Annotated in this window: 92 protein-coding genes and 1 pseudogene (2 of these 93 only partly in view); 53 read left to right on the top strand and 40 right to left on the bottom strand. The window is 46.2% G+C overall.

All coding sequences use genetic code 11. From position 1 onward, the window contains the following. On the top strand, positions 1–255 hold the end of the coding sequence (nadE, locus tag ACMX2I_RS20270) for an ammonia-dependent NAD(+) synthetase (protein ID WP_414958163.1). 564 nt of this gene lie to the left of the window's left edge; the window shows 255 of its 819 coding nt (coding positions 565–819); the start codon falls outside the window, past its left edge; the stop codon is at positions 253–255. A gap of 253 nt (positions 256–508) precedes the next feature. Here nadE and tmrB read toward each other — a convergent pair whose 3' ends face one another. Beyond that, positions 509–1,102 carry a tunicamycin resistance ATP-binding TmrB gene (tmrB, locus tag ACMX2I_RS20265; protein WP_414958162.1) on the bottom strand — a complete coding sequence of 198 codons (594 nt, stop codon included), beginning with the start codon at positions 1,100–1,102 and terminating at the stop codon, positions 509–511. Positions 1,103–1,365: 263 nt separating this feature from the next. Between tmrB and ACMX2I_RS20260 the strand changes: the two genes are divergently transcribed. Next, positions 1,366–1,926, top strand: coding sequence for a shikimate kinase (locus ACMX2I_RS20260; RefSeq protein ID WP_087993140.1), 561 nt, complete (start codon positions 1,366–1,368; stop codon positions 1,924–1,926). Between the two features lie 27 nt (positions 1,927–1,953). Here ACMX2I_RS20260 and ACMX2I_RS20255 read toward each other — a convergent pair whose 3' ends face one another. After that, positions 1,954–2,712, bottom strand: coding sequence for a class I SAM-dependent methyltransferase (locus ACMX2I_RS20255; protein ID WP_414958161.1), 759 nt, complete (start codon positions 2,710–2,712; stop codon positions 1,954–1,956). Positions 2,713–2,827: 115 nt separating this feature from the next. Here ACMX2I_RS20255 and ACMX2I_RS20250 point away from each other — a divergent pair, with 115 nt between their 5' ends. The 10 genes from ACMX2I_RS20250 to ACMX2I_RS20205 all read left to right on the top strand — a co-directional run bounded on the left by ACMX2I_RS20250 (position 2,828) and on the right by ACMX2I_RS20205 (position 14,764). After that, entirely contained in the window at positions 2,828–3,802 is a 975-nt protein-coding gene (locus tag ACMX2I_RS20250; protein WP_414958160.1) for a LysR family transcriptional regulator, read from the top strand. A 59-nt stretch (positions 3,803–3,861) separates the two neighbouring features. Continuing rightward, positions 3,862–4,818 (top strand): cephalosporin C deacetylase, encoded by a 957-nt coding sequence (gene cah, locus ACMX2I_RS20245; protein ID WP_414958159.1) that lies wholly within the window; start codon positions 3,862–3,864, stop codon positions 4,816–4,818. Positions 4,819–4,901: 83 nt separating this feature from the next. Further along, complete coding sequence (locus ACMX2I_RS20240) at positions 4,902–5,684, top strand: nucleotidyltransferase domain-containing protein (protein WP_414958368.1); 783 nt, start codon at positions 4,902–4,904, stop codon at positions 5,682–5,684. Between the two features lie 187 nt (positions 5,685–5,871). Then, positions 5,872–6,783, top strand: a complete 912-nt coding sequence (gene putB, locus ACMX2I_RS20235) for a proline dehydrogenase PutB (RefSeq protein WP_087993185.1) — start codon at positions 5,872–5,874, stop codon at positions 6,781–6,783. A gap of 16 nt (positions 6,784–6,799) precedes the next feature. Continuing rightward, positions 6,800–8,347 carry an L-glutamate gamma-semialdehyde dehydrogenase gene (gene pruA / locus ACMX2I_RS20230; protein ID WP_394716458.1) on the top strand — a complete coding sequence of 516 codons (1,548 nt, stop codon included), beginning with the start codon at positions 6,800–6,802 and terminating at the stop codon, positions 8,345–8,347. A 91-nt stretch (positions 8,348–8,438) separates the two neighbouring features. Then, a complete protein-coding gene (putP, locus tag ACMX2I_RS20225; protein ID WP_414958367.1) occupies positions 8,439–9,893 on the top strand; it encodes a sodium/proline symporter PutP in 1,455 nt (484 codons plus the stop codon). A 155-nt stretch (positions 9,894–10,048) separates the two neighbouring features. Beyond that, a complete protein-coding gene (gene putR / locus ACMX2I_RS20220; RefSeq protein WP_414958158.1) occupies positions 10,049–11,278 on the top strand; it encodes a proline utilization transcriptional regulator PutR in 1,230 nt (409 codons plus the stop codon). A 163-nt stretch (positions 11,279–11,441) separates the two neighbouring features. Next, positions 11,442–11,828, top strand: a complete 387-nt coding sequence (locus ACMX2I_RS20215) for a lactococcin 972 family bacteriocin (protein WP_414958157.1) — start codon at positions 11,442–11,444, stop codon at positions 11,826–11,828. A gap of 79 nt (positions 11,829–11,907) precedes the next feature. Beyond that, positions 11,908–14,115 carry a bacteriocin-associated integral membrane family protein gene (locus tag ACMX2I_RS20210; RefSeq protein WP_414958156.1) on the top strand — a complete coding sequence of 736 codons (2,208 nt, stop codon included), beginning with the start codon at positions 11,908–11,910 and terminating at the stop codon, positions 14,113–14,115. A gap of 4 nt (positions 14,116–14,119) precedes the next feature. Next, positions 14,120–14,764 carry an ABC transporter ATP-binding protein gene (locus ACMX2I_RS20205; RefSeq protein WP_414958155.1) on the top strand — a complete coding sequence of 215 codons (645 nt, stop codon included), beginning with the start codon at positions 14,120–14,122 and terminating at the stop codon, positions 14,762–14,764. Positions 14,765–14,843: 79 nt separating this feature from the next. On the opposite strand, the gene ACMX2I_RS20200 is transcribed toward ACMX2I_RS20205, so the two are convergent. The 3 genes from ACMX2I_RS20200 to ACMX2I_RS20190 all read right to left on the bottom strand — a co-directional run bounded on the left by ACMX2I_RS20200 (position 14,844) and on the right by ACMX2I_RS20190 (position 17,535). Continuing rightward, positions 14,844–15,695, bottom strand: coding sequence for a TIGR03943 family putative permease subunit (locus ACMX2I_RS20200; RefSeq protein WP_414958154.1), 852 nt, complete (start codon positions 15,693–15,695; stop codon positions 14,844–14,846). Between the two features lie 4 nt (positions 15,696–15,699). Next, positions 15,700–16,584: a permease gene (locus tag ACMX2I_RS20195; protein WP_414958153.1), complete on the bottom strand. Its 885-nt coding sequence runs from the start codon at positions 16,582–16,584 to the stop codon at positions 15,700–15,702. Positions 16,585–16,680: 96 nt separating this feature from the next. Then, entirely contained in the window at positions 16,681–17,535 is an 855-nt protein-coding gene (locus ACMX2I_RS20190) for an alpha/beta fold hydrolase (RefSeq protein WP_394716454.1), read from the bottom strand. Positions 17,536–17,699: 164 nt separating this feature from the next. Between ACMX2I_RS20190 and ffoR the strand changes: the two genes are divergently transcribed. After that, positions 17,700–18,710, top strand: a complete 1,011-nt coding sequence (ffoR, locus tag ACMX2I_RS20185) for a ferredoxin--NADP(+) reductase (RefSeq protein ID WP_414958152.1) — start codon at positions 17,700–17,702, stop codon at positions 18,708–18,710. 30 nt (positions 18,711–18,740) lie between these two features. Here the strand turns inward: ffoR and cobA are convergent, their stop codons facing one another. The 5 genes from cobA to nirB all read right to left on the bottom strand — a co-directional run bounded on the left by cobA (position 18,741) and on the right by nirB (position 27,596). Continuing rightward, positions 18,741–20,186, bottom strand: coding sequence for a uroporphyrinogen-III C-methyltransferase (gene cobA, locus ACMX2I_RS20180; RefSeq protein WP_414958151.1), 1,446 nt, complete (start codon positions 20,184–20,186; stop codon positions 18,741–18,743). Between the two features lie 64 nt (positions 20,187–20,250). After that, a complete protein-coding gene (gene nirD, locus ACMX2I_RS20175; protein ID WP_414958150.1) occupies positions 20,251–20,571 on the bottom strand; it encodes a nitrite reductase small subunit NirD in 321 nt (106 codons plus the stop codon). A gap of 32 nt (positions 20,572–20,603) precedes the next feature. Continuing rightward, complete coding sequence (gene nasD / locus ACMX2I_RS20170) at positions 20,604–23,021, bottom strand: NADPH-nitrite reductase (protein ID WP_414958149.1); 2,418 nt, start codon at positions 23,019–23,021, stop codon at positions 20,604–20,606. Between the two features lie 120 nt (positions 23,022–23,141). Beyond that, positions 23,142–25,274, bottom strand: a complete 2,133-nt coding sequence (gene nasC / locus ACMX2I_RS20165; protein ID WP_414958148.1) for an assimilatory nitrate reductase catalytic subunit NasC — start codon at positions 25,272–25,274, stop codon at positions 23,142–23,144. A 6-nt stretch (positions 25,275–25,280) separates the two neighbouring features. Then, positions 25,281–27,596, bottom strand: coding sequence for a nitrite reductase large subunit NirB (nirB, locus tag ACMX2I_RS20160; RefSeq protein WP_414958147.1), 2,316 nt, complete (start codon positions 27,594–27,596; stop codon positions 25,281–25,283). A 180-nt stretch (positions 27,597–27,776) separates the two neighbouring features. Between nirB and ACMX2I_RS20155 the strand changes: the two genes are divergently transcribed. From ACMX2I_RS20155 to zinU, 5 genes are all read left to right on the top strand, one after another. Beyond that, positions 27,777–28,982: an MFS transporter gene (locus ACMX2I_RS20155; RefSeq protein WP_394716445.1), complete on the top strand. Its 1,206-nt coding sequence runs from the start codon at positions 27,777–27,779 to the stop codon at positions 28,980–28,982. Between the two features lie 112 nt (positions 28,983–29,094). Then, complete coding sequence (folE2, locus tag ACMX2I_RS20150) at positions 29,095–30,009, top strand: GTP cyclohydrolase FolE2 (RefSeq protein ID WP_414958146.1); 915 nt, start codon at positions 29,095–29,097, stop codon at positions 30,007–30,009. After that, positions 30,006–30,623 carry a L,D-transpeptidase gene (locus tag ACMX2I_RS20145; protein ID WP_414958145.1) on the top strand — a complete coding sequence of 206 codons (618 nt, stop codon included), beginning with the start codon at positions 30,006–30,008 and terminating at the stop codon, positions 30,621–30,623. The genes folE2 and ACMX2I_RS20145 overlap by 4 nt, the downstream gene beginning before the upstream one ends. Positions 30,624–30,706: 83 nt before the next feature. Next, a complete protein-coding gene (locus ACMX2I_RS20140) occupies positions 30,707–31,879 on the top strand; it encodes an NAD(P)-binding domain-containing protein (RefSeq protein WP_414958144.1) in 1,173 nt (390 codons plus the stop codon). A gap of 36 nt (positions 31,880–31,915) precedes the next feature. After that, positions 31,916–33,109 (top strand): zinc metallochaperone ZinU, encoded by a 1,194-nt coding sequence (gene zinU / locus ACMX2I_RS20135; protein ID WP_414958143.1) that lies wholly within the window; start codon positions 31,916–31,918, stop codon positions 33,107–33,109. Positions 33,110–33,335: 226 nt separating this feature from the next. On the opposite strand, the gene ACMX2I_RS20130 is transcribed toward zinU, so the two are convergent. Beyond that, on the bottom strand, positions 33,336–34,016 hold the full coding sequence (locus ACMX2I_RS20130) for an amino acid ABC transporter permease (protein ID WP_148962949.1): 681 nt from the start codon (positions 34,014–34,016) through the stop codon (positions 33,336–33,338). A 9-nt stretch (positions 34,017–34,025) separates the two neighbouring features. Continuing rightward, a complete protein-coding gene (locus tag ACMX2I_RS20125; protein ID WP_414958142.1) occupies positions 34,026–34,889 on the bottom strand; it encodes a transporter substrate-binding domain-containing protein in 864 nt (287 codons plus the stop codon). A gap of 358 nt (positions 34,890–35,247) precedes the next feature. Here ACMX2I_RS20125 and ACMX2I_RS20120 point away from each other — a divergent pair, with 358 nt between their 5' ends. From ACMX2I_RS20120 to bglC, 6 genes are all read left to right on the top strand, one after another. After that, a complete protein-coding gene (locus tag ACMX2I_RS20120; protein ID WP_148962951.1) occupies positions 35,248–35,703 on the top strand; it encodes an RDD family protein in 456 nt (151 codons plus the stop codon). 82 nt (positions 35,704–35,785) lie between these two features. Beyond that, positions 35,786–36,118 carry a YckD family protein gene (locus tag ACMX2I_RS20115; protein ID WP_414958141.1) on the top strand — a complete coding sequence of 111 codons (333 nt, stop codon included), beginning with the start codon at positions 35,786–35,788 and terminating at the stop codon, positions 36,116–36,118. Positions 36,119–36,253: 135 nt separating this feature from the next. Further along, positions 36,254–36,676 (top strand): MarR family winged helix-turn-helix transcriptional regulator, encoded by a 423-nt coding sequence (locus ACMX2I_RS20110; RefSeq protein WP_414958140.1) that lies wholly within the window; start codon positions 36,254–36,256, stop codon positions 36,674–36,676. Next, the gene (locus ACMX2I_RS20105; RefSeq protein WP_414958139.1) at positions 36,664–37,002 is read left to right on the top strand and encodes a DUF3147 family protein; all 339 of its coding nucleotides are present in this window, start codon (positions 36,664–36,666) and stop codon (positions 37,000–37,002) included. Before ACMX2I_RS20110 ends, ACMX2I_RS20105 begins: the two co-directional genes overlap by 13 nt. 23 nt (positions 37,003–37,025) lie before the next feature. Continuing rightward, positions 37,026–37,754 carry an AAA family ATPase gene (locus tag ACMX2I_RS20100; protein WP_414958138.1) on the top strand — a complete coding sequence of 243 codons (729 nt, stop codon included), beginning with the start codon at positions 37,026–37,028 and terminating at the stop codon, positions 37,752–37,754. Between the two features lie 72 nt (positions 37,755–37,826). Continuing rightward, positions 37,827–39,260: a 6-phospho-beta-glucosidase gene (gene bglC, locus ACMX2I_RS20095; RefSeq protein WP_394716432.1), complete on the top strand. Its 1,434-nt coding sequence runs from the start codon at positions 37,827–37,829 to the stop codon at positions 39,258–39,260. Between the two features lie 36 nt (positions 39,261–39,296). Here bglC and ACMX2I_RS20090 read toward each other — a convergent pair whose 3' ends face one another. The 5 genes from ACMX2I_RS20090 to hxlA form a co-directional block, all read right to left on the bottom strand. Further along, the gene (locus tag ACMX2I_RS20090) at positions 39,297–39,695 is read right to left on the bottom strand and encodes a competence protein ComJ (RefSeq protein ID WP_414958137.1); all 399 of its coding nucleotides are present in this window, start codon (positions 39,693–39,695) and stop codon (positions 39,297–39,299) included. Between the two features lie 27 nt (positions 39,696–39,722). Next, on the bottom strand, positions 39,723–40,172 hold the full coding sequence (gene nucA / locus ACMX2I_RS20085) for a DNA-entry nuclease (RefSeq protein ID WP_148962957.1): 450 nt from the start codon (positions 40,170–40,172) through the stop codon (positions 39,723–39,725). A 173-nt stretch (positions 40,173–40,345) separates the two neighbouring features. Further along, on the bottom strand, positions 40,346–42,070 hold the full coding sequence (tlpC, locus tag ACMX2I_RS20080) for a methyl-accepting chemotaxis protein TlpC (protein WP_414958136.1): 1,725 nt from the start codon (positions 42,068–42,070) through the stop codon (positions 40,346–40,348). A 112-nt stretch (positions 42,071–42,182) separates the two neighbouring features. Further along, positions 42,183–42,740 carry a 6-phospho-3-hexuloisomerase gene (gene hxlB, locus ACMX2I_RS20075; RefSeq protein WP_087993170.1) on the bottom strand — a complete coding sequence of 186 codons (558 nt, stop codon included), beginning with the start codon at positions 42,738–42,740 and terminating at the stop codon, positions 42,183–42,185. Between the two features lie 4 nt (positions 42,741–42,744). After that, the gene (hxlA, locus tag ACMX2I_RS20070; RefSeq protein ID WP_414958135.1) at positions 42,745–43,377 is read right to left on the bottom strand and encodes a 3-hexulose-6-phosphate synthase; all 633 of its coding nucleotides are present in this window, start codon (positions 43,375–43,377) and stop codon (positions 42,745–42,747) included. Positions 43,378–43,607: 230 nt separating this feature from the next. Between hxlA and hxlR the strand changes: the two genes are divergently transcribed. The 6 genes from hxlR (at position 43,608) to ACMX2I_RS20040 (ending at position 72,018) form a co-directional block, all read left to right on the top strand. After that, complete coding sequence (gene hxlR / locus ACMX2I_RS20065) at positions 43,608–43,970, top strand: transcriptional activator HxlR (RefSeq protein ID WP_087993172.1); 363 nt, start codon at positions 43,608–43,610, stop codon at positions 43,968–43,970. Between the two features lie 573 nt (positions 43,971–44,543). Further along, positions 44,544–55,307, top strand: a complete 10,764-nt coding sequence (srfAA, locus tag ACMX2I_RS20060) for a surfactin non-ribosomal peptide synthetase SrfAA (protein ID WP_414958134.1) — start codon at positions 44,544–44,546, stop codon at positions 55,305–55,307. 12 nt (positions 55,308–55,319) lie between these two features. After that, positions 55,320–66,071: a surfactin non-ribosomal peptide synthetase SrfAB gene (srfAB, locus tag ACMX2I_RS20055; RefSeq protein WP_414958133.1), complete on the top strand. Its 10,752-nt coding sequence runs from the start codon at positions 55,320–55,322 to the stop codon at positions 66,069–66,071. Between the two features lie 36 nt (positions 66,072–66,107). Beyond that, positions 66,108–69,935: a surfactin non-ribosomal peptide synthetase SrfAC gene (gene srfAC / locus ACMX2I_RS20050; RefSeq protein WP_414958132.1), complete on the top strand. Its 3,828-nt coding sequence runs from the start codon at positions 66,108–66,110 to the stop codon at positions 69,933–69,935. A gap of 27 nt (positions 69,936–69,962) precedes the next feature. Then, complete coding sequence (gene srfAD / locus ACMX2I_RS20045) at positions 69,963–70,691, top strand: surfactin biosynthesis thioesterase SrfAD (RefSeq protein ID WP_414958131.1); 729 nt, start codon at positions 69,963–69,965, stop codon at positions 70,689–70,691. Positions 70,692–70,791: 100 nt separating this feature from the next. Further along, on the top strand, positions 70,792–72,018 hold the full coding sequence (locus ACMX2I_RS20040) for an MFS transporter (protein ID WP_414958130.1): 1,227 nt from the start codon (positions 70,792–70,794) through the stop codon (positions 72,016–72,018). 14 nt (positions 72,019–72,032) lie between these two features. On the opposite strand, the gene ACMX2I_RS20035 is transcribed toward ACMX2I_RS20040, so the two are convergent. Continuing rightward, complete coding sequence (locus tag ACMX2I_RS20035) at positions 72,033–72,590, bottom strand: YcxB family protein (RefSeq protein ID WP_414958129.1); 558 nt, start codon at positions 72,588–72,590, stop codon at positions 72,033–72,035. A gap of 53 nt (positions 72,591–72,643) precedes the next feature. Further along, positions 72,644–73,582: a DMT family transporter gene (locus ACMX2I_RS20030; RefSeq protein ID WP_414958128.1), complete on the bottom strand. Its 939-nt coding sequence runs from the start codon at positions 73,580–73,582 to the stop codon at positions 72,644–72,646. A gap of 124 nt (positions 73,583–73,706) precedes the next feature. On the opposite strand from ACMX2I_RS20030, the gene ACMX2I_RS20025 reads away from it, so the two are divergent. Beyond that, positions 73,707–75,041 (top strand): PLP-dependent aminotransferase family protein, encoded by a 1,335-nt coding sequence (locus tag ACMX2I_RS20025; protein WP_414958127.1) that lies wholly within the window; start codon positions 73,707–73,709, stop codon positions 75,039–75,041. On the opposite strand, the gene ACMX2I_RS20020 is transcribed toward ACMX2I_RS20025, so the two are convergent. From ACMX2I_RS20020 to bsdA, 8 genes are all read right to left on the bottom strand, one after another. After that, positions 75,036–75,710, bottom strand: coding sequence for a 4'-phosphopantetheinyl transferase (locus ACMX2I_RS20020; protein WP_414958126.1), 675 nt, complete (start codon positions 75,708–75,710; stop codon positions 75,036–75,038). The genes ACMX2I_RS20025 and ACMX2I_RS20020 overlap by 6 nt on opposite strands. Positions 75,711–75,763: 53 nt before the next feature. Beyond that, complete coding sequence (locus ACMX2I_RS20015; RefSeq protein WP_414958125.1) at positions 75,764–76,621, bottom strand: TIGR03943 family putative permease subunit; 858 nt, start codon at positions 76,619–76,621, stop codon at positions 75,764–75,766. 12 nt (positions 76,622–76,633) lie between these two features. Continuing rightward, entirely contained in the window at positions 76,634–77,626 is a 993-nt protein-coding gene (locus ACMX2I_RS20010) for a permease (RefSeq protein WP_414958124.1), read from the bottom strand. Positions 77,627–77,746: 120 nt separating this feature from the next. Next, positions 77,747–78,394: a YczE/YyaS/YitT family protein gene (locus ACMX2I_RS20005; RefSeq protein WP_202328858.1), complete on the bottom strand. Its 648-nt coding sequence runs from the start codon at positions 78,392–78,394 to the stop codon at positions 77,747–77,749. A 320-nt stretch (positions 78,395–78,714) separates the two neighbouring features. Next, the gene (gene tcyC / locus ACMX2I_RS20000; protein ID WP_148962971.1) at positions 78,715–79,458 is read right to left on the bottom strand and encodes a cystine ABC transporter ATP-binding protein TcyC; all 744 of its coding nucleotides are present in this window, start codon (positions 79,456–79,458) and stop codon (positions 78,715–78,717) included. Between the two features lie 13 nt (positions 79,459–79,471). Further along, positions 79,472–80,176: a cystine ABC transporter permease TcyB gene (gene tcyB, locus ACMX2I_RS19995; protein WP_087993056.1), complete on the bottom strand. Its 705-nt coding sequence runs from the start codon at positions 80,174–80,176 to the stop codon at positions 79,472–79,474. Continuing rightward, positions 80,163–80,969, bottom strand: coding sequence for a cystine ABC transporter substrate-binding lipoprotein TcyA (gene tcyA, locus ACMX2I_RS19990; protein WP_087993055.1), 807 nt, complete (start codon positions 80,967–80,969; stop codon positions 80,163–80,165). Before tcyA ends, tcyB begins: the two co-directional genes overlap by 14 nt. Before the next feature lie 115 nt (positions 80,970–81,084). Further along, positions 81,085–81,957, bottom strand: a complete 873-nt coding sequence (bsdA, locus tag ACMX2I_RS19985; RefSeq protein WP_414958123.1) for a transcriptional regulator BsdA — start codon at positions 81,955–81,957, stop codon at positions 81,085–81,087. 91 nt (positions 81,958–82,048) lie between these two features. Between bsdA and ACMX2I_RS19980 the strand changes: the two genes are divergently transcribed. From ACMX2I_RS19980 to ACMX2I_RS19960, 5 genes and pseudogenes are all read left to right on the top strand, one after another. Then, positions 82,049–82,663, top strand: coding sequence for a non-oxidative hydroxyarylic acid decarboxylases subunit B (locus ACMX2I_RS19980; protein WP_414958122.1), 615 nt, complete (start codon positions 82,049–82,051; stop codon positions 82,661–82,663). Positions 82,664–82,665: 2 nt separating this feature from the next. Next, positions 82,666–84,087: a phenolic acid decarboxylase BsdC gene (bsdC, locus tag ACMX2I_RS19975; RefSeq protein ID WP_414958121.1), complete on the top strand. Its 1,422-nt coding sequence runs from the start codon at positions 82,666–82,668 to the stop codon at positions 84,085–84,087. A 17-nt stretch (positions 84,088–84,104) separates the two neighbouring features. Continuing rightward, complete coding sequence (gene bsdD, locus ACMX2I_RS19970; RefSeq protein ID WP_414958120.1) at positions 84,105–84,332, top strand: phenolic acid decarboxylase subunit BsdD; 228 nt, start codon at positions 84,105–84,107, stop codon at positions 84,330–84,332. Further along, the gene (locus ACMX2I_RS19965; RefSeq protein WP_414958366.1) at positions 84,329–84,793 is read left to right on the top strand and encodes a pyridoxamine 5'-phosphate oxidase family protein; all 465 of its coding nucleotides are present in this window, start codon (positions 84,329–84,331) and stop codon (positions 84,791–84,793) included. Before bsdD ends, ACMX2I_RS19965 begins: the two co-directional genes overlap by 4 nt. Positions 84,794–84,804: 11 nt before the next feature. Continuing rightward, positions 84,805–85,259 (top strand): annotated as a pseudogene (locus ACMX2I_RS19960) (alpha/beta fold hydrolase); the annotation flags it as partial. A gap of 40 nt (positions 85,260–85,299) precedes the next feature. Here ACMX2I_RS19960 and ACMX2I_RS19955 read toward each other — a convergent pair. Next, positions 85,300–86,778 carry a peptide MFS transporter gene (locus tag ACMX2I_RS19955; RefSeq protein WP_414958119.1) on the bottom strand — a complete coding sequence of 493 codons (1,479 nt, stop codon included), beginning with the start codon at positions 86,776–86,778 and terminating at the stop codon, positions 85,300–85,302. A 279-nt stretch (positions 86,779–87,057) separates the two neighbouring features. On the opposite strand from ACMX2I_RS19955, the gene ACMX2I_RS19950 reads away from it, so the two are divergent. Then, positions 87,058–88,812: a right-handed parallel beta-helix repeat-containing protein gene (locus ACMX2I_RS19950; RefSeq protein ID WP_414958118.1), complete on the top strand. Its 1,755-nt coding sequence runs from the start codon at positions 87,058–87,060 to the stop codon at positions 88,810–88,812. Positions 88,813–88,824: 12 nt separating this feature from the next. Here the strand turns inward: ACMX2I_RS19950 and ACMX2I_RS19945 are convergent, their stop codons facing one another. After that, positions 88,825–89,046: a hypothetical protein gene (locus tag ACMX2I_RS19945; protein WP_414958117.1), complete on the bottom strand. Its 222-nt coding sequence runs from the start codon at positions 89,044–89,046 to the stop codon at positions 88,825–88,827. Positions 89,047–89,171: 125 nt separating this feature from the next. On the opposite strand from ACMX2I_RS19945, the gene gerKA reads away from it, so the two are divergent. Genes gerKA through ACMX2I_RS19930 form a run of 3 tightly spaced genes read left to right on the top strand, consistent with a single transcriptional unit; the run spans position 89,172 to position 93,172 of the window. After that, positions 89,172–90,806, top strand: coding sequence for a spore germination protein GerKA (gerKA, locus tag ACMX2I_RS19940; protein WP_414958116.1), 1,635 nt, complete (start codon positions 89,172–89,174; stop codon positions 90,804–90,806). Continuing rightward, the gene (locus ACMX2I_RS19935) at positions 90,796–92,022 is read left to right on the top strand and encodes a Ger(x)C family spore germination protein (RefSeq protein ID WP_414958115.1); all 1,227 of its coding nucleotides are present in this window, start codon (positions 90,796–90,798) and stop codon (positions 92,020–92,022) included. The genes gerKA and ACMX2I_RS19935 overlap by 11 nt, the downstream gene beginning before the upstream one ends. A 25-nt stretch (positions 92,023–92,047) precedes the next feature. Continuing rightward, the gene (locus ACMX2I_RS19930; protein ID WP_414958114.1) at positions 92,048–93,172 is read left to right on the top strand and encodes a spore germination protein; all 1,125 of its coding nucleotides are present in this window, start codon (positions 92,048–92,050) and stop codon (positions 93,170–93,172) included. 101 nt (positions 93,173–93,273) lie between these two features. On the opposite strand, the gene ACMX2I_RS19925 is transcribed toward ACMX2I_RS19930, so the two are convergent. Both ACMX2I_RS19925 and ACMX2I_RS19920 read right to left on the bottom strand, forming a co-directional pair. Then, a complete protein-coding gene (locus ACMX2I_RS19925) occupies positions 93,274–93,954 on the bottom strand; it encodes an ABC transporter ATP-binding protein (protein ID WP_414958113.1) in 681 nt (226 codons plus the stop codon). A gap of 15 nt (positions 93,955–93,969) precedes the next feature. Beyond that, on the bottom strand, positions 93,970–95,433 hold the full coding sequence (locus ACMX2I_RS19920) for an ABC transporter permease (RefSeq protein WP_414958112.1): 1,464 nt from the start codon (positions 95,431–95,433) through the stop codon (positions 93,970–93,972). A gap of 207 nt (positions 95,434–95,640) precedes the next feature. Here ACMX2I_RS19920 and yclJ point away from each other — a divergent pair, with 207 nt between their 5' ends. From yclJ to phrC, 4 genes are all read left to right on the top strand, one after another. Further along, positions 95,641–96,324, top strand: a complete 684-nt coding sequence (gene yclJ, locus ACMX2I_RS19915; RefSeq protein ID WP_003240180.1) for a two-component system response regulator YclJ — start codon at positions 95,641–95,643, stop codon at positions 96,322–96,324. Continuing rightward, positions 96,311–97,726: an ATP-binding protein gene (locus ACMX2I_RS19910; RefSeq protein WP_414958111.1), complete on the top strand. Its 1,416-nt coding sequence runs from the start codon at positions 96,311–96,313 to the stop codon at positions 97,724–97,726. The genes yclJ and ACMX2I_RS19910 overlap by 14 nt, the downstream gene beginning before the upstream one ends. A gap of 159 nt (positions 97,727–97,885) precedes the next feature. Beyond that, a complete protein-coding gene (gene rapC / locus ACMX2I_RS19905) occupies positions 97,886–99,034 on the top strand; it encodes a response regulator aspartate phosphatase RapC (RefSeq protein WP_414958110.1) in 1,149 nt (382 codons plus the stop codon). Beyond that, positions 99,018–99,140 carry a phosphatase RapC inhibitor PhrC gene (phrC, locus tag ACMX2I_RS19900; RefSeq protein ID WP_087993038.1) on the top strand — a complete coding sequence of 41 codons (123 nt, stop codon included), beginning with the start codon at positions 99,018–99,020 and terminating at the stop codon, positions 99,138–99,140. The genes rapC and phrC overlap by 17 nt, the downstream gene beginning before the upstream one ends. 101 nt (positions 99,141–99,241) lie before the next feature. On the opposite strand, the gene ACMX2I_RS19895 is transcribed toward phrC, so the two are convergent. From ACMX2I_RS19895 to ACMX2I_RS19885, 3 genes are all read right to left on the bottom strand, one after another. After that, positions 99,242–99,337 carry a YjcZ family sporulation protein gene (locus ACMX2I_RS19895; protein WP_148962990.1) on the bottom strand — a complete coding sequence of 32 codons (96 nt, stop codon included), beginning with the start codon at positions 99,335–99,337 and terminating at the stop codon, positions 99,242–99,244. Positions 99,338–99,472: 135 nt separating this feature from the next. Beyond that, positions 99,473–99,586 (bottom strand): YjcZ family sporulation protein, encoded by a 114-nt coding sequence (locus ACMX2I_RS19890; RefSeq protein WP_039075856.1) that lies wholly within the window; start codon positions 99,584–99,586, stop codon positions 99,473–99,475. A gap of 150 nt (positions 99,587–99,736) precedes the next feature. Then, positions 99,737–101,101, bottom strand: coding sequence for an aspartate kinase (locus ACMX2I_RS19885; protein WP_414958109.1), 1,365 nt, complete (start codon positions 101,099–101,101; stop codon positions 99,737–99,739). Positions 101,102–101,487: 386 nt separating this feature from the next. Between ACMX2I_RS19885 and yclN the strand changes: the two genes are divergently transcribed. The 4 genes from yclN to ACMX2I_RS19865 are packed head-to-tail and all read left to right on the top strand — an operon-like array spanning position 101,488 to position 105,108. Next, entirely contained in the window at positions 101,488–102,438 is a 951-nt protein-coding gene (yclN, locus tag ACMX2I_RS19880) for a petrobactin ABC transporter permease YclN (RefSeq protein ID WP_414958108.1), read from the top strand. Next, complete coding sequence (yclO, locus tag ACMX2I_RS19875; RefSeq protein ID WP_414958107.1) at positions 102,431–103,378, top strand: petrobactin ABC transporter permease YclO; 948 nt, start codon at positions 102,431–102,433, stop codon at positions 103,376–103,378. Before yclN ends, yclO begins: the two co-directional genes overlap by 8 nt. Beyond that, complete coding sequence (gene yclP / locus ACMX2I_RS19870; RefSeq protein WP_414958106.1) at positions 103,372–104,130, top strand: petrobactin ABC transporter ATP-binding protein YclP; 759 nt, start codon at positions 103,372–103,374, stop codon at positions 104,128–104,130. Before yclO ends, yclP begins: the two co-directional genes overlap by 7 nt. Positions 104,131–104,151: 21 nt before the next feature. After that, positions 104,152–105,108, top strand: a complete 957-nt coding sequence (locus tag ACMX2I_RS19865; RefSeq protein WP_087993032.1) for a siderophore ABC transporter substrate-binding protein — start codon at positions 104,152–104,154, stop codon at positions 105,106–105,108. 35 nt (positions 105,109–105,143) lie between these two features. Here the strand turns inward: ACMX2I_RS19865 and ACMX2I_RS19860 are convergent, their stop codons facing one another. The 4 genes from ACMX2I_RS19860 to ACMX2I_RS19845 all read right to left on the bottom strand — a co-directional run bounded on the left by ACMX2I_RS19860 (position 105,144) and on the right by ACMX2I_RS19845 (position 108,676). Then, a complete protein-coding gene (locus tag ACMX2I_RS19860; protein ID WP_087993031.1) occupies positions 105,144–106,562 on the bottom strand; it encodes an MDR family MFS transporter in 1,419 nt (472 codons plus the stop codon). A gap of 19 nt (positions 106,563–106,581) precedes the next feature. After that, positions 106,582–107,460, bottom strand: a complete 879-nt coding sequence (locus ACMX2I_RS19855) for a TetR/AcrR family transcriptional regulator (protein WP_414958105.1) — start codon at positions 107,458–107,460, stop codon at positions 106,582–106,584. Between the two features lie 162 nt (positions 107,461–107,622). Continuing rightward, entirely contained in the window at positions 107,623–108,372 is a 750-nt protein-coding gene (locus ACMX2I_RS19850) for an NADPH-dependent oxidoreductase (RefSeq protein ID WP_414958104.1), read from the bottom strand. A gap of 16 nt (positions 108,373–108,388) precedes the next feature. Continuing rightward, positions 108,389–108,676, bottom strand: coding sequence for a putative quinol monooxygenase (locus ACMX2I_RS19845; protein WP_003225015.1), 288 nt, complete (start codon positions 108,674–108,676; stop codon positions 108,389–108,391). Between the two features lie 140 nt (positions 108,677–108,816). On the opposite strand from ACMX2I_RS19845, the gene ACMX2I_RS19840 reads away from it, so the two are divergent. Continuing rightward, positions 108,817–109,131 (top strand): ArsR/SmtB family transcription factor, encoded by a 315-nt coding sequence (locus tag ACMX2I_RS19840; protein ID WP_087993028.1) that lies wholly within the window; start codon positions 108,817–108,819, stop codon positions 109,129–109,131. Position 109,132: 1 nt separating this feature from the next. Here the strand turns inward: ACMX2I_RS19840 and ACMX2I_RS19835 are convergent, their stop codons facing one another. Further along, a complete protein-coding gene (locus ACMX2I_RS19835; RefSeq protein WP_414958103.1) occupies positions 109,133–110,575 on the bottom strand; it encodes a PLP-dependent aminotransferase family protein in 1,443 nt (480 codons plus the stop codon). 105 nt (positions 110,576–110,680) lie between these two features. Here ACMX2I_RS19835 and gabT point away from each other — a divergent pair, with 105 nt between their 5' ends. From gabT to gdh, 4 genes are all read left to right on the top strand, one after another. Continuing rightward, positions 110,681–111,991, top strand: coding sequence for a 4-aminobutyrate--2-oxoglutarate transaminase (gene gabT, locus ACMX2I_RS19830; RefSeq protein ID WP_414958102.1), 1,311 nt, complete (start codon positions 110,681–110,683; stop codon positions 111,989–111,991). Positions 111,992–112,060: 69 nt separating this feature from the next. After that, positions 112,061–113,449, top strand: coding sequence for a succinate-semialdehyde dehydrogenase (gabD, locus tag ACMX2I_RS19825; RefSeq protein ID WP_414958101.1), 1,389 nt, complete (start codon positions 112,061–112,063; stop codon positions 113,447–113,449). A gap of 124 nt (positions 113,450–113,573) precedes the next feature. After that, the gene (gene glcU / locus ACMX2I_RS19820; protein WP_087993078.1) at positions 113,574–114,437 is read left to right on the top strand and encodes a glucose uptake protein GlcU; all 864 of its coding nucleotides are present in this window, start codon (positions 113,574–113,576) and stop codon (positions 114,435–114,437) included. Positions 114,438–114,456: 19 nt separating this feature from the next. Continuing rightward, positions 114,457–115,242 (top strand): glucose 1-dehydrogenase, encoded by a 786-nt coding sequence (gene gdh, locus ACMX2I_RS19815; RefSeq protein WP_414958100.1) that lies wholly within the window; start codon positions 114,457–114,459, stop codon positions 115,240–115,242. A gap of 45 nt (positions 115,243–115,287) precedes the next feature. Here the strand turns inward: gdh and ACMX2I_RS19810 are convergent, their stop codons facing one another. Beyond that, positions 115,288–115,343, bottom strand: the end of a protein-coding gene (locus ACMX2I_RS19810; RefSeq protein WP_087993023.1) for a YcnI family protein. The gene runs 559 nt beyond the window's last position; the window shows 56 of its 615 coding nt (coding positions 560–615); its start codon lies off the right edge, out of view — the gene reads right to left on this strand; its stop codon occupies positions 115,288–115,290.

Raw genomic sequence — 115,343 nt, 5'->3', positions numbered from 1 at the left:
CAGGGAAGAAGCCTGTTAAAAGAGCTGGGTGCACCGGAACGCCTATACTTAAAAGAACCAACTGCCGATCTGCTCGACGAAAAACCGCAGCAGACGGATGAAACAGAGCTTGGCATTTCTTATGAGGAGATTGACGATTATCTCGAAGGAAAAGAAGTATCAGCGAAAGTGTCAGAAGCGCTGGAAAAACGCTACAGCATGACTGAGCATAAACGCCAGGTTCCGGCGTCTATGTTTGATGACTGGTGGAAATAAGACCAAAGAAAGCCCGCTCTCGGAGCGGGCTTTTCAGATTGTTGACAAAGACCTAAAACGGTTTTCGTTTTAGGTCTTTGTCATCTTTTCAGCGTGATTGAAAACCCTTGAAGTCTAGGAATGACGAGCATCGGAGCACAGCGAATGTTAAAATTCGTGAGCACCGACGCGCAGGCCTGACAACGAATGCGAGGGTTTGTCGACACGCTGGAAAGCCCGCTCTCGGAGCGGGCTTTTGTCATGTGCAGGATCTTTATTTGATGCGGATATGATTCAGCTTTACCATCAATCTGTCGGTGAACCTTCGGAGGCTGCCTCTCGTATCAGGGTCTAATGTAAGCTTGGCTTTCGCGGCAATGGTTTCTGCCGCATCCTGAATCGACATGTTGTCTGTTTGGAGGTGATCCGCAAAGACTGGTGATGACAATCCTTCAATGCAGCGGTCGATTTGTTTGGCGGCCCAGGAGTTTTGTCCTTCTGCTCTTGTGCGCAGCCGTTTTAACAAGGTTTCCTTTGAAGCCATTAGTGTAAAGTGGTGAACCGTCTGGCCGTCATGTCTGAGCCTGCCGATGATCTCATTAAAGTATTCAGGGTGTACAATCGTCATAGGCACAATGATGATGCCGCGGTATGTATCGTTCAGGGAGGCAAGCAAGCTATAATTAAATGCCCGCCATAAGGGATAGCTTTGAAAATCGTCCTCCGCGATCTCCGGCGGTATCATAGAGCGCATAGCAAATCCCATTTTCTCAGGATCATACACGTAAGACGGTTTCAGCCTTCTGTGCAGTTCGAAGGCTGTTTGTGTTTTTCCGGAACCGAAAGCCCCGTTTATCCAAATGATCATCTCCATTTCTCCCTTCTCACTTATGATACAAAAAAAGACCCTTCGATCGAAGAGTCAGCAGAACAATAAAAGCAGTGAGCTTAAGAGGTTTTAATGCTTTTTTGCGTCGAAGTATTAAAATATCTGTGGAAATGTTGTACAATGAATGTCATTCAGGCAAAAGCGCCGCCAAAAGGACGGGCAAGCCGGTATCTATATAAATATTCGCAAAATAAGCATATAATGAATATAAAATTTCATTCCTTAGGAGGATTTCGCCGAAGATGAACGCTAAACGAGCCATCCCAGTAAGAGAAAGAAATATCGTCCTGATCGGATTCATGGGTGTAGGAAAAACGACAATCGGCCAATTGGTCGCTAAAAAATTATATAGAGATTTTATCGATATAGACCAAGAGATTGAAAAAGATTTCAATATGTCGATCCCTGAGATGTTTGAGAAAAAGGGTGAAGATTTTTTTCGGAAAACGGAGAAGGAATATATTTTAGACATTTGCCATCATAAACGATTCAAAATCGTATCTCTGGGGGGCGGGTCTTTTAAACAAGAGGAAATCAGAACGTGCTGTCTGGAAAACTGTCTCGTGCTTCATCTAGACCTGTCATGGGAGAACTGGAAGCAGCGCGCGGACTTATTGATCGAGAACCGCCCTGTGCTGCACAACCGTTCAATGGATGACATGGAACAGCTGTTTAACGAAAGAAAAGCCATTTACGACAAACACAATTCAAAAGTCGCAACAGACAACCTTTCTCCTGAAGAGGTCGCCGATTATATTGCGGAGACATTGAAAATCGGCTGGGACCTTTATCAGCCAATGTAAAAGCCGTGCGGAGCGCACGGCTTTTTATCATTTTATACCTTGAATCAAAATCGCTTTTAAGCAAAAGGAGTCGGGCTGTCCGTTTTGATTCAATTTGATACAGAACGTGTCACGTGCTTCGTCTGATGCTTGATGTAAATGGCTGATAATCTGTTTTTCTCGGTCGGCAGGGGTTCCGCCCCGTTTGATCCAGCTTTCGTATTGAATCGGCAAATTCCACTTTTGGACTTCTTGATAGCCCAGCTGATTAGCGGCGAACATCGACTGCCATTCTGATAATGAGCTTTCCCGCACGTGGGAAGGGTCTCGGAGCCGGTTCAAATGATTGACAAACTCATCAAGAATGGGATCTTCAGGCGCGTAATGATCGACCAAGAGAAAACGTCCGTCCTTTTTCAGCACACGTGCAACTTCGCTGACAGCTTTGCGGAGATCTGAAAAATGATGGGCCGCGTACCGGCAGGTAATGAGATCAAATGAATCGTCGGCGAAGGGAAGCGACTCCGCCTTTCCTTGCCGGAAACGTACGTTTTTCGTTCCTTTTTCTTGCGCAAAGGAGGATGCAACTTCTACCATTTCTATCGTCGCATCAACACCGTTGCACTCCTGTACATATGGAGAAAATGCCAGTGCTGTATGGCCGGCACCCGCTCCGATATCCAGCACCCGATGCTCAGCCCGGCATTGCGCCGTTTTGATCATAATACCCAAATCTTCCCCCTCGGCAAATACCTTCTCATCCCGATACATCTCGGCGTTTTTCGAAAACGGCGTTTCATTTGTCATGTCAACCAGCTCCTTTTTTCTGTTTGATGATATGGATTATGTTAGCAATTTCTGTTATGATTCGTCCAAGATATAAAAATGATAAAAACGATAGGTTTAACCTATGGAGGCTGAAATGGATATTAAAGTGATGGAATACGCAGCGGAAATCGCCCGGCGCCAAAGCTTTACAAAGGCGGCGGAGCATCTTCATATCGCTCAGCCATCTCTCAGCCAGCAAATCAAAAAGCTTGAGGCTGAGCTTGGGCTTACCCTTTTCCACAGATCCCACGGCTCTGTTACCCTGACACCCCACGGCCGGCGTTTCATTGAAAAAGCCGAGGACATCATTCGTTCCAGAGATGATTTGCTCCGGGAGATGCAGGAGCGGTCGCAGGGGCTTGGGCATAAGCTTTCCATCGGGATTCCCGCTGTCACGGGGAGATATCTCTTTCCGCCTCTGCTGAAGCAGTTTTTGGCGCGCTATCCTCATGTAGAGGTTCAGCTTGTTGAAAAAGACCCTGCTTCATTAGAGGAAATGACGGCAAAGGGAGAGGTCGACCTTTCTGTTTTGTCCTTGCCGATCGAGGATGAACGGCTTGCCATTACACCCTTGCTCACGGAACCGATTGTTCTCGCGGTGCCTAAGGAAAAACAAAGGTGGATGCCTCCGGAAATGACCGCGCTGATTGAGAAAGCGCTGGAAGGAGAGGAGGGCCGCCAGCCGTCCGTGCCCCTTGAAATGGCGAGGCACGTGCCTTTTATTCTGTTAAAAGAAGGCTTCGGTTTTCGAAGGACAGTTCTCGATCTCTGTGCGGAAAGCGGCTTTAAGCCGAATGCTGCCTTTAAGACGAGCCATATCGAAACCGCGCAATCTCTTGTGGCAAACGGCTTAGGTGTGACAATGGCGCCGAATATGGTCAGAAGGGATAAGGACCCGGGTGTAATCTATTTATCTATTCAATCAGCGCCATCCCGAACCCTTGTCTTTGTATTTTTAAAGAACCGATATGTCAGTCTGACAGCTCAGGCTTTTATGGAAATGAGCCGGGAAAATCTTAAACAAACGTTTGATGAAGGCTGTTTGGAAAACAAAAGTGAAAATATTTAGAAAACGTGGTAGTATAGAATACAAACTAAAACTTATAAAACAAAGGGGAATAATCGGAAATGCAACTATTCGATATGCCGCTCGACCAATTGCAAACGTATAAGCCTGAAAAAACAGCACCGAAAGATTTTTCTGAGTTTTGGAAATCGTCTTTGAATGAACTTGCAAAAGTCCAAGCGGCACCTGATTTACAGCCAGTTGATTATCCTGCTGATGGAGTCAAGGTGTACCGCCTTACGTATAAAAGCTTTGGAAACGCCCGCATTGCCGGATGGTACGCGGTGCCTGACAAGGAAGGCCCGCATCCGGCGATCGTCAAATATCATGGCTACAACGCAAGCTATGACGGTGAGATTCATGAAATGGTGAATTGGGCGCTTCACGGATACGCGGCATTCGGCATGCTTGTCCGCGGGCAGCAGAGCAGCGAGGATACGAGTATTTCTCCGCATGGTCACGCTTTAGGCTGGATGACGAAAGGCATTCTTGATAAAGATACATACTATTACCGCGGCGTTTATTTGGACGCCGTCCGCGCGCTTGAAGTCATCAGCAGTTTTGACGAAGTCGACGAAACAAGAATAGGTGTGACAGGCGGAAGCCAAGGCGGCGGCGTAACAATTGCCGCAGCAGCTCTGTCACACATTCCGAAAGCCGCGGCTGCCGATTATCCTTATTTAAGCAACTTTGAACGGGCCATTGATGTGGCGCTTGAACAGCCGTACCTTGAAATCAATTCCTTCTTCAGAAGAAATGGCAGCCCGGAAACAGAAGAGCAGGCGATGAAGACACTTTCATATTTCGATATTATGAATCTTGCTGACCGAGTAAAGGTGTCTGTCCTGATGTCGATCGGCCTGATTGACAAGGTCACCCCGCCGTCCACCGTGTTTGCCGCCTACAATCACTTGGAGACAGAGAAAGAGCTGAAGGTGTACCGCTACTTCGGGCATGAATATATCCCTGCCTTTCAAACGGAAAAACTTGCTTTCTTTAAGCAGCATCTGAAAGGCTGATAAGCATGAAAAGCCGCCGCACATCATCAGGCGGTTTTTTTCTGCAAACTGCCGGAATGAAACCAGACTGGAGACGAATAGATATGAAACAACGGATCATTGATGAATTAAAACGAATCGAGCAGTCATACGGAGTCAAAATCGTATATGCCGTTGAATCAGGAAGCCGCGCCTTTGGATTCCCGTCCCAGGACAGTGATTACGATGTCCGCTTTATTTATGTGCCGAAAAAGGAATGGTATTTTTCAATTGAGCAGGAGCGTGATGTCATTGAGGAACCGATTCGCGATTTGCTGGATATCAGCGGCTGGGAGCTGAGAAAGACGCTGCGCCTCTTCAAAAAATCAAACCCGCCGCTCCTTGAATGGCTGTCCTCAGACATTGTGTATTACGAAGCATTTACAACCGCAGAGCAGCTAAGAAAGCTGCGGACGGAGGCGTTTAAGCCCGAAGCAAGCGTGTATCACTATATCAATATGGCGAGAAGGAACGTCAAGGATTACCTTCAAGGGCAAGAGGTCAAAATCAAAAAGTATTTCTACGTGCTTCGGCCTATCTTGGCTTGCAAATGGATTGAAAAGCACGGAACCATTCCGCCAATGGATTTTACTGTTTTGATGAATGAACTTGTTACTGATTCTGAGCTGAAGGCAGAAATGGAAACCTTGCTTGAACGGAAAAGAAGAGGCGAAGAGCTTGATCTTGAAGCGCGAATTCATGTTATTCACCAATTTATTGAAACGGAAATCGAAAGAATCATGGAAGCAGCAAAAACGCTGAAAGCAGAACAAAAGGATATGACACCTGAACTGAATCGTTTGCTTTTGAATACGGTTGAAGAAGTGTGGAAGGATGGAGGAAGCTGATGTTTTTTGTCGCTTCCTTTTCCCCTTTATTCGACACGATTCCCCGACTTTCTAACTATCTGATTGTGGTAAATCCACAAAAATAATCAGAATCTTTGTATTTTGAGAATATTGTGAACGTGGGTTTTGTCCATTTACAATTAACTCATACAAATACTTCTTAGATTGCGGGGTGTTGAGGTTGGAAGTGATCACAAGAGATTTTTTCTTATTTTTATCCAAAAGCGGCTTTCTCAATAAAATGGCAAAGAACTGGGGAAGCCGGGTAGCAGCGGGTAAAATTATCGGAGGGAATGATTTTAACAGTTCAATCCCGACGATTCGACAGCTTAACAGCCAAGGCTTGTCAGTTACTGTCGATCATTTAGGAGAGTTTGTAGACAGCGCAGAGGTCGCGCGGGAGCGTACGGAAGAGTGCATTCAAACCATTGCGACGATTGCGGATCAGCAGCTGAACTCACAAGTTTCTTTAAAAATGACGTCTTTAGGTCTCGATATAGATATGGATCTGGTGTATGAAAATATGACGAAAATCCTTCAGACGGCCGAGAAGCATAAAATCATGGTCACCATCGACATGGAAGATGAAGTCAGATGCCAGAAAACACTTGATGTTTTCAAGGATTTCAGAAGGAAATACGAGTATGTGAGCACAGTGCTGCAAGCCTATCTGTACCGGACGGAAAGTGATATTGACGATTTGGATTCTTTAAACCCGTTCCTTCGCCTTGTAAAAGGAGCTTATAAAGAATCACAAAAAGTAGCTTTCCCGGAGAAAAGCGATGTCGATGAAAATTATAAAAAAATCATACGAAAGCAGCTCTTAAACGGTCACTATACAGCGATTGCCACACATGACGACAAAATGATCGACTATACAAAGCAGCTTGCTAAAGAAAATGGCATCGCCAATGACAAGTTTGAATTTCAGATGCTGTACGGCATGCGGTCGCAAACCCAGCTCAGCCTCGTAAAAGAAGGTTATAACATGAGAGTCTACCTGCCATACGGCGAAGATTGGTACGGCTACTTTATGAGACGCCTTGCAGAACGTCCGTCAAACATTGCATTTGCTCTCAAAGGAATGACAAAGAAGTAAAAAAGGAGAGATTATCATGACAACACCTTACAAACACGAGCCATTTACAAATTTCCAGGATCAAAACAATGTAGAAGAGTTTAAAAAAGCGCTTGCGACGGTAAGCGAATATTTAGGAAAAGACTATCCGCTTGTCATTAACGGCGAGAGAGTGGAAACAGAAGCGAAAATCGTTTCGATCAACCCGGCTGATAAAGAAGAAGTCGTCGGCAGAGTGTCAAAAGCTTCTCAAGAGCACGCTGAGCAAGCAATTGAAGCGGCTGCGAAAGCATTCGAGGATTGGAGATACACGTCTCCGGAAGAAAGAGCGGCTGTCCTTTTCCGCGCTGCTGCCAAAGTCCGCAGAAGAAAACATGAATTCTCCGCTTTGCTTGTAAAAGAGGCAGGGAAGCCATGGAACGAGGCAGATGCTGATACAGCTGAAGCGATCGACTTTATGGAATATTATGCACGCCAAATGATCGAACTGGCAAAAGGCAAACCTGTCAACAGCCGTGAAGGCGAGAAAAACCAATATGTATACACGCCGACTGGTGTAACAGTTGTTATTCCGCCTTGGAACTTCTTGTTTGCGATCATGGCTGGCACGACAGTGGCGCCGATCGTTACTGGAAATACAGTTGTTCTTAAACCTGCTAGCGCGACACCTGTCATTGCTGCGAAATTCGTTGAAGTGCTTGAAGAGTCTGGATTGCCGAAAGGTGTAGTCAACTTCGTTCCTGGCAGCGGGGCGGAAGTCGGTGACTACCTTGTTGACCATCCGAAAACTAGCCTTATCACATTTACGGGATCAAGAGAAGTTGGTACGAGAATTTTCGAACGCGCGTCGAAAGTCCAGCCGGGCCAGCAGCACTTAAAACGTGTGATTGCTGAAATGGGCGGAAAAGATACAGTTGTCGTTTGTGAAGATGCAGATGTTGAACTTGCTGCACAATCGATCTTCCAGTCAGCGTTCGGCTTTGCGGGACAAAAATGTTCTGCAGGTTCACGTGCAGTTGTCCATGAAAAAGTGTATGATCAAGTATTGAAGCGTGTCATTGAAATTACGGAATCTAAAGTGACAGCAAAACCTGACAGTGCGGATGTTTATATGGGACCTGTCATTGACCAAGGTTCTTATGATAAAATTATGAGCTATATTGAGATCGGAAAACAGGAAGGGCGTTTAGTAAGCGGCGGCACTGGTGACGATTCAAAAGGATACTTCATCAAACCGACGATCTTCGCTGACCTTGATCCGCAAGCAAGACTCATGCAGGAAGAAATTTTTGGGCCTGTCGTTGCATTTTCTAAAGTGTCAAACTTTGATGAAGCTTTAGAAGTGGCAAACAATACTGAGTACGGTTTGACAGGCGCTGTTATTACAAACGACCGCAAAAACATCGAGCGTGCGAAACAGGAATTCCATGTCGGAAACCTGTACTTCAACCGCAACTGTACAGGCGCTATCGTCGGCTACCATCCGTTCGGCGGCTTCAAAATGTCCGGAACGGATTCAAAAGCAGGCGGGCCGGATTACTTGGCACTGCACATGCAGGCTAAAACGATCAGTGAAATGTTCTAAAGCGGGACTAAATGGGCATCCTCCCTGCGGGGATGTCCATTTCATCCATATACCATAAAAAAGAGGAGGAAGTGCCATAGAAAACACACAGCTGATTATTTCGATTTGTATTTATATGGTGGGGATGCTGCTGATCGGCTACTTTGCTTACAAGCGTACGTCGAATCTGACGGATTACATGCTGGGAGGACGCTCTTTGGGTCCGGCAGTAACCGCTCTCAGTGCCGGCGCTGCCGATATGAGCGGCTGGCTGCTGATGGGGCTGCCGGGCGCTATGTTTTCAACGGGTCTGAGCGGTGTGTGGATTGCGTTCGGACTTTGTCTTGGAGCATGGGCGAACTGGCTCTACGTCGCGCCGCGGCTGAGAACCTATACGGAACAAGCGGGGAATTCCATCACAATTCCCGGATTCCTAGAAAACCGCTTCGGAGATCAAACAAAGCTTCTTAGATTGTTTTCAGGGATTGTGATTTTAGTCTTCTTCACATTTTATGTTTCGTCTGGAATGGTATCCGGCGGTGTTTTATTCAACAGTATTTTGGGGATGGAATATCATACAGGCTTGTGGGTTGTGACTGGTGTTGTTGTGGCATATACTTTGTTTGGCGGCTTTTTGGCAGTCAGCTGGACAGATTTTGTTCAGGGGATCATTATGTTTGCCGCACTCATTCTTGTTCCGATCGTTACGTTTTTCCACACGGGAGGAGCAAGTGAAGCAGTTACTGAAATCCGGTCTGTTGATCCAGATATGTTTAATATTTTCAAAGGAACAAGCGTCCTTGGCATTATTTCTTTGTTTGCATGGGGTTTGGGATACTTTGGACAGCCGCATATCATTGTGCGTTTTATGGCAATAACGTCTGTCAAAGAGATCAAAAAAGCGCGCAGAATCGGAATGGGCTGGATGATGTTGTCGGCAGTCGGCGCTGTGCTGACCGGTTTGGGCGGAATCGCTTATTACCATCAGAATGGCATGACACTGAAGGACCCAGAGACGATCTTTATTCAATTAGGGAATATTTTGTTCCATCCGATTATCACAGGTTTTCTTATATCAGCTATTTTGGCCGCGATTATGAGTACAATTTCTTCCCAGCTGCTTGTGACATCAAGCTCTTTGGTAGAAGATTTGTATAAGTCGATGTTCAGGCGCTCAGCCTCTGATAAAGAGCTGGTGTTTTTGGGCCGTTTGGCTGTGCTTGTGATTTCTGTCATCGCGTTATTCCTAGCTTGGGAGAAAAATAATACGATCCTTGGATTGGTTAGCTACGCGTGGGCTGGCTTCGGCGCATCATTCGGGCCGGTTGTACTGCTCAGTCTGTTTTGGAAACGAATGACTAAATGGGGGGCACTCGCCGGCATGATTGTGGGAGCAGCAACTGTAATCATTTGGGCGAATGCCGGTCTTTCGGATTTTCTGTATGAAATCATACCTGGTTTTGCTGCGAGCCTATTATCTGTCTTTATCGTCAGTATATTGACGCAGGCTCCGTCACAAGCTGTCGCAGACCAGTTTAAAGACTACCAAGATACAATGTCACAATAAAGATCGAAAGGAGGAGGAAGGGGCTGTCCCTTTTTCCTCTTTTCTCCTTTTAAACGGGCCGTTTTTTTCTTTTGGAAACAAACGTATTTTTTTTCTATACAAATAGACCCCGTATGGATATGATTAAAGTAAAAAAAAGTATAGGAGAAAAAGGTATGGAAGAGCTTTTAGAGAGAGTTTTTTCATTTTCAGATGTTGATAAGCTGATTGACTTCATCAGTTATGAACTGCAAAAACCAGTCATACTGGAAAGCGCAGATTTCTTTTTGTTAGCCTATAATTCTTACTATATTAACCATTTTGATTCTGCCAACCAGCAGACTATTTTTTCAAAAAAATGCCCGGTTCAGATTTTTGAGAGATTTCTGAAGGATGGAGTCATTGAAAAACTGAAAACAGAACCTGAGCCTTTTCGCGTCAATAAAATTGAAAGCATTGGGTTAAACCAGAGAGTGGTCGTGAGTGCGAAACACAAAGGGGATGTCATGGGCTACATCTGGGTTCAGGAGCTGGACCAAAATCTGACGGAAGAAGAACTCGACTTTTTGTATGAGACCTCTTTCCATGTCGGGAAAATCATTTATAAAACGAACAAGCTGAAACAGGAAAAGGAAGAAAAAGCAGAAGATCTTGTCAAACGGGCGATCTATCAGCAATTTACCTCTGAGAAGGAACTCAAACGGGAAGCCGAAAGGATTAACACCGTGCTGCCTTCCATGTTTTCAGTTGTCATCCTGCACGCCGCGAATGGGGATGGGGAAGCGGTTGAGGATTTAAAGGAAAATATCAGGTCGTACCTAAATTTACGGGATAAAGTCAGTCATGTCTTAACGATTGATTCAAATATTGTCATCGTCGTAGCGAGTTTTTCCCAAAAAAGCTCCGTCTCCTCGGCAGCTTCTGAATTTATTAACAAGCTGTTAACACATTTTCACTTTCAAAGAATTCCCACCCCTATTTATATCGGTATCGGAAACGAATATGATCATCTTTTAAAGCTTGGCAAGAGCTACACAGAAGCGCTTGAAGTGATCAAAGCCGCGGAAATCACCGGCAATCAGGAAAACATTCCATATGAATATGCAAAACTCGGCATTTACCGTTATTTAGAAAGCATTGAACAGAAAAATAAATTTTTAAAATACGAGAATAAGGATTTGGCTTTATTAAAAGCGAAAGACCAAGAAAGCAGCACCGAGCTGCTAAAAACGCTGGAAATCTATCTTCTCAACAACTGCAAAACAAAACCAGCAGCAGAACAGCTGTTTATTCACCAGAATACATTGAATTACCGCATCAAACAGATTACTGAAATGACGTCGATTAATTTAAGCGATTTTAGGACACGATGCCAGCTCTATCTCGATTTGATGCTGATGAAATAAAACAGACTATTTAATAGAGTTCTTCTGCCAGTTTGTTAATAGAATATATATAGAGTATTTTTTCTTATAATCCATTATCTATATATGGGATAATTAGGTTGTGGTTGAACGGGTGAGCGCGCTGTCATTCAATCTACATTAAAAAAGAAGGAGTGGATCAGTTATGGTGAAAAAAGGTCTCATGAGTGCAGCTTTAATAGCAGCATTAGCATTATCGACTGGACAAGCAGCATCAGCAGCAGGTGCAGCAACAAGTGGCGAGGTTGATTTAACTAATACGCCTCTGAAAAACTCTGAAGTAACCCCATTTGAAAATGAAGATGTTGGCGGAGGAAACTGGGATTACGGTACAGCTGGTTATTTTGATTGGGGATTTAAAAAGAAAGTTTGGTCAAATTATTATCACAAAGATAAGGCCCATGCTTCATCATGTGCTCTAGGGACAAGAACTAATTCAAGCGGTAAAACTAAAGCAGGAACAACCTCATACTCCAATTTGTCAGGCGGCGCAACAGATGCTAAGACAAAGGCCAATTGGAAAACTTACTAATATAAAATTTTGATAAGGATATCATCGAAAACTAGAGAGAGTTTTCGATGATTCTCCTTTTTATAAAGGAGTTTTTTTTGTGAGAAAAATTGTGATTTTATTTCTAGTGATTTCTTCACTGTTCTCCTTTTTGATTTCCTTTAGGGAAACCGCAAATAAACAAATTGAAGAAATGGAACAGCTAGATAGTTCTGTCGGAAAACCTTTTACTATTCCTGATGATCCCTTACTAAATGACCCTAAAGAAATGATCGAACTAATTATGAGTAGTTCTAAGAAATATAAAACTAATATTTTTCGGCCGGCTACTAATTTCTCTACAAACGATAAAGTGGAAATTTCTAAATATGTATTGTTAACGCAACAAACTGACTATTTTAATGGCATTGAACTCTCACAAGGGAAATTTTTAAGTAAGTTGGATACTCAATCTAAAAATTTTTACATAAGTACGCAAAAATCAAAGGATAAAAATCAGATAGGACAAATAGAAAAATTCGGTATCACTTCTGAAATAACAATTAAACCACTAAAAAACTCATTTGATTATCTTCCTGTAAACGGTACATATTATGCTGAAATTAAAGGTAAGTATTCTTTTGAAGATTTTTTAAAGGGATTTGTTAATGAGATAAATGAAAAATTTGATTCAACGTTTGAAATAAATGACTTTTTACGAACTCGAGAAGTTAATGATAGTTATGCGAAAATCTCTACCTCATCATTACAACAGTACAACTATTTGATTCTTATTGTAACATTGTTTCTTCTTATTTATTATATCGTGAATGAGTCAAAAACAATAGGTGTTTTAAAATTACATGGGTATTCTAATTTAAGAATTTGGTTTCAAATAGTAGGGAAATTATTAATATTTACTTTTTGTTTTTCCTTGTTATTATCAATCATATGTACAATTTTCTTACCTGGTTCTACCTTTTCTTTTATTATGAATACCATCATGAAACAAATTATTAATTATTTGATTATAGGCTCATTATCAATACTTACTTATTTTTATATAAGAAAGGTAAAAGTTAATCTAGCAATAAAGAATAAGAAAGATACAAATAGCATCTTTATTTTTAATTCTATTTTAAAAATAGTTTGTTCGATCTTAATAATTGTGATAGGTAGTTCAACTTTAAATCAATATAGTGAAGTGAAAAAAAAACAATCTCATTTAGATGATTGGAAGGTTAGTAAAGATTATGGGGTTTTCAATCCTTTGTATATAGGCCATGATATTGAGGATGTTAATAACGGAAAGCCACAACTTACGAATGACATTGATAATATTTACCCTATTTTGAACAAAATGGGGGCTCTCTTAATAGATACAAGAGAATATGAAGAGGAATTTATTCGATTAAACTCTCGCTATAAGGGAATCAGGTCTATCATTGTAAATGATAATTATTTAAAACAATTTCCTGTATATAACTCAGAAAAACAACCAATATCAATCAATGAGAGAGAAAAAAGATTAATATTACTTGTCCCAGAGAAATATAAACAACAAAGAGAAAAAATAATAAAATTTTTTAAAGAAGATAGAAAAGAATCTGCAGTAGCTTATGATGAAGAGTTTTTAGGGAGATATGTACCAAAGTATTTAAAAGAACCTAAAATACATATTATTTGGACAGCTAGTGACCAGAAAATTTTTAGTTTTAACCCAGAAGTTTTTAAAGCTGAGGATAATTTAATTATAGATCCTATTATACAAGTTGTTACAGAGAATAATAGCTTGGTAGGTGACAGAAATACAATTTTAGGAAATGGAAGTCGAGATCCACTTAAAATAAAATTAAATGATAGAGATTCAAAAAAGACAATGAATATATTAGAGCCATATTTAAAAAAATATCATCTTGATGATAATTTGAAGTACTTGGTCTCTTTAAATCAATATGCATTGAATGAAATCAAGGAGTTGCATAGCGAAATTAGCTCACTGTTAGCTTTAGCTGCTGTATTAGCTGTCGCTTTGGTACTTCTTATCGTGCAAAATTCTGTAATATACTTCAATAAGAAGCAACAAAAGTTTGTAGTCTATAGGTTGTTTGGTATTGGTTTTTTTAGAACATATAAAGATTATATGACCTTGTTTTTCATACTATGGCTCATTCAATTTATATCTTGTATTGTTGTCAAAAGAGGAATAACTTTAAACCTATTAATTTGTATTGTATTTCTTTTAATTTTAGAATTGGTTACTTCGATAATTGCATTAATTATTATAGAACGAAGAAACAAGATTAAAGTTATGAAAGGAGGTTTCTAATTAATTGAGTTATCTTATGGAATTACAAAATATAAGAAAAGCTTACGGGAAACATGTTGTATTGGAAAACGTCAACATTGTTATAGAACAAGGGGAAATGGTTGCAATTACAGGTAGCAGTGGTTCCGGAAAAACAACAATACTTAATATTATGGGTATGCTCGAAAAGCCAGATGGTGGGATTGTTAAAATACTTGGGGATGTTGCTCCGAGAATTGGTTCTGGAAGAGCCAATGAATTGTTGCGTTCTAAAATATCATATTTGTTTCAAAATTACGCCTTGATTGATAATGCTAGTATCAGTGCGAATTTAGATGTCCCATTAACTTATAAAAAGTTAAAGAGAGAAGAAAAGGAAAAATTGAAGATTGAGGTTCTTGAAAAAGTGGGTTTGCAAAAAGTGTCCTTAACACAAAAAGTCCATGAGCTTTCTGGGGGCGAACAACAGAGATTAGCAATAGCAAGAATCATATTAAAACCATGTGATATTATTCTTGCAGATGAACCGACAGGATCTTTAGATGCAAATAATCGCAATGAAATTATCACCCTTTTAAAAGAATTAAATCAGATGAATAAAACAATAGTAATAGTGACTCATGATCCTTATGTGTCAAATCAATGCAGTCGAGTGATCAATCTTAATTGATTAATATGTATAAGATAAAGTAATATAAAATATGTAAGTAGATTTGAGGAACCAATATTCTTTGGTTCCTCAAATCTTTTTAAAATCCTCTGTAAACATAAGGATCATCAGGCTTTTTAATGGTGTTCCAGTCGGTCACTTTCACAACAGGCAGCGTTGATTTGAAAGGCTGATAATATTCTGAGGCCAGCGTGCCCTTAATATGAATCCATTCATCATCCTTGATGTTGATGTCCTTCGGAAACTCCACAAGCATCCCGTAAACGCCGGAATCAGCGATACAGTGAATGACGCCAAACCTCAACACGAACAGCTGGTTTTTGTTAATCGCATTTCCTTTATACGCAAATCCATGAAAATCAATCGTCCGTCCGAGAAATTCACCAGGATAGTTATATATGGTTTCCATGCCTTTTAGGAAATCATCATCGGTCAGCGAAATCTCTTTCTTGCTGGAATATTTCTTAAACAGCTGTTTCATCTGTTTGTCATAGCTGTCTTGCGCGTAGTAAAGGCTGGCATCAGGCCGCAAATACTGTGTTTGCGAGTAATGGTCTCCGCTCTCCATCGCCTTAAATGAGAACCCTTTTGTTTTGACAATGGATGAGTCAAGCGTCGCAATCGGGAAGAAAATGCCCGACACTAAAGGGAAAAGAAAAACAACATAAATCAAATAACGCTGATAAAATGGCTTGTTTTGTTCATGCTCGTGATCATGGCCGCACCCGCAATCATGATCATGGTGATGCCCGCCTTTTTCAGGCGACTTGATAAATACATATGCTTGAACGGCTGTCAGAATGGCCAGCAGGAAGATCGCAATAAAGGAAAGATAGGAATATTTCATATTGATATATTTTGTAAGATTTCCTGAGGCATGCAGATGATAAAAGAAAAACGTAAATCCCATCAGCACCAATAGTCGAAACATCCAATCACCCCTTTACCAGTAGTGATCCCGCTAAGACGAGCACGACAATGTACGTAATCAGCAGGAAAACAAATCGTTTTTTGAAGGCCGCAAGCATCATCAATAGATTCTTAATATCCACCATCGCACCAAAGACGAGAAAGGCGATTAACGATCCTAATGAAAATGTGCTGCTGAAGGAAGACGCGATGAACGCATCAACTTCTGAACAGAGCGACAAGACAAACGCCAGCCCCATCATCACAAGGGAAGAGGATACATCATTCTGCCCGATCGCAAGCAGAGTGGATGTTTTGACATACGTCTGCATAGCGGCTGCGATAAAGGCCCCGATAATTAAATATTTCCCCACGGAGAAAAATTCTTCAATGGCATGACGCAAGGTCCCTCCCAGCTTTTGCAGCAGGGTGTGGTGATGACGGTGGTGATGCCCGGGTTCATGAGGCTTTAAAAGCTGGTTATCTTTAAATTGATAGGATAAGATAATCCCAATGATCACCGAAACCGCGAGCGCCAGTCCGCCCCGATAAAAGACAACGCTCAATCTGTTCCCGAACGCAATAAAAGTAGAAAATAAGACGATTGGATTGATGATCGGCGCGGTCAGCATGAAAGCAACGCCCGCATGCAGAGGAACCCCCTTTAACAGAAGCCGCCTCGTAATCGGGATAATGCCGCACTCGCAGGCGGGAAATAAAACGCCGGCCAGCGCGCCGAATAAAACGGCGAGAAAGCGGTTCTTTGGCATGATCCTTGCAATCATTTCTTCAGAAACAAACATTTGAATGATTCCGGAAAGGATGACGCCGATCAGAATAAACGGAATGGCTTCTATTAAAATGCTGATAAAAATAGAATTCAGCTGAAGAAAAGATGATTGTGCTGTCACAATAAAACCTCCGCTCATGTTAAGCTGCCTTTTATCATATCAGAAAAAAGGCACTGCTTGTTTGACGGAGGAGGAGGAAAAATCGTTTCACTTTGTTTAGGATTCTAAAAATTCGAATATGATTCTATCTGTTTCAGCAGCTTCTTTCCCGAGCCAAATCAGGTGTCCCCATGAGTGAAGCAAATGGAGAGCAGCGTCAGGAATGTGTTTTTTTGCATAATGTGCATGTGACTTGTTGATAAATCCATCATAAACACTTTGCATAATCAGTACGGGGCACGAGATGGCATGCAGCTCCTTTGAAGAGATAGCGGCGGTTTGTGACAAGTCTAGCAGAAATCCGTCACCGGAGCGCTGCCGGCTGTTCATTTTCCGAAATGCTTCAATGTCTTTTTCATCCATCATGGTCTTGATTCTCTGAAACGAAAGCGTGCTGAATTGCGGACTCATGGCTTTGAACATCAAACGCGGGAAGGCGTTATTCAAATAAGAAATCAGCTTCCATATCCACTTTTCCACCGGCGGGCGAAAGAGGATTTTTCCCATTTTATATTCAGCGTCTTTTGGAGTGAGCCATTCTTTGGTGACCGCGGATTGCAGGGTCAGAGTGTTCACCCTTTCCGGATATTGTGAGGCAAAGCTTATGCCGCTCGGCCCTCCTGCTGAGATGGCTATGACATGGACACTGTCGATTTGTAAATGATCTAATAGTTTTACATAGAAACGACAGGCGTCAGCAAGACTTTTTCCAATCTCTTTTGACGTTCGTCCGTAACCGGGCCTTGAAGGCGTGATGATGGAATACCCATGCTCAATCAGCGCTGTGTACCCGAATTCCTCATAACAATTTGAATGCCCGCCATGCATGACAAGAATGGGAGCTCCCTTGCCTGTAACAGAATATTCTAGTGTATGTCCTTCGAAAGTGATCGTTTCAACTCGTCTTTTCATCTGTTTCTCCCATTTGTTTTTCTGCCTATTATAGGGTTTTAAACAATTTATCACAAGGAGCAGAAATGAATAAACACAGGCTCGTGAAATATGATATACTTTTTATTGATATTCATTCTCAATTAAAATGATTTTGATATAGATGTGAACGGGAGGCAGGACGGATGGCTGAGAATCAACAGGTGTATGACGTCACAATTATAGGCGGGGGGCCGATCGGGCTGTTTACGGCTTTTTACTGCGGGATGCGGGAGCTGAAAACGAAAGTAATCGAATTTTTGCCGCGGCTCGGAGGGAAGGTATCTTTATTCTTTCCTGAGAAAATCATTCGGGATATCGGCGGAATACCGGGGGTTGCGGGAAAGCAGCTGATCGAGCAGCTGAAGGAGCAGGCGGCGACGTTTGATCCTGACATCGTGCTGAATCAGCGCGTGACCGGTTTTGAACGTCTTGATGACGGCACTATTGTGCTGACAGGTTCTGAAGGAGAAAAGCATTATACACGAACCGTCATTTTAGCTGTCGGCATGGGAACGCTTGAGGTCAATGAGTTTGACAGTGAGGATGCAACCCGGTACGCGGGCAAAAATCTTCATTATGGAGTGGAGAAGCTTGATGCGTTTAAAGGCAAGCGGGTCGTCATATCAGGCGGCGGAGATACTGCGGTCGATTGGGCTAATGAGCTGGAACCGATTGCGGCTTCTGTGACTGTCGTTCATCGGCGTGAGGAATTCGGCGGAATGGAAAGCAGCGTGACGAAGATGAAGCAATCATCGGTGCGGGTGCTCACTCCTTATCGTCTGGAGCAGCTGAGAGGCGATGAGGAGCGTATCCAAAACGTGACTGTTTGTCATAATGCGTCAGGCCAGATGGAAGACATAGAGGTTGACGAGCTGATCGTTAATCATGGTTTCAAAATTGATCTCGGGCCAATGAAGGAGTGGGGGCTGGAGATTGAAGAAGGCAGGGTGAAAGCTGACAGACATATGCGGACGAATCTTCCGGGTGTGTTTGTGGCGGGTGACGCGGCTTTTTATGAAAGCAAGCTGAGATTAATTGCCGGCGGCTTTACGGAAGGCCCGACAGCGGTCAACAGCGCGAAGGCTTATTTGGATCCTAAGGCCGAGAATATGGCGATGTATTCAACCCATCACAAAAAATTGGTGCATAAATAAAACAGCCCTTGAGAAAAGGGCTGCTTGCAATCAGCTGTGAAGGAGCTTTTTTTCCGCCTGTTGATTCTGAATGAGAGAAAACAATTCTTCCTGTTCTTGGACAGCTGTGAATCCATAAATGCCGGCAGCTGAGTCATCGCCTATGCAGACGATGGGAGGTCGGCTTGCTGACGGTTCCGGCGAGATGCCAATTTGTTCGCCTGCGCTGATCAATTGCTGAATGGACGGTTTGCTCGGACAAATGATCATGTGCAGCGGAGATTCACTGATGGTTCGCTGAATCATGTGGGTGAACCGGTCATCTATAACATTTTCATGGGTGACATAAAACGAACAGGGCTTCTGCGTCTGCATGTTTTCCACTGCATGGCGGCTCCCGACAACAAGACGTTTTTCTGACTCAGGCTGAATGGCGGAGACGAGAAAGCCCCGTTTTTCAAGCTCTGTCACTGCTTGTTCAGATGCCGCACTCAGTCGGGCTGTCAGCTGGCGGATGTCGATTTTCTTGGAAGCAAGTGTTTGGAAAAATTCACAAACCGCACGGCGCGATGTGAAAACAATGTCTTCAAAGGTGCCGATTCTTTGAAGAATCTCTTCATTGACAGGTATGTTCTCAGTCCGCCATTTCGGCCATTCGATGACATCGGCACCGGAATCGCGCAGCTTGTCTGCAAGCGGGTCTTCATCTTCGCCATGAGTGACAACCATCATGTGCTGGCCGATGAGCGGTTTGCTTTCAAACCAGCTGTGAGTTTGGAAATTGACGATATCCCCGATGACGATAATCGCAGGGTTTGTGATCTGGTGTTCCTGTACTTTTTGCTGAATGTTCTCGAGCGATCCTTTCACACTCCGCTGGCGGCCCCATGTCCCCCATTGGATTACAATGACAGGAACGGAAGGAGATTTTCCGTACGCAATGAGCTGCTGGCAAATATAAGGCAAATTCTTAACGCCCATGTAAAAGACAAGGGTTTGAACGCTTCTGGCAAGCCCTTCCCAATCGAGATTCGGCGTTCCTTTTAATGATTTATCATGTGCTGTAATCATGGCAAAAGACGATGCAAAATCCCGATGCGTGACGGGGATGCCCGCATATAACGGCGCTGCAATTCCGGAGGTGATACCCGGCACCATTTCATAGCAGATGCCGTGCTCATAGAGAGCATCTGCTTCCTCGCCGACTCTGCCGAATACGCTTGGATCTCCGCCTTTCAAACGGACGACGGTTAACCCTTTTGATGCTTTTTCAACCAGCAGGGCATTAATTTCTCTTTGTTTCATAAAATGGCGGTCTGGCAGTTTTCCGCAATAAATAAATTGGCAGGCTGGTGATGCGAATTCGAGCAGCTTCGGGTTGGCGAGCCGGTCATATAAAATAACATCTGCTTTCTCCAGCGCCTGTTTCCCTTTGATGGTGAGCAGCCCCGGATCGCCGGGGCCTGCTCCCACGAAATATACGATTCCGTTCTTCATGTCATGTCATCCTTCCGTCACTGTAAAAATGAAGGATCACTTGAAAAGTGATCCGGTCTTTTGATCAATATACGAGATAAACATGTTCTCCTTCGATCAGCGTTTCGTATGTTTTGACGCATCCGTGATCAGGTTCTTGGACGGTTCCGTCTTTTAAAGAGATTTTCCAGTCGTGCATCGGGCAGAAAACATATTCGCCGCTGACGATACCTTCCGCCAGAACGCCGCCCTTGTGCGGACAGCGGTTTTCGATGGCACGGACGCTTCCGTTTGAAAGCTTAAAAACCGCGAGTTCCTTATCTTCAATATACACTGTTTTGCCTAATTGTTCAGGCAATTCTTCAATTTTTCCGATCCATACTTTTGTTGCGCCTTTGTTTACCATGTTCATTCCTCCTTCATGTTTGTTTTTTGTCATTATGATGTGGTCACGACGTTTTCAAATAATTCTTTAGAGGTTTGTTTATTTTCCAAAAAGCCCTTCCACGGATCCTTGTGGACAGAGAGTGTTTCATTCATTCGGTCGTTCAGATCCTGCCGCTTTTCCGGATCATTTAACACGGATTGGACATGGGATAAACCGACGCGCTCAAGCCATGCGGAAGTACGCTCCAGATAGTTTGCGGTTTCCCGGTAATATTGCAGGTAAGCGCCTGCGTATTCTAAGACTTCTTCATTTGTTTTCACCTTCATCAGCAAATCACCGGCGCGCAAATGGGTTCCGCCGTTTCCGCCGACATAAAGCTCCCAGCCTCCGTCAATGCCGACAACGCCAAGGTCCTTAATGCCGGATTCCGCACAGTTTCGCGGGCAGGCAGACACGGCCATTTTCACTTTATGAGGCGTGTTCAGCCCTTCGAATTTTTTCTCAAGCGCAATGCCCAGTGCCATGGAGTCTTGCGTGCCGAAGCGGCAGAATTGCTCGCCTACGCACGTTTTTACTGTGCGGAGCGTTTTCCCGTACGCGTAGCCTGACGGCATATCGAGATCTTTCCATACCCTCGGAAGGTCTTCTTTTTTCACGCCGATGAGATCAATTCGCTGGCCGCCGGTCATTTTAACGAGCGGGATCTCATATTTGTCGACGACATCGGCAATCTTGCGCAAATCTGTGGAGTTGGTCACGCCGCCGTACATCCGGGGCACGACTGAATATGTTCCGTCTTTTTGAATATTGGCGTGCATTCGTTCGTTAACAAAGCGGGAAGTCCGGTCATCTTCGTATTTGGTTGGATTGATCATGCCTAAGTAGTAGTTCAAAGCCGGCCGGCATTTGGAACAGCCTTCTGGCGTTTTCCAGCCGAGTACGTTCATGATTTCTCTTGTATGTGACAGCCCTTTGGCTTTGATTTCTTCTACGATTTCATCTCTCGACAATGTCGTGCAGCCGCAAATCGCTTCTTTTTGCGCTGACGCATCAAAGTCTGATCCGAGTGTATGCTGGAGGATTTCTTCTACGAGTGGTTTACAGCCTCCGCATGAACGGGATGCACCGGTGCATGCTTTGATCTCGTCCGTTGACGAGCAACCTTTTTCCTGTATGGCTTGAATAATCGCACCTTTTGACACGCCGTTACAGCCGCAGATGATTTCATCGTCGCTCATCGCCGCGGTAATGCTTGTGCCTGCTTCTTGGTTGAGAGGCTGTAAGATTGATATTTTAGAGGTTTCAGTGATGTCGGCTTCTTTTTGAATCATAGAAAACAGGCGATTGCCTTCGCTGCTGTCGCCGAATAAAACAGCACCGACAATTTGATTGCCCCTCAGGACGATTTTTTTATAGATGCCGTCCTGCTCATCGAAGACTTTAACTGCTTTTTTCTCCTCTGATTCATCAAAGTCACCGGCAGAGAAGACCTCGACGCCTGATACCTTTAACTGAGTGGAGAGAACGGAGCCTTCATACGGTTTTGTTTCGATGCCGCACATATGCTTCGCCAGCACTTTTGCCTGTTCATAGAGCGGCGCCACGAGCCCGTATGCGATCCCCCGATGCTCAGCGCATTCGCCGACCGCATAAATGTGCGGGATTTCAGTTTCCATATAATCGTTGACGATGATTCCGCGGTTCACCGGAATGCCGCTTTCGGCTCCGAGCGCTGTATTCGGGCGGATGCCTACGGCCATGACGACTAAATCTGCTTCAATGCTTGTGCCGTCTGTAAAGCGGAGGCCTTCAACACGGCCATCACCGATAATCTCTTCGGTTTGTTTTTCAAGCAAGAATGTCATTCCTTGTTTTTCTAGCTCGTTTTGCAGCAGGCGTCCCGCCGCTGCGTCAAGCTGTCGTTCCATCAAAAATGGCGCGAGGTGGATGACGGATACCTCCATGCCGAGATTCAGCAGTCCGCGGGCTGCTTCTAAACCGAGCAGGCCTCCGCCGATGACAGCTGCTTTTTTATATTGTTGTGACGCGGCGAGCATCGTGTCTGTATCTTTTATGTCCCGGAAAGCCGTGACGCCTTTTTTGTCTGCGCCCGGAATCGGAAGGATAAAAGGGACAGAGCCTGTCGCCAGAATCAATTCGTCATAAGGCTGGATTCTGTGTGCATCTGTGATGACCGTTTTGTTTTCCGGGTCCACCTTGATGACTGTTTCATTTGTATACAATTGAATATTGTTTTCTTCATACCAGTCCCAATCATTTAACGTAATATCTTTAATGTCGGTATCGCCTTGAAGCACTTTTGACAAAAGGATTCGGTTGTAATTGGGATGCGGTTCGGCACCGAAAATTGTGATCTGAAACTCGTCTTTTGCAACACTCAGTATCTCTTCAATGGCCCTTACCCCGGCCATTCCGTTTCCAACAAGAACTAGTTGTTTTTTTCCCATCAGATGATCCGCTCCTTATCAATGTTTTTTCCAGCGTAGCACAGCAAAAAGGAATATTTAAGATACATGTTATAAAATGTAACAAAATATACGAAAAGTTCTAAAAATTTTATGAAAAATTTAAAAAGGTCTGATTCGGACGGCGCATACTTTAAAACCGGGCATTTTAGAGGCTGGATCTAAGGCTCCTCCGATTAAATCATTCACATTTTGAGCGTCTGCCCAATGGATGGGAACAAAAACGGTGTCTTTTCTGATTTGTTCCGATAATTTGCTGCGGACGGTGATGCTTCCCCGCGGCGATTCTATTTTTACGAGCACACGGTCTTCGATATGGTAGGATGCCGCAGTTTGCGGGTGGATTTCCATAAATGATTCAAAATGTCTCGCGGCAAGGGCGGCGCTTTTTCTCGTTTGAACGCCTGTTAAGTAGTGAGACATGACTCGGCCTGTTGTTAAATAAAGCGGATAATCGGCTGTCGGCTTCTCTTTTGGAACGGGCGGTTCGTTTGGAATCACACTTAGTGCCGCTTTTTGATCCGGATGGGCAAATGAGTCCGCAAACAAGCGTCCTGTTCCGGGGTGATCAGGTTCCGGACATGGCCAATGAATGCCGCCTTCACGTCTGAGCCTGTCATATGTGATGCCTGAATAATCAGCAATCCCGCCTCGGCTCGCTTCTCTCAATTCATTAAAAATATCCTTAGCTGACGTGTAAGAAAAGTAGCGGCCTTTCCCGAGAGCGGATGCGATGTCACAAATAATCTGCCAATCATGCTTTGTTTCACCGGGACATGGCCGGGTTGCTTCTCTTAATGTCACGCGGCCTTCGACATTTGTCATGGTGCCTTCATCTTCTAAATAAGAGGAGGCGGGCAAAATCACATCTGCGTATGTCGCAGTCTCAGACATAAACAAATCGATCGCAACAAAGAATGTCAGTTTTCTCAGAGCTTTTTTGACGAGATTTGCATTTGGGCTGGAGACAGCAGGGTTGGAGCACATAAGGAACAGTCCTTTGATGTCGCCGTCATTGATTTTCTCCATCATTTCATAGGCCGAGACACCTTTTCGCGGGAGTTCATCCTGATGGATTCCCCACACTTTCGCAATATGCGCGCGGTGTTGTTCATTTTCGATAGAACGGTAGCCCGGAAGCTGATCGGCTTTTTGTCCATGCTCTCTTGCGCCTTGTCCGTTGCCTTGTCCGGTGATCGCCCCGTAGCCCGAATAAGGTTTGCCGATTTTTCCTGTGATCAGCACCATGTTTAAAAAGCCCTTTACAGCCGCTGTTCCATCGGTTTGCTGTTCAATCCCGCGGGCTGTAAAGAGCATGCCGGACGTTTCTTTCGCAAACTTTACAGCGGCTTTTCGCATGTGCGCCAGCGGGACACTCGTCTGTTCGGCGATATCATTCAGGCTCAACGCGTTAGTATGCCTCCTCAGCTCCTCGAAACCGTTTGTTCGTGATCGAATGAAATTTAAGTTTGCGAGCTGTTCGTCGATGATGATTTTGACGAGACCGTTGGCAAGGGCGGCGTCTGTGCCGGGCTTGATTTTCAGATGAAGATCGGCGATTTTCGTCGTGGCTGTTTCGCGCGGATCAATAGCAATGATGTAAGCGCCGTTTTCCTTCGCTTTTTCAAAGTACGGCATAATCGTAGGCTGGCATTCCACAATATTGGTGCCGGCCAGAATGATCACACGGGTGTGGGGAATGTCTGATAAGGGATTCGTTAAGCCTCTGTCCGCGCCGAATGTTTGGTTGGCTGCGGTTGCTGCGGCGGACATACATAGCCTCCCATTGTAGTCGATGTATTTTGTCTGTAAGCCAACCCGTGCGAACTTCCCTAACAAATACGCCTCTTCATTCGTAATTGAGGCGCTTCCGTATACAGCCAGGGCGTCATGGCCGTGTTCTGCTTGAATCATCGTCACTTGGTCTTTGATGTGATTCAGTGCTTCTTCCCAGGAAACAGGCAGAAATTCGCCGTTTTTCTTCAGCAACGGCCGGGTGATGCGGGAGGAGTTCAAGGCATGCTGGTGGGCGTTCATGCCCTTCATGCATAACCGGCCCTGTGTCGTAGGATTATCAATCCCGATCGCTGTGTACTTTTTCCGCGTGACGATGGTTTGTTCCACGAGTTGCATTTTGCACTGCATACTGCAAAACGGGCATTGGGTGTCATACGTTTTTTCTGATTGGATGTCTTGCTGTTTATCACGGAAATATCTAAGCAGTCGATCAGTCAAAATGCCTCATCCTTTCTTATGTGCGCCAGCCTGTATGGGCGGGTTTTGAATCAGTGACAGGTCAGTTTGGAGGTTTTCCAGAAGCTGTGTCCCAAGGTCCTCTTCAAATAGCACTTCTCTGATATGAACGATCCCGAGACGGTCCATCCACTGATGAACGGCTTCTAAGTAATGAGCTGTTTCACGGTAATACTGAACCAGTCCTTTGATCATGCCGGCAGTGCTGTCTGCGTTGTCTGTCACACAAAACAGAGCTCCGGAACGGGCATGAGTTCCCCGGACGCCGCCGATGTAAATGTCCCAGCCAGCTTGCGTTCGAATCGCGCCGACATCTTGTATGGCGGCATCGTTGCAGTCTGTTTCACATGATAAGCTGATAGACATGGAAGCGGGCATGGAAAGCATCTCAAGATGTCTTTCAATCTGGGCTGCCAGCTGCTGAATCGACCGGTTTTGCCCGCATGTACATGCTTTGACACTTTGCAGCGTGCGGCGGTGTTCATTGGTGCAACCGGGCATTTTTAGGTCTTCTTTGATGTTCAGGAGATCCGCAGGCTTGATCCCGGAAAGCTTCAGTCTTTGGCTGTGAGTGATGGATACGTCAGGGATGCTGTATGTCTCGATGATGTCGGCAATATTTCTTAGCTGCTCCGCGTTTGTCATCCCGCCGTACATTTGCGGTATGAGGATGCATGTGTCTTCTGAGGTTGATTCCGGCTGAACAAAACCGGCATGCAGCTTTTCCAGATAGTATTGAATCGCCGGGACACATTTGCGGCATCCGTTTTTCGTTTTCCAGCCAAGCTGGCTCATCGCTTCTGCAGGATCAGTGAATGGTCTGCGCTGAAGCTCAGCAATGATGTCGTCTTCCGTCAAATCGGTGCATGCGCAAAATGCAGGTGTATCGGCGGACTCTGTATATTCGCCGCTGGCCATGTACCTCAAAAGGTCTTCAACGAGCGGCTTGCATCCTCCGCAGGAGCCGGATGCTTTGGTGCAGTGTTTGACATCCTCAACAGTTGTTAAGCCTTTCGTGTGCACCGCTTCTTCAATCGCGCCTTTCGTCACTGAGTTGCATTGGCAAATCGTTTCACTGGAGGGCATGGATTCAAATAATCTGCCGATTTTCTCCGGTTCGATGATCTGCTTTTTGACAATGGAGATATCTCGTTGTTTGAGCAGGCTGTCGAGAAGCCGCTGCTTGTCACGTGTGTCTCCGAACAAAATAACGCCGGCCGGTTTGTCATCCTCAAAGAGTGCTTTTTTATAGATGCCTGCTTGTTCATCGTAGATGTTAATACTCGTCGTGCGTTCATCTTCGTGAACCTTTCCTGCTGACCACACATCAATTCCGGCTATTTTTAAAGCGGCAGATGGTGATGAGCCTTGATATCCTTCGCACGGAACGCCGCAAATATGTTTGGCGAGAACGTTTCCCTGTTCATAAAGGGGTGCCGCCAAGCCGTACACCGTTCCGTTATGCTCGGCGCATTCCCCGACGGCATACACATTCGGTTCGCTCGTCTGCATGCAGTCATTCACGATGATCCCGCGGTTCACTTTGATTCCGGCGGATACAGCCAATTCAATATTCGGCCTCACGCCAGCCGCCATCACAATCAAGTCTGCTTTCAGTGAAGAGCCGTCTTTAAAACGGATGCCGTCTGCCCGCGCGGCACCAGAAATAGATACGGTATCTTTCTCCAAAAGAAAGGTTAAGCCTTTCCGTTCCAGCTCCGTCTGCAGCAGCAGCGACGCGGTGTGATCGAGCTGTTTTTGCATGATGGCGGAGGAGTGGTGAATGACGCTGACATCCATGCCGAGATGCTTTAACCCGACTGCAGCTTCCAGCCCTAATAAGCCGGCTCCGATCACTGCTGCTTTTTGATGGTGTTCGGCCATGCTCATCAACGCTTGGCAGTCTTCTATTGTTCGAAATCCATAGACGCCTTCTTTGTTCGCCCCGGGAATGGGGAGAATATGGGGGGAGGAGCCTGTTGCCAGAATGAGTTTGTCATAAGAAAGGGTTCGTTTGTGATCCGTGATGACCCGCTGCTGATCTGTATCAATTTGAACAACCGTTTCGCCCGCGTAAAGGGTAATCCCGTGCTTGGCGTACCAATCCTTGCTGTTCAGTGTAATGTCATCGAGTGACGCCTCCCCCTGCAAAACAGAGGATAAGAGAATGCGATTGTAGTTGGGATGCGGTTCGCTTCCGAAAATGACAATCTCAAACATTTGGCGATTCAGCTTTAAGACTTCTTCAATACAGCGGATGCCGGCCATTCCGTTTCCTGCCAACACCAGTCTTTGTTTCTTCATGTGCCAGACCTCCTTTATTGCAGCGTGTAAGTTTTCTCTTATTAAAAATTATGTCAAAATGCTTTGTTAACGCATTAAACGTGTCACAAAAGCTTACACATGTCTTTTCTAGAAAAAAATGCTCATATATCCTTAATTCAGAAAATTTAAAATAATTGAGGGTCAAGAAAGGGGAATCTTATGAAGCTGTCGGAACTGAAAACTAGCGGTCATCCACTCACTTTACTCTGTTCCTTTTTATACTTTGATGTGAGTTTTATGATATGGGTTATGCTTGGGGCACTGGGAGTTTATATTTCTCAGGATTTTGGCCTGTCTCCTTTTGAGAAAGGGCTTGTGGTGGCTGTGCCGATTTTATCAGGATCTGTGTTTCGTATCATTCTGGGTATTTTAACGGACAGAATCGGACCGAAAAAAACGGCAGTGATCGGCATGCTGGTGACAATGATTCCGCTGCTGTGGGGGACATTTGGCGGCCGTTCGCTGCCTGAGCTGTATGCCATTGGGATTCTGCTAGGCGTAGCGGGGGCAAGCTTTGCCGTTGCGCTGCCTATGGCAAGCCGATGGTATCCGCCTCATTTGCAGGGGCTTGCGATGGGGATCGCCGGCGCGGGGAACAGTGGCACTTTGTTTGCAACCCTGTTTGGCCCGCGTCTTGCGGAGCAGTTCGGCTGGCACATTGTCATGGGAATTGCGCTTATTCCTTTGCTGATCGTCTTTATTCTTTTTGTATCCATGGCAAAGGATTCTCCTGCACAGCCGGCGCCGCAGCCGCTCAAAAACTACCTGCATGTGTTCGGGCAGAAGGAAACATGGTTTTTCTGCCTGCTGTACAGCGTCACATTCGGGGGATTTGTCGGACTATCAAGCTTTTTATCTATTTTCTTTGTCGATCAATACCAGCTGTCAAAAATTCACGCGGGCGATTTCGTTACATTATGTGTGGCGGCGGGAAGTTTTTTTCGGCCTGTCGGGGGCTGGATTTCAGATCGTGTCGGCGGCACAAAAGTGCTTTCTGTCTTGTTTGTCATCGTGGCCCTGTGCATGGCCGGGGTCAGCAGCCTGCCGTCTCTTTCGATGGTCATCGTTCTTTTGTTTGTCGGCATGATGGGGCTCGGAATGGGCAACGGGGCAGTATTCCAGCTCGTGCCGCAGCGCTTCCGCAAAGAAATCGGCATGGTGACGGGAATCGTCGGCGCGGCCGGCGGCATAGGAGGTTTTTTCCTGCCGAACATCTTAGGATCGCTAAAACAGATGACAGGCTCATATGCTATCGGATTTATTACATTTTCCTGTATCACGCTGCTGGCGTTTGCGCTCGTGCTTGCCGCAGGCTATTATTGGAGAAAAAGCTGGGGCGCGGAAAGCAGCCCGGCGGATGTTTAGATTTTCACGGATACGCCTTTGTGCGTGTCTTTTTTATTTTCTCTTGATTTTAATCGCTAAACCGATCAAAATAAATAGTAATTATTACGATTTATCGAGAGGAGTTTTCTGATTGAATCAACACACGCTGCTGCCGGAAAAACCGGAGCGTCTTCAATACTTTGGGTCGGTCAGTCCGATGAAAGGCGAAAAACCTGTAGAAAAAGAGAAGATGAAGGATTTGCAAAATATCAGGAAGGATTATTTTTTTGACATTCAGCATGTAGGTGTCGCTAATGTGTCCCATCCGGTCACAATCACTTCTGCCATGGCGCCTGCTGAGCAAACAACGGCTGCGAACTTTACAATGACTTGTGATTTGCGGAGAAATCAAAAGGGAATCAACATGAGCCGGTTAACAGAGCTGCTGCAAGTCTATCATCAAAACGGCTGGGTTCTCTCATTTTGCTCTCTTCAGCAATTTACGAAAGAGCTTGCAGAAAATATGGGTCAGTCATCAGCTTCAGTCGAAGTGCGGTTTCCATGGTTTTTCGAACGGAAAAGTCCGGAGCTTGAGAAATCGGGCCTGATGCATGCTGACATATTGATGTCTGTCACCTATCAAGAAGATCAGCCGTTTAAACAGCGTGCCGGCATCTCAGCGAAAGTAACGACCCTTTGCCCCTGTTCCAAGGAAATCAGTGAATACAGTGCTCATAATCAGAGGGGAACGGTCAGCATTTGGGCTGATATTCATCCGGCTACATCGCCGCCAAGCGATTTTAAAGCCGATTTGCTTCACGCCGCGGAATCAAATGCCTCCGCGAGACTGCATCCGGTGCTGAAGCGCCCTGATGAAAAAGCCGTGACGGAAACGGCGTATGAAAACCCGAGATTTGTTGAGGATCTCGCCCGGCTGATTGCCGCTGATTTGTATGAGCTTGAATGGGTGTCAGTCTTTGAGATTGAATGCCGCAATGAAGAATCGATCCATCTCCACGATGCCTATGCGAAGCTGCGTTTTTCGAAACAGGTGGATCAAATATGAAACTCTCATTATTCATTGCTGCGGTTCTGATGCTGGCCTGCCTGCTGTCAGCCTGCTCTGGCCATGCGGAAGAACACGCAAGTGCCGATACAAAGAAAACGGAAGAACAAGTAAGCGCTGATAAGAAGAAAATGGCAGAGCACGCAACGTCCGATCAAAAAACAGAAAAAACAAGCATTGATTGGGCAAAGCCTTCAGGCGGTAAATACCCGGATATCAAGCAGAAGCATGTCTGGATTGATGTAGATGTGAAAAACCAGAAGGCTTACATCAAAGAAGAAAACAAAACCCTATATACAATGATTGTCTCGTCAGGACTTGATCAAACAAAGGATGACGCTACGCCAAAGGGCACCTTTCATATCGAACCTGAACGGGGAGAATGGTTTTTTTCCGAAGGATATCAGGAAGGCGCGGAATACTGGGTCTCATGGAAAAACCATGGCGAATTTTTATTTCACAGCGTGCCAATGACAAAGGATAAAAAAGTCATTGAAAAAGAAGCGGAAAAACTAGGAACAAAAGCATCTCATGGTTGTATCAGGCTGACCATCCCGGATGCGAAATGGATATATGAAAACATCCCTGAACATACAAAAGTTGTGATCAGCTGAACTAAAAAGCGGTTGACAAAAAGGAAAAAAGAACATACGATTTAAATCGTAACAATTACGTTTTGTAGAGAGGAGATTCTCCCATGTATAAATGGCTGATCATTGGCGGCGGCATCCAAGGCACTACCTTGGCTGTGCATCTGGTGAAAAGCGGAAAGGCATCGATTAAGGATCTTGCTGTCATTGATCCCCATGAACGGCCTCTTGAATGCTGGAAACGAAACACAGGCCGCATTCAGATGAAATACTTGCGCTCTCCATCGGTTCATCACGTGGACACAGAGCCGTTCAGTCTGCAAATGTATGCGGATAAAAGCCAATGGCCGGAAGTGTTCTTCGGAAGGTATAAGAGGCCCTCGCTGTCGCTCTTCAATCAGCACTGCGAGACTGTGCTGGATGAGATACATATTGAGCAAGCATGGAAAACAGGCACGGTGACAGATTTGAGAAGGACAAACGGGTTGTGGGAAGCGGAGACAGATGCTGCCGGAACAATTACGGGTGAACGAGTGGTTTTAGCCATGAGTTTTTCTCATCAGCCTTCATGGCCGGAGTGGGCAAAACCATTTCAGAATGACGGCATTTATCATGTGTTTGATAGAGATGTGGACGATGTAAGGAATAAAAGTGTGCAAATGGCAGTTGTAGGCGGGGGGATAACAGCGGCTCATTACGCCATAAAACTCGCGGATGACGGGCATGATGTGACGATGCTGGTGAGGCATCCCTTCCGAACCTATGACTTTGACAGTGATCCGGGCTGGCTTGGTCCGAAATATATGAAAGCATTCAGTAAAACGTCAGACTATCAAAAGAGAAGGCAATGGATTACAAGCGCCAGGCATCGCGGCTCTTTTCCAAAGGACATTTCACGAACGCTTGCTGTCTATAGGAAGGAGGGCAGAATAAAAGTCATTCAGGATGAAATTGAGTTTTGCCAAAAAACAGATGAAGGCAAGATACAGATACACGGTAAGAACAGCGAACCGCCATACGAATATGAGCGTATCGCACTGGCAACAGGTTTTACTTCGGACATCAGCCGGTTCGAGTGGGTACAGAGAGCGGCGGAAGCGGAGCAATTGCCGTATGCAGGCTGCGGTTTTCCGATTGTCGGCCAGGATTTGCAATGGGGAAAAGGATTATATGTAATGGGGGCCTTGGCTGAATTAGAAATCGGGCCGACAGCGAGAAATATTTCCGGAGCGCGAAAAGCTGCTTACACCATTGCACATACGGCGAAGCATACAAGTTAAATCGTAATGATTCTATTTTATGAGGAGGGCATTACCATGAAAAAAATTCCGGTTACCGTACTGAGCGGTTATCTTGGTGCGGGAAAAACAACATTGCTGAACAGCATTCTGCAAAATCGTGACGGCTTAAAAATAGCAGTCATCGTCAATGATATGAGCGAGGTGAACATTGACGCTGGTTTGGTTAAGCAGGAAGGAGGCCTTTCCAGAACCGATGAGAAGCTTGTGGAAATGTCAAACGGTTGTATTTGCTGCACGCTTCGCGAAGATTTATTAATTGAAGTCGAGAAGCTGGCAAAGGACGGGAGGTTTGATTATATCGTCATCGAATCCACTGGAATCAGCGAACCGATCCCGGTGGCGCAAACTTTTTCTTATATTGATGAAGAGATGGGGATCGACCTTACGAAATTCTGTCAGCTGGATACGATGGTGACAGTGGTTGATGCCAATCGTTTTTGGCATGATTATCAGTCAGGCGATAGCCTGCTGGACCGCAAAGAAGCATTGGGAGAAGGGGATGAAAGAGAAATTGCCGACCTCTTGATCGACCAAGTCGAGTTTTGTGATGTTCTGATCTTAAATAAATGTGATTTGGTCAGCGAGCAAGAGCTCGAACAGCTTGAAAAAGTTCTTCGCACACTGCAGCCTAGGGCAAAATTCATTCGATCCGTCAAAGGAAATGTAAAACCGCAGGAGATTTTGCATACAGGATTATTTAACTTTGAGGAAGCGAGCGGATCGGCCGGCTGGATTCAAGAGCTGACTGCGGGTCATGCGGAACATACCCCGGAAACAGAAGAGTACGGCATCTCTTCATTTGTGTATAAGAGACGTTTACCGTTTCATTCCACACGGTTTTATCGCTGGATGGATCAAATGCCAAAGAACGTGGTTCGCGCCAAAGGAATCGTCTGGTGCGCATCTCATAACAATCTTGCTTTGCTGATGTCGCAAGCCGGGCTGTCCGTTACGATTGAGCCTGTATCCTATTGGGTGGCGGCGCTGCCTAAGCTGGAACAGGAGCAAGTCAAACAGCAGGAACCGGAAATTCTGGAGGACTGGGATCCGGAATTCGGTGACCGACTGACACAGCTAGTGTTGATCGGAACAGATTTGGATGAAGAAGAGATTACGAAAGAGCTTGATCAATGCCTGTTGACTGAATATGAATTTGATTCAGATTGGTCGCTATTTGAGGACCCGTTCAAGTGGAAGCTGAATCAATAGAAACAGCGTGTTGGCAAACCCCGCATTCGTTGTCAAGCCTGCGCGCCGGTGCTCACATTAAAAAAGATTAGCGTCTAAATGCTGGAGCGTCCTGCTCAAACGCCGCTGTCAACGACTTCAAGGGTCTGAAAAAAGACAAAATCCTAAAACGAAAACCGTTTTAGGATTTTGTCAATAATCTGAAAGCCGTCTCCTGCGGAGCGGCTTTTTTTAATGAAACGTTTGTTTAAACATAATGAGCGTATTTCTTCTCAAGGATATTTTGAAAAGCTGCCGCTGCTGAGCAGATAGCCCAATAGATGAGAGCGGTCAGAATATACATGGTCATGTAATCAAACTCTCTGCCGCCGATGATTTTCGCATGCTGGAGCAATTCCGGCACTGTAATCATCGCAGCGAGAGAGGACGCTTTGATTAAGTCAAGCAATACATTGGCAAGCGGAGGCAGCGCAATACGGATGGATTGCGGCAAAATGATGCCCCTCATCGTCTGCCAATAGGAAAGGCCGAGCGAGGATGCGGCTTCCCACTGTCCTTTTTCAACGGATGAAATGGCTGAACGGTTAATTTCCGCAATGTAGGCGGCGCTGTTAAGGCTAAAGCCGATTAAAGCGGCCGTGACAGCGGAAAATTCAATGCCGATATAAGGAAATCCAAAATAAAGGATAAACAAGATGACCAAGATCGGAACGCCCCGCATAAAGGAGATATAGAGCTTCGCCGGCCATCTTAACAAGGCAAGTGTAGACATTCTGGCGAGTGATATGAACAGGCCGATCGCCGTTCCCGCAAACATGCTCACAAAAGAGATGAGCAGCGTGTATCCAATGCCTTGTATGACATAAGGAAACGATTCAATCGCCAGCTTCGTGTTGAAAATATATTCCCACTGAATGCTATTTATCATGGCGTCCGATTACAAATCAACGTCCTGAACGTCGACATCCAGTTTCTTTGATACATCTGCTTTATTGAAGAATTGTTTCGAGAGCTTAGTCAAAGTGCCATCTTTGCTCATCTCTTTCAGTGTTTCGTTCATCTTTTTCTGAAGTGCCGCATTGCTTTTTTTCATGACAAGCGCCTGTTGATTCGGCATGTACTTGATGTCCGGGTGGATCGTGATGTTGAGATCCGGGAATGCTGCGAGCGCAAGTGTCTGCAGGTAATAGTCGTTTAAAATGACATCAGTGCGTCCGTTGGCGACATCTTTTAAATACTGCTCGTTGGTCGCATTATCATATATCACTTCTTTGGCGCCGTATTTTCTCGCTACATCCATGTAGACAGTTGTAGCCGCGCCAGCCGCTTTCTTCCCTTTTAAATCCTTAAGGGTTTTAATCCCTGATAAATCGTCTTTTCGGACAATTGCTGTGCCATATGAATATTTATATGGAGTGGAAAACGCAAACTTCTTCTCACGGTCTTTCGTTACGTCGATGTCATTTGCGGCTGCGTCAACCTGGCCGCTGTTGACCGCTGTCAGCATCCCGTCAATGCCCATTTCCTTAAATCCAACCTTCAGTCCCAAGCGTTTTGCCGCTTCGCGAACAACTTCAACCTCGTAGCCCGTCAGCTTATCGGAACCAGAATCGGTTTCGTGATAAGAAGTGGGATAAAGCGTACCGGATGTAGCGACAACGATCTTCCCTTTGTCTTTAATCTGATCCCAGCCTGTATCCTTGGAATCGGCTTCATTTTTGCCGGAACAAGCTGCCAATATAAGAAAGAAAGCCATTGTGAAACTGAATATAACGGCTTTTGATTGCATGAATGATTTCACCTTTGTTTCCCCCAATCTGTTAATCAACTAAAAAGATAGCATTGAACATAGAGGGTTGCAATATGTTGATGACGTTTTCAAAAAGTTCGAATTGTGTATACAAAAGCGTTTTGGCGTTTAAATGCGGTAATGAAAGGAAGGGGGATAAAAAAGGAGTTGTTCAAGGATGAATGCATTGACATACCAAGGAAAAGAGCATGTTGAGCTGATCTCAGGCCATTATACGTAGTGAAGAAGCATGAAATCGTTCTTCCGGATAAAGTTAAATCTTGCTGATGCTCCTAAGGCATATGTTATAGTCGATAAGAAAGAAGATGGAACATCAAAGTCATATTGAAGACATAATGGGGGAGTCAAATTGAATATTTACAAACCAGCAGGATTCTGGATCAGACTGGGAGCTTCATTGCTGGATTATATGATTGTCTCGGTGCCTCTTTTGCTGATCTATTGGCTGATTACAGGAAAAGACCCGAACGACAGCATGTTCATCAGCTTGATTGTTCTGCTGTACTCTATTTTGCTGCCGGTGTTTTGGCATGGCTACCTTATCGGAAAAAGAATCTGCGGTATCAGAATCGTAAAAAAAGACGGATCACAAGTCAGCCTTCTAACGATGTTTTTGCGGATTATTGTGGCCGGCCTGGTTTACACCTTAACCTTCGGGCTCGGCTTAATCGCCAGCCTGATTCTCATCGCCGTGCGGGAAGACAAACGGACACTGCATGATTTAATCGCTGGAACGTATGTCACTTACGCGTCACCGGGTGAAGAAGAACTTTATACTGACGAACAGATCGGAAAGAGCGAATAATGATTCGCTCTTTTTATTTTGCATGCATAAAAAATGCAATGCAGCAAAACATATGAAAAATAGGATTGGAGGAATAAATTGGATGAAACGAATGAAAACCAACATCATCATAATGTTCATCGCCGCGGCTGTTATTTCTTTGTCCGGTACAGCTGAAGCTGCTGAAAAACAGCAGCAGCCACCCGCAAATGTTAAACTGACAGAACAGGAAATGAAAGAAATTGAACAGCTCGAAGCAGACATACTCAAAAAGCGCAAAGACGTTATTTCAAAGTACGTACAATACGGTGTCCTGCCTAAAGAAAGAGGAGAACACATCAAAAATCACATGGACAAACACTTTGAAATGATGAAACAAAACGGCTTTGTTCCAAAGGCTCACCCCCATCCGCATAAATTTGAAAAAAGACATTAAGACGGTAAGCATCCAATGGGAATTGGGTGCTTTTTTATTGTGAAAAAGCTGCTAGTTATTAATAGGTGTAATTTTAGAAAGTAGTATCGTACTTGTCAGTTATATCGTATAATATGATATAAAGGGGTGTGTATGATGGAAATGGATTTCATAGCTAAACTAAATCAGCAGTGGACAGATATTTATTATTTATTACATTACAAACATAAAGAAAATATTTCTCACCAGGCAATACGTCTTATGCAGCATATTGAAAAGCAAGGCGAATCAACAATAGGTGCTTTGGCTGAATACTTGTCTGTCTCTCACAATACAGCGTCAGAGCATACTAAACGTTTAATTCAAAAGGGATTTGTAGCTAAACGGCGAAGTCGCCAAGATGAACGAAAGGTTTTAGTTTTCTTAACACAAGAAGGAAGGTCTGTTCTTGAACAGCATACACAGCTAGATAAAGAGAAGTTAAAAGAAATCATTGAACGAATGAGCACATCAGAAAAGGAATTACTTGAACAGGCCTTTGAACTTTTAAGTAAGGAAGCTAAACAATGGCAGTTTTAAGCAAAGTGATCATCTCAGCGTTGATTATCGGTTTTGTTACTGAAATATCAAAAAGACATCCGACCTATGGGGGGATTATTGCCGCTTTACCCTTGGTCAGTTTATTAAGCCTTTTTTGGATGCAAGTACAGGGGGAAAAAACAGCTCAGTTAAGTCAATTTGCATCGGGTGTGCTTACTGGAATCCCTGCTACAGTTTGTTTACTAGCTATTTTGGCGATTTTGCTGAAAATTCATGTGCCGTTCTGGTTAGCGTTATGCGCTGGAATACTAGGATGGGTTGTGTTTTTATGGATGCAGAAGTTTTTTTCTCAATATATTATGTAACTGAGTAATAGAAAGGAGATGCCATGTTTTTAAAAAAGGTTACTCTTCTTCGAGATAAGATTTTGGACTTCGACAGATTTCCTTTTTCTATCCCGGCTATAAGTCAATTAAATGAAATTCTATTTACTAGCCAAGTGACTTTTTTTGTGGGGGAAAATGGATCTGGTAAATCTACTTTGCTTGAAGCGATTGCGGATAAGTGTGAATTCAATACAGCGGGAGGAAGCCGAAATAATCTCTATGAATTACAGGAGTCAGACTCTCATTTAGGAGATTACATACGTTTATCTTGGCTTCCAAAGGTAACAAATGGCTTCTTTTTAAGAGCTGAATCGTTTTATCATCTTTCTCTTCATCTGGATGAGATGGAATTAGATGCTCCGCAGCCATACCGTTCTTATGGAGGGCGGCCGCTGCACAAGCAATCACATGGAGAGTCTTTTATGTCTCTATTCCGTCATCGATTTAAAGAAAAAGCGATTTATCTTTTAGATGAGCCGGAAGCGGCACTTTCTCCGGCTAGGCAGCTGGCTTTTTTGAGAGTTGTACATGATTTGGTGAAGGGTGGAAATGTACAGATGATCATTGCGACTCACTCCCCGATCCTGTTGGGATATCCCAATGCTAATATTTTAAGCTTTGATGGTGGAAGAATACATCATACAGAATATGAGAATACAGAACATGTTCAATTAACAAGATATTTTCTTGGACAAAGAGAAAAAATATTGGCTGAGCTGTTCCGCGATTAACATAGAGTTGATATGAAACGCGTTTCATAACCTATGATAGGTTTATCAAATATTTCAGGAGTGATAAACACTATGATCCACCAGCATCCAGAATCTTTTCCGAAACATTTTTTGTGGGGCTCTGCTTCTGCAGCGTACCAGATTGAAGGCGCTTGGAACGAAGAAGGCAAAGGCCCTTCTGTTTGGGACGTGTTTACAAAAATACCGGGCAAAACGTTTAAAGGAACCAACGGCGATATTGCGGTTGACCATTATCACCGTTATAAAGAAGATGTCGCTCTGATGGCTGAGATGGGCTTAAAAGCGTATCGATTTTCCGTCAGCTGGCCGCGGATTTTTCCAAAAGGAAAAGGGGAGATCAATGAAGCGGGCCTAGCGTTTTATGATCATTTGATTGCTGAATTGCTTTCTCATAACATCGAGCCGGTTCTGACTTTATATCACTGGGATTTGCCTCAGGCGCTTATGGACGAGTATGGCGGTTTTGAATCAAGAAACATCATAGAGGACTTTAATAACTACTGTATTACTCTTTATAAACGCTATAGAGACAGAGTGAAATACTGGGTTACGTTAAACGAACAGAACTACAATTTTAATCACGGCTTTATTACAGCCATGCATCCGCCTGGAGTGAAAGACAGAAAACGTTTTTACGAAGCAAACCACATTGCGTTTCTGGCTAATGCGAAAGCCATTGACTCTTTTAGGGAATATGTTCCTGAAGGCAAAATTGGTCCGAGCTTTGCTTATTCGCCGGCTTATCCTCTATCAAGCCATCCAGAGGATATACTGGCATTTGAAAATGCTGAAGAATTTATGAACAATTGGTGGCTGGATATGTACAGCTGGGGAACCTACCCGCAAATTCCTTTCCGTTATTTAGAAAAACAGGGCTGGGCACCAACAATCGAAGCGGGTGATATGGAGCTGCTTGCGAAAGGGAAGCCTGATTTTATAGGTGTCAATTATTATCAGACCATCACCTATGAACGAAATCCGCTTGATGGTGTGTCAGAAGGGAAAATGAATACAACAGGCCAAAAGGGGACCAATCAGGAAACAGGGATACCCGGGGTATTCAAAACGAAAAAAAATCCGCACCTGAAAACGAGCAACTGGGATTGGACAATTGACCCAATTGGATTGCGTATCGGCCTTCGCCGCATTACAAGCCGTTATCAGCTTCCAGTGTTTATCACAGAAAACGGTTTAGGTGAGTTTGATAAGGTTGAAGACGGTACTGTGCTGGATGATTATCGAATCGATTATTTGCGTTCGCATCTTGAGCAATGCAGACAGGCCATCAGCGACGGTGTCGATTTGATCGGCTATTGCAGCTGGTCATTTACTGATCTGTTAAGCTGGCTGAACGGCTACCAAAAAAGATACGGATTCGTTTATGTCAATCGCGATGAAGAACATACACATGATTTAAAACGCTTGAAGAAAAAAAGCTTTTATTGGTATCAGAATTTGATTAAGACGAATGGAGAAAGTTTATAAAGAGTCCCTGAGAGTCATTCTCTCAGGGCTTTTTCATTACACAGAAACAGCATCAATAATATAAGTGTCGGCATGAAAATCTGACCTCTCAGCCGGTACAGTCCAGCATGTCAATTGATAGTCTCCTTTAGGAAGATCAAAGGACAGCCTTTTAGACATAATACTTTCAATTTCAATTCCGTTCTCTGTGACATGAAAGGGAACAGTCACTTTTTTTTCGTAGGAGTCTACAGTTTCTGAACTGTTAAGACGCAAAAGAATAAAGGCCTTTGCATTTCTCTGCGCTTCAAAGGAAATGGCTCCGTCCGCCGAAGCATATCCTTTTTCAATGGCTTCGTCAGTCCAATCCATTACAGGAGGTGCAGAATCCTTTTGAAATACAGTAAATTGATGATATGAAATCGACAGTTCTTGCGGCTTCCATGACTTGATCAATGTGCTATTCCTCCTCTTTTAACATGTTTACTGAATTGTGAATAAAACCTTTGTGCCGTCGGGATAATCGGTAAGCTGATGCCCAACCCAAGAGCCTGCACCGCGGTTGTCAGCGGGAGAAATATATTCTACAGAAGCCCCCTCACCGCCTTCTTTGCACATGGCCATTGGCCATTCATCTCTGTCATACCCTGTTTTAGGAGGTACGTCTTTTAATGATTGCTCGCGGCGTTCTTCAGCTCCGTCTCTGTCGATGGTGCACACATCTGAGTGCCCCTCATTTATCGCATCCTTAATATGTTTGGCCGTTTCGGGATAACGGTCAGAAGGGAGGGCGATTGTTTCGTCATATTCTTTCGTTTGAGACGTTTTTTGATCAGTTGGGAAAAAGTCCCCCTTTATCAGGCCGACAGCTGCAGCTGCTATGACGACGATGACGAGAAGTAAAGTTTTTATGATGTCCATCGTGATGTTCACCTCCCGCTTTTAGCAACTTTAAAACTGACCCAAGAGTAATCCAGAAAGCGTTTGGTGTAAAGGTTGAAAAATTTTGTTTAACACTCATTTTATTGCTGAAATTGTAATTTTAGCAGGTCGAAATATTTGTTTTTAGTAATATGCTGTTTCTAATTTACAATAATGATACTGAGTCATCGGGCGTTTTCAGGTTGATCAATCATTTTAAATTGGCTTATGATACCGGTAAGCTCCTCAGCTAATTGGGATAGCGTTTCAGAAGCGGCAGTAATCTCTTCCATTGCAGCAAATTGCTCTTCTGTTAGTGCAGCCGCCTGCCGGGTATTTTCTGTAGATTCTTTTATGTCAGCCGTATTGGCTGCAAAGGAATCGTTTATGCTATGCGCACTGGCTGAGATGTTTGATACCGATGCTGATAAATCACTAATCTCGGCGCTGATTTCACCTGTTGCTGCTGCAATTTCCTTAAATGCATCTCTGGTGCGCTGAATCATAGTGACACCTTCTGCAGCCTCTGTTTTCACATGCTCAACAGATCCAGCAGATAGGTTCATATCATTTTGTATTTCTGTAACCAGTTTTGAAATCTGTCCCGCAGATTGTTGAGATTCTTCCGCTAATTTACGTACTTCATCGGCAACAACTGCAAAGCCTTTGCCATGTTCACCGGCTCTGGCAGCTTCAATCGCTGCATTTAGCGCAAGGAGGTTTGTCTGATCGGCAATTTGGGTGATGACGGATAAAATGTGTTCAATTTGTTTAGAGCGGCCGTCCAGCTGCTGTATGATTTCTCCGCTTTTCTGAATCGAATGGTGAATCGCATCCATTTGTGCCTGTACATTTAGAATTTCCTTTTGCCCAATGTCGGCTTTTGTTTGCGCAAGCTGTCCTTTGTCAGCAATTGCAGCCGTATTTGAAGAAATATCCCGAATGTCTGCTGAAGCTTGTCTTAGTGAGCTTTCACTGTTTTCAATTCGGTTGATCTGATGCTGAGCCCCGTTTGCAATGTGCTGTACAGCCTCTGTAATCTTTTCTGAAGCTTGATTTGTTTCCTCTGCTCCGGCTGAGAGCTGCTGAGAGGCGGATGCAAGCTGAAGGGCTGATTGCTGCACAGTTTGGATGGTATCATTCAGTTTCATTCTCATCTTATTGTAATAGACGCTGAGTTCTGATAGCTCGTCACCGGATTTGTCTGACACCTCTATTGTCATATCTCCGTTTCCGGCGCTTTCAAAGGCGAATTTTAAAGCGTTCAGCCGCTTATTGATCCTTCTGGTGAAAAGCAGGACAAGGATGACTGATACAATAATGACGATAACAAGAACGATAGCGAATTGAGTGAAGAGTGATTGCGTAAGTGATGCTAAAATGCTTTGATTGGCTCCTGTATACAGCATGCCGATGATATTCCCGTTTCGATCTTTTAAAGGCATGTATGCCGTCTGATAAGAAGAGCCTGCTACGTCTGCTTGTCCGTAGAATCGTTTTCCATTCTTTAAAACAGCGTCAGTAACTTCATTAGAAGCCTGAGTGCCAACAGCTCTTTCGCCGTTTTTCATGACATTGGTTGCAACACGAGTATTTCCTTGGAAAATAGTAACGGTATCACCTGTTTTTTCGCCAAGCAGATCAACGATATCTTCATTTCCGTTGATTAGTGTTTGCCCTTTATAAAGCTCATTGTTTTTTACATGCCAGGCCCCTGAAATGGCATCATCAATATAAACGCTGCTTAAAGCGAGGTCGCCTTTCGCTTTTTCAGTCGCCATTTGTTTCATGCTGTCTGTAATATCCTTAAGCATTACAATACCGACTGATATCGAAAACAAAAGAATAATCACGAAAACGAGACAGAGAATTTTAGTTCCGAGCTTAAGCTTTAGTTGTTTTATCAACATAATTCCTCCTTTTTATGATTTGTGGGTCATATTACTTATCGGGTTTTTGGATCCATAGGTTTATTTTTAGAAAATATAAAACCGGCCTGATCGCCAGGCCGGTTGTGTAACACTATTCTAGGTTTGCGTGGTAAGTGAACATGGTTTCAGAATTGAGTCCTTTTTTCTCCATGAGTTTTAAAATCACTGCATCATAGAATAGCAGTAAAGTTTGCTCAAATAATGAACCCATTGGCTGAATGGTTTTATCGCTTCCGTTTGACCGGTCTTTAGGAGAACCGGGCATTTTAACGATGAGATCCGCTTGTTTGCCAATGCTTGATTCCGGATTGATGGTTAAAGCGGCAACAGCCCCGTGTAAGCTTTTTGCTTTTGCTGCTGTATGGATCAGGCTCTTTGTCTCGCCTGATCCTGAACCGATAATGACGAGATCTCCTTTGCGGAGCGGGGGAGTGAGAATCTCACCGACGATATGAGCGTTGAAGCCCATGTGCCTCAATCTCATTGCGAAGGATTTTGCCATCAGGCCAGACCGCCCCGCTCCCGCAGTGAAAATTTGATTGGAAGAGAGAATGTGATCGGCAAGCTGATCTGCTTCTTCATCAGAAATATAAGCCGCTGAACGGTGTAACTCATTAAGAATTTCCGTTACGTATTCAGTCGTTTTCATATCATTATCCTTGGGCAATAAGCTGCTTCATTTTTGAAGCTGTTTCCGCTTTATCGGCTGCGCTTGTAATTCCGCCCCCAACAATGACAAGGTCAGGATTTTGTTTGACCACTTCTGGCAATGTATCAATTTTGATGCCGCCCGCAATTGCGGTTTTTGCGTTTTTAACGGTATTTTTGATAGTCGTTAATTCTTCGAAAGAGTTTTTGCCCTCTGCTTGAAGATCATATCCAGTGTGGACGCAGATGTAGTCAACACCGAGTGCGTCAATTTCTTTCGCGCGGGATTCAATATCTTTTACGTTAATCATGTCCACTAAGATTTTCTTCTTCTGTTTTTTAGCTTCTTCTACTGCTCCTTTAATTGTTGCATCGTCTGTAGCCCCTAAAACGGTGATGATGTCAGCGCCTGCTTCCGACGCTTTCATGATCTCGTATCCGCCGGCATCCATGATTTTTAGGTCTGCTAGAACCTTCAATTGTGGAAATGCCTCTTTTACTTCTTTAACGGCTCTGAGGCCTTCATTAATGACAACCGGTGTTCCGATCTCTACCACGTCGATGTATTGTTCCACTTCTTTGACGAGCTCGATGGCTTCCGGGATATTTACGAGGTCTAATGCTAGCTGTAATTCCATTGTTGATCCACTCCCTTTTCGAATTATTTTTCATTCTATAGGTTCTCTCTTTTGATGAGAAGTAGGCACTTTAAAGTCAACTAGTTACTTGGAGGATACTATGAGAAGAGGCAATCAGATTACTTTCGCTTGGTTTTATGAGTGAGTATAATAAAAAGGAGTCTGCAAAAAAGTAAGTAAGTGATGATACGTATCTAACATATAAAAAGTATGCTAAGGGGGGATTACTTTTGAGCCGGATGGACGACAAAAAGTTTAACTGTGAGAAGGAATTAACGCTTGCAGTGATCGGCGGTAAATGGAAAATGCTCATTTTGTGGCATTTAGGAAAAGAAGGTACAAAACGGTTCAATGAATTAAAAGCTTTGATTCCTGATATTACACAGAAGATCCTCGTGAATCAGCTGAGAGAGCTTGAGCAGGATATGATTGTTCACAGAGAAGTGTATCCGGTTGTCCCGCCGAAGGTTGAATATTCCTTGACCCCGCAAGGAGAAAGCCTGATGCCTATTCTTGATGCGATGTATGAGTGGGGGAAAGGTTATATGGAATTGATTGATATCGATAAAAATGTCATTAAGGAATCATTGTAAGGCGCTCTTCGCAGGGGTGTCTTTTTTTTGCCTGTTTTTCGGTTTTTGCGCGGTAACAGATGGGATGTAAAGAATTGTAAATGGCTTTCAGCAAATAAAGAAATTGAAAGGAGCAATACGTTTTAAGAATTTTTATTTTTCTGTAAATAATGTTAAGTGGAAATTGTTGCGGCATCCCGCAAAAATATCCCAGTAAATAAACTGGAATCTTTCGGTATACCGCATGAAACTTTTCACCTATTTTTCGGTGATAAAAACATTTTTTTCATTTAAAGTGAACGGTAGCAATGTAAAAAAATATTGAAAACAATGAATAAATAGCCAAAAATGTTTCGGGTTAGGATGAAGGGTTTTGCGGTCTTTATCCGCTTGTGTTAAACACTGCAAAGGTGATTGATGGCAGCCGTTTTGATAGCGGCAATCTGTTTTTGTTTGGATGCACTGCTTTTTAAGCGTAGTACTTTGGGCTTTTTCGGCTGTTAGTTCATAAGAATTAAACGCTTATATGGTTAAGAAAGGGAAATACGCTGCACATGTTCACTGCTTATTGAAGATTAGGGGAGGTATGACAATATGGAAATAACTTTTTACCCTTTAACAGATGCGCAAAAACGAATTTGGTATACAGAAAAATTTTATCCTCATACAAGTATTTCAAATCTTGCGGGGATTGGTAAGCTGGTTTCAACTGAAAAGGTTGACTGGGTGCTGGTTGAGCAGGCAATTCAAGAGTTTATCCGCAGAAATCACGCCATGCGCCTTCGTTTGCGGCTCGATGAAAATGGGGAGCCTGTTCAATATATAAGCGAGTATCGGCCTGTTGATATAAAACATACTGATACCACTGGAAATTCGAATGCGATAGAGTTTATTTCACAATGGAGCCGGGAGGAAACAAAAAAGCCTTTGCCGCTGTACGAGTGTGACTTATTCCGTTTTTCCACCTTCACCATCAAGGAAAATGAAGTGTGGTTTTACGTAAATGTTCATCATGTGATTTCTGATGGGATTTCTATGAATATTCTTGGAAATGCGATTATGCGCATTTATTTAGAATTAGCGGGCCGCTCAGAAACAAACGAAGGAATCTCGCATTCATTTATCGATCATGTTTTATCTGAACAGGATTATGCTCAATCAAAGCGGTTTGAAAAGGACAAGGCGTTTTGGAACAAGCAATTTGAAACGGTGCCTGAACTTGTTTCTCTAAAACGGAATGCTTCCGGTGGAGGGAGTTTAGATGCTGAGAGGTTCTCTAAGGATGTGCCTGAAGCGCTTCATCAGCAGATCCTATCGTTTTGTGAGGCAAACAAGGTCAGTGTTCTTGCGGTGTTTCAATCGGTGCTTGCCGCCTATTTGTACAGAGTCAGCGGCCAGAATGATGTCGTGACGGGAACCTTTATGGGCAACCGGACAAATGCGAAAGAGAAGCAGATGCTTGGCATGTTTGTTTCCACAGTTCCGCTCCGGACAAACATTGACGGCGGGCAGGCGTTCTTAGACTTTGTCAAAGACCGGATGAAGGATCTCATGAAAACACTTCGTCACCAAAAGTACCCGTATAACCTCCTGATCAACGATTTGCGTGAAACAAAGAGCTCTCTGACCAAGCTGTTTACGGTTTCTCTTGAATATCAGGTGATGCAGTGGCAGAAAGAAGAAGAACTTGCCTTTTTGACTGAACCGATTTTCAGCGGAAGCGGATTAAATGATGTTTCGATTCATGTAAAGGATCGATGGGATACTGGGAAGCTTACCATTGATTTTGATTACCGCACTGATTTGTTTTCACGTGAAGAAATCAACATTGTTTGTGAACGAATGATTGCGATGCTCGAGAATGCGTTATTGCATCCAGATCATACAATTGATGAATTAACGCTGATTTCTGAAGCGGAAAAAGAGAAGCTCTTTGCGAGGGCCGGCGGTGAACCTGTCAGCTATCGCAAGGGCATGACGATTCCAGAGCTGTTCCAAGAACAGGCTGAACTGCTTTCTGATCACCCGGCTGTTGTTTTTGAAGATCGAACATTGTCCTATCGAACGTTACATGAACAATCTGCACGCATCGCCAATGTGCTGAAACAGAAAGGGGTTGGCCCAGACAGACCTGTCGCGGTTCTGATTGAACGCTCTGAACGGATGATTACGTCTATCATGGGGATTTTAAAGGCCGGCGGAGCCTATGTGCCAATTGATCCCGGATTTCCGGCGGAACGCGTGCAATATATTTTGGAGGACTGCGGGCCGGATGTCATCCTGACTGAATCGGGGATTGCGGCTCCTGCAACTGATGCTGAGCTGATTGATTTTGATCAGGCGATTGCGGAAGGTGCAGACGAAATTCCGGCTGCTGATATAAACGCATGGAACCTTGCCTACATTATTTACACATCGGGAACAACCGGACGTCCGAAAGGCGTTATGATCGAGCATCGCCAGGTCCATCACTTGGTTGAATCTTTGCAGCAGACGATTTACCAAAACGGCAGCCAAACGCTGCGGATGGCATTGCTTGCGCCGTTCCACTTTGATGCGTCAGTGAAGCAGATTTTCGCGTCGCTTCTTTTGGGACAGACTCTTTACATCGTACCGAAGAAAACAGTGACGAACGGGTCTGCTCTTGCCGCGTATTATCGCAGGCACAACATTGAGGCAACGGACGGGACACCGGCCCACCTGCAAATGCTGATAGCGGCGGGCGATCTCAGCGGCCTCAAACTGAAGCATATGCTGATCGGAGGAGAGGGCCTATCGTCTGTTGTTGCGGACAAGTTGCTGAAGCTGTTTAAAGAAGCAGGCGCGTCGCCGTGTTTGACCAATGTGTACGGGCCGACTGAAACGTGTGTTGACGCGTCCGTTCATCCGGTTATCCCGGAGAGTGCTGTTCAATCAGCGTATGTGCCGATCGGGAAAGCGCTGGGGAATAACCGCTTATATATTTTAGACCAAAAAGGCCGGCTGCAGCCGGAAGGCGTGGCGGGCGAGCTTTACATCGCTGGCGATGGTGTCGGCCGAGGCTATTTGCATTTGCCTGAATTGACGGCTGAAAAGTTTTTACAAGATCCATTTGTGCCAAGCGATCGCATGTACCGGACCGGAGACGTGGTGCGCTGGCTGCCAGATGGAACAATCGAATATTTAGGAAGAGAGGATGACCAGGTAAAAGTCCGTGGATACCGGATTGAGCTTGGAGAAATTGAAGCCGTGATTCAGCAGGCGCCAGACGTTGCGAAAGCCGTTGTTTTGGCACGTCCTGACGAACAGGGAAATCTTGAGGTTTCCGCATATGTTGTGCAGAAGCCTGGCAGCAAATTCGCTCCGGCCAGCCTGCGGGAACATGCGGCCAGACAGCTTCCTGACTATATGGTGCCGGCTTACTTTACTGAAATGACAGAAATCCCGCTCACGCCAAGCGGCAAAGTCGACCGCCGCCAGCTGTTTGCACTAGAGGTGAAGGCGGTCAGCAGCACGGCCTATACGGCGCCTCGCAATGAGACGGAGAACGCAATCGCAGCCATTTGGCAGGACGTGCTGAATGTTGAGAAGGCGGGGATCTTTGACAATTTCTTTGAAACGGGCGGCCATTCATTGAAGGCCATGACGCTTTTAACAAAGATTCATAAGGAAACAGGCGCTGACATTCCGCTTCAATACTTGTTTGAGCATCCGACGATTGCGGCTCTTGCAGAGGAAGCCGAACACAGAGAAAGCCGGACATTTGCAGCGATTGAACCTGCGGAAAAACAGGAGCATTACCCGCTTTCGTTGGCACAGCAGCGAACTTATATCGTCAGCCAGTTTGAGGATGCGGGTGTCGGCTACAACATGCCGGCGGCAGCGATTTTGGAAGGGCCTTTAGAGATTCAAAAGCTGGAGCGCGCATTTCAAGAGCTAATCCGCCGCCACGAGTCTTTGAGGACGTCATTTGTTCTTGAAAACAGCACGCCGAGTCAGAAAATTCATGACAGCGTCGATTTCAACATCGAGGTGATTGAAAGAGGCGGCCGCTCCGATGAGGCAATAATGACTTCATTCGTACGGAGATTTGATCTGGCGAAAGCGCCGCTGTTCAGAATCGGCTTGATGGAGCTTGAAGAGAACCGTCATATGCTTCTGTTTGACATGCATCATTTGATTTCTGACGGTGTGTCCATCGGCATTATTTTGGAGGAGTTAGCACGGATATACAAAGGCGAACAGCTTCCTGAACTTCGTCTTCAGTATAAGGACTACGCCGTGTGGCAAAGCGGCCAGGCTGCTGAAGGATACCGGAAGGACGGGGCGTATTGGAAGGAAGTCTTTGCGGGCGAGCTTCCGGTGCTTCAGCTGCTGTCCGATTATCCGAGACCGCCTGTTCAAAGTTTTGAAGGGGATCGGGTGTCAATCAAGCTGGATGCGGGATTAAAGGATCGTTTAAATCGTTTGGCTGAACAAAATGGCGCCACGCTGTATATGGTGATGCTGTCCGCTTACTATACGCTTTTGTCAAAGTATACGGGACAGGATGACATCATTGTCGGAACGCCGTCAGCGGGCAGAAACCACTCTGATACAGAGGGCATTGTCGGGATGTTCGTCAATACGCTCGCGATACGCAGTGAAGTGAAGCAGGACGAGACGTTTACCCATTTGATCACGCGTGTCCGTAAACAGGTGCTGGATGCCTTTTCTCATCAGGACTATCCGTTTGAGTGGCTTGTTGAAGACTTGAACATTCCGCGTGATGTAAGCAGACATCCTCTGTTTGACACGATGTTCAGCCTTCAAAATGCGACAGAGGGCATTCCGGCTGTCGGCGATCTGGCCTTGTCTGTTCATGAGACCAACTTCAAGATTGCCAAATTTGATTTGACGGTACAGGCGAGAGAAACGGATGAAGGCATTGAGCTTGATTTGGACTACAGCACGAAGCTGTTTAAACAAAGCACGGCTGAAAGGCTGCTTACGCATTTTGCGCGTGTGCTTGAAGATGCCGCGGCTGAGCCTGAGAAACAGATATCTGAATACAAGCTTCTTTCTGAAGAGGAGGCTGCTTCGCAAATTCAGCAGTTTAACCCGGGAAGAACACTTTATCCGAAAGACAAAACGATTGTTCAGCTGTTTGAAGAGCAAGCAGCGAAAACGCCAGACTATCCTGCACTTCAATATGAAGGCGAATCACTCACTTATCGTGAGCTGAATGAACGGGCCAATCGTTTAGCCCGCGGAATTCTTTCTTGTGGAGCAGGAGAAGGCAGAACAGCGGCTGTCTTATGCGAGCGGTCAATGGACATGATTGTGTCGATTCTCGCGGTTTTAAAAGCTGGCTCGGCTTATGTTCCGATTGATCCGGAACATCCGGTTCAGCGGATGCAGCATTTCTTCCGCGACAGCGGAGCGAAGGTGCTTCTCACCCAGAAAAAATTAAAGGCTTTAGCAGAAGAAGCCGAATTTGGCGGCGTTATCGTACTTGCAGATGAGGAAGAAAGCTATCGTGCTGATGCGCAAAATCTCGCACTGCCTCTTCATTCAACGGCAATGGCCAACCTGACGTATACGTCAGGAACGACAGGGACACCAAAGGGAAATATCGTGACACACGCCAATATTCTGCGCACGGTGAAGGAAACGAATTATCTCAGCATTACAGAACAGGATACGATTCTCGGGCTTTCCAATTACGTGTTTGACGCGTTTATGTTTGATATGTTCGGTTCTTTGTTAAACGGAGCCAAGCTTGTGCTGATACCGAAAGAAACCGTTCTGGATATGGCTCGCCTGTCTCGTGTCATTGAGCGGGAGAACATCAGCATTCTCATGATTACAACGGCTTTGTTCCACCTGCTTGTCGACATGAATCCGGCGTGCTTGTCAACGCTGCGCAAGATTATGTTTGGCGGGGAGCGGGCTTCGGTTGAGCATGTAAGAAAGGCTTTGCAAACGGTTGGAAAAGGCAAGCTCCTTCACATGTACGGACCGTCTGAAAGCACGGTTTTCGCGACGTATCATCCGGTTGATGAATTGGAGGAGCACACACTGTCTGTGCCGATTGGAAAACCGGTCAGCAATACGGAAGTATACATCCTTGACCGGGCGGGACACGCGCAGCCTGCCGGGATCGCCGGGGAGCTTTGCGTTAGCGGCGAAGGCCTCGTGAAAGGCTATTACAACCGTCCCGAACTGACTGAGGAGAAATTCGTTCCGCATCCGTTTACATCCGGCGAACGCATGTATAAAACAGGTGACCTTGCCAGATGGCTGCCGAATGGCGACATCGAATTTATCGGGCGGATCGACCATCAGGTGAAAATTCGCGGACAGCGCATCGAGCTTGGGGAAATCGAACATCAGCTGCAAACCCACGACCGCGTGCAGGAGACTGTCGTGCTTGCTGTTGATCAAGGAGCGGGAGACAAGCTGCTCTGCGCGTACTTTGTCGGAGAGGGAGAAATCTCATCTCAAGAGCTAAGAGAGCATGCGGCGAAGGATCTGCCGGCTTACATGGTTCCTGCGGTGTTTATTCAAATGGACGAGCTGCCGCTGACCGGAAACGGAAAAATCGACCGGAGAGCGCTGCCGCTTCCTGATGCCAACGTCTCAAGAGGTGTGTCATATGTAGCGCCTCGAAATGAAACGGAACAAAAAGTCGCAAACATTTGGGCGCATGTGCTTCAGGCTGAAAAGGTCGGCGTTTATGACCAATTCTTTGATATCGGCGGACATTCATTAGCAGGCATGAAGATGATTGCCGTGGTTCATCAGGAACTGGGTGTTGAGCTGTCACTCAAAGATCTTTTCCAGTCACCGACGGTTGAGGGCTTGGCACAGGTGATTGCCTCTGCTGAAAAAGGGGCGGCCATCAGCATCAGCCCGGCAAAGAAACAAGATACGTATCCTGTTTCTTCACCGCAAAAACGGATGTACGTGCTCCAGCAGCTTGAAGGAGCGCAAACGAGCTATAACATGCCTGCGGTTCTGCGCCTTGCAGGTGAGCTTGATGTTGAAAGGCTTAACAGCGTCATGCAGCAGTTGATGCAGCGTCATGAAGCCTTTAGAACCACGTTTGAAATAAAAGATGGAGAAACGGTGCAGCGGATCTGGGAAGAAGCTGAATGTGAGATGGCCTATTTCGAAGCCGCAGAAGAAGAGACAGAGCAGATCGTTTCTGAGTTTATCAAGCCTTTCAAAATCGATCGGCTTCCGCTGTTCAGAATGGGGCTGATCAAGCTTTCAGAAACTGAGCATCTGCTGCTGTTTGATATGCACCATATTATTTCAGACGGAGCGTCTGTCGGCGTGCTGATTGAGGAGCTTTCGAAGCTGTACGACGGAGAAACCCTTGAGCCGCTCAGCATTCAATATAAGGATTATGCCGTGTGGCAGCAGCAGTTCATTCAGTCCGAGCTTTACAAGAAGCAAGAGGATCATTGGCTGAAGGAGCTGAACGGAGAGCTGCCAGTGCTGACGCTTCCGACTGACTGCAGCAGGCCTGCCGTTCAAACATTTGAGGGAGACCGCATTGCATTTTCATTAGAAGCAGGAAAAGCTGATGCTCTGCGCAGACTTGCAAAAGAAACGGATTCCACGCTGTACATGGTGCTTCTGGCTTCATACAGTGCGTTTTTATCGAAGCTAAGCGGTCAGCACGATATTATCGTCGGTTCACCTGTAGCCGGGCGCTCTCAAACAGACGTCAGCCGCATTATCGGAATGTTCGTCAATACATTGGCGCTGCGTACGTATCCGAAGGGTGAAAAGACGTTTGCTGACTATCTCAGTGAAGTGAAAGAAACCGCGCTCAATGCTTTTGATGCGCAGGATTACCCGCTTGAGGACCTGATCGGAAACTTGCAGGTTCAGCGTGACACGAGCAGAAATCCGCTATTCGACGCCGTATTTTCAATGCAAAATGCGAACATCAAGGATCTGACGATGAAAGGGATTCAGCTTGAGCCTCATCCGTTTGAACGGAAAACGGCCAAGTTTGATATCACGCTGACGGCTGATGAAACGGACGGAGGGCTTACGTTCGTATTTGAATACAATACAGCGTTGTTTAAGCCGGAAACAATCGAACGATGGAAGCGATACTGGATGCAGCTTCTAGTCGCGGTCACCGACAACCCGAACCAGCCGCTTTCCAGCCTGTCACTCGTCACCGAAACAGAAAAACAAACGCTTCTCGAGGCATGGAAAGGCAAAACATTGCCTGTGCCGACAGACAAAACCGTTCATCAGCTATTCGAAGAAACGGCTCAGCGCCACAAAGACCGTCCGGCTGTCACATACAACGGCCAGTCGTGGACGTACGGCGAGCTGAATGCCAAGGCGAATCGTCTTGCCCGGATTTTGATCGACTGCGGTATCAGCGCGGATGAGCGCGTCGGCGTTCTCACGAAGCCGTCGCTGGAAATGGCAGCCGCGGTGCTCGGCGTCTTAAAGGCGGGGGCGGCGTTTGTGCCGATTGATCCTGACTATCCGGATCAGCGGATTGACTACATTTTACAAGACAGCGGCGCGAAGATTCTCTTGAAACAGGAAGGCATCGCAGTGCCGGACAGCTATACGGGAGAGGTTATTCTTCTTGATGGCGACCGCACGATTCTAAGCCTGCCGCTTGATGAAAACGACGAGGAAGATCCGCTCACAGCTACAAAAGCGGAGAACCTCGCGTACATGATTTACACGTCAGGAACGACCGGACAGCCGAAGGGTGTCATGGTCGAGCACCATGCGCTTGTGAACCTGTGCTTTTGGCACCATGACGCGTTCAGCATGACAGCGGAGGACCGCAGTGCGAAGTACGCGGGCTTTGGATTCGACGCCTCCATTTGGGAGATGTTCCCGACGTGGACAATCGGCGCCGAACTTCACGTCATTGATGAAGCGATCCGCCTCGATATCGTCCGCCTGAACGACTATTTTGAAACGAATGGCGTAACGATCACGTTCCTGCCGACGCAGCTGGCGGAACAGTTCATGGAGCTTGAGAACACGTCACTCCGCGTCCTCTTGACCGGAGGAGACAAGCTGAAACGCGCGGTCAAACAGCCGTACAAGCTCATCAACAACTACGGGCCGACAGAAAATACAGTCGTCGCCACAAGCACAGAGATCAATCCGGAGGAAGGCTCACTTTCCATCGGGCGGGCGATCGCCAATACGAGAGTTTACATTCTCGGCGAGGGCAATCAGGTGCAGCCGGAAGGCGTGGCCGGAGAGCTTTGCGTGGCGGGTCGCGGGCTGGCGCGCGGCTATCTGAACAAGGAAGACGAAACCGCGAAGCGGTTTGTCGCCGATCCGTTTGTGCCGGGTGAACACATGTACCGCACCGGCGATTTGGTGAAATGGGTGAACGGCGGCATCTCGTACATCGGCCGGATCGACCAGCAGGTCAAGGTCCGCGGCTACCGGATCGAGCTGTCAGAAATTGAAGTCCAGCTCGCTCAGCTTTCTGAGGTGCAGGATGCGGCGGTGACAGCTGTGAAGGATAAAGGCGGCAATACAGCGATCGCGGCGTATGTCACACCAGAAACAGCTGACATAGAAGCACTGAAATCAGCACTGAAAGAAACCTTGCCGGATTACATGATCCCGGCGTTCTGGGTGACATTAAATGAACTTCCGGTTACGGCAAACGGCAAAGTAGACCGCAAATCCCTGCCTGAGCCGGACATCGAAGCGGGAAGCGGAGAATATAAAGCGCCGACGACCGACATGGAAGAGCTGCTTGCCGGCATTTGGCAGGATGTGCTCGGCATTTCGGAGATCGGTGTCAGTGACAATTTCTTCTCACTCGGCGGAGATTCCATCAAAGGAATTCAGATGGCGAGCCGCTTGAACCAGCACGGCTGGAAGCTGGAAATGAAAGATCTCTTCCAGCACCCGACAATCGAGGAGCTCACCCAATACGTGGAGCGTGCCGAAGGCAAACAGGCGGACCAAGGGCCTGTGGAAGGCGAAGCCATTCTGACGCCGATCCAGCACTGGTTCTTTGAAAAGAACTTCACGAACAAGCACCACTGGAACCAATCGGTGATGCTTCACGCCGCGAAGGGCTTTGACCCTGAACGGGTGGAGAAAACGCTGAAGGCGCTGATCGAACACCATGACGCGCTCCGCATGGTTTATCGTGAGAAAACGAAAGAGGTCGTTCAATATAACAGAGGACTTGATGCTGCTTTAGCTCAATTGGAGATCATCCACATTGAGGGCCAAGCGAAAGATCATGAAGACCGCATAGAGAGAGAAGCGGAACGGCTGCAAAGCAGCATTGGCTTACAGGAAGGCGGCTTGTTAAAAGCTGGCTTGTTCCAAGCGGAAGATGGAGACCACTTGCTTCTTGCCATTCATCACTTAGTGGTAGACGGCGTGTCGTGGCGGATTTTACTGGAGGATTTCGCCGCGGTTTATACACAGCTTGAGCAAGGCAATGAACCGGTTCTCCCGCAGAAAACACATTCATTTGCGGAGTATGCGGAGAGATTGCAAGACTTCGCGAATTCCAAAGCCTTTTTGAAAGAAAAAGAGTATTGGAGACAGCTTGAAGAACAGACTGTCGCGGCAAAGCTTCCGAAGGATCGCGAATCTGGTGATCAGCGAATGAAACATACAAAGACAATCGAATTCTCGCTGACTGCTGAAGAGACAGAACAGCTCACCACAAAGGTGCATGAGGCATATCACACAGAAATGAATGATATTTTGCTGACGGCATTCGGATTGGCGATGAAGGAGTGGACAGGTCAGGATCGAGTAAGTGTTCATTTAGAGGGGCATGGACGTGAAGAAATCATAGAAGACCTGACCATTTCCCGCACAGTCGGCTGGTTTACGAGCATGTACCCGATGGTGCTCGATATGAAGCATGCGGATGATCTGGGCTACCAGCTGAAGCAAATGAAAGAAGATATCAGACATGTACCGAATAAGGGAGTCGGATACGGCATTCTGCGCTATCTGACGGCGCCGGAACACAAAGAAGATGTGGCGTTCTCGATTCAGCCGGATGTCAGCTTTAACTATTTAGGACAGTTCGATGACATGTCGGACGCAGGCTTGTTCAAGAGATCAGAGCTGCCGTCAGGGCAGTCGTTAAGCCCGGAAACAGAAAAACCGAACACGCTCGATGTTGTCGGATATATCGAAAACGGAAAACTGACGATGTCACTGGCCTATCATTCTCTTGAGTTTCATGAAAGAACGATACAGACATTCAGCGACAGTTTTAAAGCCCATCTTCTCGGAATCATTGAACATTGCCTATCTCAAGATGGAACGGAACTGACGCCGAGTGACCTTGGCGACGACGATTTGACGCTGGATGAACTAGATAAATTAATGGAAATTTTCTAATAGAGGTGGCATATGAGCAAAAAGTCGATTCAAAAGGTGTACGCACTGACACCAATGCAGGAGGGAATGCTGTATCATGCGATGCTTGATCCGCATTCTTCCTCGTACTTCACACAATTAGAGCTTGGGATTCACGGTGCTTTTGATCTTGAAATCTTTGAGAAAAGCGTCAATGAACTGATTCGGTCTTATGATATTCTCCGTACAGTATTTGTGCATCAACAGCTGCAAAAACCGCGTCAGGTTGTGTTAGCTGAACGCAAAACAAAGGTGCACTATGAAGATATTAGTCATGCGGACGCAGACCGCCAGAAAGAGCACATTGAGCGTTATAAACAAGATGTGCAGCACCAAGGTTTTAACCTGGCAAAAGACATGTTGTTCAAGGTGGCGGTTTTCCGTCTTGACGCAGATCAGCTGTATCTTGTCTGGAGCAATCATCATATTATGATGGACGGCTGGAGCATGGGCGTGCTCATGAAAAGCCTGTTCCAAAACTACGAGGCGCTCAGAGGAGGCCGGACACCGGCAAACGGTCAGGGCAAACCTTATTCCGACTACATCAAGTGGCTCGGAAAACAAGACAATGAAGAAGCAGAGAGCTACTGGAGCGAACGCTTGGCGGGTTTTGAACAGCCGAGCGTGCTTCCGGGCCGCCTGCCTGAGAAAAAAGACGAATATGTCAATAAAGAATACTCATTTACATGGGACGAAACACTGGTTGCCCGCATTCAGCAAACTGCAAACCGTCACCAAGTGACAGGGCCCAACCTGTTTCAGGCTGTTTGGGGTATTGTTCTCAGCAAATACAACTTTGCGAATGACGTTGTCTTCGGCACGGTCGTATCGGGACGGCCGTCTGAAATCAACGGGATTGAAACGATGGCGGGGCTGTTTATCAACACCATTCCGGTGCGGGTAAAAGTTGATCGTGATGCAGCTTTTGCTGATATTTTCTCAGCTGTCCAGCAGCATGCGGTAGAGGCGGAGCGCTACGATTACGTGCCGCTATATGAGATTCAAAAACGCTCAGCCCTTGATGGCAATCTCTTGAACCATTTGGTCGCGTTTGAAAATTATCCGCTTGATCAAGAGCTTGAAAATGGCAGCATGGAAGACCGCCTTGGATTTTCTATCAAGGTAGAAAGCGCATTTGAGCAAACAAGCTTCGACTTCAACCTGATTGTATATCCGGGCAAAACGTGGACCATCAAAATCAAATATAACGGAGCCGCCTTTGATTCCGATTTTATCGAACGGACAGCGGAGCACCTCACCCGCATGATGGAAGCGGCTGTCGATCAGCCGGACGCTTATGTGCGTGAGTACGGGCTTGTGGGAGACGAAGAGCAGCAGCAAATTGTCGAGGTGTTTAACCAGACAAAAGCCGAATTCCCTGAAGGGGTGGCCGTTCATCAAGTGTTTGAAGAGCAAGCGCAACGGACACCGGCAAGCCCTGCCGTTGTATATGAAGGAGCCGAGCTGACATACCGTGAGCTGAATGCAGCGGCAAACCGTCTGGCGAGAAAGCTTGTCAAACAAGGTCTTCAAAAAGGGGAAACAGCAGCGATTATGAATGACCGCTCGGCAGAAACCGTTGTTGGCATGCTGGCTGTGTTAAAAGCAGGCGCCGCCTATGTGCCGCTTGATCCGGCGCTTCCTGAGGACCGTCTACGTTTCATGGCGGAGGACAGCATGATTCGCATCGTATTGGCCGGAAAGTCTTATACAGAGGAGGCGCAGCAGCTGCAAGTGCCGGTTGTTACACTGGACAGTGGTTTTGAAGAGAGCGAAGCGGCTGACAATCTCAATCTGCCATCCGCACCGTCTGATTTGGCATACATCATGTATACATCTGGTTCAACAGGCAAACCGAAGGGCGTCATGATTGAACATAAAAGCATCTTGCGCCTCGTCAAAAATGCCGGTTACGTTCCTGTTCACGAGGAAGACCGCATGGCGCAAACGGGAGCTGTCAGCTTTGATGCCGGCACCTTTGAGGTATTCGGCGCACTGCTGAATGGCGCAGCGCTTTATCCCGTAAAAAAAGAGACGCTGCTTGATGCGAAACCATTTGCGGCCTTCCTGCGCGAACAGAAAATCACGACCATGTGGCTGACATCACCTTTATTCAACCAGCTTGCCGCAAAGGACGCCGGCATGTTCGGCACATTACGCCATTTAATCATCGGCGGAGACGCGCTCGTGCCGCATATCGTCAGCAAAGTGAAACAGGCATCGCCGTCGCTTTCGTTGTGGAACGGATATGGCCCGACAGAAAACACGACATTTTCAACAAGTTTTCTGATCGACCGTGAGTACAGCGGCTCTATTCCCATTGGGAAGCCTATCGGAAATTCAACTGCCTACATCATGGATGAACAGCAGCGTCTGCAGCCAATTGGCGCGCCGGGTGAGCTGTGCGTCGGAGGAATTGGTGTAGCGCGAGGATATGTCAATCTCCCTGAGCTGACGGAGAAGCAATTTCTCGAAGATCCGTTCAGACCGGGTGAAAGGATTTATCGCACTGGCGACTTGGCGAGATGGCTGCCGGACGGGAATATCGAGTTTTTAGGCAGAATCGACAATCAAGTGAAGGTGCGCGGCTTCCGAATTGAGCTTGGCGAAATTGAAGCAAAACTGAACATGGCGGATCATGTGACAGAGGCTGCGGTGATCATCCGCAAGAACAAAGCGGATGAAAATGAAATTTGCGCGTACTTTACGGCGGACCGCGAAGTATCTGTGAGCGGGCTGAGAAAAACGCTGTCTCAGTCTTTGCCTGATTATATGGTTCCCGCCCATTTGATTCAGATGGACAGCCTGCCGCTCACGCCGAACGGAAAAATCAACAAAAAAGAACTTCCTGCGCCTCAATCAGAAGCTGTGCAGCGGGAATACGCAGCACCAGAGACAGAGAGTGAAAAGAAATTAGCGGAGATTTGGGAAGGGATTCTCGGCGTCAAAGCAGGCGTTACCGATAACTTCTTTATGATCGGCGGCCATTCGTTGAAAGCGATGATGATGACGGCGAAAATCCAAGAGCAATTTCATAAGGAAGTGCCGATAAAAGTGCTTTTTGAAAAGCCTACCATTCAAGAACTGGCGCTGTATTTGGAAGAGAACGAAGGCAAGGAGGAGCAGACGTTTGAACCGATCAGGCAAGCACCTTATCAGCAGCATTATCCTGTATCCCCAGCCCAGCGGAGAATGTATATCCTCAATCAGCTTGGACAAGCAAACACAAGCTACAACGTCCCCGCTGTACTTTTGCTGGAGGGAGAAGTAGAGAAAGACCGGCTTGAAAACGCGATGCAGCAATTAATCAACCGGCACGAAATTCTCCGTACATCGTTTGACATGATCGACGGAGAGGTTGTACAAACCATTCATAAAAACATATCGTTCCAGCTGGAGGCTGCCAAGGGACGGGAAGAAGACGCGGAAGAGATGATCAAAGCGTTCATTCAGCCGTTTGAATTAAACCGCGCGCCGCTCGTCCGTTCGAAGCTTGTCCAGCTTGAAGAAGAACGCCACCTGCTGCTCATTGATATGCACCATATCATTACTGACGGCAGTTCAACAGGCATTCTGATCGGTGATCTCGCCAAAATGTACCAAGGCGCTGACCTTGAGCAGCCGCAGATTCACTATAAAGATTACGCTGTTTGGCATAAGGAACAGGCTGATCATCAAAAGGATGAAGCATACTGGCTCGATACCTTTAAAGGCGAGCTGCCGATTCTTGATCTTCCGGCGGACTTCGAGCGGCCTGCTGAACGGAGCTTTGAAGGAGAGCGCGTGATGTTCGGGCTTGATAAACAGATGACGGCTCAAATTAAGACACTCTTGGCAGAAACGGATACGACAATGTACATGTTTTTGCTGGCGGCGTTCAATGTGCTTCTTTCTAAGTACGCGTCACAGGACGATATCATTGTCGGCTCGCCGACTGCGGGAAGAACACATCCTGATCTGCAAGATGTGCCGGGCATGTTTGTCAACACGGTGGCATTAAGAACGGCGCCTGCGGGGGATAAAACCTTTGCACAATTCCTTGAAGAGGTCAAAACAGCCAGCCTTCAAGCTTTCGAGCACCAGAGCTATCCGCTTGAGGAGCTGATTGAAAAGCTTCCGCTTACAAGGGATACCAGCCGAAGTCCGCTGTTCAGCGTGATGTTCAACATGCAGAATATGGAGATTCCTTCATTGAGATTAGGAGATTTGAAGATTTCTTCGTATTCCATGCTTCATCACGTCGCGAAATTTGATATCTCCTTGGAAGCAGTCGAGCGTGAAGAGGATATCGGCCTAAGCTTTGACTATGCGACTGCCCTGTTTAAGGACGAGACGATCCGCCGCTGGAGCAGCCACTTTGTCAATATCATCAAATCGGCCGCGGCTAATCCGAACGTCCGGCTGTCTGATGCAGACTTGCTTTCACCAGCAGAAACGGCTGCTTTGCTTGAAGAAAGGCATATGACTCAAAAGACTGAAGCAACCTTTGCAGCTCTTTTCGAAAAACAGGCCCAACAAACACCTGATCATCCTGCGGTAAGGTCTGGGGGAAATCTGCTGACCTATCGCGAGCTTGATGAACAGGCGAACCAGCTGGCGCATCATCTTCGCGCGCAAGGGGCAGGGCGTGATGACATCGTCGCGATTGTCATGGATCGGTCAGCAGAGGTTATGGTATCGATTCTTGGTGTCATGAAAGCGGGGGCGGCTTTCCTGCCGATTGATCCTGATACGCCTGAAGAACGAATCCGTTATTCACTAGAGGACAGCGGAGTGAGAATTACGGTCGTGAACGAAAGAAATATGACGGCCATTGGGCAATATGAAGGAACAATCGTCAACCTTGATGACGCGAAATGGAGAAATGTGAGTAAGGGCCGCCCCTCTTCGATCTCCGAATCTCATAATCTGGCATACGTCATTTATACGTCCGGTACGACCGGGAAGCCGAAGGGCGTGCAAATCGAGCATTGCAATCTGACAAACTATGTTTCTTGGTTTAGTGAAGAAGCGGTTCTAACGGAAAGCGATAAGACTGTATTGCTTTCGTCTTATGCATTCGACCTAGGCTATACGAGCGTGTTCCCTGTGCTTCTGGCAGGGGGCGAGCTCCACATCGTGCCGAAGGAAACCTATACGGCGCCGGATGAAATGGGGCGTTATATCAAGGAGCACGGGATCACTTATATCAAACTGACACCGTCTCTGTTCCATACGATGGTGAATACGGCCAGCTTTACAAAAGAGTCAAACCATGAACCCTTACGCTTGATTGTCTTGGGAGGAGAAAAAATCATTCCGGCTGATGTTCTCGCCTTCCGCAAGGTGTACGGACATACCGAATTTATCAATCACTACGGCCCGACTGAAGCAACGATCGGCGCCATCGCCGGACGGGTTGATCTATCTGAACCGGACGCGTTCGCGAAACGCCCGACAATCGGACAGCCGATTGCGAATGCCGGCGCGCTTGTTTTGAATGAAGCATTAAAGCTTGTGCCTCCGGGAGCGAGCGGCCAGCTCTATATCACGGGACAGGGGCTTGCAAGAGGGTATCTCAACAGGCCTCAGTTGACGGCGGAGAGGTTTGTTAAAAATCCATATTCACCGGGCAGCCTCATGTACAAAACCGGAGATGTCGTGCGGAGACTTTCTGACGGTACACTTGAATTTATCGGCCGGGCTGATGATCAGGTGAAAATCCGCGGCTATCGCATTGAGCCAAAGGAAATTGAAACGGTCATGCTCAGCCTCAGCGACATTCAAGAAGCGGTTGTGCTGGCGGTTTCCGAGGGCGGGCTTCAAGAGCTTTGCGTGTATTATACGGCGGAGCAAGCCATTGAAAAATCAGAGCTCCGGAACCAGCTTTCACAAACACTGCCGTTTCATATGATTCCTGCTTTTTTTGTGCAGATGGACGCCATTCCGCTGACCGCAAACGGGAAAACCGACAGAAACGCATTGCCAAAGCCGAATGCGGCACAATCCGTACGCAAGGCCTCAGCCGCACCGGAAACAGCGCTTGAAGAGAGCCTATGCCGCATTTGGGAGAAAACGCTTAGCATAGAAGCGATCGGCATCGATGACGATTTCTTCGATTTAGGCGGCCATTCATTAAAAGGGATGATGCTCATGGCCAATATTCAGGCCGAATTGAGGAAAACCGTACCGCTTAAAGCCTTGTTCGAGCAGCCGACTGTCCGCCAGCTGGCGGCTTATATGGAGGCGTCGGCGGTTTCAGGCGCCCATCACTTGCTCAAACCGGCTGACAAACAGGAGATGTACCCACTGTCATCCGCACAGAAACGGATGTATGTACTGAATCAGCTTGACCGGCAGACGATTAGCTACAACATGCCATCTGTTCTTCTGATGGAAGGCGAGCTTGATATTTCTCGTCTGCGCGACTCGCTCAATCAGCTTGTGAACCGCCATGAGTCATTGCGTACGTCATTTGTAGAAGCAAATGGTGAGCCTGTTCAGCGCATTATGGAGGCGGCGGCGATTGATCTTCACGTGTTTGAAGCGGAAGAAGATGAAGCGGAACAAAAAATCAAGGAATTTATCCAGCCATTCGACTTAAACGATGCACCGCTCATTCGCGCGGCATTGCTTCGAATTGAAGCGAAAAAACATTTGCTGCTGTTGGATATGCATCATATTATCGCAGACGGCGTATCAAGAGGCATTTTTGTAAAAGAATTGGCACTGCTTTACAAAGGAGATCAGCTTCCGGAGCCGGCGCTTCACTATAAGGATTTCGCCGTTTGGCAAAATGAAGCGGAGCAAAAGGAGCGGATGAAGGAGCATGAAGCGTACTGGCTCTCGGTTCTTTCAGGCGAGCTGCCTGAGCTTGATCTTCCGCTCGATTACGCCCGTCCGCCTGTGCAAAGCTTTAAAGGGGACACGGTCCGTTTCCGTACGGGGAGTGAGACGGCAAAGGCGGTAGAAAAACTGCTCTCGGAAACTGGGACGACCTTGCACATGGTGCTTCACGCTGTTTTCCACGTCTTTTTAAGCAAAATTTCCGGACAGCGTGATATCGTCATCGGCTCCGTTACTGCCGGCCGGACGAATGCTGATGTCCAAGACATGCCGGGAATGTTCGTTAATACGCTTGCCTTAAGAATGGAAGCGGAAGAACAGCAAACATTTACAGAGCTCCTCGAGCAAGCGAAGCAGACGAACCTGTCAGCGCTGGAGCATCAGGAATATCCGTTTGAGGATTTGGTCAATCAGCTTGATCTCCCTCGGGATATGAGCCGAAATCCATTGTTTAACGTAATGGTGACGACAGAAAATCCTGATAAAGAACAGCTCGCATTGCAGAATCTAAGCATTTCACCTTACGAGTCCCATCAAGGAACGTCTAAGTTTGATCTGACATTAGGCGGATTTACTGATGAAAACGGCATCGGCCTGCAGCTCGAATATGCGACTGATCTGTTCTCAAAAGAAACGGCTGAGAAATGGAGCGAATATGTTCTGCGTTTACTGAAGGCTGTTGCGGAAGATCCGAACCAGCCGCTTTCCAGCCTGTCACTCGTCACCGAAACAGAAAAACAAACGCTTCTCGAGGCCTGGAAGGGCAACACGCTGCCTGTGCCGACAGACAAAACCGTTCATCAGCTATTCGAAGAAACGGCTCAGCGCCACAAAGACCGCCCGGCTGTCACATACAACGGCCAGTCGTGGACGTACGGCGAGCTGAATGCCAAGGCGAATCGTCTTGCCCGGATTTTGATCGACTGCGGCATCAGCGCGGATGAGCGCGTCGGCGTTCTCACGAAGCCGTCGCTGGAAATGGCAGCCGCGGTGCTCGGCGTCTTAAAGGCGGGGGCGGCGTTTGTGCCGATTGATCCTGACTATCCGGATCAGCGGATTGACTACATTTTACAAGACAGCGGCGCGAAGATTCTCTTGAAACAGGAAGGCATCGCAGTGCCGGACAGCTATACGGGAGAGGTTATTCTTCTTGATGGCGACCGCACGATTCTAAGCCTGCCGCTTGATGAAAACGACGAGGAAGATCCGCTCACAGCTACAAAAGCGGAGAACCTCGCGTACATGATTTACACGTCAGGAACGACCGGACAGCCGAAGGGTGTCATGGTCGAGCATCATGCGCTTGTGAACCTGTGCTTTTGGCACCATGATGCTTTCAGCATGACAGCGGAGGACCGCAGTGCGAAGTACGCGGGCTTTGGATTCGACGCCTCCATTTGGGAGATGTTCCCGACGTGGACAATCGGCGCCGAACTTCACGTCATTGATGAAGCAATCCGCCTCGATATCGTCCGCCTGAACGACTATTTCGAAACGAACGGCGTGACGATCACGTTCCTGCCGACGCAGCTGGCGGAACAGTTCATGGAGCTTGAGAACACGTCACTCCGTGTCCTCTTGACCGGAGGAGACAAGCTGAAACGCGCGGTCAAACAGCCGTACAAGCTCATCAACAACTACGGGCCGACAGAAAATACAGTCGTTGCCACAAGCACAGAGATCAATCCGGAGGAAGGCTCACTTTCCATCGGGCGGGCGATCGCCAATACGAGAGTATACATTCTCGGCGAGGGCAATCAAGTGCAGCCGGAAGGCGTGGCCGGAGAGCTTTGCGTAGCGGGACGCGGGCTGGCACGTGGTTACCTGAACAAGGAAGACGAAACCGCGAAGCGATTTGTCGCCGATCCGTTTGTGCCGGGTGAACGCATGTACCGCACCGGCGATTTGGTGAAATGGGTGAACGGCGGCATCGCATACATCGGCCGGATCGACCAGCAGGTCAAGGTCCGCGGCTACCGGATCGAGCTGTCAGAAATCGAAGTCCAGCTTGCCCAGCTTTCTCAGGTGCAGGATGCGGCGGTGACAGCTGTCAAAGATAAAGGCGGCAATACAGCGATCGCGGCGTACGTGACACCGGAAACAGCTGACATAGAAGCACTGAAATCAGCACTGAAAGAAACCTTGCCGGATTACATGATCCCGGCGTTCTGGGTGACATTAAATGAACTTCCGGTTACGGCAAACGGCAAAGTAGACCGCAAAGCCTTGCCTGAGCCGGACATCGAAGCGGGAAGCGGAGAATACAAAGCGCCAACAACCGACATGGAAGAGCTGCTTGCCGGCATTTGGCAGGATGTGCTCGGCATTTCGGAGATCGGTGTCAGTGACAATTTCTTCTCACTCGGCGGAGATTCCATCAAAGGAATACAAATGGCGAGCCGCTTGAATCAGCACGGCTGGAAGCTGGAAATGAAAGATCTCTTCCAGCATCCGACAATCGAGGAGCTCACCCAATACGTGGAGCGTGCCGAAGGCAAACAGGCGGACCAAGGGCCTGTGGAAGGCGAAGCCATTCTGACGCCGATTCAGCGCTGGTTCTTTGAAAAGAACTTCACAAACAAGCACCACTGGAACCAATCGGTGATGCTTCACGCCGGGAAGGGCTTTGACCCTGAACGGGTGGAGAAAACGCTGCAGGCACTGATTGAACATCATGATGCACTTCGTTTGGTTTATCGTGAGGAAAACGGGGACATCATTCAAGCATATAAACCGATCAGTGAAAGCAAGGTCAGCTTCGAGATCGTTGATTTGTACGGCACTGATGAAGAGATGCTGAAAAGCCAGATCAAGATTCTCGCGGACAGGCTGCAAAGCAGTCTCGATCTGCAAAACGGACCGCTTCTGAAAGCCGAGCAATACCGTACGGAAGCTGGCGATCACCTGCTCATCGCTGTACACCATCTCGTGGTCGACGGCGTATCATGGCGGATTTTACTTGAAGATTTTGCTTCAGGCTACGTGCAGGCTGAGAAAGAAGAGAACATTGTCTTCCCGCAAAAAACAAATTCCTTCAAGGACTGGGCGGAAGAACTGGCGGCATTCAGCCAATCAGCAGATCTTTTACAGCAGGCTGATTACTGGGCGCAAATGGACGCTAAACAAGTTTCTCCTGTGCCGAAGGACTACGAAACAGAGCGGCGGATTGTCAAACATACCTCATCCGTCCTCTGTGAATTAACGGAAGAAGACACCAAACATCTCTTAACAGATGTTCATCAGCCATATGGAACCGAAATCAATGATATTCTTCTCAGCGCGCTCGGTTTAACGATGAAAGAATGGACAGAAGATGCCAAAATCGGCATGAACCTGGAGGGACACGGACGGGAGGACATCATCCCGAATGTGAATATCTCTAGGACGGTCGGCTGGTTTACCGCACAATATCCTGTTGTGCTCGACATATCTGAAGCAGACGCCTCAGCCGTGATCAAATCAGTCAAAGAAAACCTGCGCCGCATTCCGGACAAAGGTGTTGGCTACGGCATTCTCCGTTATGTCACAGAAACAGCGGAAACCAAGGGCTTTACGCCAGAGATCAGCTTTAACTATTTAGGCCAATTCGACAGTGATGTAAAAACCGACTTTTTTGAGCCGTCCGTTTTCGATATGGGGCGTCAAGTAAGCGAGGAATCAGAAGCGCTGTACGCTTTAAGCTTCAGCGGCATGATCAGAAACGGCCGGTTTGTGCTTTCCTGCTCCTACAATGAGAAGGAGTTTGAAAGAGCTACAGTCGAGGAGCAAATGGAACGGTTTAAAGAAAACCTCCTGATGCTGATCCGCCATTGCACGGAAAAAGAGGACAAGGAGTTCACGCCAAGCGACTTCAGCGCCGATGATCTTGAAATGGACGAAATGGGCGATATCTTTGACATGCTTGAGGAGAATTTAAAATAAGACGCAAGGGAATTACAGGAGGCGGGAGCGAAGCATATGAGTCAATTTAGCAAGGATCAGGTTCAAGATATGTATTACCTATCGCCGATGCAGGAAGGGATGCTGTTTCATACCATCCTGAATCCCGGCCAGAGCTTTTACCTTGAACAAATTACGATGAAAGTGAAAGGCAGCTTGAATATCAAATGCCTTGAAGAAAGCATGAATGTGATCATGGGCCGGTACGATGTATTTCGTACCGTGTTCATTCACGAAAAAGTAAAAAGACCTGTCCAAGTCGTATTGAAAAAACGCCAGTTTCATATAGAAGAAATCGACCTGATGCACTTAACGGACAGCGAGCAAACAGCAAAAATCAATGAATACAAAGAACAGGATAAGATCAAGGGCTTTGATTTGACCCGGGATATCCCCATGCGGGCAGCCATTTTCAAAAAAGCTGAAGAAAGCTTTGAATGGGTGTGGACCTACCACCACATCATTTTGGACGGCTGGTGCTTCGGCATCGTCGTGCAGGACCTATTTAAGGTATACAATGCCCTGCGCGAACAAAAGCCGTACAATCTGTCGCCTGTCAAACCGTATAAGGACTATGTCAAGTGGCTCGAAAAACAGGATAAACAAGCGTCACTCCGTTACTGGCGCGAGTACTTAGAGGACTTTGAAGGGCAGACGACGTTTGCGGAGCAAAGAAAGAAACAAGGGGGCGAATACGAGCCGAAAGAACTGCTCTTCTCGCTGCCGGAGGCGGAAACAAAGGCCTTTGCCGAGCTTGCGAAATCGCAGCATACCACTTTAAGTACGGCGTTGCAGGCAGTTTGGAGCGTGTTGATCAGCCGCTATCAGCAGTCTGGCGATTTGACCTTCGGCACAGTCGTTTCCGGGCGCCCCGCGGAAATCAAAGGCGTTGAACATATGGTCGGGCTGTTTATCAACGTTGTCCCGAGACGTGTGAAATTGTCTGAGGATCTCACATTTAACGGTTTGCTCAAGCAGCTGCAGGAGCAATCACTTCAGTCCGAGCCGCATCAATATGTGCCGCTTTATGACATCCAAACTCAGGCCGATCAGCCAAAACTGATTGACCACATCATTGTCTTTGAAAATTATCCGCTTCAGGATGCGAAAAATGAAGAAAACAGTGAAAACGGCTTTGAGATGGAGGATGTACATGTTTTTGAGAAGTCGAATTATGATCTCAATCTGATGGCTTCTCCGGGGGATGAGATGCTGATAAAGCTTGCCTATAATGAGAATGTGTTTGATGAGGCGTTTATCCTGCGCTTGAAATCTCAGCTTCTCACCGCGATTCAGCAGCTGATTGAGAAGCCGGATCAGCCAGTCAGCACGATCAGCCTTGTTGACGAAAAGGAGAGAGCGTTTTTACTAACCGGCTTAAACCCGCCGGCTCAAACTCATGAGGCAAAGCCTCTGACGGAGTGGTTCAAGGAAGCGGTGAACGTCAATCCGGATGCACCGGCGCTTACGTATTCCGGCCAGACGCTGTCCTATCGCGAATTAGATGAGGAAGCGAACCGCCTTGCACGCCGTTTGCAAAAGCAAGGTGCGGGCAAAGGCTCCGTTGTAGCGTTGTATACGAAGCGTTCGCTTGAACTGGTGATCGGCATTCTCGGCGTATTAAAAGCGGGAGCCGCATATCTGCCGGTTGATCCGAAGCTGCCGGAGGACCGAATTTCGTATATGCTGACTGACAGCGCGGCAGCCTGCCTGCTGACACATCAGGAGATGAAAGAAAAAGCGGCTCAGCTGCCGTATACAGGAACAACCCTCTTCATCGACGATCAAACTCGGTTTGAGGAACAGGCAAGCGACCCTGCAATCGCGATTGAACCCGATGATCCGGCATATATCATGTACACGTCCGGCACAACCGGAAAGCCGAAGGGCAATATCACCACTCATGCCAATATTCAAGGATTGGTCAAGCATGTAGACTACATGGCATTTTCTGAAAAAGATACGTTCTTATCTGTTTCGAATTACGCCTTTGACGCATTTACCTTTGATTTCTACGCTTCAATACTGAATGCGGCACGGCTGATTATCGCAGATGAACAAACGCTGCTTGATACAGAACGTCTAACCAATCTGATTCATCAAGAGAATGTCAATGTCATGTTTGCGACAACCGCACTATTTAACCTACTCACCGATGCGGGAGAGGATTGGATGAAGGGGCTTCGCTGCGTGTTATTCGGCGGAGAGCGGGCGTCAGTGCCTCACGTCAGAAAAGCGCTGCGGATCATGGGGCCGGGCAAGCTGATTAACTGCTACGGGCCTACTGAGGGCACGGTATTTGCGACAGCTCACGTTGTACATGATATACCGGATTCCATTTCCTCATTGCCGATCGGAAAGCCGATCAGCAATGCCAGTGTTTATATTCTCAATGAGCAAAACCAGCTCCAGCCATTCGGAGCGGTTGGTGAACTGTGCATCAGCGGAATGGGCGTATCAAAAGGGTATGTAAACCGTCATGACCTGACGAAGCAAAAGTTTATCACGAACCCGTTTAAGCCGGGAGAAACACTTTACCGCACAGGGGACTTAGCACGCTGGCTGCCGGATGGAACGATTGAATACGCCGGCCGTATTGACGACCAGATCAAAATACGCGGACACCGGATTGAACTTGAAGAAATCCAAAAACACCTGCAGGAATACCCGGGTGTGAAAGATGCGGTCGTTGTGGCGGACCGCCATGAGTCTGGCGATGCGTCAATCAACGCTTACCTCGTGAACCGAACGCAGCTTTCAGTTAGGGACGTAAAGGCGAATCTGAAAAAACAGCTTCCTGCTTACATGGTGCCGCAAACCTTTACGTTCTTGGACGAGCTTCCTTTAACAACAAATGGAAAGGTCAATAAACGGCTCCTTCCAAAACCGGATCAGGATCAGCTGGCGGAAGAATGGATCGGGCCCCGAGACGAGACGGAAGAAACGATCGCGCAAATCTGGTCTGAAGTTCTCAGCAGACAGCAGATCGGCATTCATGACGATTTCTTTGCGCTCGGCGGGCACTCCTTAAAGGCAATGACCGCCGCTTCCCGCATCAAGAAAGAGCTCGGGATTGATCTCCCGGTGAAGCTTTTGTTTGATGCACCGACGATCGCCGGCATCTCAGCATATTTGAAAAACGGGGGCTCAGATGGATTGCAAGATGTAACGATTATAAATCCCGATCAGGATCAGATCATTTTCGCATTCCCGCCGGTATTGGGCTATGGCCTCATGTACCAAAACCTGGCCAGCCGCCTGCCGTCATATAAACTGTGCGCCTTTGATTTCATTGAGGAGGAAAACCGGCTTGACCGCTATGCGGATTTGATCCAGAAGCTTCAGCCGGAAGGGCCTTTAACATTGTTTGGATATTCAGCGGGATGCAGCCTGGCGTTTGAAGCTGCCAAAAGGCTTGAGGAACAAGGCCGTATTGTTCAGCGGATCATCATGGTGGATTCCTATAAAAAACAAGGTGTCAGCGATCTGGACGGGCGCACGGTTGAAAGTGATGTCGAAGCCCTGATGAATGTCAACCGGGACAATGAAGCGCTCAACAGCGAAGCCGTCAAACAAGGCCTCAAGCAAAAGACACACGCTTTTTACTCGTACTACGTGAACCTGATCAGCACAGGACAGGTGAAAGCGGATATTGATCTGCTGACTTCCGGCGTTGATTTTGACATGCCGGAATGGCTTGCATCATGGGAAGGGGCAACAACAGGTGCTTACCGTGTGAAAAGAGGCTTCGGAACACACGCTGAAATGCTGCAGGGTGAAATTCTGGATAGGAATGCCGGGATTTTGCTCGAATTTCTTAATACACAAACCATAACGGTTTCTTAAATGAAGTGTGAAAGGAGGAGACGGCCAATGAGCCAGCTCTTCAAATCATTTGATGCGTCGGAAAAAACGCAGCTCATCTGTTTTCCGTTTGCCGGCGGCTACTCGGCATCATTTCGCCCTCTCCATGCTTTTTTGCAAGGAGAGTGTGAGATGCTCGCTGCCGAGCCGCCGGGACACGGCACGAATCAAACGTCAGCCGTTGAGGATCTCGAAAAGCTGACCGATTTGTACAAGCAAGAATTGAACCTTCGTCCTGATCGGCCGTTTGTGCTGTTCGGACATAGTATGGGCGGAATGATCACCTTCAGGCTGGCGCAAAAGCTGGAGCGTGAAGGCATCTTTCCTCAGGCGGTGATCATTTCTGCGATACAGCCGCCGCATATTCAGCGGAAGAAAGTGTCGCATCTGCCTGATGATCAGTTTCTCGATCATATTATCAAATTAGGCGGGATGCCCGCGGAGCTCGTTGAAAATAAGGAAGTCATGTCCTTTTTCCTGCCTTCCTTCAGATCAGATTACCGGGCTCTTGAGCAATTTGAGCTTCACGATGTCGCCCCGATCCAATCACCTGTTCATGTCTTTAACGGGCTTGGTGATGAAAAATGCATTAGGGATGCGGAAGGCTGGAAGAAGTGGGCGAAAGACATCGCATTCCATGAATTTGACGGCGGGCACATGTTTCTGCTGTCACATACGGAAGAAGTGGCAGAACGAATTTTTGCGATCTTGAATCAGCATCCGATCATTCAATCGTGACCATAAGCGGACAGCGCTGGCTGTTCCGCTTTTTTTGCATGGAATGTAAATTTTTACATGATATAATAGGCGCAATACTCAAACAAAGGCAGGTCGAAACATGCGCGCGTCTCCCAAGATGAAATGGTTTGTATTGCTGTTTACGTTTGTTTTCGCCATCGGAATGAACTCATTCAGAAATTCCTTTCAATTTTTTATGCTGCCAATGGCGGATACCTTCCATGCCGACAGGTCGCTGATCTCGGTTTCAATCAGCATTTTTATGATTACAACGGGCATTGTTCAGTTTTTTGTCGGTTTTTTTATTGACCGGTTCAGCGTCAGAAAAATTATGGCGCTCGGAGCTGTTTGTGTCAGCGCAAGCTTTTTGGTGCTTCCGTATTCACCGAATGTTTATGTGTTTTCTGCCATTTACGGAGTCCTCGGCGGAATCGGCTATTCGTGTGCGGTTGGCGTGACGACCCAGTATTTCATCAGTCGCTGGTTTGACACACACAAAGGCCTCGCGCTCGCTATTTTGACCAATGCCAACTCAGCGGGCCTGCTGCTGCTCTCGCCCATTTGGGCCGCGGCTCCGTATCATGCCGGCTGGCAAAACACCTATACGATATTGGGCATCGTCATGGCTGCTGTTCTGCTGCCGCTCCTTGCCTTCGGGATGAAGCACCCGTCACATGTGCAAGCGCCGTCAGTGAAAAAATCTTATGACTGGCGGGGATTTTGGGACGTGGTAAAGCAGTCCCGTCTCATTCATATCCTATACTTCGGCGTGTTTACATGCGGATTTACAATGGGAATCATTGATGCTCATCTCGTTCCGATGCTGAAGGATGCACATGTCTCTCATGTTAACGGAATGATGGCCGCGTTCGGGGCGTTTATTATCATTGGCGGATTATTGGCGGGCTGGCTGTCAGATCTCCTCGGCAGCAGAAGCATGATGTTATCCATCTTATTTTTCATCCGGCTGCTCAGCCTGATTTGCCTGCTCATTCCCATTCTCGGAATCCATCACAGCGAACTTTGGTACTTCAGTTTTATCCTGTTATTCGGGCTCAGTTACACAGGCGTGATCCCGCTGACCGCGGCGTCTATTTCAGAAAGCTATCAAACAGGATTGATCGGCTCGCTGTTAGGCATCAATTTCTTTATTCATCAGATCGCCGGGGCTCTCAGCGTGTATGCGGGCGGGTTGTTTTTTGACATGGCCCATGATTATCTGCTGATTGTTGTTGTGTGCATCGTGTTTGTAGGTGTATCGGCTGGAATAGAGCTGATGCCGTTTTTAGATAAACAGAAGGCAAAAGAAACGCATCAATCAATATAAAAGGATCAGCACTATCAGCGTTGATCCTTTTTGAATTTTACTTTTTTTGTTTCGGTATGATTAAGGATAATTCCTCGGAATCTGTTCATCTCCTCTTTGGAATGAAAAAAATGTTTTGGTATCGCAATATATTGGCTGCTGGATGTATTGATCCGGAAGATATTCTTATATTCGAAAACAGCCGTGATTTCATTCCAATGAAAAATGAGGTCATACTTTTTAGAACATATACGGATTCCTTCTTGATTGAGGGTATATGTTCTTTTGGATTTAATCCGTTCGTTCTTCTTGTATGCTTTAGAAAACTTTACATATAGAAGAAGGAGGAGCAGTAGTGTAAACAGAACTGACATCACGATAATCAAAATACTATTCATAAACAAGTTAAGCGCGTCGCTGCCATAAACAATACGAGGCCATCCGTTAATGAAATGAACTGCAGCAAAAATGGCGCAAAACAACAGAAAGTAATAGAATGAGATTTTTCCGAGTTGATAAAAAAAGATTTCTCTTACGTCTTTAAAAGTAATTTCTCCTGGAAGATTAATACTTTCACTAGCATATTGAATCATACGGTAACCTTACACCTCAAACCATGTTTTTCCTACCAGTCTAGCATAATTTCTCATTTTTTTGCAGGAGCCCTATGGCGATTTGTCTTTTTCTGCAGATTCGTATTGCTCCCCACCACGCCGATCATAATACAAACGGCTCCAGCAAGATGATACCAGGCGAGCGTTTCGTTTAGAATCACCACTCCCGCTATCATTGTCACGATGGTAGACACGTGATTGAAGGCACTCATTTTAAACGCCTCAATCCTCGAAAGTGTATAGTTGGACAGAAACGAAGTGACGAGTGAAGATAGCACGCCCAGATACACAATGGCGAGAACAAAGCCGGGCTCCTGGAATGGCTGAAAATAAGTGCCGACAGTTCCAGCCGCGCCGTGGCGAACAAGGGCGATGGCGTTGAAGACGACAAAGCCGATCGCTGACATGATGTAGGTGAGCTCGGTCAGCTTGAACCGCTGCGTCATTTTTCTGGCGGCGGTATTATACATCGCGGAGGACAAAGCTGACAAAAGGATCAGCAAAGATCCTTTTAAGCTCGCTGATTCCACATCGACGCCTTTCATCACAAAAATAAACATAACGCCGGCAACGGATAAAACTGTGAAACCCTTCTGCACCCACGTGGAGCGTTCCTTTAATAGATAACTGGCTAAGACCATCGTGAAAATTGGAATGGCTGCCTGAATAATTCCCGCTTCAGAGGAGGACGAGTGCACAAGGCCGAATGCCTGAAAGCTGAAAAACAACGCCGGGTACAGCAGGGCGAGCGGCAAAATGGCAATGACGTCCTTTACACGGATTGATAGCTTTACCCAGCCGAATAAGACGGGTACAGTGGCCGCGGCAAACGCAATGGTGAACCGGTGCGCGAGAATATCAAACGGTTTGGATGTTTGCAGTGCGATTTTTACGAATAAAAAGGATAAACCGATAATGAACGAATATAAGATAGCCGCCATATAAGCGGCGGTTTGCTGATTTTTAAACATAACGGAAGGTGCTCCTTTACCTGATTTGCAGCGCCGGTCGCTCCTTTTATTGTATGGCTGTGAGCAGAAGGGTACAATGAGAAAAACAATGAACTGTACCGGTACAAAAACAGGGGGAAAACACATGAAGAAATATATGACTCTATTGACGAGGATAGAGGAGATGATGCAAAGCAGCGCCTATCAAGAAGGAGACAGGCTTCCGTCCATCCGACAGCTGTCCGCCCGCTATCAAGTCAGCAACAGCACAGTGATCCGCGCACTTCAGGAGCTGGAAAAGCGCCATCTCATCTACTCCGTTCCGAGAAGCGGCTATTATATTGTGAAAAAGACGGGCACATTAAAAAGCGGAAAGCCGGGGCCCATCGACTTTGCCACATCTGCGCCGGACCCCGATGTGTTTCCGTATCTTGATTTTCAGCACTGTATCAACAAAGCGATTGATACATACAAAAACGATTTGTTTATTTATGGGACGCCAAAGGGGCTTCCGTCGCTTATTCGTGTACTCCAAAAACTGTTGGCCAATCAGCAGGTATTTGCGGACGAACGGAACATTTTCATTACATCAGGTGTCCAGCAGGCATTATCTCTGCTTTGCGCCATGCCATTTCCAAATGGGAAAGAGAAGATTGCCATTGAACAGCCTGGCTATCATTTGATGGTTGAACAGCTTGAGGCGCTTGGAATACCCGCCATCGGTGTGAAAAGAACGGAAGAGGGGCTTGATATGACCGAGATTGAGCGGCTGTTTCAGACAGAATCGATCAAATTGTTTTATACGATGCCGCGCTTCCATAACCCGCTTGGCTGCTCTTTGTCAGAGCGTGATAAACAAGAGCTTGTAAGACTGGCGGAAACGTATGATGTCTATCTCGTTGAGGATGATTATCTCGGTGATCTGGAGGAAAACAAAAAGGCAGATCCGCTGTACGCATATGATCTGTCCTCGCATGTCATCTATCTTAAAAGTTTCTCAAAAATGATGTTTCCAGGCCTTCGCGTAGGGGCAGCTGTTTTGCCGGATGAGCTGACTGACACGTTTCACACGTATAAAAAGCTGAACGACATCGACAGCTCTGTGATTTCTCAAGCAGCGTTAGAAATTTATATCAAAAGCGGAATGTTCAGCCGGCATAAAGACAAAATCCGAGAATCCTATAAGGAACGATCAATGAGGCTTCATCAAGCCATTCAAACGAACAGACAGCTGGGAAGCGGACGCTTTGCGTTTTCCAGCGGGCAGGCGCCCTGCATGCATACCCATCTGGTGCTTCCTCCCGATCTGCCGGCCTCAAGGGTGATGCAAAGGCTGAAACAACAAGGGGTTCTCCTTGAGGCGATAGATCGTCATTATTTATCAGATTATCCAAAAGAAAATCTATTAAAAATCAATATTTCCAATGTCAAAACGGAAGAAATTGAACGCGGCGTCAAGCTGCTGATGAGCCATCTATAAAAGCGCTTCGTACGAGACCATTGTGATCTCCTCAGGGAAATCAGAGTGCGCGGCGCATACGGCCATTTTGTAGCCGGGATCCACCTCATAGGTTTTGATATAGCATGGTGAATGGCTGTCCGGAAGCTCAATGGATACCCGTCCATCCTGATGCAGGCGCACCGAAAAGGAATCAAGCGGAAGCGATAAGCCTTTGCCTTCCTGTTTAATAAAGCTTTCTTTCATTGACCATAGATGATAAAAATAGTCTGTCTGCTCGTCTTTATTTTTGGCTGAAAGATCGCTGTACTCCGTTTTTGAAAAGAAACGTTTGGCGATGTCGAGGCTGATCGGTTTCGTTTTTTCAATATCGATGCCGATCGGCTGTGAATCAAACGCGCAAATGATCCAGCGGCCGGAGTGCGAAATGTTGAAATGGGCGTCAGGAAGATCAGGGATGCAGGGCTTCCCGTATTCCTGCGCGCTGAAGCGGATACCGGATTTGTCCAGCTGATACTGTCCGCTGATGACTGAGCGAACGAGCACATCTCCCAGCAGGGTGCGGTGAGCATCTTCTTTATGATAAAATCTCCGGCATTTCTCCCGTTTTTCAGGTGATACGAATGACATGAACCGTTCAGTCTCTTCCTGTGAAAGCGGGCGGTCCATATAAATTCCGTAAATCTTCATTCTAGATCCTCCGTCTGCAAAAGATTGTCAAAACTATCCTATCATATTTTGTTTTACTTCGGAGTAAGATCCTCGATGATCTCATATACATAGGGGTTTTTGGGCGTATTGATCTTTTCCGCTTGTGTGACAGAAACGATGGGAAGCTGTTCGCCGTTTTTATGGAATAGATCAAGCCTTCCAGTGATCTGAACCCAGTCGCCTTCCTTTATCTCTTTATTTTCTGAGAAAGAAGCCGGCAGTCCGTAAACCGCGGCATCCGCAATGCAGCAGGATATCCCGTAACGTCCAACGATATAGTGATTCAGCTGTTCATCATAATAGACAAATCCTTTCATGCTGATCTCTTTTCCTGCATACGCTTCTGCATTCTCCAGCAATAGATTGACGATTGGAACATAATACTTATCTGAAATCGGAATGACATTCTTCCCCTCCAGCTCCCGCGCCAGTTCTTTTTCATACCCGCTTGGCAGTACCGCAGCCGTCCCTGCTTCATCAGAGGATTGCGTTTGAGCATCAGATTTCATCTCTTCCGGGCTCTTGGCACTGTTTGCTGAGAAGATTCTGTTCTGTGCGACTTCCTTTGTCAGCACATGGTTAGGAAAAAGGAAACCGGTCATGATAGGGATCAGAAAAAAGCTGTACAGCCACGGGTGAGACGGAGAATGTGTTTGACTGCTTGCACATGCGCAGCACACGTGCGGACTATCTTGTTTTCTCCAGATCAATGACAGTATGCCAAGCGCAAAAGCAGCTACAATAAAGAACTTCGTAAACCAAAGCATACGCGGAGAAATGAAATGCAAAATATGTCCTGTCAGATAAAGTTTAAATGCCATTAAAGCAAAGCCGATTAATAGAAGCCCCCGCACAACAGCATCAAAAGAATACGGTTTATTTTGTCTCATCATACTCATCCTTTATGAGGTAATCAAACCATAAAGCCAGGCTATTGCAAGAACTGAAGCTGAAATGACAACAAAAAATACAAACACAAAGCGTTTTTTGAAAAATGAAGCATACACAAACGTATTTTTTAAATCTAACATCGGGCCGTACAGCATGAAGGAGAGAAGGGAAGCGTGAGAATAGGTGCCTGAAAAAGTAGATGCGACAAACGCATCCGCATGTGAGCAAAGTGACAGGACAAATGCCAATCCCATCATGACAGCGGAACCAGACAGGTCGCTTGTCCCCAGCTCAGCGAGAGATCCGCGGTTTAAAAACGTTTGAAACAGACTGGCGATAAATGCGCCCATGATCAAATAGCGGCCCATATCGAAAAACTCTTCAACAGCATGGGTGACGATAGGTTTCAAGCGTTTTCCTTGCTGTTGGCTGTGTTCCGGCAAGGCAGCTGTTTTATGCGTTTTCAGCATGTTCTTGTTTCCGAATATCCAATACATCATGAGCCCGATTATGATACAAATGACGACGGCGAGCCCAATCCTCGCGTACACAAGTTCCAAATGCTTGCTGAAGGCATAGTAGGTGGAGAGGATGACAATCGGATTTAAGATGGGCGCTCCAACTAAGATAACAGCGCCGACGTGAAGCGGAAGCCCTTTTTGAATGAGCCGGCGCACCACCGGAATGACAGCACACTCACATACAGGGGAAAGAATACTGATGACGACAGCGGACCCTATCGCGCCATACGGGTTTTTGACGATCCATTTGGTCATCCATTCATCTGAGACAAAGAATTCAATGCAAGAAGAAAAAAAGATGCCGAGCATGATAAATGGAATGGATTCTAGCAAAATACTCAGGAAAATGGTATTCACATTCAGCAGTGAAACCGGAATAGAAAAAGACAGCTTATTAGGTTCAAGCAGAATAAAACAGTACAGTAAAAAGAAAAAGAGTAATATGCTGAAGGAGCGTCTTGCAAAGTGTTGGAGAGCTTCCATCATGATACCTTCCGTCTCTAGTATTTCTCTTTCATCAGAGATAGTATCAATCTATGAGACAAGCCTGCAAAACATGAGTGAAATCAAAAAAACGGGCCATTGAACTGGTCCGTTTAAAGATTAATGCAGAGGCGGAGATGCTTTAACAGCGGCTGTCCGCCTTGCCACAGCATAATTCAGAAGCTGAATTGACTGCGGCAATGAAAAGCGCAAAATGATACCGGTGAGGATAGCGGTCAAAATAGTACCTACTCCGATCGGGCCGCCCATGCCCCAAGCCGCAAACAAAATTGTTATTTCCATGCCGTTCCGCACCCATTGCACATTCCAGCCGGTTTTTTCTGTAATCAGCATCATCAGTGAATCACGCGGCCCCGCGCCAAGGCCTGCTGATACATAAACACCGACGCCGTAGCCGATCAGCAAAACGCCGAGAGAGAAGACAATGACGGAGCCCGTATAAGTGGAGGGGGCAGGCAGGAGAAAATTGAAAAAATCTATAAAAACACCAATGAGCACCATGTTCAGGATTGCGCCAATTTTTGGCCAAACCCTCGTAAACAATGACGTTAATCCGACGATGAGCGCTCCAATAATGATGGACCACTGGCCGACGGTAAGCCCGAAGTGTTGAAACAGGCCGTAATGAAATGCATCCCACGGACTTATGCCGAGTGCTTTTCCTTTTATCGTCAAGGATATACCAAAAGCCAAAATGATCAAACCGGCAAAATAAAATGTCCAGCGCAGCACAAGTTCTCGCTTCACGTGAGGTCCCTTCTTTCGTAAAAATCAGTCGAGTGTCATTGTAGCACATCTGACAAAAGGGCGGAATAGGCGAATGGGGATCAACAAAAAAACAGGGCCGCCGCAGGCGCCCTGTTTCAGCGTGTTGGCAAACCCTTGCATTCGTTGTCAGGCCTGCGCTTCGGTGCTCACGAATTTAAAATTCGCTGTGCTCCAATGCTCGCCCTTCCTAGACTTCAAAGGTTTTCAATCACGCTGAAAATGACAAAATCCTAAAACGAAAATCGTTTTAGGATTTTGTCAACAATCTGAAACAGGGCGCTGACGCCCTGTTTTTCTTTTTACAACGGGTTCAAAATACGGTTCAAGAACCGCTGCGTCCGTTCTTCTTTTGGTGCGGAGAAGATTTGCTCCGGCGGTCCCTGTTCCACGATGACGCCGCCGTCGATGAAGACGACTTCGTCGGCCACATCCTGGGCGAATTTGATTTCGTGGGTCACGACAGCCATGGTCCACCCTTCATTGGCCAAATCCTTGATCACCTTCAGCACCTCTCCGACAAGTTCGGGGTCAAGCGCTGAGGTCGGTTCGTCAAACAGCATGAGCTCAGGCTGAATCGCCAGAGCGCGGGCGATGCCGACACGCTGCTGCTGTCCTCCGGAAAGCTGGAACGGATATAAATCCATTTTGTCCTTCAATCCGACTTTATCAAGTAGCTGAATCGCTTCTTTTCTGACTTCCTCTTTGTTCCGTTTTTGCACCTGAACAGGGCCCTCCATCACGTTCTCAAGAGCTGTGCGGTGCGGGAACAGGTGATACGCCTGAAACACCATTCCGGATTTCCGGCGAAGCCGCAGGATATCCGCCTGTTTCACCTTTTTGGAGAAATCGATAGAGAAGTCGTCAAATGCAAGTTCCCCGCGATTGGGGATCTCCAGCGCGTTCAGGCAGCGGAGCAGCGTCGTTTTCCCAGAACCTGAAGGCCCAAGTATAGCGATGACTTTCCCTTTTTCAATCTTCATATCTATCTTTTTTAAAATTTCATTTTCACCGAATGATTTGTTTAATCCTGTAACGGTAAGCATACTCGGAACCTCCTTATTTGGCCACGTAGCGGTCAAGACGCCGTTCGATGACATGCTGGACGAGTGAAAGCAGGAAGCAGATCATCCAATAAATAAAGGCTGCTTCAATATAGATCACTAAAATTTGATCAAGATTCCGCGCGCCGATTTCCTGGGCTTTTCTGAACAGCTCAGCGACCAGAATCTGAGAGGCGAGGGATGTATCTTTGATCAGGCTGATAAAGGTATTGGATAATGGCGGGATCGACACCCGAAACGCCTGCGGCAAAATAACGCGGAACAGCGTTTTCTGATGGGTCATGCCAATCGTATAGCCGGCTTCCCACTGCCCTTTCGGCACGGATAAAATAGATGCCCGGATAATTTCGGATGCATAGGCGCCGACGTTTAGTGAAAAGGCAATCACTGCGCTTGGAAATGGATCTAATGTGATGTTAAAAGCCGGGAACAGATAGAAAATGATAAACAATTGAACGAGAAGAGGAGTGCCGCGTATCGCGGATACGTATACGCTAAACACCCATCTCAAAGGTCTCACTTTCGACATTCTGGCAAGCGCTGTAACCAGCGCGATGATCATTCCAAATATAAAGGAAAGAATGGTAAGGGGAATCGTATAGTAGATTCCCCCTGAAAGTATCGGCCAGAATGACTGCTGCACCAGATCCCACGGGATCGCCGTGCCAAGCGTCAATGCCGGCAGATTATTTAGAAACATCTTCGCCGAACCATTTTTTAGAAATGTTAGAAAGAGTCCCGTCCTCTTTCATTTCTTTTAATGCTTTGTTGACTTGATCCACAACCTCGCCGCTTCCTTTGCGGAACGCGAAATAGGTTGACTGCGGATCGCCTGTTTCAAACGCGATTTTCACGTTTTTGTTGTCTGATGTTTTTAAGTAATTTAATACAGCAAGTTTATCGTTGTATGTCATATCGACGCGGCCTTGCTGGATGAGCTGAAGGGATTGTGCCAAGCCTTCAACGCCTTCAACTTTTGCGCCGGCATCTGTAGCTAATTTGTTGTAGTTGCTTGTCAGTGATTGAGCTGATGTTTTTCCTTTTACATCTGCTTCAGACTTAATGTCGTTGTTGTCTTTTTTTGTCACGACAACAGCTCTTGATGTTGTGTATTTATCAGAGAAATCGTATTTGTCTTCACGGTCTGTTTTTCCGACTTGGTTGGCAATAACGTCAAACCGCTTGGAATTCAAGCCGGCAAACATACTGTCCCATTGTGTTTCCTTAAAATCGACTTTCAGCCCTAGGCGTTTTGCGGCTTCTGTGATGACTTCCACATCATAGCCAGTCAGCTTGTCCGTGTCTTTGTCGTGGAAAGTGAACGGTTCATATGTTCCTTCCGTACCGACTGTCAGCACACCTTTTTTCTTAATTGAAGCCCAAAGATCGCCGTCTTTGGCGTTATCTTTTGACTGATTGTCATTTCCTGCTCCGCAAGCTGCGAGAACTGCAATGCTTACGACCATGAATAAAGCCATTAATGCTTTTTTCATCTTATTCCCCACTTTTCTGGTTGATTTTATTGAAATAAAAAATTAGCTTACAAATCTAAAGGATAACTTTTTTTTAGTATGAGTCAAGTATTTGGTTTTCATAAGGCCAAATCTTTTAAAATAAACCCAAAAATTGATGTGCCGGTTTTGGCAAGTAACTGTCCGTTCTCCACATGACAGCCGGTGTCATAATGAAGGGATTGTCTTCGATATGAACGGTATGAACGTGATTCCTCATATGAACGGGAATCATCGTAACGGGCAGAATGGAAGCGCCAAATCCGGATGAGACGAGACTGAGCAGAGTTGCGGAATCGTGGCATTCGCAAACAATGCGCGGCTCCAGATTCAAACGATGAAATTCATTCATGACCTGATTATAGACGCCTTTTCCGTTGACAGGCCGCAGCAGAATCAGCGGAAAGGAAGGGATGTCTTCCATTTTAATGGTGTCCCCGCACGTATATCCGGCTTCATCGGAAAGCACGAGCACACATGGAATGTCATCAAGCTGTTTGAATTGAACCGTGTCGCTTTTGATCATTGTCGTCGTGACCGCCGCATCGATTTGACGGCTTTCCAGAAGCTCTAACAGTGTCGCGGGCTCATTCTCCCAAATGTTAAAGGTGAGGTGCGGGTATTTCTCTTTCATCTGTGTGACTTTTTCAAGCATCAGAGCGGCGCAATAAATCGTTGACCCCACAGCCAGCGTGCCGGCTACCTCCTCCTTCAGCTCTTGTACCTCGATGACGGCATCTTCAAACCTGTGCAGAATCTCTTTGGCTCTTTTCAGAAAAACAGTTCCTTCATATGTGAGCGTCATTTGCTTTTTCTTATTCCGGTCAAAGAGAATGACACCTAGCTCGTCCTCCAGCTGTTTCAGCTGTCTGCTTAAAGGCGGCTGCGCCATGTGAAGCTTTTTGGCGGCGGATGTGATTTTCTTTTCTTGGGCGATGGTAATGAAATATCGAAGCTGTCGAATGTCCAAAAAAATAGCGCCTCCTCACTTATACCTTTTGGGTATTAAATATAGATTTAACAGATATTTATCATATGGATATATCAGGAGTATGATGGAAATGAAAGCGGAATTCAAGCGTAAAGGAGGGGCAAAAGTGAAACTCGTTGTCGGAATGACAGGGGCAACAGGGGCCATTTTCGGAGTCAGGCTGCTGGAGTGGCTGAAGGCGGCCGAAGTGGAAACCCATCTCGTTGTGTCTCCTTGGGCGAACGTCACGATCAAACACGAAACAGGCTATACCTTAAAACAAGTGGAACAGCTGGCTACATACACATATTCGCATAAGGACCAGGCGGCAGCTATATCTAGCGGGTCGTTTGATACCGATGGAATGATTGTCGCGCCATGCAGCATGAAATCTCTCGCAAGCATTCGCACCGGAATGGCGGATAATCTGCTGACACGTGCGGCGGATGTCATGCTCAAGGAGAGAAAAAAACTCGTCCTCTTAACGAGAGAGACGCCTTTAAACCAGATTCATCTCGAAAATATGCTAGCGCTTACGAAAATGGGCGCCATCATTCTTCCTCCGATGCCGGCATTTTATAATCAGCCGGGCAGCTTAGAGGAAATGGTCGACCATATTACCTTCAGAACGTTGGACCAATTCGGCATTCGCCTTCCTGAAGCGAAACGCTGGAATGGGATTGAAAAACAAAAAGGAGGAGCTTGATCATGGCTTATCAAGATTTCAGAGAATTTCTCGCTGCCCTTGAAAAAGAAGGACAGCTGCTGACAGTGAATGAAGAGGTAAAGCCGGAGCCGGATTTAGGGGCCGCGGCACGAGCAGCCAGCAATCTTGGCGATAAAAGCCCGGCGCTTTTATTCAATAACATTTACGGCTACAATAACGCGCAAATTGCGATGAATGTGATCGGTTCCTGGCCGAACCATGCGATGATGCTCGGCATGCCGAAAGACACGCCGGTTAAAGAACAGTTTTTTGAATTCGCAAAGCGTTATGAACAGTTTCCAATGCCGGTCAAACGTGAGGAAACAGCGCCGTTTCATGAAAATGAAATCACTGAAGACATCAATTTGTTCGATATACTGCCTCTTTTCAGAATTAACCGAGGGGACGGCGGCTACTATTTAGACAAAGCGTGTGTCATTTCCCGCGATCTTGAAGATCCAGACAACTTCGGCAAACAAAACGTTGGCATTTATAGAATGCAGGTCAAAGGAAAAGACCGCCTCGGCATTCAGCCTGTACCGCAGCACGATATTGCCGTCCATCTGCGCCAAGCTGAAGAGCGCGGCATTAATCTTCCAGTCACCATTGCACTCGGCTGTGAGCCGGTCATTACAACGGCGGCATCGACTCCGCTTCTTTATGATCAATCAGAATACGAAATGGCGGGCGCGATTCAAGGCGAACCTTATCGCATTGTGAAATCAAAGCTGTCCGATCTAGATGTTCCATGGGGTGCCGAAGTGGTGCTTGAAGGCGAAATCATTGCCGGAGAGCGTGAATATGAAGGCCCGTTCGGTGAATTCACAGGGCATTATTCTGGCGGACGCAGCATGCCGATCATCAAAATTAAACGCGTATATCACAGAAACAATCCGATTTTTGAACATTTATACTTAGGCATGCCTTGGACAGAATGCGATTACATGATCGGCATTAACACTTGTGTGCCGCTTTATCAGCAGTTAAAAGAAGCATATCCGAATGAAATTGTGGCAGTAAACGCCATGTACACACACGGTTTGATCGCGATCGTTTCCACAAAAACACGCTATGGCGGATTTGCAAAAGCGGTCGGCATGCGCGCACTCACAACACCGCACGGACTCGGCTACTGCAAAATGGTCATTGTCGTTGACGAGGATGTCGATCCATTCAACCTGCCGCAGGTCATGTGGGCGCTTTCGACCAAAATGCATCCGAAGCACGATGCGGTTATTATTCCGGATTTATCTGTTCTGCCGCTTGACCCGGGATCTAACCCATCAGGGATCACTCACAAAATGATTCTGGACGCCACAACACCGGTTGCGCCGGAAACAAGAGGCCATTATTCACAGCCGCTTGATTCACCATTAACAACGAAAGAATGGGAACAAAAACTAATGGACTTAATGAATAAATAAGGAAAGGATGATTCGATATGCATACATGTCCTCGATGCGATTCAAAAAAGGGAGAAGTCATGAGCAAATCGCCTGTAGAAGGCGCATGGGAAGTTTATCAGTGCCAAACATGCTTTTTTACATGGAGATCCTGTGAGCCGGAAAGTATTACAAATTCCGCGAAATACAATCCGGCGTTTAAAATTAATCCGAAAGAAACTGAAACAGCAATTGAAGTTCCGGCTGTGCCGGAACGAAAGGCCTGATCAGCGTGAATTGTATATCAGACCGTCTCTTTGAGCTGCTTGACGGGAATCGCCTGAAGGAGAAGCAGCAGGAGGCTTTCGTTCTGCAAACGGTATCGGAGAACGGCTGGCCGCACGCCGCTATGATCAGCGTGGGAGAAATCATCGCTCTAAGCCGGACAGATATCCGAATCGCGCTGTGGAAAAACACAGCGACTGCCGCCAACATCCTTCGTACAGGAAAAGCGCAGTTCACGGCATGGTGGAGGGGAGCCGCTCATTATGTGAAGCTGCAATGCGAGCCTTTGCCGCCTTTGAAAGAAGCCGAATATGACAGAAACCGTTTTGCCTGCCGCATCGTTTCGGTGAAGGAGGACGTTGCGAAATATGCTGATTTGACTTCCGGTGTCCGTATCCGGCTTCACAGCCCTGATGAGGTGCTGAACAGATGGGAAAAGACGCTTGAGGAATTAAAACAGTAATATAGACAGCTCGAAAAAGTGAATCGATTTTCTTAGAAACAGCCGGTCTTGAGAGAAAGAAACGCTTTGAAAAAGACATCGCGAATTTGCAGCAAGACATCAAAAAAGATCCTGAGAGACGCTTCATACACCTGTGTACGAAGCGCTGAGGCGAGAAGCTTTTATCAAGAGCGGCCGCATGCTGCTCTACTGGATGGTGATTTCACGAATATGCCGATCATTGATGAATGATGGGGCCATACATTTGCGGGGGTGTCTTCTTCAGCGGTTAGCAGATGTTCAAATGCCGGTGTACATCGGATAAGGAAGATATGAAGACCTGGTCGCCCCTGTTGCGCAGTGGGATATTGTTGACGGTTTATATTCCCATGTGGAGAAGGTTATTTTTGAGGGTAGCGGCCATCAGCCGATGCTGGAAGAACCGCAAGCCTTAGATCAAAGCTTCAGCAAAAGGATGGACAAATAAGAAACAGCCCGCAGGCTAAAATCCGCGGGCTGTTTTCTTATTATAAGACCCCTTTCATCGCACGCTTGATAATCGGCGAAAGCAGCAGAAGAATGCCGCCAAGTACGATAGAAATCAAGCCGATGGTGCCGAAGTACATTGTTTCAGGAATTTTATCAAACAATCCGGCTACTTGGGCATTGATCGCTTGGGCTGCTGCGTTAGTCAGAAACCACATACTCATTGTCTGTGCAGAGAATGCAGCTGGCGCCAGTTTCGTTGTGACGGATAAACCGACTGGAGACAGGCACAGCTCTCCAAGCACGACAAGCAGGAAGCTGAGAACGAGCCAAAGCGGGCTTACGAGTGCTTCTTTTCCTTGCATTGCAGGGAATACCATAATGATAAATGACAATCCTGCTAGAATAATTCCGATTGAGAATTTAACTGGTGTGGACGGCTGGCGTTTGCCAAGCTTCATCCATAGCCACGCGAAAATTGGCGCGAAAATGACGACAAACAATGGGTTTAATGATTGGAACCAAGATGACTGAAGTTCGAATCCGCCCAATGAAAGCCTTGTGCGTTCATCAGCGTATACCGCAAGAATGGTCGCTCCCTGTTCCTGAATGGCCCAGAACATGACAGCACCGATAAACAAAGGAATGTAAGCGGCAAGACGAGATTTTTCTGTTTTGTCCGCTTTTTTGCTTGTAAACATGATGATGAAATAAACAATAGGAATCAAAATACCGAGAATACTGACAAGGTCGATGAAACCATTGACCGTCAGCACGCCTGTTTGTACAGAAATAATAACTGCGATCACTACAATGATAACACCGATTCCAGTACCAATCGCAGATTTTTTAGACAGCGGATTCGGCACATTTGAGCCTGCAAGCCCGAGGTTTTTCTTTCTTGTCAGAGCATATACGATAAGTCCGAGAAGCATTCCGACTGCGGCAGCTCCGAAGCCAAGATGATAGTTGTACTTCTGTCCGAGTGTTCCGACAATTAACGGCGCGAGTAAACCGCCAAGGTTAATCCCCATGTAGAAAATACTAAAACCTGAGTCGCGGCGCGGGTCTTCTTTTGTGTAAAGATCTCCAACCACACTTGAAACGTTTGGTTTTAATAAGCCTGTTCCGATAATGATAAGCGCCATGCTGATATAGAATGCTGTCGCGCTGCCCGGATAGGCGAGTGCAATGTGGCCGAACATAATGAATATGCCGCCGTAAAACACGGTGTTTGCGGTTCCGAATACCCGGTCAGCAAGCCATCCGCCGATAATAGTGGACATGTATACGAGTGAACCGTAAATTGACATAATGGCAACCGCTGTGCCTTTGTCAAAGCCTAGCCCTCCGTTTACCGTCTCTGTATACAAATAGTAAAGCAAGATTGCTCTCATACCATAGTAAGAAAAACGCTCCCAAAATTCGGTGAAAAATAGTGTAAATAGTCCCCGCGGGTGACCAAAGAACCCTTTTTGCGGGACGCTTTTAATGATACTTTCGTTATCAATCGAAGCCATGTCAGCCAAACCCTTTCTTAAAAAAGTGTATTATAAAAATCATATTCTTATATAATACTTGTGTCAATATAATTTATACGCATTTCAAATAGTTCCATAATGGAAAAGTTATAAATGTATAAAAATAGTGATTTTATCCTAATGATTAAGTCCTTTTTCGTAAGGTTTTCTTACAAAACGATTCCTTTATATTTTTTTAATAAAATTTTAGAGAGATGTACAAGCGGATCGGGCCTTTGTGAGTATCATGATAGTAATCATGGAGAAGGAGGCTCGCAATTGGCTGAATTCATATTAAATGCGGCGGATTTCGGTATTTCAGGAGATGGTAAAACGGATTCAACAGAATTGATTAATCAGTGCCTCAGTACGGCTGTTTCGAAAGGATATCATACGGTCTGGTTTCCAAAGGGAACCTATTTAATAGACGGAACGCTTGGAGGAGATCCCAATCAGAAGTTTCGAAACGCGGGGATTAAGGTTCCCGCCAACCTTGAGATTGTCATGGACCCCGAGTGTATCATCAAAGTCATCCCGAACAGTTCGTGGGGTTATTCCGCATTTTATGTAGGCAAGCAAGAGAATATAACCATTTCAGGAGGACAAATTATCGGCGAACGCGATGAGCATACGTACGCGTCCGCGGGGATAAGGTCAACCCATGAATGGGGCTTCGGCATATGTATTGAAGGCTGTTCGAATGTTGTCATTGATGATGTCAAAATTTCTGATTTTACCGGCGACGGAATTATTGTCAGTCCGAGAGGATTAAAGACAAATAATGATTATCGAACGTCAGAGCATATTACCATCCGCCGCTGTGAGGTTCGGCGGTCGAGGAGAAATAACATTTCGATTACCGGATGTGATAGGGTTACGGTGGAGGAATGCGTGATTGAAGATGCCGGGACGGGAAATGGAACAGCGCCGAAATTCGGAATTGATATAGAAGGTTACGGCGAAGGCGATGTTGACTATGAAGAGCCGATCAATGTATCCATTCGCAATAACCATTTTAGCGGAAACGTTTCAAGTTCTGTGACCAATTTTAACGGGTACGGCATTTCAATAGAAGGAAACCACTCAGACAATACGATCAGCTATGGATATGGAACTCAAACGGTGATCAAGGGAAATATTCTCAGACGGGCGGAAGACGCGGCTGCTGCGCCTAGAGTCGGGATTACCGGACTCGGTGTGTCACAAGGAAAAGAGAGCAGTGATGCGGTGATCGCCGGCAATCTTATTACCGGGTTTTCAACCGGGATTGATGTCAGAGGAAAGAGCGTGCTTGTCACGAACAACAAAATCAGTAACTTTGAAAACACAGGGATATTGGTTTATCAGTCATCCGACGTAAAGGTAGACGGCAACCAGATTCAAAACGGACTGTCTGAAACAAGGCGCAGTACCGGCCTTCGCGCAGTGCTGTCAGATGATACCGCGTTTCTGAATAACTGCCTCATTCAAGTCATTGACGGCGTAAATATTTCCGGTGGCGATATGATCATTAAAGATAATGTGCTGAGAAAATTCAGCCGGGGGATCTGGATCGCTCAAGGAAACGCGGTGATTGAAGGAAATACACTGAATCCTGACGCGTTTGAAGCAGCCCCAGAATCATATACTGTCTCTGTTACAAACAATGCGAGCGCTATCATCAAAAACAACACATGTAAAGAGTTTAAAAACTACCCGATTTACTGTTCCACAAGTGCGAAAACCTCAATTATCGGCAACCACTTCGAAAGATCTCCGCTTTTGGTCACCATCTATATCAACGCCGGTGTGCATGAGATTTTGGATAATACCATTTCAGTCAACAGAACAGCCGGGAATCCGATCGTCATGTATATCAACGGTTCTGCGGGCTCTATCATCTCTGGAAACACCATCAATAACCTCTCCGCAGGCACGGCGACAGCTATTCAAACAAACACCTCAACCAATTCGAAAATCATCGGCAATCACATCTTCAAAGGAACCATCAACAAACATAGCAGCGATACAGCAGACGGCAATATAATCGTTTGAAAACCGCCCCTTCTAGGGGTTCTTTTTTTTCGATTTATACATCAAGAATATTTCTCTGCTCAATTCCAATATAAAAAATAAAAACACGATCCCCTCAGCAAACGTTGTCATTTTGAAGCTGGACATATTGTTGTATATGGCTTTTATCAAGCTGAACCCTTGCAGCGTGTCCATGAAAACAGAAATAACTAACAGACAAAACAATAAAAGCGCAGTCACGCCTAATATCTTCATGATTGATCACCCTCCGCCTTTTAGTTTCTATCTTTATCAGAGAGTTATACCGCTCGCCGGACACATGCATAATCTTAACGCCTAAAGGGAGAATATGAGAAAACGACAAAGAAAGGTATTTGTGTATGCCTTTATTTTCAAAGCGAAAGAACAATACCGATGCAAAAGACAAGCAGAATACAGAAGAAAAGAATCACGAACAGCAGAAAGAAAAAGAAAGGCCGGTTCTCATTTCCTCGAGTTTGGAAAAAAACATAGCGGAAATGAAGAAGGAAGTCGGAAGCAGCGCTGATGTTATCATTCGCGAGATCAAAATCGGGGAACAGGAGCGTGTCCGCCTCGCCGTTATTTATATTGCGGGTCTGGTCGATAATAACACGCTTCATGAATCCTTAATTGAGCCTTTGGTTGAAGACCAGTCCATTCAAAATTCTCATGCGATCCAGCAGATTCTAGAAAAAACGCTTCCGCTGGGCGGGGTGAAGGCGGATAAGGATTGGGACAAGCTTTTTTCTGAATTAATGCTCGGCAATGCGCTGGTTTTTGCAGACGATTCAGAAGAGGCGCTGATCTGCAGCACACAGGGCGGAGAACAGCGCTCCATCCAAGAGCCGAGCACCCAGGTGTCCTTTCGCGGCCCGCGCCAAGGGTTTACAGAGTCTCTTCAAACCAATATTTCCATGGTCCGACGATACATCAAAAATCCGAATGTATGGGTAGAGAAAATGAAAATCGGATCTGTAACACACACGGATGTCGCGCTGATGTACATTCATGGCATTTGTGAGGAAAAGGTGCTGAAGGAAGTTCGCTCACGCCTGAAAAGAATAGATATTGACAGTATTTTAGAGTCGGGATATATCGAGCAGCTGATTGAAGATGAAACATTTACAACGTTTCCGACCATGTATCATACAGAACGCCCTGATGTTGTAGCGGGAAATCTGCTGGAAGGAAGATTTGCGATCCTTGTGGACGGAACGCCGTTTGTTCTGATTGCCCCGGCCTTATTTGTTCAATTCTTTCAGTCTGTTGAAGATTATTATTCGCGCTTTGACATTGCGACAAGCATAAGGATTCTGCGGGTTTTAGTCTTCTTTATTTCACTTGTGGCGCCGGCTGTTTACGTGGCGGCCACGACGTTTCATCAGGAAATGATTCCTACACAGCTGTTGGTTGTCATTGCCGCCCAGCGGGAAATTGTCCCATTTCCGGCTGTTGTCGAAGCACTCACGATGGAGATTGCGTTTGAGATTCTCAGAGAAGCGGGAGTCAGGCTTCCGCGTGTCGTCGGCTCGGCGGTGTCTATCGTAGGTGCGCTTGTTATCGGGCAGGCCGCCGTACAGGCTGGCATCGTCTCTCCGGCCATGGTCATCATCGTTGCCCTCACGGCTATTGCCAGCTTTGCAACACCGGCGTTTGCGATGGCGATTTCAGCCCGGCTCATTCGGTTCATCTTTATCATTGCATCAGCTGTTATAGGATTTTACGGGCTGATTTTAGGGATTATTATCATGATTGTCCATTTATGCAGCCTTCGTTCCTTTGGCGTTCCTTATATGTCGCCGCTTGCTCCCTATTCTTCTCAAGGCGTAAAGGACGCGCTGTTTAGGGTGCCGTGGTGGGCCGATGAAAAACGCCCGGAATCAATCAGCAAGAAAGATAAAGTGCGCCAGTCAAAACATCAGCGGCCTTTGCCTGACGCTTCACGGGGAATGGTGAACAAAGAACTGGAAGAAGGGGATAAGGATGATACGTAATCGTGTATTAGCCGTTATCATGCTTTTAAGCATCATTGTGCTGCCCGGCTGCTGGGATAAGCGGGAACTGACGGACCTGGCGATTATTTCGGCAATTGGCATCGATAGAACAAATGAAGGAAACTATGTACTGCATTTTCAAATTATCAATCCCGGAAATGTAGCCGGCGGGCTTCAGGGAGGCGGCGCGGGAGACAGGCCGCCTGTATCCGTTTATTCGATTGAAGGCGACAACATGACGGAAGCGCTGAGAAAAGCCTCCATGAAAGTATCAAGGCGGCTTTACTTTGCCCATACGAATCTGATCGTGATCAGTGAAAAGCTGGCGAAAGAGGAAGGGTTGGATTTTGTGTTAGATAATCTTGACCGCGACACAGAATTCAGAACAGCAGCCACAGTGGTCATCGCTCATAAAACGAAAGCGGAAAACATTGTGAAAACCCTGACCCCGATTGACAAAATTCCGTCAAATAAAGTCAATAAAACACTCGACTTTACACAGGCCCAATATGGACGGGTCATTAAAACAAATATTCAGGACGTCATAAAAACTCTTGCTGCTTCGACACAAGCGCCGGTCATACCCGGGTATTTGATGATCGGTGACAGCGAAAAAGGGATCAGCCTGGAAAACACACAGGCGACTGATCCGAAAGCGATTCTTCAGGCGAACGGTTTAGCGGTCTTCGATAAAACCGGCCATTTAAAATATTGGATTGAAGATGATACGGTAAGCTCCGGTGTGGTTTGGCTTAAGAATCAAATTCAGCATACGTATATTAATGCCGATTGGGGCAAGACAAAGGATGCGGTAAGCTTACAGATCACGCATCAAGTCACAAAGCTAAGCCCCGAGATGCGCAACGGCCGCCCGCGAATTCATGTTCATGTCACTGTCGAGGGCATCATAGACGCGGTCAAATACCCGTTTCAATTGTCTGATCCGAAGGTGCTGGCAAGCATCGAAAAAGCGCTAAACAAAGAATTAGAACATGAAATCAGCAGAACTGTTAAAACCATTAAAAAGAATAAAATAGATTTTATCGGATTTGGAGAGACGATCTACAGAAAGTATCCAAAGCAGTGGGAAAAAATGAAACGCACATGGGACAAAGAGTATTTGCCTGAACTGCCTGTCGATATAAAGGCGGAGACGTATATCAGAAGAACGGGATTGCGTAATAATCCGATCAGGCACCAGCTTGACCATGAATAGGCCTTGGAGAAAGGGGAAGTGACAGATGGAAAAAGCCCAAATCAGCATCAGGCAGCTGTTTGTCATGATTATCATTTTTGAGCTGGGCAGCTCCTTATTGATTACCCCGGGGACGATTGCGGGCCGAGATGCCTGGATAGCAGTGCTTTTGGGCTGTGCGGCCGGTTTGTTTCTGTTTTATTTATATCAGGGCATATACCAATGCTACCCGGACTTTTCCCCGAAAGAATATATGGATGATATGCTCGGCACCACGCTCAGCTGGATTTTTTCATTTCTCTATATCTTATACTTTGCCTATATTGCCGCACGGGTGCTTCGTGACTTCGGAGAAATGCTGCTGACGTTTGCATATCATGATACACCTATCATTATTGTCAATGCGCTATTAATAGTCGTAAGCATTTATGCAGTCAGAAAAGGGATTGAAGTGCTGGCCCGGTCAGCGGAACTTCTTTTTGGGGCCATGTATTTATTAGGTGCGCTCGGTCTCGTACTGCTTATTGTATCAGGCTCTGTAGAACCGCAAAATTTAAAACCGGTTTTAGCAGACGGCGTTTATCCTATCGTTCACTCTGTTTTTACGCAAACGATGTATGTACCGTTCGGTGAGGTTGTTTTATTTGTGATGATTTTTCCTTATCTCAGTGATCGTAAAGGTGTAAAAAAAACAGGGATGCTTGCCATGATCATCAGCGGATTGGTTGTGACGCTTACCGTGGCCATTAATATCAGTGTGCTTGATGTTGATTTGACATTGAGATCTCAGTTTCCGCTATTAAGCACAATTCAGACGATCAAGGTTGAAGAATTTTTAGACCGTCTCGATGTCTTTTTTATGCTGGCGCTGATTATCGGTGGTTTCTTTAAGGTCAGCCTTTATTTATACGCGGTGGTGGTGGGCGCGTCCACGCTTTTTAAGGAAAAGAACCCTTCTCAATTGGCTTATCCGATGGGATTTGGCATCTTAGTTCTTTCCATTACAATTGCGACCAACTTTTCCGAGCATTTGAACGAAGGCCTGAATGTGGTGCCGCTCTATATTCATTTGCCTTTTCAGTTTTTGTTTCCGCTTTTCTTGTTTATCATAGCCGTTTGGAAAAAGAAGAGAAGAGAGAAATTAAAGCCGTCGGAAGAAAAGAAACAATAAAAAGAGCGGGGGGATGCAGCCGCCGCTCTTTTTACGTTCACTTCTATATAAAAGGGGGATATAGGGTGCGCCCCTGTCTGCACTGGCAGAGGCGCGTTTTGTTATACGACTGCGACGTTTTCCTTCACAGTAAAGCTACCTCTTGAAAGCCTGATGTTGATGTCCGATACTTTCGCAATTTGCTCATCGTGCGTCACCATGATGACGCATTTATTTTCCTTGTGCGCCAGATCTTGAAAGAGCCGCACAATTTCTTTTGATGTATCCTCATCAAGGTTCCCTGTCGGTTCATCGGCTGCGATGAGATCCGTGTCGCAGCAGAAAGCCCTTGTAATTGAAACCCGCTGCTGCTGTCCGCCGCTCAGTGTCAGCACTTTTTGCCGGGCTTGTTTTTCATTGATGCCGACCTTCTGAAGCATTTCCAGCGCGTATGCTTCTTTGTTCTTTTCTTTAGAACCTGTGATTTCCATGGCGGTTGTGACGTTTTGAAGAGCCGTCATATATGGGAGCAGGTTGTACGCCTGAAAGACAATGGATACATATTGATTTCTGAAATTTGTTAAGCCGATTTTGGAAACAGCTTTTCCGCCGTAAAGGATGGTTCCTTCTTTTGGTGCGTCAAGTCCGCCTGCCAGAGACAGGAAAGTGGTTTTTCCTGTCCCTGATGTGCCGACGATTGTGTAGAATTTTCCTTTTTGAAAGCTGATGTTGATATCCTGAAACAATGGCTGGCTCTTTTCTTTATACCAGTAGCCGACTTGTTGAAATTCTAATAAGCTCATAGGTTTCGCCTCTTTCTATTCCTGTTTTGTCAATATCGTTTTCGGATGGAGCCGCAGTACTGAAATAGACGGCAGCAATGTTGCGATGATGGCGATTAAGATGCCGATTCCGCCAAGAACAAGCATGTCGTTCATAGAAACCGCGACGTTCAGTGAATCAATGACATTCGTGTTTGTTGAGCTGTGGCCGAACATGCCGCCGCCCATGCCGCCGCCAGGCATTTGTCCGCTTTGTGCGCTTGCGTTTTGCGTTGAATCAGTTGATGAACTGACCTGCTGGGATAAAAGCTGATTTCCGAGCTGGTTTGCGACTAGATTTCCCGTCACTGATGCAAGACCGATGGCGATAACGGCCACGATCAAAATCTCAGCTAAGAACTGTCCGATCAATTTCCAGCGTTTTTCACCGATGGCCATTAACACGCCCATCTCATATTTTCGTTCTCTGATTGACATCATAACAATCAGGCCGAGAATGACCGCGCCCGCCGCTGATACAAGGTACACGACGTTTTTAGAGAATGAAGCCACATTTTCAATCGGACCGACCATTTGCTGGTAAAGCTGGTCGTTTGTATTCAGTGTGTACGTATCGAAATCAATTGATGTTTTCTTCGCTGCTTTTACGAAAGAATCCATATTTTTCGCATCGTCCATATAGTAAACAGCTGAGTCAATTGTGTTTTTATAGTCGTCACCTTTCAGCGCCGCTGTTGCTGTGTAAGGTGTGTACAGCTTGTTGTAAGGATTTAAAAAAGAGAAATTCTGGGCTTGGTCGTCGCCTGAAGACGTTGTTTTATAGATACCGACAATCTTCAGCTTCACCGTTGTATCTTCATCCGTGGCTGATTCAATTGTGATCGAATCGCCAACGCTTAAATCATTTTCTTCGGCTAATGTTTCATTGATCACTGTTACTTTTTTGCCGACATCTGATTTTGTAATCGCGCGTCCGTCTGTGATTTTTGAATCTCCGTCAGAGAAGTCATCGACTAACGCTGTGCTGATGACACCTTCGATAGAAAGGTCGGCTTGAACCATTTGCGGCCCGCCTTGTCCGCCGCCTTGGCTGTTTTTATTATTTGAGCTTGAACTGCTTGAGCTGGAATCACTTGAACTAGAGCTTTCAATCGCATCAAAGTTTCCTGCGTTGGCTGAAGCTGATGTGGTGTAGTTGTAGCTCTTCACATGATCAAGTGCTGCAAGTTTATTCGCATCAGATATTTTGATCGGTGTTGATTCGAAGCTGCGTTTTTCTCCGCTGTCCTGCTGTTTTTCCATTTGCTTTTGGCGGTCCACCTGGAGCGTCACGCTTCCGCCGAGCTCCTGTCTGGCCAGTTCGCTTGATTTTTGTGCTGCCGACTGAATGGTGAGGCCTGACAGAACAAAGACACATATGACTGTAAACACAAATAATTGCAATAACGTTTTTCCCTTTTTCGCCTTCATATTCCAAAAGGCCCGTTTGATAAAGTTCATGTATGTTCCTCCGTATAGGTATTTATATTGTTAAGGCCGCCTGTGGAGCGGGCCCGCTTGCTGATAAATTAATAGTAGTCCTAAGGTATGAAAAAACTATGAACAATGTATTGCTAGTCAATAAAAACTAACAATTGTGAAACACAAATGCATCTGTATAAAATGGTGCTATGATATAGAAAAGCATCAAAACAACCGGAGGATACAATGAAAATATTAATGATAGAAGATAATGTTAGTGTATGTACGATGACGGAGATGTTCTTTTTTAAGGAAGGTTTTGAAGCGGAATTCGTTCATGATGGGTTAGAGGGATACCAGCGTTTTACGGAAGAAAATTGGGACCTGATCATTTTGGATATTATGCTTCCATCCATGGACGGCGTGACCATCTGCAGAAAAATAAGAGAGACAAGCACAGTGCCGATTATCATGCTGACTGCCAAAGACACTGAATCAGATCAGGTCATCGGTTTTGAGATGGGAGCGGACGATTATGTCACGAAGCCGTTCAGTCCGCTGACATTGGTTGCCCGCATTAAAGCCGTCATCAGAAGATATCAGGCGACAGGCAAAGCGGTCATTGATGAAGATTTGATCGAATCGGAATGCTTTACCATTAATAAGAAGACGAGAGAAGTATTTTTAAACGGAGAGCCTGTAGAAAACCTCACGCCGAAAGAATTCGATCTGCTTTATTACCTGGTCCAAAATCCGCGGCAGGTATTCTCTAGAGAACAGCTGCTTGAGCAGGTATGGGGCTATCAGTTCTACGGAGATGAGCGAACGGTCGACGTTCATATTAAACGGCTGCGGAAAAAGCTTGCCAGCGAGGACAAGCCTTTCCTATATACGGTGTGGGGAGTAGGGTATAAATTTGATGAAGATTAAATATTTATATCAGCTGCTGCTGAGCCATATCAGCATTTTGCTTTTAGCGTTTGTCATTATCATTTCTCTCTTTTCCCATTTTGTGAAAGAGTTTGCCTATCAAAACAAAGTAGAGGAATTGACATCATACGCGGTACAGATCGCAAACGAATTCCAAGGAGGCCAGGTTGACATGCACAGGCTGTACCCGTATCAGGATTTGCTGAGCACAAGAAAGACACAGTTTATGCTCTTTGATGAAAAACAGCGCCCTTATTTCATGCCCGAAGGTTTTCCGCCAAGAGAAAAGCTTAAGAAATCTGAGTGGAGTAAGCTGAAGAAAGGGCAGACTGTCATGATCAGAGCGGATGGCCGTTTCGATGATGAAGTCTCTCTTGTGGCGCAGCCTATTTTTGTTCAGAACGAATTTAAAGGCGCCGTTCTGCTGATTTCTCCGATCAGCGGTGTTGAACAGATGGTCAATCAGGTCAATCTCTACATGTTTTACGCTGTGATCAGCACACTTGTGATTACCATTCTCGTCAGCTGGCTTCTGTCCAAATTCCATGTGAAACGGATTGAAAAGCTGAGAGAAGCGACAGATAAAGTGGCTTCCGGTGATTATAACATCCACTTGGAAAGCAGCTACCGGGACGAAATCGGCGTGCTGGCGTCTGATTTTACGATCATGGCGAAAAAATTAAAGCAATCAAGGGATGAAATCGACCGCCTTGAGAAGCGGAGAAGGCAGTTTATCGCTGATGTATCACACGAATTAAAAACACCGCTGACGACGATTAACGGCTTGGTTGAAGGACTGAACAGCCATACGATTCCTGATGATAAGAAGGAAAAATGCTTCTCGCTCATCAGTGAGGAAACAAAGCGCATGCTGCGGCTCGTCAAAGAAAATCTGGATTATGAAAAAATCAGATCCCAGCAAATTACCTTGAACAAGCTCGATGTTCCGCTGATTGAGGTTTTTGAAATTGTGAAAGAGCACTTGGAACAGCAGGCGGAAGAAAAGCAAAACAAGCTGACGATTCAGGTAGAGGATAACATTATCGTCCATGCCGATTATGACCGGTTAATTCAAATTCTCGTCAACATTACGAAAAACAGCATCCAATTTACGCAAAACGGCAACATTTGGCTGCGCGGAATAGAAGGATATAAAGAGACGATTATCGAAATCGAGGATACGGGAATCGGCATTTCAAAAGAGGATATTGAGCATATTTGGGAGCGGTTCTACAAGGCTGATATTTCAAGAACGAACACGGCATACGGGGAATACGGACTTGGTCTCTCCATCGTCAAGCAGCTCGTTGAAATGCATCAGGGCACAGTAGAAATCAAGAGTGAAGAAGGAAAAGGCACGAAATTCATCATCCGCCTTCCTTTAACGGCAAAACAGCAATAACATACAGGGCGGCATCGTCAAATGCAGCCGCCTTTTTTGCACATCGCTTCGGTTTATTGCGTGCTCCCGAAACAAAGATTGCGTGTTTTTCGGGTCGGGACGGCCTGTAAACATGATAAAATATGACATAAACAGTTTTTGATGGGAGAGGGTGAAGGAATGAAGAGCGGGGTAATTCCTTCTTCAGCGGTCGGTCAAAAAATTAACGAGTGGTACAAATATATCCGCACATTCAGCGTGCCGGATGCCGAAGTGTTAAAAGCTGAAATCCAGCAGGAACTGAAACACATGCAGCATGATTCCAACTTGCTGCTCTATTATTCACTAATGGAATTTCGCCACCAGCTTATGCTTGATTATCTTGAGCCGTTAGAGAAATTAAATATCGAGGACCAGCCAAGCCTGTCTGAATTATCAAGAAACATTGACAGCAACCAGGCGGATCTCAAAGGGCTGCTCGACTACTATGTGAATTTTTTCCGCGGGATGTATGAGTTTGATAAGCGGGAATTTATTTCTGCCATTACATACTATAAACAGGCGGAAAAGAAGCTCTCCTTTGTCGCAGACCATATTGAACGGGCTGAATTCTATTTTAAAATCGCGGAAGCTTATTATTATATGAAGCAAACGTACTTTTCACTGATCAATATAAAAAACGCCTATGAAATTTATGTGGAGCAGGAAACCTATAATGTGAGAATCATTCAATGCCATTTCGTCTACGGGGTTAACCTGATGGATGAAAGGAATTTTGAACAAGCCGCAAGCCATTTTAAATTGGCGCTCGATATGGCCGAAGCAGAACAAAAAGCCCAGCTGGTCGGAAGAGCATACTACAATCTCGGACTATGCTATTACAATCAAGACATTCTCGACCCTGCTATTGACTACTTTGAAAAAGCGGTCTCCACGTTTGAAAGCAGCCGGATTATCAATTCACTGCCGCAAGCCTATTTTTTAATCACCCTGATTTATTATAAACGGGGAAAACATGATAAAGCTTCGGAATATCACAAGCGGGGCTATGAATATGCTAAAGAAACAGACGATGCAGATTACGCGGCAAAATTCGAATTTTTGAAATCCCTATATCAGGATCAGCCCAATGAAATAGGAATCGAACGATGTTTCCAATACTTAAAAAATAAAAATATGTACGCTGATATAGAGGATTTAGCCCTAGAAGTAGCAAAATATTACTATGAACAGAAACGGTTCAAACTGTCTGCTTCCTACTTTCTAAAAGTTGAAGAGGCAAGAAAACAAATACAAAGGAGTGAAGGTTTGTATGAAATTGAAATCTAAGTTGTTTGTTATTTGTTTGGCCGCGGCTGCGATTTTTACAGCGGCTGGCGTCTCAGCTAACGCGGAAGCACTCGACTTTCATGTGGCGGAAAGAGGAATGACGTAAGAACCAGCCCCCCTTCTCATTAGTGAGAAGGGGTTTTTTACAGAAACAGCGCCGCAAGACATGTATGTCACGGCGCTGCTCTTCACCGGAGAATATTTTTCTTAGTATCCCCCGTTATAAAATGCAGTACCCACAATAATCAAGAGGATAAATAACACAACGATCAAAGTAAATGAGTTTCCTCCATAACCTGACATCTTGTGCCACCTCCTTGTGAGATTACATTATCATATGCTGAATGATCACAGAGGATTGGGTATGGACCATATAAAAAACAAAAACGCCGTAAGATTAATTTGTCTTACGGCGCCATACGGGTAAGTGAAAAAGGTTTAGTAGAAGCCGCCGCCTACATAAGCCGCTCCAACAATAATCAAAAGAATAAACAATACAACGATTAAAGCGAATGAATTATTGTAACCGCCGCCGCCAGTGTATCCTGACATAAGGCTTCACCTCCCTATAATGGATACTATAAGGTATGCAGAACAGGTCCGTTTGTCAGGGCCATTAGAGGACAAGAGAAAAAATGGACACAGCTATGAGCCAGATGGGCATAAAAAAATAGCGGGCGTTTGCGCCCGCTATTTATGTAATTAAGAGATCAGCACGCCCGCGAAAAATTCCTGATATAACGCTTGAACGGCTTTTCTTTCTTCGGCTTCTTTTACGCCGAACATCATGCTCACTTCAGAAGATCCCTGATTGATCATTTCGATATTCACTTTTGCCTCTGATAATGCCTTGGCCGCTCTCGCCGTTGTGCCGACATTGTGGCGCATCGCTTCTCCAACAACCATAATCAGTGCGAGATGATGCTCGACAATCACTTCGTCGGCGTGCAGCTCCTCTTGAATCTGTTTGATCACGCTGTGTTCAGTGACGGCATCCATTTGACCCTCCCGTAAGATGATGGTCATGTCATCAATTCCCGATGGAACATGCTCATACGTCAAACCATGGTCCTCCAGAATTTGAAGGGCTCTGCGGCCAAATCCGATTTCTCTGTTCATTAAATATTTGCTGATATAAATGCTGCAAAAGCCGGTATCGCTGGCAATGCCGACGACAGGACCATTTGTGTTATCCCGCTTGCTTGCGACACGGGTGCCTCGGGCTGACGGGTTGTTCGTATTTTTGATTTGTACGGGAATCCCCGCTCTGAACGCCGGAATGAGCGCTTCATCATGAAAAACTGAAAAGCCCGCATAGGACAGCTCCCGCATCTCTCTGTATGTCAGTTCGCTGATTTCCTTTGGATTCTCAACGAAGGACGGATTGACAGAGTACACAGCGTCCACATCTGTAAAGTTTTCGTACAAATCAGCTTGAAGTCCGTTGGCGAGAATGGAACCGGTAATATCAGAACCGCTCCGTGAGAATGTGATCACATCGCCATCCTTGCTGAATCCGAAAAAACCGGGAAAAATAATGAGGCTGTCACGTTCCCGAAGACGATAGAGGTTTTGATAGGATTCAGGAAGAACTTGCGCGTTGCCGGGTTCATGTGTCACAAAAAGGCCGGCGTCCTTCGGGTTGACATATTCCGCTTTGACGCCTTTATGGCGGAAATAGGCGGCGATCAGCTTGGCGTTGTTATCCTCCCCGCTGGCTTTGACTGCGTCAAGATACTGCTCGGGATCGTTTTTATCTCCTTCTAAAAGCGTAAACAGATCATCGCGGATTTTTTCGATAATGCTTTGCTCCAGCTGAAGCTCATTGGCGATGAGGGCATACCGTTCCATAACAGCTTCCGCCAATTCAGGGGCGCTGCCTGATGCCAAATATTGTTCTGCACATGCGATTAAGAGATCAGTCACTTTCGTATCCTCAGCATAGCGTTTTCCCGGAGCTGAAACGACTACAGCTTTCCGTGCCGGATCTGAGGTTACGATGTGAAACACCTTTTCAAGCTGAGCGCCTGAAGCGAGTGAGCTGCCTCCGAATTTAACGACCTTCATGTTTACATCTCCTAATGTTTAAAATTTTCTCACAAATTTAGTATTTATTATCTCTCTTTCAGTCCTGTAAATCAAGGGGTAATTTCTTTCTGGAATGAACATTTGTATTTTCCACGAGGAACGATGTCAGGTTTGCTGACCGTATACATGCGTTGTGAAGATAAATATGGTAAACAGCCTAACGATTTGGGATTTGAAAATGATGATAACGATGAGTAAAATTGATTATATGATCAGATTAATATTTTGAAAGAATATTGACTAACACTAGAAAAATGGTAATATGTAAATGATAATGATAATCAATTACTATATGGCCATATTGTTTTGAGTCCTTGCGGAGTAGGAGATACGTTCTTTTTGCTGTAAGGATGTGAGGAGGCAGCATGAAGCTACGTTACTTATTTATTCTACTTATCATATTAGCAGTCACATCTGTATTTATCGGCGTAGAAGATCTGTCGCCGCTTGATCTCTTTGATTTAAGCAAACAAGAGGCGTCAACGCTGTTTGCAAGCCGTTTGCCGCGATTGATCAGCATCATTATCGCGGGTTTAAGCATGAGCATCTGCGGTTTGATTATGCAGCAGATCACCAGAAACAAATTCGTGTCACCGACAACCGCGGGCACAGTGGATTGGGCGAGGCTTGGCATTTTAATTTCTTTGCTGCTGTTTACATCCGCCAGTCCTTTAATCAAAATGCTGGTCGCGTTTGTCTTTGCCCTTGCAGGGAATTTTCTGTTTATGAAAATCCTTGAAAGAATCAAGTTTAACGACACCATCTTTATTCCGCTTGTCGGTTTAATGCTCGGGAATATCGTCAGTTCCATCGCGACATTTATCGCATATAAATATGACTTGATCCAGAATGTGTCATCATGGCTTCAGGGAGACTTCTCTTTAGTCGTGAAAGGAAGATACGAGCTTCTTTATCTGAGTATTCCGCTCGTCATCATTGCCTATTTGTATGCGGATAAATTTACAGTGGCCGGTATGGGAGAAAGCTTTTCTGTCAACCTCGGCCTGAAGTACAAGCGGGTTGTGAACATCGGGCTCATGATCGTGTCCCTGATCACGTCTCTTGTCATTTTGACTGTCGGTATGCTTCCGTTTCTCGGTTTGATCATCCCGAATATTGTATCGATTTACAGAGGAGACAATCTAAAGAACAGCCTGCCGCACACGGCGCTATTGGGAGCGGTTTTTGTGCTGTTTTGCGATATATTGGGCAGAATCATTATCTTCCCTTATGAAATCTCGATTGGCCTGATGGTCGGAATCATCGGCAGCGGCATTTTCCTGTTTATGCTGTTAAGGAGAAAAGCGTATGCGTAACCAGATGAAAATTGCGTTGCTCGTTGGTTTAGCCATTGTATGTATTGGCTTGTTTTTGTTTTATGACGTAGGCAATTGGGATTACACCCTGCCGAGAAGAATCAAAAAGGTCGCTGCTATTGTGCTGACGGGAGGAGCGATTGCGTTTTCGACGATGATCTTTCAAACGATTACGAACAACCGCATCCTGACGCCGAGCATTTTGGGCCTTGATTCTCTCTACATGCTGATTCAAACCGGCATTATCTTTTTGTTCGGTTCTGCAAATATGGTCATCATGAATAAAAACATGAACTTTATCATCTCTGTTCTGCTGATGATACTGTTTTCCCTTGTTCTTTATCAGCTCATGTTTAAGGGAGAGGGGAGAAATATCTTTTTCCTTCTGCTCGTTGGAATCGTGTTTGGCACATTGTTCAGCAGCCTGTCTTCCTTTATGCAGATGCTGATTGATCCGAATGAGTTTCAAGTGGTGCAGGACAAGATGTTTGCCAGCTTTAACAACATCAATACGGATTTGTTATGGCTCGCGTTCATCATCTTCCTGCTGACAGGCGTTTACGTCTGGCGTTTTACGAAGTTTTTTGACGTGCTGTCGCTTGGGCGCGAGCACGCCGTGAATTTGGGCATTGACTACGACAAAGTGGTGAAGCAGATGCTGGTCGTGGTTGCGATCCTTGTTTCTGTTTCAACAGCGCTAGTCGGGCCGATTATGTTTTTAGGGCTTCTTGTCGTCAACCTGGCGAGAGAATTCTTGAATACATATAAGCATTCATACCTAATCGCAGGCTCCGTCTTGATCAGCATCATTGCGCTGGTGGGAGGACAGTTTGTGGTTGAGAAAGTGTTTACCTTCTCAACGACGCTGAGCGTCATTATCAATTTTGCCGGCGGGATTTATTTTATCTACTTGCTGTTAAAGGAGAATAAATCATGGTAGAGGTCAAAAATGTAAGCAAACAATATGGCGGGAAAGTGGTCCTTGAAGAGACGTCAGTCACGATTCAAAAGGGTAAAATTACCTCGTTTATCGGTCCAAACGGCGCCGGCAAAAGCACGCTGCTGTCTATAATGAGCCGCCTGATCAAAAAAGATTCCGGCGAGATTTTCATAGACGGCCAAGAGATTGGATCATGCGACAGCAAAGAGCTTGCTAAAAAAATGAGCATTTTGAAGCAGGCGAACCAAATCAATATCAGGCTCACCATCAAAGATCTCGTCAGCTTCGGCAGATTTCCTTACTCACAAGGCCGGCTGACAGAGGAAGACTGGGGTCATATCAACCAGGCGCTCGGCTATATGAAACTGGAAGACATTCAGGACAAATACCTAGATCAGCTGAGCGGCGGACAGTGCCAAAGGGCATTTATCGCAATGGTCATTGCCCAGGACACCGATTATATTTTTCTGGATGAGCCGCTGAACAATCTGGATATGAAACATTCAGTTGAAATTATGAAACTGCTGAAACGGCTGGTGGAGGAGCTTGGAAAAACAATCGTGATCGTGATTCATGATATCAACTTCGCATCCGTCTACTCCGATCATATCGTGGCCTTGAAGAACGGCCGAATCGTAAAAGAGGGGCCGCCTGAGGAGATTATTGAAACCTCTGTGCTTGAAGAAATCTACGATATGACCATCCCGATTCAGACGATTGATCATCAAAGAATAGGTGTTTATTTTTGTTAATCTATAGAAGAGGTGAAGAGCATGAAAAAGTTTGCATTATTATTCATCGCTTTGGTGACGGCAGTTGTCATTTCTGCATGCGGAAACCAAAGCACAAGCAGCAGCAAAGGTTCTGATTCAAAGAATGAACAAATCACAGTGAAACACCTGCTTGACAAAGACGGCACAAAAGTTCCAAAGAACCCTGAAAAAGTAGTCGTGTTTGATTTTGGAAGCTTAGATACGTTAGATAAACTCGGCCTTGATGATAAAGTGGCAGGCCTCCCGAAACAAGCCCTTCCCAAATATCTGTCCCAATTCAAAGATGACAAATATGCGGATGTCGGAAGCTTAAAAGAGCCGGATTTTGAAAAAGTGGCTGAAATAGACCCTGATCTGATCATTATTTCAGGAAGACAATCTGAGTCTTACAAAGAATTCTCTGATATCGCGCCGACGATTTACCTTGGCGTGGACACAGCGAAATACATGGAGTCATTTAAGTCAGACGCGGAAACAATCGGTAAGATCTTTGATAAAGAAGATGAAGTAAAAGATGAACTTGCAACAATTGATAGCTCAATTGCAGACCTTAAGAAAACAGCTGAAAAGCTTAACAAAAACGGTCTTGTCATCATGGCGAACGACGGAAAAATCAGCGCGTTCGGTTCTAAATCAAGATACGGCCTGATCCATGACGTATTCGGCGTGACACCTGCTGATAAAAACATCAAAGCCTCTACTCATGGACAAAGTGTTTCTTACGAGTACATTTCAAAAACAAACCCGGATTACCTGTTTGTCATTGACCGCGGTACAGCAATCGGAGAAACATCATCTACAAAACAAGTCGTTGAAAACGATTATGTGAAAAACGTAAACGCAGTGAAAAATGATCACGTCGTTTACCTTGATTCTGCTACTTGGTACTTATCAGGAGGCGGACTTGAGTCTATGACGCAAATGATTAAAGAAGTGAAAGACGGTTTAGAGAAGTAAACAAAAGGGCCTCCGCTGGGGCCCTTTTTATGTGATCAGCGTGCCGCCTGCTGTTCGGCAGGGCGCTGAGGTTTCTTTAATGTAAATGATAGAAGGAAGCCGGCAAGTGCGATGCAGGCTGCCACGAGAAATGCGGCGTTCATGCCGTGCAAGGCGGCGTGTTTCACATTTGTCGTGCCTGCGTGTGCCGCCTGGTTGCTCATGACGGACACCAAAAGTGCGGTTCCGATCGAGCCGCCGACCTGGCGGATGGTGTTGTTCATCGCTGTTCCATGCGGAATCAGGTGGCGCGGCAACGCGTTGATTCCGGCTGTCGTCACCGGCATCATGATCATGGCGGTACCTAAAAGACGAACGGTATACAACACAACAATCCAAGCGAGTGACGTATGGTCGGTCAGCTGCATAAACGGCAGCGATGTCAGGAAGATGATGCAGAAACCGGCGATTGCCAGCCCTCTTCCGCCGACACGGTCAAAGATTCTGCCGATGATCGGTGACATGAAGCCCATCAGAATGGCTCCCGGAAGAAGCATGAGTCCTGTATCAAAAGCTGTGACGTCTCTGACGTTTTGTGTATAAAGCGGCAGGATGGTTTCCGTACCGATCAATAGTGCAAAGACAAGCGTTCCAAGCAGTGTTGTTAAGCTGAACACGCCAAACGTGAAGACGCGGAATTCCAGCATCGGTTTTTCAAGTTTCATTTGTCTAGTAATAAATAAAATAAGTGCGACAGCACCCACCAGCAGTGAAATCAAGACGGTTGAACTGGTCCAGCCATAAGATCCAACGCTTGAGAAGCCGTACAGAAGCCCGCCGAATCCAAATGTCGAAAGGATCACTGATAAAATATCAATCTGTGTTTTTCTTAAAGTCGTCACGTTCTTCATCAGGATGCTGGCAAGAATTAAATCAATCACAGCAAACGGAAGAATGATATAAAACAGAGATCTCCAAGAGAAAGCTTCGACTGCCCATCCGGAAAGAGTCGGCCCGATTGCAGGCGCGAACGAGATGACCAATCCGACCATACCCATAGCCTGGCCGCGCTTTTCAATCGGAAAGATCGTCAGGAATACGGTCTGCATGAGCGGCATCATAATACCTGCACCTGCTGCTTGAATGATACGCGCTGTCAGTAGAACCGGGAAGTTCGGCGCGAATGCTCCGACGACTGTTCCGGCAGTGAAAATACTCATTGCTATGATGAGCAGCGTCCTGCTCGTGAATTTCTCAATTAAAAACGCCGTAATCGGAATTAAAATCCCGTTGGTTAACATAAATGAAGTTGTCAGCCATTGCGCTTGGTTGGCATCTACATTGAAATCCCTCATAATATGGGGAAGCGCGGTAATTAACAGCGTCTGATTCAAAATCGCGACAAACGCCCCGGCTAATAAAATGCCGACAATGACAGAACGATTAAAAGGTTTTGGTGCAATACTTTTATCCAATACATATCCCTTCTTTTCTCTAAGTAATTAACAGTGTTTTTAACATCGAAACGGGCTGTGTTAAAACACCGGTTTGTTCCAGATAGCCAATCAGTGATTTGAGCAAAAAAGCGCGGGGTTCTTTCTTCTTCGCTTCTTCCTCCAGCATAGCGGCTGCGGATGTCAGTTCATCTACGTCAAAGTCCGCGGGGGGCAGGGAAGAAATGCCTTGGTGTAATTCCTTCAGGCTTTCCGACAACAGGGCTGATTTATCCTTTGGCTTGTAGGAGGATGCTGAATGAATATAAAGCTCGATGGCTTCAGGAGGAAGGAGAGACTGCCGGGTTTCCTTGTTTTTGACAAGCTGATTGAGGGTGCTGATGATAAACGCTGCGATGGGGTCAAGCTCAAGCGGTTTTTCCTCGATTTTGATCAGCATGACAAACTCGCGCATCATGCCGTGAAGAATGATGACTAAATCCCACACAAACGGGAGAATGGTTTCTCCATACGCCTGGATCAGCGAATCGCGGTGCCAGCAAATAATCGTTGATCTGGTCTGATGGATATGCTGTTTGACCCGGTTATTATGCAGCTTAGGGTTCCCGTAGGTCAGCATATTGAAAAATTGCTGGTTCCGCCTGAAGCCTTCCAGCTCCATTTTGACCTTTTGCATCAAACGCTCCTCCGGTGTCAGCGAGGTATTTTCCTGAAGTCTTGAGGCCGCGGCCACCATTTGCTTCTGGTTAAATGACAGCAGCTCTAAAAGCAGATCTTCCTTAGACTGAAACAGCTTATATATCGAAGCTTTTGACATCTTACATTCTTCTGCGATCGCCTGCATAGAAACCGACGTAAAATCCTTTTCCGAAAAAAGCTTTCTCGCAGTTAACAAGATATCTGTTTTTTTATCAAGCATCTCATGGCTTCCTTCTTTCTTGAACATTAGAAAACCCATTGGTTCACAGAAAACCAATGAGTAACAATGAAAAAATTTTACCAAATAAACTAAATAGAAGTCAATGGATTTTAACCGGACAATCGAAAGGCCCGCCGGAAAATCCGACAGGCCGGGTGAGGCTTATTTTTCAACTTTAAATCCTTGCTTTTCAAGCATTTCACGGATGTGCGGATAGTACAGGCGCTCATAATAGGAAGCGATGCCCTGTGACCAGTTTCTTGTTTCTTGTCCGTTTGTCCGTTTACTCATGTATTCAGACATTGTCTCGTCATATGACTGAATGTGGGACGTCAGCTCATCTTGATTCAAATAGGTTTCCTGATGATTGACTGCTTCCTGCGGAAGACGCGGTTTTTTCGCTGAACGGTCAGCTGGATGCCCGATGACAAGGCCGGAAACAGGGAACACGTATTTCGGAAGCTCAAGCAGTTCGATCAACTCTTGAGGGTTTCCGCGAACCGCCCCGATAGGAACCGTTCCCAGTCCGAGGGATTCGGCCGCTGCTGTCGCTGTGCCGAGGGCGATACCGGCGTCTACGGCGCCGACAAGAACGGACTCCAATCCGTTTGTGATTTCCATATTGAAATCATGCAGATCTTCAAGCGCGATTTTGGCCCGGTTGAAGTCTGCGCAGAATAGCAAGAAAACAGGAGCCTGATCAATCCAAGGCTGACCGCCTGCCAGCTCGGAGATTTTCTTTTTGCGCTCTTTATCCTGCACTGTGATCACAGTCACTTGCTGACCGTTGATAGAAGTGGGGGCTGCTTGCACCGCTTGAATGATGTGGTCCAATTGTTCCTGTGCTACAGGTTGATCCGTATAGCTGCGAATCGAGCGGTGGTCTGTTAATGATTTGATGACTTCATTCATATGGGACACCCTTTCCTTACTCGCTAAGCTCGGTGCGGACAACATCAAGAGGGGCGCTCAGCAGTTCTTTTCCTTTTGCGACAAATCCTTGGAAATGCGCAGTTTCATTGTGTGATTTCATCGCCGCTTCATCTTTCCATTGCTCAAGCATCACAAATGTATTTTCTTCACCCACTTTTTCAAATAGGTCGTATTGCGCGTTGCCTTCCTCAGCTCTTGAGTGCTGAACAAGCGATTGTGCCTCGCTCAGAAATTCCTCGCGTTTTTCTGGTTTTACTTTGATGTAAGCTTGTAATACGATCATGTCAGTCTCCTCCATCGTTATGCTGATTTTATTGTTCGAATTTAATCGAACTAACTGTATCATGTATTCAAAATGAGGTAAAGGAAAAACCCTCAAATAGTAAAATTGTCATTCTAATTGTTGTGTGATACATTTGTGTCATGAACATTCCAAACCATCCAGAAACAGAAACGTTGCAGCTGACAAAGGTTCTTCACGCACTTAGTGATCCGCTTCGTTTAGAGCTGGTAAAGCAATTAGCTGAAGCGAAAGAAAAAACGTGCGGCACCTGTGCGGATGTACAGGTTGCCAAATCGACCTTGTCGCATCATTTTAAAGTACTGAGAGAATCAGGCATCGCTCAAGTTCGGATAGAAGGAAAGCGCCGGTATTATTCGCTTCGCGCTGAAGACCTTGAAAAGGCGTTTCCCGGCCTGCTTGAAGCCATACTAAATGTGGACCAGGATCGCTGGTGAATCAATCCCCTGTACCGGGGATTTTTTTATGTCCGTAAACAGCACGGAAAAGCCTCTCGACACCCTCCTGAATGTCTTCTTCCTTCAGCCGCGCGAAGCCGATAATGAGAGCGGGACGGCCTGTTTGCCGCTTGTTTTTTTCCTCTAAGTCAAATCGGCTCATTCCGAAGATTTCGAGCTGCTGGCCGGCGGCGTGTGCCAGAATGTCTTGTTCGGTGCGGCTTGTATGAAATTCGGTGACAAAATGCAGTCCCGCATTCGCCCCTTTTACGGAAATCTCTCCTCTGAACTTTGTTTCTAAAGCGGTGATCAGGCGCTCTCTCTTTTCTTTATAATGCTGCTTCATTTTTTTAATATGCTTCTGATATTCTCCGGACTCGATAAATGCCTGCAGGGTGAGCTGGGTAAGCGACGAGCATGTCTGCAAATCATAGCCCCGCTGTTTGTATGTCCGGAGCAGCTCCGGCGGCAAAACCATATAGCTGATCCGCAAGCCTGGGAGAAGGGATTTTGAAAAGGTGCCCATATAGATGACATTTTGAAAATGGCCGAGGCTTTGAAGCGCCGGAATGCTATCGACATCGTATGTAAATTCACTATCATAATCGTCTTCAATAATATAGCGATGCGGTTCCTCGGCTGCCCAGTTCAGCAGCTGAATTCTTCTGGATACAGGCATAATCGTTCCGGCCGGAAATTGATGCGATGGGGTTGTCACCAGCACATCGGGCTGCTGTCTATTGATTTCAGCAATCGACATGCCTTTGTCATCAAGCATAATGGTCTTCACCTGTTTTCCGGCATGTTTTAAAAGCTGGTACATGCGCCTGTAACCGGGCTCCTCCATCGCATACACCGCTTCCTTGGGCAACAGCTCAGTCAATAGCTGCATGAGCACCTGTGTGCCTGCCCCTATAACGATTTGTTCCGGCCGGCATTTTACACCCCGCGTCAAAGAAATGAGCCTGGCAACGGCCGCTCTCACTTCATATATTCCTTGCGGATGCGACATATCACCGAGCGTGCGGTATGAGCGGGAGGCCGCTTTTTGCTCGCAGCGAAACCAGCTTTTGATCGGAAAATGGTCTGTATCGGCACTCATGTGTGAAAACGAGATCCAATCGCTCTGATCTTGGTGAACCTCTTTCAGATCATCCGGCAGTGCAAACGGAGGGTGCTCCTCGGCTGAAAACATGTCCAGCTTCTCCACGTAAAAACCCTTTCGCTCAATGGCGTATAAATATCCCTCAGCCAGCAGCTGCTGATAGGCTGCATTCACTGAGTTTACGCTGACCTTCAGCTTCTCTGCCAGCTCCCGTTTGGAGGGAACCTTCGAGTGGGGCAGCAGATTGCGGCTGAGGATTTCTTTTTTCAGCTTTTGATAAATTTGCTGATAGATATAATCGGCTTGTTCTGAGCGGTCGAGTGTGATTGTGATATCCATTTGCGGTGTCTCCTTCTGATACTATCAAAAAGTTATAATTGGTACTTTTCATCATACCAAAAAGAAGTCAGAATGATAAGAAAATAGCGACAGGGGGACATTCACATGAGTGAAACAACAGCAAGCATCACGACTGCCCAGTGGCAGCAAAAACGGGATCAATTCGTGTCAAAAGGTGTGAGCAACGGCAACCGCAGTCTGGCGGCCAAAGGGGAAGGGGCTGAGCTGTACGATTTGGATGGCCGGAGGTTTATTGATTTTGCAGGCGCCATCGGAACGGTAAACGTCGGACACTCACATCCGAAGGTGGTTGAGGCTGTAAAGCGGCAGGCGGAGGAGCTCATTCACCCGGGGTTCAATGTCATGATGTACCCGTCTTATATCGAATTAGCCGAAAAACTGTGCGGCATTGCACCGGGCAGCTATGAGAAAAAAGCGATCTTTCTGAACTCGGGGGCGGAAGCGGTTGAAAACGCTGTGAAAATCGCCAGAAAATATACAAAGCGCCAAGGGGTTGTTTCGTTTACACGAGGGTTTCACGGGCGGACGAATATGACGATGAGCATGACGAGTAAGGTAAAACCTTATAAATTCGGATTCGGACCTTTTGCTTCAGAGGTTTATCAAGCACCGTTCCCCTATTATTATCAAAAGCCGGCGGGCATGAGTGATGAAAGCTATGACGACATGATCATACAAGCGTTTAATGATTTCTTTATCGCTTCCGTCTCGCCGGAAACGGTGGCGTGTGTCGTGATGGAGCCGGTGCAGGGAGAAGGCGGCTTCATTATCCCATCGAAAAGGTTTGTGCAGCATGTTGCGTCATTTTGCAAAGAACACGGCATTGTCTTTGTCGCTGATGAAATTCAAACGGGTTTTGCCAGAACTGGCGCTTATTTCGCGATTGAGCATTTTGATGTAGTGCCTGACCTGATCACGGTTTCTAAATCACTTGCGGCGGGCTTGCCGTTAAGCGGTGTGATCGGCCGTGCGGAACTGCTTGATGCGGCGGCGCCCGGGGAGCTGGGCGGCACGTATGCAGGCAGCCCGCTCGGGTGTGCTGCGGCTTTGGCTGTGTTGGATATCATTGAAGAAGAAGGATTGAATGACCGTTCTGAAGAAATTGGAAAAATCATTGAAGAGAAGGCGTATGAGTGGAAACAAGAATTCCCGTTCATCGGTGACATCCGCAGACTCGGGGCAATGGCGGCCATCGAAATCGTCAAGGAACCCGACACGCGAGAGCCTGATAAGGCGAAAGCGGCAGCGATTGCGGCGTATGCGAATCAAAACGGATTGCTTTTGCTGACAGCGGGAATTAACGGCAATATCATTCGCTTTCTGACGCCGCTCGTCATCTCAGACAGCCTTCTGAATGAAGGGCTCAGCATATTGGAGGCGGGCCTGCGAGCGTAATCATTGGAAAGAAAACGGCTGGGTCTGCTATCATTTTAAGTAATCATAAAACAGAAAGGAATGTTCAATATGCCAGATCAATTAACGGTCTGCAACCCGGCTACGGGCGAGGAGATCAAAACGATTCCTCAGCAATCAGCCAAAGAAGTAGAAGAAGCCATTGAACGTTCACATCAGGCGTTTAAAACGTGGTCTAAAACATCAGCGAATGAAAGAGCGTCTCTCTTAAAAAAATGGTATGAGCTGATTGTTGAACATAAAGAAGAACTTGCAGATTTAATTACAAAGGAAAACGGAAAACCGTATCAGGAAGCGGTCGGTGAGGTACTATACGGCGCAGGCTATATCGAATGGTTCGCAGAGGAAGCGAAGCGTGTGTACGGAAGAACGGTCCCTGCTCCGACAACCGGCAAACGAATTGTCGTCACACGCCAGCCAGTCGGCCCTGTTGCTGCCATCACGCCTTGGAATTTCCCGAATGCGATGATTACACGTAAAGCGGCGCCTGCTCTTGCTGCCGGCTGCACGTTTATTATCAAGCCGGCACCGGACACACCGCTGTCTGCCTATGAGCTTGCGCGCCTCGCATATGAAGCGGGCATTCCGAAGGACGTCCTTCAGGTTGTGATCGGCGACGGCGAAGAGATTGGAAATGTCTTCACAAGCAGTCCGAAAATCCGCAAAATCACCTTCACAGGATCAACGCCGGTCGGGAAAATCCTCATGAAAAACAGTGCGGACACCGTGAAACATGTCTCTATGGAGCTCGGAGGACATGCGCCGCTGATCGTGGATGAGGATGCCAACATCGACCTTGCCGTCGAACAGGCGATGGCGTCTAAATACAGAAACGCCGGACAGACTTGTGTTTGTGCAAACCGTCTCATCGTTCACGAGTCGATTAAAGACGAATTTGCCGCGAAACTAAGCGAGCAAGTGTCTCAGCTCAAAGTCGGAAATGGGCTTGAAGATGGCGTCAATGTCGGCCCGATTATCAATAAAAGAGGCTTCGAAAAAATCGTCAGCCAAATCGATGATGCCGTTGAAAAAGGCGCGAAGGTTCTTGCAGGGGGCACGTATGACCGAAACGATGACAAAGGCTGCTACTTTGTCAATCCGACAGTGCTCACCGATGTCGATACGTCCATGAATATCATGCACGAGGAAACTTTCGGCCCGGTTGCACCGATCATCACGTTTTCTGATATTGATGAAGCGATTCAGCTTGCCAACGATACGCCATACGGCTTGGCTGCTTACTTCTTCACAGAAAACTACCGCCGCGGCATCTATATTTCCGAGAATCTCGAGTACGGCATTATCGGCTGGAATGACGGAGGACCGTCAGCGGTTCAAGCGCCATTCGGCGGAATGAAAGAAAGCGGCGTCGGCCGCGAAGGCGGTTCGGAAGGCATTGAGCCGTACCTTGAAACGAAATATATGTCCATTGGTTTGTAAAAGAATGCAAGCTCCTAAAGAGCTGCCGGATCTTCCGGCAGCTCTTTTTGTGTTTCCGGCGAATAAACCCAACCATTCCAGCCAAAATAACAGCAAATACATTTTGAAAGAAGGTTCCCCAACAATGGATTTATTATTGGCTCTTCTCCCGGCTTTGTTTTGGGGGAGCATTGTTCTCTTCAATGTGAAATTAGGCGGTGGACCGTACAGCCAGACACTCGGAACGACGATCGGGGCGCTCATTGTGTCTATCGTGATTTATTTTTTTGTTCAGCCCGCTCTGTCACTGCGCATTTTTATTGTCGGCATCGTATCCGGCTTATTTTGGTCCCTTGGACAGAGCAACCAGCTGAAAAGCATTGAATTGATGGGTGTGTCCAAAACAATGCCGATTTCTACTGGAATGCAGCTCGTTTCAACCTCACTGTTCGGTGTGATTGTGTTTCGTGAATGGTCTACACCGATTGCGATTACGCTTGGCATTCTCGCTCTGATCTTTATCATCGTGGGAATCATTCTCGCATCATTGGAAGATAAGAAAGACAAGAAAGAGGGTGAGCCAAGCAACTTTAAAAAAGGCATATTGATTCTTCTTGTCTCGACGCTCGGTTATTTGGTGTATGTCGTCGTTGCCAGATTGTTTAATGTGTCTGGCTGGTCGGCTCTTTTGCCGCAGGCGATCGGGATGGTAATCGGGGGACTTGCTTTAACCTATAAACACAAACCCTTTAACAAATATGCAATCAGAAATATCCTCCCCGGCTTAATCTGGGCAGGAGGAAATATGTTTCTGTTTATTTCTCAGCCGAAGGTCGGCGTCGCAACAAGCTTTTCCCTCTCGCAAATGGGAATTGTCATTTCTACGCTCGGCGGCATATTCATCCTGCGTGAAAAGAAATCAAAACGCCAGCTTATTGGGATTGGGATTGGGATTGCGCTGATTATCGCGGCAGCCATATTTTTAGGAATCGCCAAAACAAATTCATAACAATTGGAGGAGGATATATATGTATCCGGATTTAAAAGGAAAAGTCGTCGCCATTACAGGAGCCGCATCAGGCCTTGGGAAAGCCATGGCCATTCGCTTCGGCAAGGAGCAGGCGAAAGTGGTGATCAACTACTTTAGCGAAAAACAGAATCCGAACGAGGTCAAAGAAGCGGTCATTAAGGCGGGCGGTGAAGCCGTTATCGTCCAAGGTGATGTCACGAAAGAGGAAGATGTAAATAACATTGTGCAAACTGCGATTAAAGAGTTCGGCACACTCGATATTATGATAAATAACGCCGGACTTGAAAATCCTGTGGCGTCTCACGAAATGCCGCTGAAGGATTGGGATAAAGTCATCAGCACGAACTTAACCGGCGCTTTTTTAGGAAGCCGGGAAGCGATTAAATATTTCGTAGAACACGATATCAAGGGAAATGTCATCAACATGTCCAGTGTGCATGAAGTGATTCCGTGGCCGTTATTTGTCCACTATGCGGCTAGTAAAGGCGGGATTAAACTGATGACGGAAACATTAGCGCTGGAGTACGCGCCGAAGGGCATTCGTGTCAATAATATTGGGCCGGGCGCGATCAACACGCCAATCAATGCCGAAAAATTCGCTGACCCTAAACAGAAAGCAGATGTTGAAAGCATGATTCCGATGGGATATATCGGCGAACCGGAGGAAATCGCCGCAGTAGCGGTATGGCTTGCTTCGAAGGAAGCCAGCTACGTCACAGGTATCACGTTATTCGCGGACGGCGGTATGACACAATACCCTTCCTTCCAGGCAGGACGCGGATAAATCAAAAAAAGCGACCCAGATATGTCTTCTGGATCGCTTTTTTCATTATGCGCGCTTTTTCTTTACAAGCGCTGCTACAGACAAAATAATGGCTGCGGCAG

It is taken from the genome of Bacillus sp. SW14, assembly GCF_047608225.1.
In the GTDB taxonomy this organism is placed as follows: domain Bacteria; phylum Bacillota; class Bacilli; order Bacillales; family Bacillaceae; genus Bacillus; species Bacillus subtilis_G.
The sequence above is the reverse complement of the archived record's forward strand: the minus strand, read 5'-3'. Positions and strand labels throughout refer to the sequence as shown.

Excerpts from the sequence above, each read along its gene's own strand:
- tmrB (WP_414958162.1), bottom strand. The coding sequence starts at position 1,102 with ATGATCATTTGGATAAACGGGGCTTTCGGTTCCGGAAAAACACAAACA.
- ACMX2I_RS20260 (WP_087993140.1), top strand. The coding sequence starts at position 1,366 with ATGAACGCTAAACGAGCCATCCCAGTAAGAGAAAGAAATATCGTCCTG.
- ACMX2I_RS20255 (WP_414958161.1), bottom strand. The coding sequence starts at position 2,712 with ATGACAAATGAAACGCCGTTTTCGAAAAACGCCGAGATGTATCGGGAT.
- ACMX2I_RS20250 (WP_414958160.1), top strand. The coding sequence starts at position 2,828 with ATGGATATTAAAGTGATGGAATACGCAGCGGAAATCGCCCGGCGCCAA.
- cah (WP_414958159.1), top strand. The coding sequence starts at position 3,862 with ATGCAACTATTCGATATGCCGCTCGACCAATTGCAAACGTATAAGCCT.
- ACMX2I_RS20240 (WP_414958368.1), top strand. The coding sequence starts at position 4,902 with ATGAAACAACGGATCATTGATGAATTAAAACGAATCGAGCAGTCATAC.
- pruA (WP_394716458.1), top strand. The coding sequence starts at position 6,800 with ATGACAACACCTTACAAACACGAGCCATTTACAAATTTCCAGGATCAA.
- putR (WP_414958158.1), top strand. The coding sequence starts at position 10,049 with ATGGAAGAGCTTTTAGAGAGAGTTTTTTCATTTTCAGATGTTGATAAG.
- ACMX2I_RS20215 (WP_414958157.1), top strand. The coding sequence starts at position 11,442 with ATGGTGAAAAAAGGTCTCATGAGTGCAGCTTTAATAGCAGCATTAGCA.
- ACMX2I_RS20200 (WP_414958154.1), bottom strand. The coding sequence starts at position 15,695 with ATGTTTCGACTATTGGTGCTGATGGGATTTACGTTTTTCTTTTATCAT.
- ACMX2I_RS20190 (WP_394716454.1), bottom strand. The coding sequence starts at position 17,535 with ATGAAAAGACGAGTTGAAACGATCACTTTCGAAGGACATACACTAGAA.
- ffoR (WP_414958152.1), top strand. The coding sequence starts at position 17,700 with ATGGCTGAGAATCAACAGGTGTATGACGTCACAATTATAGGCGGGGGG.
- cobA (WP_414958151.1), bottom strand. The coding sequence starts at position 20,186 with ATGAAGAACGGAATCGTATATTTCGTGGGAGCAGGCCCCGGCGATCCG.
- nirD (WP_414958150.1), bottom strand. The coding sequence starts at position 20,571 with ATGGTAAACAAAGGCGCAACAAAAGTATGGATCGGAAAAATTGAAGAA.
- nasD (WP_414958149.1), bottom strand. The coding sequence starts at position 23,021 with ATGGGAAAAAAACAACTAGTTCTTGTTGGAAACGGAATGGCCGGGGTA.
- nirB (WP_414958147.1), bottom strand. The coding sequence starts at position 27,596 with ATGAAGAAACAAAGACTGGTGTTGGCAGGAAACGGAATGGCCGGCATC.
- ACMX2I_RS20155 (WP_394716445.1), top strand. The coding sequence starts at position 27,777 with ATGAAGCTGTCGGAACTGAAAACTAGCGGTCATCCACTCACTTTACTC.
- ACMX2I_RS20145 (WP_414958145.1), top strand. The coding sequence starts at position 30,006 with ATGAAACTCTCATTATTCATTGCTGCGGTTCTGATGCTGGCCTGCCTG.
- ACMX2I_RS20140 (WP_414958144.1), top strand. The coding sequence starts at position 30,707 with ATGTATAAATGGCTGATCATTGGCGGCGGCATCCAAGGCACTACCTTG.
- zinU (WP_414958143.1), top strand. The coding sequence starts at position 31,916 with ATGAAAAAAATTCCGGTTACCGTACTGAGCGGTTATCTTGGTGCGGGA.
- ACMX2I_RS20130 (WP_148962949.1), bottom strand. The coding sequence starts at position 34,016 with ATGATAAATAGCATTCAGTGGGAATATATTTTCAACACGAAGCTGGCG.
- ACMX2I_RS20115 (WP_414958141.1), top strand. The coding sequence starts at position 35,786 with ATGAAACGAATGAAAACCAACATCATCATAATGTTCATCGCCGCGGCT.
- ACMX2I_RS20110 (WP_414958140.1), top strand. The coding sequence starts at position 36,254 with ATGGAAATGGATTTCATAGCTAAACTAAATCAGCAGTGGACAGATATT.
- ACMX2I_RS20105 (WP_414958139.1), top strand. The coding sequence starts at position 36,664 with ATGGCAGTTTTAAGCAAAGTGATCATCTCAGCGTTGATTATCGGTTTT.
- ACMX2I_RS20100 (WP_414958138.1), top strand. The coding sequence starts at position 37,026 with ATGTTTTTAAAAAAGGTTACTCTTCTTCGAGATAAGATTTTGGACTTC.
- bglC (WP_394716432.1), top strand. The coding sequence starts at position 37,827 with ATGATCCACCAGCATCCAGAATCTTTTCCGAAACATTTTTTGTGGGGC.
- tlpC (WP_414958136.1), bottom strand. The coding sequence starts at position 42,070 with ATGTTGATAAAACAACTAAAGCTTAAGCTCGGAACTAAAATTCTCTGT.
- hxlB (WP_087993170.1), bottom strand. The coding sequence starts at position 42,740 with ATGAAAACGACTGAATACGTAACGGAAATTCTTAATGAGTTACACCGT.
- hxlA (WP_414958135.1), bottom strand. The coding sequence starts at position 43,377 with ATGGAATTACAGCTAGCATTAGACCTCGTAAATATCCCGGAAGCCATC.
- srfAA (WP_414958134.1), top strand. The coding sequence starts at position 44,544 with ATGGAAATAACTTTTTACCCTTTAACAGATGCGCAAAAACGAATTTGG.
- srfAB (WP_414958133.1), top strand. The coding sequence starts at position 55,320 with ATGAGCAAAAAGTCGATTCAAAAGGTGTACGCACTGACACCAATGCAG.
- srfAC (WP_414958132.1), top strand. The coding sequence starts at position 66,108 with ATGAGTCAATTTAGCAAGGATCAGGTTCAAGATATGTATTACCTATCG.
- srfAD (WP_414958131.1), top strand. The coding sequence starts at position 69,963 with ATGAGCCAGCTCTTCAAATCATTTGATGCGTCGGAAAAAACGCAGCTC.
- ACMX2I_RS20040 (WP_414958130.1), top strand. The coding sequence starts at position 70,792 with ATGCGCGCGTCTCCCAAGATGAAATGGTTTGTATTGCTGTTTACGTTT.
- ACMX2I_RS20035 (WP_414958129.1), bottom strand. The coding sequence starts at position 72,590 with ATGATTCAATATGCTAGTGAAAGTATTAATCTTCCAGGAGAAATTACT.
- ACMX2I_RS20030 (WP_414958128.1), bottom strand. The coding sequence starts at position 73,582 with ATGTTTAAAAATCAGCAAACCGCCGCTTATATGGCGGCTATCTTATAT.
- ACMX2I_RS20025 (WP_414958127.1), top strand. The coding sequence starts at position 73,707 with ATGAAGAAATATATGACTCTATTGACGAGGATAGAGGAGATGATGCAA.
- ACMX2I_RS20020 (WP_414958126.1), bottom strand. The coding sequence starts at position 75,710 with ATGAAGATTTACGGAATTTATATGGACCGCCCGCTTTCACAGGAAGAG.
- ACMX2I_RS20015 (WP_414958125.1), bottom strand. The coding sequence starts at position 76,621 with ATGAGACAAAATAAACCGTATTCTTTTGATGCTGTTGTGCGGGGGCTT.
- ACMX2I_RS20010 (WP_414958124.1), bottom strand. The coding sequence starts at position 77,626 with ATGGAAGCTCTCCAACACTTTGCAAGACGCTCCTTCAGCATATTACTC.
- tcyC (WP_148962971.1), bottom strand. The coding sequence starts at position 79,458 with ATGCTTACCGTTACAGGATTAAACAAATCATTCGGTGAAAATGAAATT.
- tcyB (WP_087993056.1), bottom strand. The coding sequence starts at position 80,176 with ATGTTTCTAAATAATCTGCCGGCATTGACGCTTGGCACGGCGATCCCG.
- tcyA (WP_087993055.1), bottom strand. The coding sequence starts at position 80,969 with ATGAAAAAAGCATTAATGGCTTTATTCATGGTCGTAAGCATTGCAGTT.
- ACMX2I_RS19980 (WP_414958122.1), top strand. The coding sequence starts at position 82,049 with ATGAAAGCGGAATTCAAGCGTAAAGGAGGGGCAAAAGTGAAACTCGTT.
- bsdC (WP_414958121.1), top strand. The coding sequence starts at position 82,666 with ATGGCTTATCAAGATTTCAGAGAATTTCTCGCTGCCCTTGAAAAAGAA.
- bsdD (WP_414958120.1), top strand. The coding sequence starts at position 84,105 with ATGCATACATGTCCTCGATGCGATTCAAAAAAGGGAGAAGTCATGAGC.
- ACMX2I_RS19955 (WP_414958119.1), bottom strand. The coding sequence starts at position 86,778 with ATGGCTTCGATTGATAACGAAAGTATCATTAAAAGCGTCCCGCAAAAA.
- ACMX2I_RS19945 (WP_414958117.1), bottom strand. The coding sequence starts at position 89,046 with ATGAAGATATTAGGCGTGACTGCGCTTTTATTGTTTTGTCTGTTAGTT.
- gerKA (WP_414958116.1), top strand. The coding sequence starts at position 89,172 with ATGCCTTTATTTTCAAAGCGAAAGAACAATACCGATGCAAAAGACAAG.
- ACMX2I_RS19935 (WP_414958115.1), top strand. The coding sequence starts at position 90,796 with ATGATACGTAATCGTGTATTAGCCGTTATCATGCTTTTAAGCATCATT.
- ACMX2I_RS19930 (WP_414958114.1), top strand. The coding sequence starts at position 92,048 with ATGGAAAAAGCCCAAATCAGCATCAGGCAGCTGTTTGTCATGATTATC.
- ACMX2I_RS19925 (WP_414958113.1), bottom strand. The coding sequence starts at position 93,954 with ATGAGCTTATTAGAATTTCAACAAGTCGGCTACTGGTATAAAGAAAAG.
- ACMX2I_RS19920 (WP_414958112.1), bottom strand. The coding sequence starts at position 95,433 with ATGAACTTTATCAAACGGGCCTTTTGGAATATGAAGGCGAAAAAGGGA.
- yclJ (WP_003240180.1), top strand. The coding sequence starts at position 95,641 with ATGAAAATATTAATGATAGAAGATAATGTTAGTGTATGTACGATGACG.
- rapC (WP_414958110.1), top strand. The coding sequence starts at position 97,886 with ATGAAGAGCGGGGTAATTCCTTCTTCAGCGGTCGGTCAAAAAATTAAC.
- phrC (WP_087993038.1), top strand. The coding sequence starts at position 99,018 with ATGAAATTGAAATCTAAGTTGTTTGTTATTTGTTTGGCCGCGGCTGCG.
- ACMX2I_RS19895 (WP_148962990.1), bottom strand. The coding sequence starts at position 99,337 with ATGTCAGGTTATGGAGGAAACTCATTTACTTTGATCGTTGTGTTATTT.
- ACMX2I_RS19890 (WP_039075856.1), bottom strand. The coding sequence starts at position 99,586 with ATGTCAGGATACACTGGCGGCGGCGGTTACAATAATTCATTCGCTTTA.
- ACMX2I_RS19885 (WP_414958109.1), bottom strand. The coding sequence starts at position 101,101 with ATGAAGGTCGTTAAATTCGGAGGCAGCTCACTCGCTTCAGGCGCTCAG.
- yclN (WP_414958108.1), top strand. The coding sequence starts at position 101,488 with ATGAAGCTACGTTACTTATTTATTCTACTTATCATATTAGCAGTCACA.
- yclO (WP_414958107.1), top strand. The coding sequence starts at position 102,431 with ATGCGTAACCAGATGAAAATTGCGTTGCTCGTTGGTTTAGCCATTGTA.
- yclP (WP_414958106.1), top strand. The coding sequence starts at position 103,372 with ATGGTAGAGGTCAAAAATGTAAGCAAACAATATGGCGGGAAAGTGGTC.
- ACMX2I_RS19865 (WP_087993032.1), top strand. The coding sequence starts at position 104,152 with ATGAAAAAGTTTGCATTATTATTCATCGCTTTGGTGACGGCAGTTGTC.
- ACMX2I_RS19855 (WP_414958105.1), bottom strand. The coding sequence starts at position 107,460 with ATGCTTGATAAAAAAACAGATATCTTGTTAACTGCGAGAAAGCTTTTT.
- ACMX2I_RS19850 (WP_414958104.1), bottom strand. The coding sequence starts at position 108,372 with ATGAATGAAGTCATCAAATCATTAACAGACCACCGCTCGATTCGCAGC.
- ACMX2I_RS19845 (WP_003225015.1), bottom strand. The coding sequence starts at position 108,676 with ATGATCGTATTACAAGCTTACATCAAAGTAAAACCAGAAAAACGCGAG.
- ACMX2I_RS19840 (WP_087993028.1), top strand. The coding sequence starts at position 108,817 with ATGAACATTCCAAACCATCCAGAAACAGAAACGTTGCAGCTGACAAAG.
- ACMX2I_RS19835 (WP_414958103.1), bottom strand. The coding sequence starts at position 110,575 with ATGGATATCACAATCACACTCGACCGCTCAGAACAAGCCGATTATATC.
- gabT (WP_414958102.1), top strand. The coding sequence starts at position 110,681 with ATGAGTGAAACAACAGCAAGCATCACGACTGCCCAGTGGCAGCAAAAA.
- gabD (WP_414958101.1), top strand. The coding sequence starts at position 112,061 with ATGCCAGATCAATTAACGGTCTGCAACCCGGCTACGGGCGAGGAGATC.
- glcU (WP_087993078.1), top strand. The coding sequence starts at position 113,574 with ATGGATTTATTATTGGCTCTTCTCCCGGCTTTGTTTTGGGGGAGCATT.
- gdh (WP_414958100.1), top strand. The coding sequence starts at position 114,457 with ATGTATCCGGATTTAAAAGGAAAAGTCGTCGCCATTACAGGAGCCGCA.